An 87185-nucleotide genomic window follows, 5' to 3' on the forward strand; every position below is an offset into this window, starting at 1 on the left:
TCATATGCGGGCAGCCCTGCAAGCTGATTCGCGGCCAAGGCATTTTCCAAAACAATATCATGTGGAATCAACCGTTCTTTAATATACTGATCTACTTTTTCCCATGTATTAGTTGCATTCATCGTTATCACTCCTCTTTGCTATTTACCTTCTGGCTTCATTATAAGCCGAATCTAATCATATAAATAATATATCTTTATGTTAGAATCATATATATAATGTATAAATCAGAAACAAAGGGAGCCTTCTAATGAATTTACATGCCTTACGCTTATTTCATACAGTTGCAACCAGCGGTAGTGTGACACGCGCTTCCGAATTGTTAAATATAAGCCAACCCGCCATTACTGCACAGATCAAAAAATTCGAAAAGGAGCTGCAGCTTCTCCTGCTGAAACCTCTGGGAAGAGGGGTAACGCTAACGGATGCCGGTGAAGAACTTGCTTTACTTGCAAAAAGGCTTTTTGCGGTCGAGCAGCAAATTGAACAATTCGCTCACAATTACCGCAGCGGCACAACCGGAAGTATTCGGCTAGCCGCTACCTACTTGCCCGCTCATTTCCTCATTCCAACTTGGATCGCAAAGTTTAAGCAGCAATATGAACAAGTTGAAATGATGATCAACACGACCAATTCCAGCGGTGCCTTAAACCAGCTGCTAAATGTAGAAGTTGATATCGCCATTTATGGGGGCATAGCCGAGACCTACCCGGACACCATTCTGACAGAGGAATTGTTTCAGGACGAGTTATGGTTTGTCGTGGCTCCTAATCACAAATATGCCAATCAGCAGGTCTCTCTATCCGAAATGATGAAAGAACCTTTTGTCATGCGTGAAGAAGGCAGTTCAACTCGCGAGAGACTGCTGTCTTTGTGCCGCACCTATCATTCAGCCGTTCCCGCCATTTCTTTGCAATTTAACGGACTCCATGAAGCGATTACTGCCGTGATTGCCGGGTATGGCGCTAACTTCGTGTCTTCCCTCGTTGTACGCGAATATGTAAATCGTGGAGAGCTGTCCCGCGTGTATGTTGAAGGAATCCAACTCAAGAATACAATCGCCATTTGTACACGTAAAAATGAACCCTTATCTGCTTCAACAAACAATCTCATTCAGATGATCCGTCAAAATCCTTATAACAAGCCGTTCTTGTAATCAGCGAGCACTTCATTGATTGTGCGCCGAGAAATCTCTGCGAGGACAAGATTCGTTTCTAAATAATAGGCTAGCGCGATTAAGCCGAAAGAAAGTGCCCACCCGCTCCCGCGTAACCAAGCTGCATCATCGATAGGCAGGGCTGCGCGGAAGCGTTCGCGGCCTTGAGCAGCAAGAAATGTCCACGCGACCATGAGGTCGCACGAAGGATCTCCCACGCCCAGAGTTCCAAAGTCAATAACAGCGCTTAGCCGGCCATCTTCGATCAGCAGGTTCCCTGGGTGGAGATCACCGTGAATCCAAACCGGCTTGCTTTGCCACACCGGGGCCTGCTGGGCTGCCTCCCACACAGCGGTTGCTGCGTGAGTATCCACAATATCATGCAGGGTTATGATAGCAGCACGAACAGCTGCATCCCGCTTCACCAGAGGTTCGCCACGACCCGAGTTATGTGCGCCTGGCGGAGGTCCTCCATCGGAATCAATCCGCTGCATGGCGGTTACGAACTGAGCCAGTGCGTTAGCTGCTTGGTTTTGATCTTCCACTTGTCTGACCGTCGCGTTCTCCCCTTCCAACCAGCGATACACAGACCACTTCCGGGGGTAGCCTTCAGTCGGCGCCCCAAAAGCTATCGGAGCATGAATAGGAATCGGCAGCAGCGCAGCCAGTTGTGGCAGCCATTTCTGCTCCTTCTCCACCTGCCCGACCGCCCATTCCGCCCGCGGCAATCTCACGGCCATATCCGTGCCGAGCCGATAGATCACATTGTCCGTCCCGCCGGAAATGACCTGCTCCATCGGAAGCTCTGCCCACTGTGGAAATTGTGTGGAAATTAAGCTTTTCACAAGTGCTGCATCAATCACAAGATCGTTTGCGTGGCTCATTTGAACAAAACCTCCCAATTATTCGGTTCGGAACCATTCGGTCCCTCGCGTTTAATGCCTAATTCTCCTCTTGCTCTGTCTGCCGCTCGAAAGCTTCCGTGCTCTTCCCTGAGAAGTACGGAACCATGAGTGCGCAGGCAAGCGCCAGCATAATTAAGAAGATAAACGCTCCTCCGCGGATATCTTTTACCGATAAAGCCAGTATGAGCAACAGTATCCTCGAAGCATTCAAAAAGCATTCACGCCATAAGAAAATTCGAGCTTGCTGCAGGGCCGTTTGCTTGGCAATAATTCGGAATTGTCTCGTGTTCCACACCGTCCCGAAATAAAACATTCCGATAGTCGTTAAAATATTGGAAATGATAAGGATGGGAGCTTTCGGCAGCAGCGGCAGAAGAATGCCCACTGACACGAAAATCATTCCGATGGCCAGCCATACCCCTTCACGCGTCTTCAGTCTTCTATACAACATCATAGCCCCGATGGCAAAGCAGGCATAAAGCACATTAAGCATGGCGATGACCAATTTATCCTCCGAGACCGAAAACGTAAACACCAACGCAAACAGCACCTGAAATTGCAAAAATATGCCCGCCGCCAGCAAAGACGGAACCATCCATCGCAGCGCACTGGTCGCAAATACGAGCCGAAATTGGATGCCGCGAAATAATGGCACAGATTCACCAGCGAGGGTGATGGTAGGAATATAAAACGAAACGGTCAATAACAAGCCCACGAACACGAACATCAGTAAAAAGGACCCTGAGTATCCAATCCATTTGATAATGAGCGCAAAGGCAATCGGATTAATAATCGATACGAGCTGATTAATGATATTGGCGATTGAAAAATACTGCTCGAAATCCTTCCCTTTTCCGTACACACTTAAGGTAATATTTTGCGCTGCGGCATAAAATCCCCACATGACGCCGATGGGAATGGCGATGATTGTGATCCATAAAAGCCTATTTTCCAGCTCCAGCACGGATAAAAGCAGAAAAACGACTCCGCCGCAGACCGCATTCGTGCGAATCAACACACGTGTCGTGTAACTGGTTAACAATCTGGAACCCACCGCAAACGCGAACGTCCATGTGATAAACATAATGAGGTTGAACCATACCACCTCAGAGATATTGTTGTTCTTCTCCCAAATGAATAAATTGACGAAAATACCAATGTAGTTAAATATGACTGTTGATGCTGCATTCATGAGCAGCAACCGTTTCATCTGACCGCTAATCTGCATCCCTTTCATCCGCCTTCTCGAGTGTTCATGGACATCCACTACAGATTCGATTAGGGCAAATTGATTTCCTGCCTAAAATAACTTTTCCAAAGTGTCAGCAATCCTATCTTTATTAAAAGGCTTGACGAGGAAGTCCTTTGCGCCTGCTTGAATGGAATCAACGACCAGCTTCTGCTGACCCATGGCAGAACACATGATGATTTTGGCCTGGGGATCCAATTGTTTAATTTCCTTCAGCGCCGCGATTCCATCCATCTCAGGCATGGTTATGTCCAATGTCACCAAATCCGGTTTGAGCCTTTTGTATAACTGTACAGCTTCAAGACCGTTTCGGCCCTCCCCTATAACCACATAGTCCAAAGCTAAAAGCATATCTTTTAACATTGCTCTCATAAATGCAGCATCATCTACAATCAAAATCGTATTTTTCACATGAAACCTCTCCTTATTAGTAAAGTAATAACTTCCATAATTGAAAAGAGGACAGATCTTAACGATCTGTCCTATCGATACAGCCTCCTACCTGTCATAAAACTGAATAAGTCTGTAAATCAATATCGCTGTTTCTTCACGCGTCATCGTTTTGCCCGGCCTAAACGTTCCGTCTTCATAGCCATCCATTAATCCATGTTGACGAACTTGCTCCACATAGCTTTTTGCAAAGTCCGGTATGTCACTGGCATCTGCAAACGTTTCAGAAGCTGCTGCTGTCTGGCTGTTGCCCCCAAGCACTCTGCCTAGAATCGTGACAGCTTCCGCTCGGGTAACTGGTGTGTTGCTGTCCAAGACGAGACCTTGTTCCGTTTGGCGACCTCCTAGGATATTCTCAATGATGGAGGTATACATGTAAGGCTTAGCCCAGTCCGGAACCTGATGCCAATCTTTAAACTCGCTTTCTAGATTACCAGTTTGAATAGGCAGCTTCCTCGCAGAGGCAAGCAGTTTGATGAACTCCGCCCGTGAAATACTGCGTTCCGGTTGGTACACCATGTCTTTCCCCTCTATTAAACCATCAATGATGCCTAAAGATTGGAGTGCATAAATGCCCGAAGCCGACCATCTTTCTTTCGAAATATCAACGAACTGGATGGGGGCGCTCACGTTGAACAAGGCGTATTTGCCCAACCGATCAACATGTACCGTAACCTCATGAAGTAAAGGATCCACTTTGCCCGGAACAACTTCCCATTTCTGCATATACTCATTGAATCGGTACACGGCTAAACCGCTCGAATCCTGAGCACGCTCAACGTCGTAATGGAACGTCACTTCTATGGGTTGTTTCATTTGCTTGTTTTTACTCGCAAGTCCGAGCTCATAGATGCCAGTAATCGGTTGTTTATTTTTCTTTTCATCTGATGATAGATACTTCTCAACGTTGCCTACTTTGCCAATCAGCAATTTATCAACCTGATTAACGGCACCTTTGTGAATAGAGATAGAAATTTCATCGACACGTTTGTTCAACAAATCCGTATCAGGAGTGAGATCGAATTCGCCGGCTCCCTTCGTGTTGGGATCTACTGGCTTTGGATTCCCAGTCCCAGTCCCACTTCCCGCTCCATTTCCGGAAGAAGAACTTTCTTGCTCCACTATGGTGAACGTCTTTTCAGCCTGAAGCGTTGTCCCATTATCCAGCGTATAGGTGGCCTGGATGCTGATACTTCCTGCTTGCCGTGCTGTCAGCTTCCCAGATGAATCGATGAAAGCGAGCTCGCTGCCCTTGGTTAGCTTCCAATTGATCTTCTCTGGATTAAGCGCCATTGCAAGCCCTTCGTCATCGATACCGGTCAACTTCAAGAGAAGCGATTCGCCTGCTATCATTTTAGCTGCATCCGGTGATATATTTACGCTTTTAAGCTGAATCGTTTTCGGATCTCTTTCAATATGAATGTTCATCACATCTTGAACCGTCGAACCGCTGCTAAGCCTGTTGGACGCACGAACCGTGATGTCGCCTTTCGCAAGTGCCGTCAACGTACCCGTTTGGTCGATACTCGCAAGAGAGGCTCCGTTGGTAATTTCCCACGTCACACGGCTGTCGTCGAGTGTAACAGCTGTATCATCATCCCTCAAACCGATGAGGTCTAGTTTCAAGGAATCTCCGATGAACATTTTCTGTATATCAGGTGTCAACTTCACGCGACTAACCGGTTTCACATCCGATTCCTGACCGACCTTGATGACAACGGCATCTTGGAACGCATAAGTATCCGTTACTTGATACGAGGCAAGTAGAACGATATCTCCGTCCTGCTTTGCAGTCAATCTTCCATCCGTATCCACGTGGGCAATGGATTCACCCTCCATGAACTCCCACTTCACATACTGGGGATCAATATTCATTTCGCTGCCTGCTGCATCATTCTGAATCCCTATAAGTTGAAGCTGCACGCTCTCTCCAGCCTTCATTTTCTCAATGCTCGGCGTTAAGCGTACCTTCTTCAGCGGCTGGATGGCTCCGTTAATCACCTGCAATTGGGAAGTTGTCGTATTCCCGACGGCATCGGTAGATGAGACGGTGATGTCATGCTTGAAATGGTTGCTCAGCGGAATGGAAGCTTGGAAACGACCTTGCTCATCCCCAGTCACTTCATGGCCGCCAATTACGACCCTGGCTCCTGCTTCCGTTCTGCCTCTAATCTCGGCTATTCCGTTCGGAGCCATCGAGTCGGACGCAGGACTGTCCAGCATGATCACTGGCGCCTTGGTATCAACAACGAACTTCACCCGCTTCACGGCCATGTCTCCGTCTTTGTTCTTGGCAACCAAATCCACATAATGAATGCCATCCGTTAGTTGATAAATGGTCAACTCATCCGATTCACCGTGCATCTGTTTACTTGATTTTACAGAATCAACGTAAATGTCCGCAGTGACATCCTCCTCAGCGCTCAACATGAGCTTGACGTCGCGTTCCTTAACGCCCGTCATCTGTGAAGATAACCCTTGAGCGCTGTCATAAGCTTCCGTATCGCTGATGAGGACGCCCTCCGTCGATTTGCCAGCGACACCAACAGTAAACTCAGGAGGTTTCGGCTTAGGCAGCTCTACTTCAGCACTGACCGTGGTTGGCCCGTAATAAGATTTACGCTTCGTGCTGTCGTGGAAGTCGGTTTCTTGCCGCACTGGCGTAATGCCAATTGTATAGGTCTTGCCTGTCTCCAGTCCTAGGATTTCAGGCGGCTTTCCATCGGCTGCAAGCCCTTGATACGTTCCGCCAATGATGACGCTGTAATTGCCGTTCGCATCCTTCGTCGTGTTCTTCGCGTCAGCATAAGCGACGCCAAATTTATCGACCGCATTGCCTTCCGTATCGAATACTTCGATGTTGTAGCCTGTGGTCGCTGGATCCGAGCTTGCCGGCCACGCTGCGTGCAGCATGCCGTTGCCGTTCTTCGCGCCTTGCACGGAAGACACGGCAGCCGGTGCCTTCGGATTCACGATGTGCAGCTTCTGTGAATCCTGCTCGCTGTATGACATTTTTTCCGTCGATAAGCCGAAATGGACATAATAATCACCGGTCTGTAAATCCTCCGGAATGTCTAGTGTCTGCTCACTGGTTTTTGGATCAACCGTAGCCAGCACCCTGCCGACACTTTCCTTCTCGGTCGACAAGGAAATAATGAGCTTGGACGCTTCTGCCGGGTTCGCCGATTCTTTATAATTTTGGCCGCTCCAGCTCAGCTTCAACTTGCTGCTGCCCTCAAGCTCTGCGTTTGCGCTCGTCAGCTTCGGTACTGGAAGTACTTGCGCCAGCTTCGTTTCAACTTCATGATCCGAAGTAAGCGTATAGACGCCATTGGCAGGCTTTTCAAGACCAATGACCATGTAATGCTTCTGAACCCCGTTAACCTCATCGGTACGGAGGAAGTAGTTCCCTTTTTCCACCAAATCAATTGGCGTACCGTCAGGTTTTGTTAAATTTACTTGAGGCAGATCGCCTTCATAAGCCATCTCGATTAAATAGCTGCTAGACGAGTCACCTAACGTAAACATATGCGTCTTTTTATCGTCATCTGCTGCAAGAGCAGTTCCCGTTCCGTAAATAGGTGCCTCGTTATCGCGAGTCCACCCATCTCTCGAAGCCAGAAGCGACATCGGCTTCGAGCTGCCGATGATCCGCATATTCGTGCCGTACATCATTGTACCTCTCTGATTCCCGTCGCGGACTGGCATAGCATAAATGCCTTTGTTACGCCCTAGACGAGGCAGGTAGGCTGGATCGGAAGAAGCGATGCCAACCCCAACATCCAAACCGCCTGACCAATAATAATCTGCTGTCAGTTCAATGGTAACCAGAAGCAGATTGATTTGCGCCGCTGCCCAAATCTCTTCGTTATTGATGCCCGCCGAGGCTTTCGCCAATGTTTCACCACCAATAAAAGGAACGGAACGCGGTATTTTCAGCTCAATATAAGCTCTACCGTCAAGCCGCTTGTCAGAAATGTAGACACTGCCTCCGCCTGCGATCAGCCCATCCAAAATATCGATGGTACCGCCCCCTGTGACATAGAAGCTCTCATCCGTACCTGTATCCCAGGAAGCTTCCAAATAGGCTGTTTTGAAAATCGGGAGGGATGCAACGTCCAGATTGCCGTCAATGCGCATTTTTCTCCGATTGAATTTCCCTTCAAATTCACCCTTGAAAACTTTCACCGCACTGATGTCGCTAAGCACGACCACTGTAAAAATTTCAGCCCCTCCGTAATACGGATTGGTCAGCTCAGCAAGATTCTCAACGCCGCCGCCCAGCTTGGTCACATACACGCTTCCAGGCACAACAGGGATACCAGGATCGCCCTCGCCTGACAGAATGAGCTTATTTAAATACCAGGTGTCGTTTTGGCGTTCACGCATAATTTCAAAGCTTACCTCCGCTTTGACAACGCCGATTTCAGCAGATCCGTCCACGGTGTAGTGTCCATGAAAAGTATCAACGCCAACATTAGCTTCAATCCCTTTCACCATACCAAAGTTCGATAAAGAGAGCTCGCCTTCTGCAATTAGTCCTTCGTATCCCTTGAGGGAGAAGAGAATATCCTTCGCATCGATGGAGAGAGACCCTTTCGACTCCTCGCCATCTGCGCTTTTTTTGCCCCCAAGAAACGGTAGGGATACCTTGGCTCCGAAGGACAGCATATCTTTATCATCCCGGTTAGCCAGAATGAGCTCGTTAATATCGATCGGCAACCCGGAGAGCATGACGTTCAGGAACTTGCCAACGCCGCTCATTTGAATGACAATTGTTTCGTCTTTCGCCCCTTCACGATCCCCTTCCAGGGTGTAAGCCTGACCGTCCTGCAGGGCAATGTTAAAGTTGTCATACCAGAAGTCAAAGCCATTTTTGGCATTAACGCCCAGCAGGCCTTGGCCTTGAATATACACGAATGTATTTTTCAATTGATTCAATTGATCTTTGTTCAACCCGGCTTGCCCGGAACGATAGGGATAATCGATATCAAAGCCCGTATTTACCGGTTTAAACGTCTTATCGAAGCCAAACTCCGGCAAACCCAAATCAGCGTTCGTGTCAGGCTTCACCTCCGTTCCTTGCGGAAGTGCTCCACCTATCGTGTCAAAATTCCATGGGAACCCAGGATCAAATGATGGGATCAACGCATAGTTAAACCCAAAATTAAAGGTTGGATCGATGTTCAGCACCTGCTGCTTATTGTCCGAAATAATCATCGGAACCGGCGAGCTATAGGTCATGATATCGTTGATAACGGCTTTTTTATTCGCGGAGTAAACCAAGTATTTGGACACTTTGCCCGTGGTTGTCCGCACCTCGCGAATATCACCTTTCACGGTAAGAAGTACGCTTCGCTCAGCACCGCCGTTCTTCGGCATAGCCGCAAGATGGGCCTTGAGCTTCTCCAATTGATCTTCGTCTTTGAGCGGCAGCACCCGGTAAAAGTACATCGGATCGCTGCTCGATCCCTTCAGCTCGTAATCTTTGAGAACCGCGAGAACGCCATAGTTTCGGGAAATATACGTTTTATCCTTCGTAAACATCAGCTTGAACGGCAATTGCGTTCGCGTGCTGTCTTGCTGTTCAATAAGAATGTTGTATTCTCCAACTGGCAGTTCATCTTCCAAGGTTGCCAAAATCGTCGTATCATCCGACACAGAGATTTGGTTAGATGGAATTTTCAACTCCTGCTTCGTGCCAGCATGCTGCAGCAGCAGCTTCCATTTGGTGGTGTCTTTGTACATCTCAAAGCCCGTTCCTTTGATCGTGAACGAACGTTTGCCGCTGTAATAAAGCTTATCTGGGCTTACGGTATTGTACAGCGTCTTCGGCGGGCCGCCATTTACGCTCGGCAACAAAACAAAACGGCTGCTCGAATAAATATCGGAGGTGTTCACCTTACCGTCAGGCCCGATCTGCCGACTGTCATAAACATCGACACGGTACTTCTCCATTTTGTAAATATCCTGAGGCAGTGCCCTCACCCGCCATGTAAACGCCTGCTGCTCGCCTACCTTAAGGAGACGTTTGACCTTCGTGCTCTCCTCGCCTTTGACTAGCTGCAGCCCTTTCTCAAAAGAAATGGAGGCCGTGGCATCGTACACGTCGGCGGAATTAGGCAGGTTATTTTCCACATAAGCCGTAATCTCAAACTCTTCTTCCTTGTACCCGTCGTACGTTTCATTTACGTTCAATTTGCTGATCGAGGACAGCTGGACGTTGTAAGAGTATGCCTTATCCGGCACTTCCCCGATGCCGTAATACGTTTCAAAAACCGTCCGCTCTCCGCTCGGAAGTGCAATCGGATTCCAATAAAAGGCGACGGCCGTATCCTTCTTTCCATAGTCCGATTCGATTGTAAAATTGCGATCAGGCTTCACATCGTACTCCCAGGTTGATTGGGACAAACCTTGCCAATGGCCGATCGTCATCGCATCCGGCGTTTTGTTGCCCCAGCCGCTTGTTAAACCATAGGAGATTACGCTTGGGGCAAACTCATTGTCGCTCGCGCGCCAAATTTTTGGCACGTCGCTGCCTGTATATGTCTTTTCTGTATCGATAAAAAGATTGCCAAGCTTGATGCCTGCGCCATCATTCGTCCCCGTCATGACATCGAGCAAGATCCGACTGCCTACTTGCACCGACGTCTGAGAGTGATTCGTCACGCCATACTGAATGAACACATTGCCGTAGTTTGGATTGTCTTTATCCATAATGAGCTCCAGCTTCTGCTTGATCTCCACACCGTCGACATCCCAGGTCGTCACAATAGCTTTGCCTTGAATTTCGGGACGGCCTTGCAAAGCAGCCTTTCTGGCTAAGCTTAAGCCGTAGCCCTCACCGAATATATAATCTTCATCATTAATTCGGAACGTCGTGAACGACGTATCCGGGCTTTTATCCTGGAACAGCAACCACTTGTCATCGTCACTTTTTCTCAACGGATTGCCTTTGACGGTTTTAATCGTGTAGTGACCCTTGCTGTCAACGACCATCTTCACGATGCCATTGTCCAACTCTAAAGGAGGGTCACCTACAACTGCCGCATGGGTTAGCTCAGCAAACGAAAACGTAAACAGCATTAAAGCGACCATAAAACAACTTATCCATCTATACACAGCCAAGCTCCTTTCTTAACTCACTGACCTCCAAGGAAATAAATGTTGATAACCGCCGTTCGCCGATTCAAATCCTGAAAATAAAACGTATGCCATCCAGGCTGCTTGGCTGTGAACTTGACTTCTTTGGCAACTGGCTCATCTGTTATGTCATGTTCCAGAACCGTCGCGTTTTGCTTAAAATCCCCGCTTTTCAGCATGCCGTCACCTTTTTTGAAATCAGCCTTGTACTGCTCGATGAAGTTAACGACTTTGAAAGTCACTTCACTGCCTTCAACCATATACTGGGAGCTAGGCTCAAACTTGCCGTTCACCAGAACAAGGAAATCCTGCGGCGTTAACACTTGGACAGGGCGTTTCACCTCAGCCGTGTTGCCTGCCTCATCCGTCGTACTATAAGTGACTACGTACGTCCCGCCTGTCGAAGCATCCACTTCCGGTGGATTCAGAGTGACGCGATCCGGTGCGATTGCGCCATCCCTGTCATCATAAGCTTCAAAATCGTTCAAAACGATCTCTTCACCAGGCTCAAAAATCATATACGGCTTGGCAAATTTAATGATTGGCGGGGATTTGTCAATGTTCTGAACCTTCGCGAGAGCACGAACGCGATTGCCGGCTTCATCCGTGACAATAAAAGTGAAGGAGCCGTTCTCTTTAAAAACAAGACTCGTTTTCTCGTCATTATTGATGGCAATCAGTTTGTCACCCTCTTCGCTGTAGACTGAAGCCGTTACGTTCTGATTAGTCAATCTCGTGGAGCTGTATTTGATGGTTACCATAGGCACAGTTCTATCGATTCGATTCACTGTCGCTTTAACCGAGGAGGTATTTCCCGCTTCATCTTGCAGATCAAACACGAACTCACCGTTCTCTTTAAACACAACCTGTTTGCTGCCCTGATTGTTCAGCACCTTGAAATCTTCCCCAGCAATCACCGTTGCGATGACATCTTGGTTCGTTGGCCCGTCCGTGTTGTATACGATTTGCCCGATCGGTGCTCTACGGTCGATATTGTCTACCCGATAGGTAATATCCGCCGTATTGCCAAGCGCATCTGCCACTTTGAACGTGTAATCACCGTTTTCTGTAGCCACGATGGTGTGCTGACCGTCATGATTGATGATGTCGCCGCCTTCCGGCAGATCCAACGTCAACACGACATCCTGCTGTGTAGGATTCGTTTCCGAAGCCGTAATCGTGCCACGTGGCGGTGTTTTGTCGATCCAATTGACGCCCGCAACGACAGTGCCCTCATTGCCTGCTCGATCTTGGAAGGTGAAGGTGAACACGCCGTTTTGTTGAAAAGTAACCTGGGAGCCGCCTCCGCTAGTGACCGTCACAGGTTCACCGAGGTCGTCAACCGCCAATAATTGGGCAACCACATCCTCATTGGTCAACGCTTTGGTGCTGTAGACCACAGTGCCCGTCGGTTTCTTCTTATCAATGTTCGTAACTTCAACTGGAATTACGCTCTCATTGCCCGCTTGATCCCGGATGATAAAAGAGAACGTGCCATTCTCTGTAAACGTGTAGCTGGCTTGTCCACCGTTATTCATGATGGTAACAGGCGCACCGCTGTTGTCGGCAGCTAGCAACGTCACGGTTACCGGCTGGTTCGTTGCCTCCGTCGTACTGTATGAGAGACTTGCCGTCGGAGCCTCGTTATCAATGTGCGTGACTTCCGCTGTGATGGAAGATCGGTTCCCCGCTGCATCCTGAAACTCGAACGTAAACTGACCGTTTTCTTCCAATGTGAAGGTATTGCTGCCATGATTGTTCAAAATGGCTGTCGGCGACTCGTCTGCCAGCTGCAGCGAAATACCAACACCGCTTCTTGTCCAGTTGGAGCTGCTGTAACGAAGCGTTGCCGACGGAGTCTTTTTGTCGATATTCCACACGGGCACTTTCACAGGCTGATCGGCCACTTCCCCATTCCTATCTCTAATTACAAATGAAATAAGGCCATTCTGTGCAATGCTGTAGACGGATTCCGTCACCGCTGCGCCATCTGATTGACTGCTTACGAACTGCTCGCCCATGCCCGCATCGAACATGAAATCGGCTAACGTAAATCGGTTATTGGTCGTTGCCATCGTAACCAACACATCTTGATTCGTGATATCCGTGGTTGAAAACGAAATGTCAGCCTTCGGCAGGACCGGATTAATTTGATCGACGGTCGCCAAGGCGCTGCTGCGATTGCCAGCTTCGTCTTCAAATTCAAAAGTGAAGAAACCGTTGGCACTGAACGTATAAAAAGGTATACCCCCTGGTGTATTAAGTATGCGAACACCAGCTTTATCAAATGTAACGTGTGCAGTTACTGTATTGGCAGTTGGTTCTACCGTGGAATAAACGATAGTGGCGAAAGGGACATTGCGGTCAACGATCAGCTTGTCGCTTGTTAGAACAGCGGTATTCCCGACTTGATCGACCGCTTTCACATGCAGGAACCATGCGCCGGATTCCAGCTCACTTTCAGTAATAAGCGCTTCATTCGCTATGGCTTTCCAATTGGCATCGGACAAATCAGGCGCTGACTCCGTAGGGGTCCATTGTGCAAAGAGATGGATATCACCTTTCGCGGTCAGGTTGTCTTCAGCGTAGACAGCAGCACCTACAGTTCGACTCGGCTGTTGCCCCTGTCCGGCAGCGATTCGAATATTCGGCATAACGTTATCGATATTCGTTACCTGAACAGGAATCATCCGTTCATTGCCGGCCTTGTCCACAATTTTAAACGTGTAACTGCCGTTTTCCTTAAAAGTATGCGTCTCACCGTCGGGCAGCTGGAGCTCGCTTGCAAGCGTCTCATTATCGTAGAGATTCGTTAATTGGACGGTAACAGGATTGCGTGTCTGTGCCGTCTCGCTATAAACGACTTCTGCCACGGAAAGCGTCTTATCTACCACAATGGACCGAAACATCTTATCGCTGCGGTTATGAACCTCATTTTCGAAACTGAACGAATAAGTATATGTCCCCTCATTTGCAGGCATCTCCAACGTTAACGCAGTTGATCCATCCGTAATTTCACCACTTTGGATTTCATGCTGATTTTGGTCTTCGATATGATAAGTATAGGGTTCTTTCGATGGGGCACTTATTTGGATTAAGACCTCATCAGCATTCGTCTGTGTTGGCATATCCAACTGGAAATCGGAACTCTTCGGCGCTGAATGGCTTAGCTTAAATACCCTTGATGTGGTGATGCTTTCGTTGCCGAATGAATCAACAGCTTTAATATGGAGAAACCAATTGCCATCGACATTATTTTTGGAAAGCTTCGAGCCGTTTGCAAAATGAAGCCAGCTGGCGTCCGCCATACCAGGTTTTGTTTCTGATGTAGTCCATTGATAGTAAAGCGCTGAGATCGTATTGGCATCCTTTGCTCTCACGGTAGCCACTGCTTCCTTGACCGTTGCTGTCACTGATGGCGCATACTGAAATACGACAGCGGGCGGTGTGTTATCAACGTAGAATGCACGGCTCTGGAATGCCTCATTTCCCCAAATATCGGACGCACGTACATGCAGAAACCATACACCTTCCATCCGTTGTTCTTCGTCGTCAGTTGAGACCTCGCGCCGTGAGCCGAGCTCCTTCCAAGTTGCATTTTTCGGATCGGCATCATGGCTCCAGCCGTACATCAACGATTTTAAATTGCTATTCGCGTCTACTGCGCTAATCTGCGCTTTTTGCGTACGCTGCTCCGTCAAATTGCCGTCTGGCGTCATATTTATTTCCGGTGGTTTCGTGTCCAAATAAAATGGCAAAGTGACGGCCTCCGACTTATTTCCTGCCCTGTCATTAGCGCGCACATACAACGTGTACCGGCCATGCCCAGGGAATTGCGGTGTTTGGACAGGGTGACCATTCTGGAAGGGGAGCCAGTCGAGTTCATTGGCTTCATCATCGTGGTACACCCATTGGTATTCCAGCTTGGCATCGTCCACACCCGCGTTCTCATCGGTTACGTTCACTTGTGGTGTCAGTGATCCCAGAAACTGATTACCACTGCCGTTAGGCGTAATCGCAATCACCGGCTGGATGTTATCGAAACGAATGGCTGGACTCGTGATCTGATTCCTATTGCCTGCACGATCCTCCAGCAATACCGCCACATACCAGTCACCATTCACATTGCTCTTCGAGATGGTAGGCAATTTGCCGTCCATGATCCCGTATGTCACCCAGGTAACATTCTGCTCGCCCGGAGATTGGAGCCAAGCATATTGGAGTACGTCCCCTTTCACACCAGAGCCTTGCTCAATTACGTTCAACTGAACCGTGTGTTGACGCTGAGTGGTCCCTTCTGTAGCAGACTGAAATAACACAGTCGGCAGCTTCGCATCGACACAGATCGCTACGCCATCCAGCGATAAAGGAGGGTTGTAGCCATTCTGTATCATCGGTGTGTTGCCATAATCGTCGGTGATCCCTAGATGTCCGATGAAATTGGAGTACGCCAGATCGTTCCCTTCATCTTCAGGCTGAACGACGTATTGGTAGGTGACTACCTTCGAACCGCTGCCTGATTGATACAGGGCTTTCTTGCCATTGTTGAATGTGATGTAGCCATCTGTTCCGGAAACCACATCATCCAGCAAAAGCTTAACGGTTAGTTTGTCTCCTGCTTTTATATATTTCGTCCCTGTAGACGTTGTTACTTGAACTTCATGGATAACCGGTACGATGCCGTCTACCTGGATCTTGCTGCTGTCCAATTGGTTATAGTAACTTGATCCGCCAGTGAAAGTGTAATTAGCGTCGTATTTACTTTTCCAGTTGTAAGGATTACCCATCGTACTGCCCAGCATTTCGTTATCCGAGAGATCCTTAACATTCGGCGGGAGTATCGCACCAATCTTATCGTCTCCGCCTTGATTGAGATCCCACTCGCTTGGTGCTCTGGTGCCGATCCCAAGGTATCTGCCCTGATTGTAGGGCTGCTTGCCAATGTCGCTTCGCGTCATATCGTCCGCTACGACCGTGTAGTGAAAGACGATGTCTTTCGTTCCATTACCCGAGAAATACACAGCCTTTTTCCCTGTATTCATTGGGAGCTCGAAGGAAGTGTCGATATTCACCAGCTCATCAAAATGCAGGACAAATTCTATCGTCTCTCCGAGATGAAACTTGCCATCGCCGGCATTCGATACAGAAATAGATTGCAAGCCGGGGCCAACCACATCAGCCAAGGACATTTTAATTCGCTCGTATCGGCTAAGTGGTGTATTGACGTCATCCAGCACAAATTGAATGCTGTTGCCGCTCGCTCGGAATGGATTCCATCCCGAAGTCATTTCGTACAGTTTGGCCATGCCAGTATCGTTGTTATCCTTGGCGCGCTTGTATTGGTTTCCATTCGTTACGATAATCATTGTGTCATTGTCATCAATTCGCACGGAGGCGTCCACCTTAAACTCCAACTGATTCATTCTCGCAGGATCTACGAGTGAACTCGGGAGATCTGAGGGTGCAATCCATCCTCCGAGCGCATAACCGTCTTCATCGGAATCCGTACTTTTTGGTCCTAACGTTAGGTTATTGGGGAACTTGGGGATATAGGAGCCATTCGCTTGCAAATTGCTTTCATCATAGTCATCATTTTCATTCGAAAATTTAGAAAAGGTACTGCTATAATTCACATACTGAAGAAAATTATCATCTGCCCACACTGGCTTTGCTTCCGCCTTATTCACCATCACGGCGTGTGCACCCAGCATTGCCAGCATCGCTACGAGGTACGCATATTTTTTCTTCATCCTGTCTTTTTTTCTTCTCATTCGTTTCTGTCTCATTCGCTAGTCCTCCCTGGGCATTCGATAATAGGACCCATAATATGACAAATTACTCATTGACATGCATGTTATCACACGCGTCTCCCAAGATTCTCACAAACTTTTCGACATAACTTGATAAAATCACCGAAGTGGTGCACTCCGCGTGGCGAGGAGCATCCAAGCACAAAAAGAGCTGTCCCGAAGTAGATTCTTCTACTCTCGGAACAGCCCCATTCCTGCGTTCTATACATACGTGGATGCCCTGTCTCTCATCGCTTTCGGCAGCTCGATACCCAGTTCTTGCCTGTATAGCGATTCGAAGCTGGTATAATGTTTGAATGCCAGCTCCTGCCGGCCACTAGAAACATAGATATCCATTAGTAATTGATGCATTTCTTCGTTTAACGGGTATAATGACAAATACACATCCAACCTTTGTTCTGCCTTGGTCCACGCCTCAACGGCCATTTCTTGCTTAATCAAGCTTCTCATTAGCACCGTATAATGCTTGGCATAGCTTTCCTCCAGCTGAGATTTCCAGATATAATCCTTCCGTTCCAAAAGAGGTCCGCGATACAGCGAGCACGCACGATCCGCTAGTGCGAGATCCTGCAAACCGTCTCGCACAGCATCTTGAAATTCCATTAAATCCAATCCTTCTTGCAGAGGATCAAGCAGATAACCTTCATTCGTTTTCACGATGTCCATGCCAATCTCTTGCTCTTTGAGCAGCTTTTTGAGACGATAGATCGTATTGTGCAAATTATGAGAGCCTCTGTCCTCCGGCATCTCCGGCCATAACATATCCGCTAGCTGCCATTTACTAATGTCCTGTTTCAAGTGACACAGGAGATAGGCAAATAATTCTTCCGTCTTTCTCGTAGGCCAACGGACAACCATGCCGTCTGAACTCCTAACATCGAATCCACCCAGACATCGTACTAGCGTGCGGCGTTCTTTCTTCTCCTCTGCAGCAGCAGGACCTGCAAGTTTGATTAGCCTGTTAGTCAAACGTTCAATAGCAGCCGGTGTAACCGGCTTTAGCAAATAATCAAACGCATAAACCTTAAATGCATCCACAGCATAGTCTTTATACGCCGTCGTGAATACAATGCGAGTATGCTCTAATCGTTCATTTAATCGCTGCGCGAGTTCCAGTCCGTTCATCTTGGGCATTTCCACATCCAGGAAGGCAATGTCCGGTTCCAGTTCCTGCAGCCCTTTAAGCGCCTCCACGCCATTGCTGAAAGTCCCCACAATCTCAAAGTGCCCGTTGCGACCGATAAGAACCTTCATAAGCTCGAGAATCGGCTTTTCATCTTCGACAATGATAACCTTAAACAATCTTCGCCCCCCTTTCCTCCATATTCGCAAATTCCGTAGATGTTAGTGGCAAATACATCACAACTTTCGTTCCGCGTCCGAGCTCAGAGCTTACAGTTACTGTCGCGCCAGGAATCGCATCCAACCGTTTGCAGATGTTCGCAATACCGATTCCGCCGGTACGTGACCTGCCACTGGCAATGCTGTAAAGCAGATCATCATGAATCCCGACGCCATCGTCTTGAACAGCTATCTGCAAATAGCGATCCCCCTCCTGAATGGATAATGTTACCGTGCCATGCCCATCCTTTTCAAACAAACCATGACGAATTGCATTTTCGATAAAAGGCTGAATACACAAGGAGGGAATCGATATATCCTTGAGATCGTCATCGACATAATATCTAACATCAAAGCGCTCACCGAAACGCGCCTTCTCAATCTCAACATAGGCGTCAATCAATTCCAGTTCCCGTCCCAAACTGACGTACAACTCATGGCGGTCCATGTCTAAAATATAGCGTAAATACTGGCTGAGCTTCGATAATAGATAGGCTGCTTTCTCCCCATCCGTATAACAAAACGAAATGACGCTGCTCAGCGCATTGTACAGAAAATGCGGCTTAATTTGAGCCTGATGAAACGCGAGCTCGCTCATAATCGCCTCTTGGATTGACGTTTTCATAGCAATTAACGTATGTATTCGTGCAAGCAGCGTTTCTGCTTCGAACGGTTTGGTCAAATAATCGTTTGCTCCTGCCCTGAAGCCAAGAGCGATGTCTTGCAGCGTATCCTTGGCTGTGGCGAACAAAATCGGAAGGTCAAGAATGGAGTGATGCGTACGCAGCATACGGCACAACTCGATACCCGAGACACCTGGCATCATGACATCAAGAATGACCAGATCAATCTGCGGATACTCCTTCATTTTCGCTATAGCTTCTTTAGCTGAAAACGCAGTAACCACATTGTAACGGTATCTTTTTAGAATGCTCAGCAATGTGTAGATATTGGAAGCTTCGTCATCTACAATCATTATCGTAGAAGCATGCTCTTCCAAAATGTCCAGTGAATCGCGTCTGGGAATGACTCGACCTGATTGCCCCTCCAATTCATCATTCGTGTGCTCGTAGATAGGAGCTTTCTCCACGGCCTTGGACAATGAGAAGGTCATACGTGTTCCCTGACCAACCTCAGACCAGTCAACTCCAATTCGTCCCCCCATTCGTTCGACGAGCTTTCTACTAATATACAAACCAACCCCCATACCCGTGTACCCATCATCCGGCAACCTCATCTCCAGGTGATCAAAATACTCGAATATTTTCGTATGCTTATCTTTCGGAATGCCAGTTCCGGTATCTGCCACTGTAATATAAACGATTCCCTCAACAACGGTTACTGTAAGCGTGATACTTCCTGTATATGTATGTTTGATAGAATTATGGATCAAATTGTACATAACTTGGCGTAAGCGATTCTCGTCAGCTTCAACCCAAACATCCGGCGGAACCTGATTATCCAACCGCACCATTTTACCAGCTAGTTCAAATTGCAAAACATCAAACACAATCTGAGTTACAGTCCTGACATCTACAACGCCCATTTGCAGCCTCAGCTCACCCTGCTTCAATCGAGAGACATCGATCAAATCGCGCATCAGCATAGAAAGCTTGATCGATGTATCCTTGATGAGCCACAGACTTTCCTTTTGCTTCGCTGACAAATTATGTTCATCATCATCAAGTAAATAGGAGGTAATATTCATAATCCCGTGAAGTGGCGTTTTGACCTCATGCGAGGTGTGCATCAAAAACTCATCTTTCAGCTGGTTGGAAACGACTAATTGGTGCGTCAGCAGCTCATTTTTTTCGTAGGCGTTTTTAAACCGTACAGCCAGTAAAATATTCATTAAGGTAATGAAACAAATAACTCCTACTTTACTTAAAAGATCAGAAGCAACCGCATTCTCCGCATACAGCGAACCATCTATCAAAAAAATGAACAATGAGATGATTGCAGCGATGAAAAGCAAGATCTCTTTCCGATCGTGGCCACCACGCTGACTGCGCACATATAACTGGACCATTCTTATAAGAATATAAAGTGGAACAAGTCCGATGTAGACAAAAAATGCATATCTGACTTCATTATAAAGCGAATAAGGCAGTACGATAATGACAGCTAAATAAAGTAGAATTGGTGAGAGCAGCCACATCATCTTTTGACGCGGAATTAACCTTTTGTCTAGGGAGCAAAAAAACAAAATACTTAAAAGGGAGCTGAGGAATTGACTTACATCCAGCGCTTTATAGACGATATCGAAAGGGATATTCGGCAGCAGCCGTTGAAAAATCTTTTCGCCAAAAAGTAATTGAACAATAGAAAGCGAGAACAAATATAACCCACTGAGCAAGTAAGTTTTCTCCTGCTTCCGCAGAAGATAGAAACTGATATGGTACGTTCCGAACATCACCAAAACAAAAATAGCCACCATATCGCTACCCGTTAATATATTATCCAAGCTCGCAATATCTTTGTGTGATCCGAATTGAATCGAATTGACAATTCCCCCCGTGAAAAATTCATAGTTAGACACTTGGATGATGAACTCAATTTCCTTGGCATCGGTATGGAAAAATGCGCTGTAAGGCGTATTGCCTGGTGCATGCAAGGCCTTGCTTTCAGCTGGCCGCCCGCTCTCCCCCTGCAATTGGCTGTCAATGTATAGTCGATGCGACATTCGGATACTTCTTAATTTAACCCCATAAATGTCATCATCGTTCCCTTGGACAAACACCTTGAGTCGATAGGTTCCAAACCCTTTCCGGCTCATTCCTTGTTCGTTATCTTTGCCCTTCCATGTACCAGGTACCGTTAAATAGGTTACATCCGGTCTAGGTCCATTACGAAAATCTCCCGGTTCCAGGAGCTTCCCCTCGTAGAACTCCCACTCTCCGTCCAGAGAGGTCAACCCCTGTTGATGAAGATCCCAGTTCCTTAAATCCAACACGCCATGTTTCGCAGGCTGATTAACCTTATTCGGAGTGGCCTGCGAATAAATGCCTATGAATAAAAAGACAGAGAGAGAAAAAACCATTGCGATACCAATGAACTGCCGAAGCTTGTGCATGAAGACTCCCTCTTTCTCTAAAAACAACAATTCGAGTCATTCTATCATTTCATACTCACAAAAAACTCACAAGCCAAAGCTATCAAGAAAGAGTGTCAAAAATAAAACATGTCCATAAATGCAAAAAAGCAGCGCAGGGATGCGCCGCTAAGAACTTAAACATTTATCATCGCTTGTTTTGAAGAGCTTACGCCGCGGAACTTCACATAACTCGTGATGCGCCAAGTCGCGATGTACCCAAAGGTAAAGAGGTTGCACATAAAACTCAATGTACTGGGATCAATTGATTTTATAGTCGCCACGGCTAGAAAACGTAATGCAAAGATCACAATCAGCAGAACGAACACCGTTTTGTTACGCTTAATAAATGTGTTGCCATTGTCCCGGACTTCAAAGTTAGTCGTTAAGATAAGGGGGATGGAGACAACCATACCGATCAAAAGTGCAAGAATGACTTGCCCTTCACGGATATGCAGCGATGGATCGAACAACTGTGTGAATGAAGTTGAAATATATAAAATTGGCAGCAGCAGCGTTACTCCTGATTTTTTGAGCGGCTTATTCATTCCACTTAATTGTCCACGCAGGATAAAAAAGAATATTAAAGCTGAAATCATCATCGATACTGTTGAATTCATAATTTGAACACTCCCTTAAAGGATTTATTGATTTCATTATCGCCTTTGAGGGAGTTTTTCAGAAGTGAATCAAGTCATCGGTTCGAGGTGACAATCGTCATATTTCGAGAGGAGCTGCTAACCCGCCGCCTTCGAGGGGATACGAGTAACAACTTCGCCCACTAGAAGCAGTAAAACAATCGAAGAATATATACTAATCGTATAGCTCTCCGTATAGAGGAGGCCGAATCCCTTGTGGAGGATTGCAGTCAACAGGTGAATGGAGAAATTGGTAAAAACAAATGCGTAACTTCTGATCATCCACTTTCGGTGGTGGTTCACTTGTTTTTTTCTGATTTTCACAATCGCCATGATGATCAAGAACATCCATATGATATTTAACAAATTAAAAGCCATGCTGCTAGTCTTCCCACCCGTCGCATAGGGAGCCATGTAACCGGACGTAAGGTCAACGATCATAACGGATAGAACGTACAAATAGCCGTTCAAGCGATGGAACTTCCGGTATTTTTTAAGAAGGATAGAGGAGAAATTAATCGCACCCGCGATCATCGCCAAGCAAGCAAATGCGACATGCACATGCATCACCTTCAGCCATACCGCGACATGTACAGCTCGTTTGAGATCGATCTTTTGACTTAGAAATGCGGTTGCTCGTGGATCAAAAACGAAATTGGCGTAAATACTGTACACAATTAAAACAACTGTGACGAAGACTAGCAGTAGGTAAGCATTTTTTCTATTGAGCATCTGTATAACCTTTCTCTATTTCATCCATTCTTATACTTGGAGAACACTTTGAATGACTGACTGAGCATCCTCCGTATTCCTCTATTAGTGGCTAGTATGTTGTATTTTTTACAACCATTTGGCTGTAATTGAGCCTCAGATCGCCTCCATGTTGTACTTTTTACAACGATTCATGCTCTAAATCGCTTTCATCTCACCTTTTCGCAATAAATGGTTGTATATTGTGCAACGAATGACCGAATTTCGATCAGACCACGCCTTTATATTGTATAAAATGCAACATACGCCTTCAATATTGCTGATCAGCTTTCATGCCAGTTACTCCTCTCCGCGAACGAACATCAAAAAAAGACCTCCAGCAGCAGCGAGCAGCGCTGGAAGTCTTTTCTCTGAGCAAATCTTATGGCAGCACATTGCCTGCCGCGCGATAAATCTCATACCATTCCTGACGTGTCAAATGAACATCAGCCGCTTTGCAGCAATCCATTAAGCGCTCAATCGTCGTCGTGCCAGTAACCGGCTGCATCCGAGCTGGGTGGCGTAATAGCCATGCGATCGCGATAGTGGTGTTGCTCACTTCGTATTTTGCAGCAATCTCATCGATTTTCAGATTCAGCTCGGGGAACTTCTCGTTGCCAAGGAATACGCCCTCGAAGAATCCGTATTGGAAAGGAGACCAAGGCTGAATCGTGATATCGTTCAGTCTGCAGAAATCAAGTACGTTGCTGTCACGGTTCACAGCGGATTCATTCAGCATATTCACGTTCATGCCGTTTGAAATCATCGTGGAGTTCGTTATACTTAGCTGCAATTGATTGGCAACCAGCGGCTGCTTGACCGATTTCTTCAGCAATTGAATTTGCATCGGAGTCTGATTCGAAACACCGAAGTGTCTAACTTTTCCAGTGCTTTCAAGAAGATCAAAAGCCTCGGCGACCTCTTCCGGTTCTACTAAAGCATCCGGACGGTGCAAAAGCAGAATGTCCAAATAATCGGTTTTGAGGCGCTTCAGGATATTGTCCACGGATTCCAAAATATGTTCTTTCGAGAAATCGAACATACCCTTCCGAATGCCGCATTTGGATTGCAAAATGATTTTCTCGCGAATATCATCGTTCATATGAATGGCTTCGGAGAAGATTTCTTCACACTTGCCTCCACCGTAAATATCAGCATGGTCAAAGAAATTGGCTCCTGCATCCAGCGCTGACTGGACGAAGCGCTCGGCCTCATTTTTTTCCAATGAATTAATCCTCATACAACCTACCGCGATAACCGGAACTTCCAAGTTGCTTGTACCAAGTTTCATCGTTCTCATTGTGCTAAATATCCTCCTTCAAGGCTTCCAACTTGTTGACTCATTATATGTAACACCTTCATTGTCACACATTAGGCTAGTAGTTTTCAAGAACTGCTGTTATTAAGTTTTTTTAAGTCATTGTCAGCTCTATGGCTGCTTCTTTAAGCGCCTCACTAATCTACTCATCTTCTTCCACTAACGGCTCTCGTACTATTCGAGGATCTGTAAACAGATCATGCTCGTCCCGGCTTGTACTAGAAAACTCCGAAACGACCGCTCCGTCCTCTCCAGCTTGAAACCAGTGCTTGATCCCAGGGTTTATCGTGTACTGCTCACCAGGATACAATTCAATTTCGTGAAAAACCGAATAATAAGCTTCGCTTCCTGCAGGAATAACTGCATTCAAGCTTATGGCCGCTTCACCTTCCACATACAAAAAAACCTTTCCGGAACGGCAACGAAACGTTTCCATTTTACCGGGATCTTCACCCACAGGTGGGTGTAAGTGCTCTGGACAGGTTTGCCGTGGAAAAAGAACGAGTTCTTTGGCACAATAACGATCATTGTTGACATAAGTCACTAATTCAAGCCCCTGCACGTCCAATTGGCCGAGTCCGAAACCAGCCACTTCAATATGCCGGATTTCCTCCTCTGTCAGCACAATACCGCTTGCCTCCAGCATTTGCGCAGCCCGCGCCTGCGCCTGGCTTACTTCACTTCTTTTCATCGATTACCGTCTCCCTTCGGTTATCTTATGATGCGATCCGATCCAAATTTGTCCACAAAACATCCTGACGGTCTATTGGTGTGTAAACCCATGTCAGAGGGGTAACCTCATCTTAGCATTAACTTGCTCAACGCAACACCCTTGAGGAACTACAAGGAGCTATTCTAGTAAATTAAGCCCGTTTCCAAGTTCAGCGGAACTACAGGTCCTTATTTGACAGCCTAATCCCGTTTTCTTTAAGAAAACGGACAAATAGCGGCCCACAGTTCCTCTCCGCACGAAAAAGTGCCTGTTTCGCAGAAATAGAGCCCCGTAGTTCCCCTCGTCAGGGAGAAACCACTAGAGAGATAGCGTGGGGTTTTGACCGGCGCCATGCGTAGGCGACACCGCGTGCCTAGGATTCGCGCGCGGTTGGAAACAGCAAAGTTGGTCGGCGGATTGCGCCTGGATCATTTTTCACAAGCAACGCCGTCATTATCTCGATCAAGTTTAGAACTATATCCAGGTTGACCTCTTTTGATATTATACACGCCGGCTGCCTTGGCTTCCGCGCAAGAATTGTAAATAACGTTCGACTCTGTCGTTGGCGCAGGCTTCACCGTTGGTGATGGCGTTGGTTGCCCAGCTGTCGGCGCAGTTGTCGGTGAAGCTGTCGGCACTGGCGTCGCGGCTGCTGAAGGACTTTGTTTGTCTTTCACGGCATTCTCGTGAAACCCGTCTTCTTGGGCGTAGTTCTCCACGCTCCAAATGTTAACTCCTTTAAGCTGAGCTGCCTTTTGGATCTCACGAAACTTATCGACATATTTGACATTCGGCGGGTAGATATAGGCTACTCTCGCATACCCATTTTCGAGCAGCATTTCATTGAACATTTTATCCCCTATGTATAAATAGCAAAGCAGCCTTCCATATTTATCCCGCTCGGATACGTCCAGTTCCAGACGCACATCTTTATCCGTTAACGTATCCTTGGCGAACTTGGAAGCTTCCAGAGCAAACGGTTGAACAGGTTTATCAGGAGCTACACTCTCAGGCGTATCCACCAGCAGCAGTCTGATTGTTTCTTCTTTTACTTTTCCCGACTCTTGAAACGACACTTTCATGGTATCCCCATCAACGACACGTACGATCTTCGCCGGTATCATCTTGCTGTCGGCTGGTACGGATGCAGGCGTTGTTGACGCACTCGGTGATGGCGAGACTACTACTGTGGGAACCGCTGTTTGTTGCGAACATCCTGTAACGATAAAAACGGTTAATGCGATTGAACCGATAAGTACCTTTTTAAACATTTCATGCAGCATTTGAAGACCTCCAAGTATGACTGATCTATACGACTTCGCCATTATAACAAATCGTGGGATTAGAAAATAGGAAAAGGTTGGTCATTCGCCATAAAAGACAAATGAACCAACCTTATTCGTTCCAAGTATATTAAGCGGCAGGCTGCGCTTTTCTCCAGGTAGACCGGAGGTACGCAATCGCGCACACGATGGCTAGAATGACAATCAGCGTAAGTCCCCAGTAAATATTACTGTAAGCATGTGCTAGTGGGAGATCCTTCTGCCAAACAAGGGCGCTTGCCGTCGCTGCAACCCCGAATGCACCGCTGAAAAATTGCAATAGCTGAAACAATCCAAGGCCAGAGGCAATCTGTGATGGAAGAAGCAGTCTCGACATTTCGTTGGAGATACTGCTCGTTAAGATCGTATAACTTACGCTCATTAACATATAGATGAACATGATTGAGAAGAAGGAGATGCCCTCGAATAAGGCAAAAAGAATGACAGATGCCAGTAGAAGCAGTGGCGTATAACGAATGATCGAGCTATTGCCGCGTAAGTCAATGATACGGCCAACTTGACGGGAAATGATCATCGCGAGAGCTGATCCTGGGAAAATCACCAAACCCGCTTGAATCGCACTTAAGTGATACTGTTTAACCAAAATCTGCGGCATGAGAAACAAGGTTGCGAAGCTGCACAAATACGCGGCCACACCCACAGCGCCTAAAATTAGAAACGAACGATTCGCAAATAACGACGGGAGTACGAAAGGATCTTTTGCAGACCGGATGCGCACAATAAAAAGAACGATCGAGACAAGCCCGGCAAGCAGCGCAATGAGAGAATGGTTTGTTAAAAATAAAAGAAGTCCTGTCGTACCAACACCTATGAATAGTGCGCCTAGTGCGTCGAAGGAACCTTTGCGTGGTTCTTCTTTTGGAATGAGCTTCATATAAAGTGGAACTAGCACCAAAGTGATAGCCGTCACGACAAACAGAAGATGCCAGCCTAAAAACTCAACAATAAATCCACCGACAACAGGGCCGAAGCCAAGTCCAAATGCGACGGAAGACATAATCAACGCCATCGCTTTACCTCTGCGTTCCAATGGAATGTAACGGGACAAAAGGACTAACGCCAGTGCTGGAATTGAACCCGCTCCGGAGGCTTGCAGAATGCGGACAATTAGCAGAACAGCGAAGCTGTTGCTGAATAATCCCATGATGGCCCCAATACTTAGCGACAGGATTCCGATAACGAAGAGCCTTCTTATTGGAACAAAATCGGCAAGTCGACTATACGTAATGGATGAGATCGCGAATACAATGGAATATCCCGTTACGATCCATGACGTGGATGCGGCTGTGAGTTGGAACGCTTTGGCCACATCGGGCAATGCTAAGTTAAACATCATCGTGTTCATGATGACGAGTACAATCGTTAATCCGAGCAGAAAGAGAACGACTCCTTCTTTTTTGATGCCGCTACTCTCTTGTACTTTGTTTATTTCCTCTATCTTTTGCATGGCGTTTATTCGCCTCCTCATCCAATTTAATAATTCGATAATTATCGAACAATAGAATAATAACATGAGTTATGCTATAATACAATCGTTATCCCGAAATAAATAAGGGGGCTCTAGAATGAAACATTTACATCATCCAGATATTGCAGACATTCATTTGTCCACCGTCTTATATGCTTTGAGCGATCCTATCCGCTTACATGTCGTCTCTGAACTCAGCACTTTGAACGAACGACCTTGCGGCGACTTCCAAGTACCTGTTGTCAAATCAACCATGTCTCATCATGCTCGAACTTTAAGAGAAGCCGGCGTTGTGAATATTCGCGTTCAAGGCACTCAACGGCTTATATCATTAAGAACAGAAGATTTAGAACAACGTTTCCCTGGTTTGCTTTCATCTATTCTTGCTGCTTATGATGCTTCCGATGAGAAAAAGCGGCTTTTGTGCCCTGAGCAAGGATGACTGCCATGGCTTCGGCGTTGAAAGGTCAGCTGTGCGCTGTCGTCATGAACAGTCACTTGTATCCATGAAAGCGTACTCACTGCCCTCCCATAGCAAGACATCAGCATAAAAAAGAGCCAAGCGCATAAGCCGCTTAGCTCTTTTTCATTATTCAGCGAGAAACCCCAATCGTTACAATTTCACAACGGCCAACCGGCAGTGTCAAACGGCCTGATGCATCGGTATCCACACGCTCACCGTGATCTTCCAAGATTGTGCTCTTGTAGAAATAGTAATGCGGTGTATTCGAATGTAGCTTCAGTTCAGCCGCATGAGACCTCATGTTGTACCAACGCAGCAGCAGATCGCCCGTACCTTCATTCATTTTCAGCGAAGAGAATGCCAAATCTCCGCCTTCCCACTCGAATGTTGCATATGTTGGCGCAATGCTGCCAACGTGAACTCCCGTCTGACTTAACGTCCACGGGATTTGGAATTGATAAGCCTCCGCATACGCGGCAGACTGCATAGCTTGATCACTGTACGGAATGATTTCCATACGAACTGTATGCTCGCCTAAACATTGTGCTTCCGGCGTAGGGAACAAGCCCCAATCACCAAGCTCGCCAACGGCACGAAGCAAGGTCACAGCAATTGTATTACGCCCGTCCTGCAGGACTTCGTATTCGTTCAACCCGAGGTTAGCCACAACAAGTCCTGCTCCCGCTTCACTGACATCAACAAAAGCCTGTTGGTGCTGGGTATTGCTCGGATTTTCCCATTCCGCTGCCGGCTTGTTGCTGCGCTGCGGTATTTCAAACATGGAGTCCACCTGGTGAACACTCGTATCCAAATCCGTAGGGAAAAGCATCCGCAGACGGTGGTCTTTCGCCTGATTGTTGAACGTTGCTTCAATCTCTACACCTTTACCACCACGGCTCAAAGAGACAACCGTGCGAATGGTCATAGGCACCATGCGTGTGGAACGCTGGGCTTTACGATGCGGGAAGTAGATCAAATCGCGCTGCTCTTCATCCAGTTTCTCATCGGCCGATGCAGGGATTACCCATTCATGGATGATTTCGATCGCGGCTTGATAAGCCGTATCTTGCAGCACGCGAATCTGCGCGACGCTGCCCTTGGTCGTACGCGGCGTCTCGCCGTCCGGCTGTTTGTACATATATTCGTTACCGATATCCCCGGTATTCTCATATACACCTAAATCGCGGTACGTACGGCCGCTCTTTTTGTCCAACAGACTGAACGAGCCGTCATCTGCAATGGCGATTTTCAGCTCGGCATTTTCCAAGACACGGTCTGCCGTGATCAAGGAATCCTGCTGAGTTACCGTCGACTCTTTTTTCACCCAAGCATACGTCTTCAAGCCTAAAGCAGGCACCTTCTCCGCTTCAAAAGTCAGCTTCACCTTGCGGCTCATATACGGCTGGCGGAATTTATCGTCCGGCAAATCGTAGCCGAACTGCAAACCGAGATCTTCCATAGAACAGGAAATCTCTGTCCCCTGCTCATCTACGAGTACACGCCCCGTGAGATCCGCTTCCTTGGCAAGACGGCTTGCCTCTTCGAGCTTATAACCGTCTCGGAAGTACAGGCTAAGCGCATCAATTTCAATACTGACAACGCCGGTACGTTCCCAACCCGAAGTGTTAAAAACAACAACCGGCAGGGCATCTTTGCCTGCTCCCTCGAAGCTCGAAGTATCAACCGCGTCGGCAAGCGCATGAGATTTTTCCTCTACAATCGCTTCCGCCACGTGGCGGCTTTTCTCGAAACGAGTGACCATTTCGCGGTGCACTTCATCCACGCTGCACCCGCAAATACTGTCATGCGGATGGTTTTGCATGAGTGTTTTCCACGCATACGTGAACAGATGATGCGGGTATTTCTCCCCGACGCCAAGCGTATGTGCGAATGCAGCCAGCGGTTCTGCGACTTTCTCCAACATCGCTTGGCCCAGTTGGTTCATCTGCTTCAAATAAACACGCGCCGAAGCCGTGTTCACCAACGTAGACCAGCCGTCCGTGCGTTGGCTGCGAAGTTCGCCTTTGACCGTAGAAAGCTCATGCTTCAATGAACGCTGAACAGACTGCAAGTAGTCGTTGAAATTCGAATGGATAAATACCGTGTCCGGATGCAGTTCCCGAGCTGTTTCAATCGCCTCAGGCAAATCAAGCTGAATTGGTTGATGATCGCAGCCGTTCATGAAGAGCAGCTCGCTCGTCGAAGCGTATTTTTCGGCATCCGACAGCTTCCGCTCCCAATATGCCTTAGCTTCCTCGAGATCCACAGGGACTTCATTTCCGTTCGAGTACCAGTTTGCAAAAAGAATACCCAGAACCTTTGAACCATCCGGTCCTTCCCACATCAATTCAGAGAATGAGGATTCATAGTCGCTATCAGAGACCGTATTGTTAAAGCCTGTAGGCTTGACCCCACGGCCGAAAAAAGCGTTCGTAATGCCCGATTGCTGCATCAATTGCGGCGTTTGGCCTACAAGCCCGAACGTATCCGGGAAATAGCCGATTTTGGCTACGGAGCCATACTTCCTCGCATCTTGATGTCCAATCTGCATATTACGTACATTGGCTTCACCGCTAGTCAAGAAAGCATCCTGCAGAATATACCAAGGACCGATGATGATTCGGCCATCTTGGATATATTTTTCAAGCTTCCCTTTTTGATCAGGTCGGACTTGCAAGTAATCCTCTAGAATAATGGTTTGTCCATCCAAGTAAAAACTGCGATAATTCGGATCGTTATCTAATTTATCCAGCAAAGTGTCCACCAATTTGACAAGGCGGACATGATGTTTCTCGTATGGTAAATACCATTCCCGATCCCAGTGCGTATGGGAAATGATATGAGCTGTTCGTTTGATGCTCATGACTTAGCTCCTCTCAATTTGAACTTCATCCGGTCGGTAGACAGATAAGATTTCGCCCTTCACATTAACTGCAAAAAGTACGGAACGCTCTTTCTCTAACCTAAAGGCATAAGTTGCCCCACTATCCGTATCTTTCACTTCGATGTCCGCGTCCCAGGCATATTCGGAAACGAAAATGTACAGGAAGCCTTCCTTATAACGCAGTTTCCTTCCATACACGCCGGCGATATCGCCGCCTTGCTTCCACTGCAAGCCGCTATCGCAGCCCGCTGCTTCCATCGCGTAGCGGTACAAAGCAAGCACGGGTTCCGACCGTTCGTTCAGTTCAACGGGCAGCGGACTCCAAATCAGCTTGCCGCGTCCAAGCGGAATCTCAACGACTGAATCACCCCGGCTGCCGTCTACAACGGATGAATCCGTGCGCACTTCCTTAACCACCTCGGCAATGCGACGTTGGCCGAAAGATACCGGCAGCTTCTCGCCATGCAGCAAAAGCAGTTCTTCCCGGCGCACATTCTGAAGCTCCGCTTCGCCCAGCACATCGGTTAAGCGTGGCGTTTGCTTCCAGTAGGCGTCAAGACTTAGCGGTCCCGTTGCAAGCAGCGTCGCCCCCGTCGTCTTCACGACCTCCAACAGCTTATCCCAAGCCTGCTCGTCGATATTATGAGCGCTCGGAAGCACAATCAGCTTCGGCGGTTGGTCCATGAGCACGTCCAGATGATACTCCGAAGCCGCTCGAAGCGGCATGTTCATCTGATACGCCAGGACGCGAATCATTCGCGTCGTAGCATCGAAGGCCAGTTTCCGATTCGAGAAATCGTTCGAATAAGGGAAAATCGCTGCGATGTCTTCCAGCTCTCGATCTTTGAATAGGTCTCTAATTTCAGCCATAAATCGTCCGAAATCATAAGAAACATCCGCTTCCGGCTTCTCCGTGCCGTCTGCGCGCAGCGCGCCGATATGCGATTCATTCGCATTATCCATATAGAAGTTCGTATTCCAAATCCAGTGAATAGCGCCAGCGCCGCCGGTAGAGAATGCGTAGGCATATTTGCGTTCCAGCATGCTCCGCAGCTCGTTCTCCGAGCGTTTGGCGCGACCATCAGGCGTTTCTACATACATGATACCTGTTTCTTGAATAACGTTAGGTTTATTATGTGTTTTGGCAAAAATACCGTCCCAAACGAGATTGTCGTTCAGCCACCACGAATGTACGGTCGTATAGTCGACGGCTTCCTGATAAAAGAACGGCGAAGGCCGCTGCGCACCAAGCGCCTCGTCCTGACCAACAACGACAAGGTGATTCGGACAAATTTCTTTAATCGTGTCGTAGAGCTCCTTCGCCCAACGATTATGCATATCCATCGAGAACAGGCAGTAATCGAGCCAACGGGTTCCCTTTTTGGCCCGGTGCATATCCTGCACGTCAAAGTTGATCTCATCCGCCTCCGGAATGACAGCCGCTTCAAAGGTCGGAAGCTGTTCCGGCGACATATTCCACCGCTCTTGCAGGAGCGTAATGTTTTCGTGACGCTGCTTCAGCCATGCTGTGAAAGCGGCCTGCTCGAAGGAATCCCGGCTGGAGCGAGGGCCATTCGCAAAGATCTGAGCCGGATCAAACATGGACGGCTCATTGATCAAGTCCCAGTCCACGTGTGTCGACTCACGGTGGCGCGACACAATAGAGCGGATAAACCGCTTCTGTGCCTCTACGCTTTGCGGATCCAGATACGGATTCACGCCTTCCCAAGTCTCCGGTGTAAAGGAGAAGAAAGTGAACGTCACCTGCAAATTGTGCTTTTTAGCCGTTAAGAAAAAGGCGTTGATCGCTCTCAGCACTTCTTCGGAAGCATGCCCATCCACCTGCATCACATTGCGGTACGCCGTCCAAATGCCCGTACGAATCCAGTTAATGCCCGCTTTCGCCATCTGGGCCATATCCCGGTCCCACACGTCCGCGTTCGGCAGGAACAAAAATTTCCGAGCGACATCTGAAGTCATGTACGTCATGCCGACAACGGGCAGTGGGCGTCCATCTTTGATGAAATAATCGCGATCGCAAGTGATTGGATTGCCTTCAGCGAGCAGCTCCGCATCGTGACCCCAGAAGCCCTGGCGAAGCACCCGAATCTCTCCATCTTCAGCCTCGGCCACACACGTTACACGATACAAACCGCGCTCAATCTCTAGAGGTACTGGAATGCGAACAACGTTAAATTCTTTGTTCACTGCTGCTGTTACTTGATGCGTCCAACCAGCCCCAACGCCGTCTTCACGTTCGACAGTCAGATCAAACTTCCATGAAGGAGTTTGGACTTCCGCCAAGTTCCTTCCCATCCGTTGCGTTTGAAGCGTCAGCACCGCATGCTCGCCAGGCTCGTAGCTGGCATAATTCGGCTTGATCCACAGATCCGTAACCCCTTTGGCACAAAATGCCGCCCAGGCGAGCAACGCCTGAGCTCCGCCATCATGCCAGAAACCAGCGCTCAACGGGACATTGACAAACAGCCAACGCGAACCCACAAAATCACCGCGGGTGTTTTCCCACAGAACAACAGGTGCAGCAACTTCACGGCCTTCCTTGCCGATGCCCTTCATGAGGGGATAAATCTGCGTGCTCATCGTTCCAGCGGCACCCATTTGATGGGGCAAATCACTGTTGCGCGTCGTATGCGGCACCATGTTCCATGTGTCGGCAATCGCGAACATCGATTCTTGCCCCTTCAGCAGCGGTATGCTGTCTAAAGCCGCATAGCTGAGAATCGGGCTCGACTCGACTCGGAGCATCTCGTGGATGAATAGCTGCTGATGGTAAGCGGTTTGCTCCGCTTCCACGTGCCAGCCGTCAGCCTGCCAGCGAACCGGCCGCTTGAAGGCTGCGCCGCCGACGCTTAACAATCCTCCGCCGCGTTTCAAAAAAGCCAGAATTTCCTGCCATGCGGATTTAGGAAAATAAGGGGCATGCAGGTTGACGAAGCATCCTCCCTCCGCTTGCCGAAGCGTTTCCGCCAGCGAGTCGGCGTCAGCAAGGATTCCACCTTGTGCTGTCAACTCAGCCGCTGGAACTTCAAGTGAAGCGCTGATCGGGAAAGCCGGATCATAGAAAATGACGACAGGATGGCTCGGACTCATAGCAAGCCTTCCTTCATCGCTTTATACACGAGCTGGGAGAACAGACTGTTCGACCAAGCGAACCATTTTCGCGTAAAAATGGTTGGATCATCGACATGAAAGCCTTCATGCATAAATCCGGTGTCCGCATCCGTTGCTTCGAGCATGGCGATCATCGCTAATTTCTCTTCGGCTGTTGAGGCCGTTATTCCTTGCATGGACAAAGCCATATGCCAAATATAATTGTCCGGCGTATGCGGACTGCCGATCCCTTTTGCCACTTTCCCTTCAAAATAGAACGGATTCTCTTTGCTCAGCGCAAATCGTCTAGTGTTCTGATAGATCGGATCGTCAGCAGACACATATCCCAGATAAGGAATCGACATGAGTCCTGGCGTTCCCGCGTCATCCATCAGGCAGTAGTTGCCAAAGCCGTCGGTCTCATACGCATAAATCGGTCCAAACTCCGGATGGCGATAGATGCCGTAGAGCTTAATCCCGTGATCGATATCCGCTTCCAGCTCCTTCAAATCATGTAAGAAATCCATATCCCGGAACACCCATTCCGCGAATTCTTGCATATGGCGTAGAGCTACAACCGCGAACATATTCGCTGGAATGTTGTAATGGAAATCGCAAGCATCATCGCTGGAACGGAAACCCGACCAAACCATACCGGTATAATTCACCGGCATCCCCAGCCCGTTATTGCGCAGTGAATCGGTCGGAATTCCGTTATTTCTAGTGAAACGGTAAGGAGATTGCTCGAAGTGATGCTGTTCCGTTTTGAAAAGCTCATAGATTTTGATCATCGCCGCTTTAAAACCGGCATCGAAGATATCCGTTAGTTCCGTTTCCTTCCAATAGGCGTAAGCCAAACGCATCGAGAAACACAAGGAATCCAGTTCAAATTTCCGTTCCCACACCCATGGCGACATTTCCGTCTGATCTGCTTTGTTCCAATGCCAATCGTTCGCCGATTCGTTAAAAGCGTTCGCGTAAGGGTCAATATGAATATATTGCACATGCCTTTTAATTAACCCGCTAAGAATGCGCCCAAGATCCGGATCGTTTTTCGCAAACGGCACATAGTGCATCACCTGTTCAACCGAATCACGCAGCCAGGATGCCGGGATATCCCCCGTAATGACGAATGTCGTGCCGTCCTCCATCATTTTCGTAGTCGTCTCCAGCGTGTTGGGAAAACAGTTTTTAAATAATTGCAAAAGCTTCGGACGGTGCGCCAACTTTTCTTCGGCTTCTGCTAATACGTCTTGAATCGCCTTTGGCAACTCCAGCTTCGGCATTGGAATTTTCGGCAGTCTGAATTGTTCCATGGTAAGTCCTCCAAAATAGTTATGATATACAAATGTTGTATGAATTCGTCTGTCTTACTCTTTCACTGCGCCGATGGTCAAACCTTGAATAAAGTACCGTTGGAAAAACGGATAAGCGAAGATGATCGGTCCCGTAGCCAGCACAACCATCGCCATTCGGGATGTATCCTGCGGCAGAGACTGCAGTAAGCCCACGCCAATCGAAGGATTGCTCGTGTTTTGCAGCAAAAACTGCATACTGTTCTCGATCCGCATCAGCATGGATTGCAGCGGGACGAGATTAGGCGAATCGATATAGAGCAGCGCATTGAACCAATCGTTCCAGTAACCTAACGTACTGAACAAGCCGATCGTTGCTAATCCCGGAAGTGAAAGCGGCAGCACCAATCTGACGAAAATACCGAATTCACCGGCACCGTCGATTTTTCCGGACTCAATAATCGCATCAGGCACCGACGTGCTGAAGAAAGTCCGCATAATCATCATGTAGAAGGCATTACCGGCAAGCGGCAATACGAGAGCCCACAAGGAATCCTTAAGTCCCATTAATTGCGTAACAACGATATAAGTCGGCACGAGGCCGCCATTGAACAACATCGTAAAAAACGCAAAAAAGCCGAAAAAATTGCGGAATTTAAAGCTTTTTCTTGAAATCGCATAAGCAAACGTTGCTGTCAATATCAAGCTTACAATCGTACCGACAACCGTTACTAGAATCGTGACTCCGTAAGACATGAGCAATTGATCGCCTGCCTTAAACAAATAACGATAGGCTTCCAGACTCCACTTTTCAGGAAAAATTCGATACCCGTTCGCGCTTAGCGTCTTCTCATCCGTAAATGAAATAATCGCTACAAATAGAAATGGAAACACACATGCCAAAGCAAAAATCCCTGCGACGAGGTTGAACAGGATATTAAGTACCGGCGGCAATTTATGAAAATCACGACTTTTCATCCGTTTTGCTATCATTTTAAAGTTCCTCCTTTCCCTGCAATTCCTTAGAACAATGCATTATCTTTATCAAATTTTCGAACAATATAGTTGGATGTCATAACGAGAATGAAACCAATAACCGATTGATAGAGACCTGCTGCCGTACTCATCCCGATTTCACCGGTAGATTTGAGGCCGCGATAAACATAAGTGTCGATAACATTCGTTACCGAATATAGCGTTCCTGAATCTCTTGGCACTTGCAAAAATAATCCGAAATCTGCGTAGAAAATACGCCCGATCGCGAGCAGCGTCAGAATGGTCATCAGCGGCTTCAACATCGGGAATGTGATGTGCTTAATTTGCTGCCATTTGCTGGCACCGTCAATCATCGCAGCTTCATAAAGGGACTTATCAATCCCCATGATAGCGGCCAAATAAACAACACTGCTATATCCTACGGATTTCCATAGATAGACGAAAATAATAATAAGAGGCCAGTACGTTTTGTCGTTATACCACCGGATCGGATCAACTCCGAACGCCGAAAGAATATGATTCAGCATCCCTTTATCAAAGCTAAGAAAACTAAATACGAAGTAGCCTACAATAACCCAGGATAAAAAGTAAGGCAGGAACATCCCGGTTTGGTACAGTTTCGCCAGCTTTTTGTTGGCAATTTCCGATAAGACAATGGCTAACGCCACTGAGAGCACGAGACCTGCAACAATAAATACGATATTGTACAGCAGTGTATTTCGCGTAATGATATAGGCATCATTTGTACTGAAAAGGAACTTGAAATTTTGCAATCCGACCCATTTGCTTTCCATAATACTTGCCCAAAAACCGTCTCGGCTATAGCGATACTGCTTAAACGCAATCACCATGCCCGCCATCGGTAAATAAGAGAAGAACAGGAACCAAAGCGTTGCCGGCAATGCCATGAGCAGCAGCACTTTGCTTTGTTTAACATCTTTTAGAAATGCTCCTATTCTATTCATAAAACCACCCCTCACATTTGCGATTAAAAAGATCAGGCGAATGCGTGACATTCGCCTAATCCGAATTCGGTCTTATTTTTTGTTTGCCGCTTTCCAAGCATCGATCTGACTTTGTGCTTCTGCAATGATTTTATCCAGACCAGCTGCTTTGAACTTCTCATTAGCTTGAGGAATGAATTTATCAGGATCAACGGTACCCGTCATCAATGTAGCCCAGAATTCTTCTTTCACGTTCTGAACCGCAGCGATTTCAGCTGTTACTTTCGAAGGATCGAAGTTGAAGCCAAGAAGCGGTGCAGGTACGCCGGTATCATTAAACTTTTTGAATTCTTCCCACTTGTTCTCAGGATCTTTCTTGTCTTTGTATGTCAGTAGAACGTTTCCAAGTGAGAAAGTCGGCATATCATAGTTTTTGGAATCCGGCAGGTTTTCCATTTTATCGTTATCGACTTTTTTGTAGTGAACGCCTTCGATACCGGAGTCAACCATATTGCGTAGAACCGGATCTGTATTCAGCAAGTTCAGGAACTCCATCGCTTTCTCAGGATATTTGGAATTGGCTGAGATCGCTTGCATGGAACCCATCACGGACCAGTTGTAAATCAAAGCTGGGCTTGCTTGCGTGGAAACAACAGGATATCCATAGCTCGCAGACCATAGGTTATCTGCGAAAGGTTGGTTGGTCGCTTTGTCCGCGAACCATTTGCCCGTCACTTGAACATCGTTCAAAGAGCTAAGCGTTGCTGCTTCTGTCGGGATGTATCCCGCTTTGTAGTATTTGTTCATCGCTTGAAGCGCTTGCTTCATTTCCGGTGTATCCAAAATGTTGACGACTTTGTAATCCGGGTTGTCGATTTTAACAGCCATCGGCATTTTTTCAATGACATAGTCATAAGGAACATATGGCATGAACGTTTTGTCCACGGCTAAGCCATAAACATTCGGCTCTTTTTCTTTAATCGTTTTCAGTAATGGCTCCAAGCTTTCGATGGATTTTACGTTATCGATTTTCAAATTGTATTTATCAAGCAGGTTTTTGTTAAAACGCCATACGTCCTGTGCCGGAAGCTCTTTATTGGCTGGAACACCATAGTTGTGGCCGTCAACTTTAGAGCCGTTCAAGAAAGCTGGGTCCAACGCTTTGACAATCCCTTGTCCATTTTTTTGGAGAAGATCATCAATCGATTTGAAAGCGCCTTTACGCGCGTTTTGCACATAGTCAAATGCCCATGAAGACGTGAACATAATGTCCATAGGTGTACCGGAAGCGGTCATGACCTGCATCTTTTGCGGATAGTCGCCCCAATCGATCATGTTCATTTTCACAGTTACGCCAATTTTCTGAGCTGTGTATTTACTAACTTCCGTCATCACGCGGTCAACGTCTTTTTGCGGCGTCCCGATCGTGTACCAAATCAACTCTACCGGTTTATCTGGCGTTCCCGCCCCATTCGTATCGCTAGCATCTTTGCTTCCACATGCACTAAGTACCATTGAAGCCGCAAGCGTTAGTCCAAGTGTCGCAGTCCATCGTTTTTTAATCTTGCTCATCTGTGTGTATCCTCCCTGTTCAGTGCTCTATTGTATAACGCCCGAGGGGCTATATTTACAGTAACCTATGAAAGCATTTACAAATAGACGATAAATTAAATGTAAGCATGTACAAATCAAAGAAAAAACAAAAAAAGGACTGCACTCCAGTTTACCCTAGAGCAGTCCTCTATAATCGGTCGGGGATATTCCCACATACTTTTTGAACTGTTTATAGAAATAACCGACTTCCCAATAGCCCACATCTTTGGCAATGACATGAACTTTCAAATGGGTTGTTTTGAGCAATTCCTTGGCCTTCTCGATCCGGTACCGGTTGATATATTCCGTAAACGACTCGTTAATTTCCTTGTGAAACAGCTGTCCTAAATAGACCGGGTGAATATGATAATGAGCTCCTAGCATTTTGAGCGAAAGCTCATCCGCGTACGATTCGTGAATATATTTCAATACTTGCTGCACGATTGGACTTCGAACGTCAGAGATTAATAATCCGACCGTCATCTCAGCAACTTCCAGAATCGCCTTTTCCAAATCGTCAAGCGTCACCGAGCTCCTGATTTGTTGAAAAGCATGATTGTATACGTCCTGTTCCTCGGTATGACGGATCGCCTTGAGTTCCATTTTGAAATGAATCACCATCTCAAAAGCAATATCCTGAAAATGCTGCGGCGTAATTCCCGGCAGCGCCTGAATCCGCTTGAAATCACTCTGAATTTGCAGCTTTAAATGTTCCAGATCTTTGGCCACGATCAGTTTGGCATAACTAGCCCAGTCTATGATCGAGAAATCCACCTTAGGATGGCCTTCATGGAACGCTATGTCGCTAACATCAATCAGAAAGAGCTCCGGGTATACCCAGAAATACTCCTGTGCTTTCTTCGCGCTTGCATAACTCTCTCCTGTTTGTTCAGGAAGCTGTTCAACACTGCCTACCGTGATGCGGAGTAAACGATCATGCAGATCGATTTGGAATTGTCGAAGCAAATCCTTCAATGCTTTTCTGCCGCGTTCCGCATCATCCATAACCGCAAGCAACACGATATCGCCATCCATATCGTAGAAGGACGTCAACCCGTCATGTGCCTCCACTCGCTGTGAGAGTGTCTCAAAAACCTCCGCGGCATTGGCTTCTGTCCGCAATACGGAAACTACCATATACGGGCAATCCAGGTTGAAGCCCAGCAATTCCGCTCGTTCGTAGAATTCCGTCGGCGCAATCTGATGCGTCAGCCAGCGCTGCAAGGTGTTGTCTTTCAGAATTTGCTTACTGTAAGCTTGAACCAGCCGGGTCTCTTTCGTAGAATTCAGCTTCTCAACCGTATTATGCAGAGTTGCTTTGAGCTCTTTGATATTGATAGGCTTCAGCAAATAATTTTCAATGCCCAGCATCATGCCTTCTTTCAAATAACTAAATTCATCGAATCCGCTGAGCACGATGACTTTCAGATCTGGGTGGTGAACCCGGGCACCCCGAATCAAATCCAACCCATTCATCACAGGCATGGAGATATCCGTCAAGAGGATGTCCACGGTCGTTTCCTGTAAAGCATCCAGCGCTTTTTGACCGTTGCCGGCATGTCCAACAATCTCCAGCCCCATTTCCGCCCAGTCGATAATGTCGTACAATCCTTCTACAATAAATGGTTCATCATCCACGATAAAAACCCTAAACATCGTAGTCCTCCTTCCCGCCGTCTGCAGGCAGCCATACATCTACAGTCGTTCCATGCCCTGGCGTGCTTCGCAGCTCGATGCCATATTTACTTCCATAGAGAAGCTTCAGTCGTTGATGAATGCTCCGCAGACCAAACGATTCGTCTTCCGACTCCTCCATTTGCAGGCGCTGCTCAATCTCTTTCAAACGTTCTGGTGTTATCCCATTGCCGTTGTCTGTCACTTGAACGTGCAGGAATTCGTCCATTTGATGGACTCGAATTTGCAGCTTGTTATCGTTGCTCTCATTACGCAACCCATGCACGATGTAGTTCTCGATAATAGGCTGCAGCGACATTTTCATAATGCGAAGAGGAGCGAGCTTCCGATCCCATTCGATTGTGTACGTAAATTTATCTTTGTAGCGAATCTGAAACAGCTCCAAATACAAGCGGCAGGCTTCCAGCTCATCCTTCAACGTGTACACTTTCTTCTGCTGGACAAAACTGCGAAATAACGCTGATAAGCTGTAGATCATTTCGCCAACGTCGTGAGCGCCTTGGGATATCGCCCGCATGCGGATCACTTCCAGTGTATTATATAAAAAGTGTGGATTCACACGAGCTTGCAGCGCTGTTAATTCCGTATGTTTCTGCTTAATATCCGCCTTGTATACGCGCTCGATATATTGGTTCAGCTCATCGATCATCTCGTTAAAGCTACGAGAAATCTGTCCCAGCTCGTCCTCCCGAGTGTCCTGAATCCGTGCTGTCAAATCGCCTTGTTTGACCTTCCGGGTGAAGCGGATAATCAGGTTCGTTCGCTTGGCGACATTCAGCACGACCAATGATGGCAGCAGGATCGCGATAGCAATACACACGGCACTAATTGAAAAAATCGTGCTCCCGATTCGCCACGAAGAAGCGGAAAGCTCCTCTTTGGGCATCAGGCCGACGACGATAAAATCACCTTTATTTTGCGTAAGCTTCGTCACATAATTGTTATTATTCATCTCACTGTGCTCATACATCGCATTCACTTGATCCATGTACGGATAAGGCTTGCCATAATACTGATCTGAGGAGTCGAACAGGACGCCGCCTTCTGACGACAGGACGAGAATCGCCCCTTTCAGATCCTTCTGCTCATCGGATAACACTTTCCAAATGCTGTCCGAACTGAAATAAACAAGCTGTTGACCAATGTTTTTCAACGTTTGTTTATCATTGATCGGCGTCCGCACGGCATATAGATGGTTATCCCATTGATCCGCGGCTTCGCGCACCCAAATATTCGGAAGCGTGACACTCTTGCTGTCGAGCGCCATCACCTCCGGAATATACGAGTGCGCCGCGTTCGCGGATATGAGCCTCATCGGCCGGTTGTGGCTCAGAACGTACAAGTCCTGCTGCTCCACGCTGTACAACATGATATTGCGAATATCCTCGTCATCTTCCAAGTGGTTTTTGAAATACTCCAAACCATCATTCCATGTGCTGTTTCCACCCAAATTATTTTGTTCAAGGCTATGCTGCACATATTCTTGAAACGGATGCTGCAGCATGAAGGATACGCCCGCGGCCAGCGAACTATCCCGATATAACCCGAATAAAATGGACTGCGCCGCGTCATACTTCTGTCCCAAATAATTATTAACGTTCATCATAGCCTTCTTTTGTATATCCAGCTCCCGGTTGATCGCGGCTTGCGACATCGAGTGATACATGTAAAAAGAAAAGGAAATAATCGTAATAATCGTAATGAGTGAAAACAGGAGCAGCAGTCTCATGAATAAATTATTTTTCAAGTAGGCTAAATAAACTTTCGCGAACCCCATCCGACGATCATCTCCTGCTGTTAATCGGGTTCATTATATCATGTCGGGAGCTGCACAGGAAAAGCGGCGGATTAGCCGGCAATCATTACGCTTTTACCCACACGGACATTTCACCACGCCCCCTGTTGGCCCACGCATAATACGGAATAAACTTCAAATTAACCTCCTCCAGATGGGTTTCTGCGCTGGCCATGTACAATTGGTCTCCCCACTCGCTGGATGCTAACCGATAGGCAGGAACCGAAATGGTCTGAAGGCCTCCAACAACATCAGGCTCGAATTGAAGCTCGTAGGCCGACTGCCGCTGCAAAAGAACTTGTTGCAGGTTCGGTCCATTGTCCACCTCTTCGATGCAATACACCAGCGGTCCACGTTGAAGCGCAACTTTGCCAATGGTTTCACGCACCTGCGGATGACCCGTCATCCGGTTGACCGGCATCGCCAGATCCAGTTCTACGCGATCGCCTGGCTGCCATTTTCTATGGATATAGGCATAGCCATCTACACAAACATCAGGAAGTGAAATGAGTTCATTTTGAACGAAAAGCTTCGCTTCCCGGCACCATTTCGGAATTCGCAGCGCTAAAGTGAACTCGGTCTCCCTTTCAACGTCAATGTGAAAACGTACAAGCCCATTCCAAGGAAATTGGGACTGCTGCTCAATCTTTACCTGCTGCCCTTCTATTTGCAAGGTCGCCTGATTGCCGATGTACAAATTCGCATAAATCGTTCGCCCTTGAATGTTATACACATAGTGGCCTAACGAAGCGAGCAAACGCGCAATATTCGGCGGGCAGCACGCACACCCGAACCATCCTTGCCGCTCTGCCTTCACATGGTTCACCGTGTGATTTTTACCGATGGCATCCGGCCATACCTCTAATGGGTTCACGTAGAAAAACCGTTTCCCGTCGCGCGACATCCCACTGATCACGGTATTGTAGAGCGCTTGCTCCATGACATCCGCGTACTCGCTTTTGGCCTCCATTTGCAGCATGCGCTGTGCGAAGAAAATCAAACCGATCGAGGCGCAAGTCTCCGCATAAGCGGTATCGTTAGGCAGATCATAATCCAGCGAAAACGACTCCCCATACTCCATAGAGCCAATTGCTCCCGTTATGTACATCCGTTTGCTGACAATATTCCGCCATAATCGACGGCAAGCTTCAAGTAGTTCCGCATCCCCTGTCTGCGCAGCTACATCGGCCATCCCCGTGCACATATAAACGGCACGCACCGCATGCCCCTCTGCCGTGTGCTGCTCTCGAATCAGTTTATGGGCTTGACTGTAGGCACGATCATGAACGATATCTAACGCTGGAAAATGGACCTTTCCATTGCGGCGCTGATACTCCATTTCATAAAAACTTGGCTCTTTCCCTCTTTCGTCCAGAAAAAACTGACTTAATCTCAAATATCTTTCATTCTGTGTGACATTGTACAGCTTAACCAGCGCTAATTCAATTTCTTGATGCCCGTCATATCCGTTCAATTTATCCGGTCCAGGCCCAAACACCTGATCGATGCAATCGGCTAGACGGCAAGCTACTTCGAGCACCTTTTCTTTCCCTGTCGAGTTGTAATAAGCAACAGCTGCTTCAATAAAATGGCCTGCACAGTAAAGCTCATGGCACTCGGCAAGATTCGTCCATCTGTTCTCCGGTTCTTTGAGCGTAAAATAAGTGTTTAAGTACCCATCTTTCTGCTGAGCCAGGGCAATAATATCAATAACCTCGTCAGTCAATTGTTCCAGTTCCGGGTCTTTCCTTGTCTCCAATAAGTAACTCACGGCTTCAAGCCACTTCGAAACATCGCTGTCCTGAAAAACCATGCCATAGAACTCGCCGGTCTCCAAACCCGCCGCAATTTTGAAATTTTTCATCGCATGGCTTGGCTCCGCCCCCTCGATTCGATCATTCAACGCTTCCCACTGATAAGGAACAACAACTTCACGAACCAATCGAATATACTCGGACCAGAAATCATCCGTAATCTGGATTTGTTTCAATGGAACAGGTCTTGCGATCGATAAAGTCATGGAAAGGCTCCCCTTTGCTTTTCATAGTATCATCCATAGAAATCACAGCGAGACCCGTCATCCAAGGATGACAGGTCTGCCTTCGTGCAATTAACTATTCCTCGTTTAACCAGTCATCGAGAATCATTTTTGCCACTGCCGCCAGTGCATGAATGTCAATAACGCCACTATGGTAGATGTCGGCTTTCTCAACCAGAGGCCAGTTGGCATCTGAAGACGTCGTTCCGTAATACTTGGCAATTAACGACAAATCATTCAGCGTAATTCTTGTTTGACCCGGAATTAATGTGATGAAAGTGGTGATGTAAGTTTGTACAGCAGCTTGCAAGCTGACGACCGCTGCATCCACTTGATTTTGCGAAGATGCGCTGTTCGCTGTCACTTGTGCACGGTTGATCGCTGCCTGCAAGGCTGATCTCGCTGCTGCCGGATACGTACCGATGGTCGTGCCTTCTTTTGTCGTATCCAATTTGCTTTGAGCTTGCGATATAGCCGCGTTTAGTAGCGATGTATCCACGTTTTGCCTGTCTACGGTGATTTCAAACGCGTGAGTTGCGCCTTCTACCGCTCTGCCCACACCGTCTTTAGATATTTCAAAGTCGGAGATGTAGACGCTAGTTGTGACCGTATCGCTGACGGCTTGCGCACGAGCGTGTACAGTTAACAGCGGACCTGACTCGCTGACTTCGTTATTGGTTCCTTCACCAGCCATAAGAATCATAATTTGGCCTTTATCCGCTTTTACACCTGTATCCAGCACGCGGAAATTAGCTTTCGCAGGGCTCAGCACATTGTCTGCCAAGGAAAGCGTGCCGTTGCTATTCGTTTTTGTTTCAAATTGCACTTTGCTTGGGTCATAATTGAGCACCATATTCAATGTCGTGAAGCTGGTGCGCAGTTTATTCACGCCAATGCTCAAATCAAAAGCCTGAGCGCTGCCAACGGAAGAAGGCCCCGTTAATGTCGCTGCTGTGACGCCTGCTGAAACGACCGTAACATTCGCTTTTGCTTTGACTGCCGTACCTTGAACCGTACCATTTACAATGAATGTGCCCTCTTGCACATACTTGGATGGATCAACGGCATCCCACGTGACATTTACGGGCGATGTTGAGGAGTCGCTATACACCGCTGTTACAACAGTCGGTAGCACTGGAGCTGTTCCCGCTTCCGTCGTTACATTGATCTCGTTAATGCTTGCAATTTGCTTCCCTTGATAGATGGTCTGAACTTCTTGTGGACTCTTATCCAGATTATAGATTTGGAAATCATCCAACACACCGCCTTTTAACGGTGCGCCGTCCGAATAACCGCTAACGCCGATTAATTTAGGGTCGCCCGTTGGCGTAATGCCAGTTAGCGCTCCCTCAACAACCACCTGCTGGGCTGTGCCGTTTTTATAAATTGCGCCTTGCTTGGTAACCGAGTTAAACGTAAACGCGACATGCGTCCATTCATTTAGTGGGAAGAAAGTATTTGGTGCTTGGGCCACCTTGAATAGGTTCGTGCCGTCAATCATCATAATAATCGCGCCATTGAAGGTGATGAAAAAGCCCTGTCCCGCATAATTGCCATTCGGCTTGAACCATGCGACAACCTGTTCACCGCTGATGCTGGCTGTGCGCTTGAACCAGAAGGAAACGGTAATATCCGCCGGCTGCAAATCTCGGCTCGTACCGGCGTCAATTTTGCCGCCGTTCAAGTTCAATCCTGCGCCGTCATGGCCTCCGGCTACCCAAGTGGCAGAACCTCCGGAAGTTGTTTTTAACGTTCCGGTATTCCCTTTATTGGACGAATCGGTAAGCGTCGTTCCGCTGCCCTCGTCAAATTTGTACCAGAGCATTAAGTCTGTTCCTGCCGCCGGTCCTGGCGTTACCGTCACATTCGCTACGGCTTTTATTGTCGTGCCCGCAACCGTTCCTTCCACGGTGAACGTTCCCGCTTGCGCATATTTCGCTGCATCCGGCTGTTCCCATGTGACGCCAACATAATCATTGCTCTGATCCGAATAGTTAGCCTTCACGGTAGTAGGCAAGAACGGCGCTACGCCCGCTCTCGTGGAGACGGAAACCGGATCAATGCTTGTTAACGACGGCGTTCCAATAACCGTTACGATTGCCATCGCTTTCTCAGATGTACTTGGGACTACGCCATTAACGATAAAGACATTGCCTATTGTAGAGAACTTCGAGACATCGATTGGATCCCAAGTAACCGCTAATTTGGTCGTCGTGCCATTTTTAAGTATCGCTGTTACAGTCGTAGGTAATTTCGGTGCTTTGTTCACAACAGCATCCAAGGTGATACAAGGAATACTGAGAATGTCCAACGGATTCTCGCCTGTCGTGTGCAAACGCAAAACCGTCACCGAATATTTAGGCAAGCTATAGTCGAATAGTGGACTTACTGCAGAGATAGCCTGTGTTTGCGGGGCAACTTTTGTTGGATTCGCTAACGAGTTCTCGTCAGTCAAAGCGTTAGCGGCAAGTACCGTTGCCGTTCCTTCCAGCGACAGGTTGGCTGCGTTGATCCCATCCAGATGGATACGAGTGTTTTGCGCAGCACTGGAGTTGTTTACTAGTTTTACAACAATATCACCCGTTGAAAGGTCCTTACTGACTGCCGAGTATACACCTGCTAAGGCGCCCGAGTTGGGTTTGGATAGGGTACTAGGCAGTACATAAGAGCTTTTGCTCGTGTTACTGCTAAATAACTTCTGAACCTGGTAGGATGTCGTCCCATACACTTGTGAATTATTAAAGAAAATGAGATCAGGCCACCACTGCGTATACGTATTTCCGCCTGCGCTTCCGAGCTTGGCAAAGGTTGGCGCATACGAGGCAAACTTCACAATATCCCCATTGCGCTCTAAACCGGTCATATACGCCGCTTCGGCAAGTGCGCCTTTCATCGAGTTGCCTGTATTGCCATCGCCATTGTTGGCTGAGCCAGCATCATTTTTAACCGCATATTCGCCTACAAATACTTGCTTGGAATTACGGTCGTAACTATCGTATCTGTTCGTATTGTTCAGCATAAAGGAGGCGTTCGTGTAATAGTGCTCATCGATGACTTCCGCTCGGCCCTTTCCTTTACTTGGGTCGTTTATCCAATTCCAACCTGCGGCAACGTCCGCACTGCCACCCGTTGAAAAAATGAGATTCATATACGGATATTTGGCTTTAATCGCATCGTAGAACAAAGGATATCGATCATAATAATCCTGTCCCCAATGTTCGTTGCCAAGGCTCATATATTTCAGATTGAACGGAGCCGGATGTCCGGCCGCAGCGCGCTTAGCGCCCCATTCCGTGGAAACATCGCCATTGGCGTATTCAATGAGATCAAGCGCATCCTGGATATAGGGCTGAATCTCACTTAACGGCGTATTGGGACCGCCGACCAGGAATTGCTCAACCATGCCTACGTTTACAACCGGCAGTGGCTCCGAGCCCAGATCCTCCGCCAATTGGAAGTATTCATAGAAGCCTAAACCACCCGATTGATTTTGGGTTAGCGCCGCCCCTTTCTCACCTCGGTTGGCCGTTGACCAGAAATTAATGTTATTTGGGCGTTCCGCTACATCCCCAATGGTGTTTTTCCAGTTGTACGCATTGGCCATGTTTTTACCGCCGACAATGGCTCCGCCTGGGAATCTTAGAAATTTGGGATTCATATCCGCAAGCATTTGTACCAGATCAGCTCTAAGCCCCCCTGGACGATTTTTCCATGTTTTCTGAGGGAATAACGAGACCATATCGATATCAATTCGACCGGTATTTTTTGTTTTGATAAATAACTTGGCATTGGTTGCAGATCCTGTAGCCTGAATCGTTGCCGTAAACTTATTCCATGTGCCCTTGATCCCAGAGCCTGCAATTTGAGCTTCGCCATAGGATTGTGTCCCTGACGGATCCATGACACTGATCGTGACCGGTTCCGTTAACGCATCGCTGCTGCGCAAGTACACGGAGAAATCGTAATTGTCCCCACTTTTAATGGCCATGCCATCATAACCATCATTGGAAATGCCAACACCATCACCCGGCGCAGTCACGGACAGCTGTAAGTACGTTGGGTTTTTCGCATTTAACGGACTTGTTTTCAGTGCGGTAATCGTACCGACACCCGCTCCAGTTTGTATCAATTTCCAGGAAAAAAGTGGGGCCGGTGTCGAATTCGCCGTACTTCCCGTCGCAGAAAGAAATTCGAAGGAACGATTCTCAACCAGCTCGGCATACAGCCCTCCGTCACCGGCATAGTTAATATCCTCCAGAAATATCCCGTTCAAGTTCGGGCTTATCGTAGCTCCCCGCTGTGCTGCGTTGATATCTAGTTGGTAATCGACAGGATCGGCAGCCAGAACAGTTCCGGTGGATGCAAGTAAAGGAGCCGCAATCACGAAAGACAGGAATGCCGAACATACTTTAGTCAAAAGTTTCACGATCCATCACCTTTCTATTTAAACAATGATCATTTCATGTCCAGCATTCTAAGGATTAACGTTACTGCTTCCGCTCGCGTTGTAGGATCATTAGGAACGAAGGCATTTTCTTCTTTCCCTTGCACTAATTCGGCCTTAAGGGCTGCGGCAACAAATCCTTTGGCATAAGCCGGAATCGACTCGTAATCCGTAAAGGACGTATTCTCGGTTGCCTCTTCATTTAATCCGAGCACACGAACAATAGCCGTTACCATTTCAGTACGGGTAATCTGGTTATCGCCACGGAACGTGTTATCTTCATAACCGTTAATGACATTCTGTTTCACCGCTGCCGATAAAGGCTCTTTCGCCCACTGCGGAATCACATCGACATCGGCAAAAGCCAGATCTTGACTATCACTTGCAGGAGGTTTCAATGCACGCATCAACATCGTGACAAACTCAGAGCGTGATACTGGACGCTCCGGACGGAACGTACCGTCTTCATACCCCTTGACGATACCAAGACTGACGGCTCTCCGAATGGCAGCTTCCGCCCAGTGCTGATCAATGTCCGTCAGAAGGATCTGGCCAATCTGTATAGTTGCCAGCGTTTCTGCTTTTTGCGATGTCATCTTCAAATCGGAGTCGATTAATTTCACGTCTTTTATCTGAATGAGGGCGTCGCCCTCTTCAATGGCTTCAAAGTTAAGCGTGAAGAACGTGAGATCTCCACTCTGCCCCGGTGAACGTCCAACCTTCGTATGAGCAAAAGTTAGCAGGTCTCCCTTTATAATCGGACTGACAGTAAAGCCGGATATCGTACTTTTGCCATTTTTAAATAACAAGCGTTTGGAATCAAATTGCAGAATGAATTCGTAAGCAAACACGTCCGTCAAATTTTTACCCTTAACGGTAACTTGTACCTCTTTGCCTGCGTTTGTTTTGTCGCTCATCTCAAGGAAAAAAGAAGGAGAATCCGCCGCCAGCAATGTTTGTGGCAGCAACCAGGTAGTGAATAGCAGAAGAGCTAAGCTAAATGAAAACAATTTGCGAGTCATTAAGCCGATTCTTCCTTTCTATAAGGATCGGGGAGGGGCTGTAAGCCGCCGCCTCCCCGATTCTAAGAATTAGTTTTCCAGCATCCAATCGTCAATAATCATTCTGGCAACGGCTGCTAGGACTTGAATGTCAATTTCGCCATTGTTGTAGATATCTGCTTTTTCGATTTCGTTCCAATTTGTATCTCCAGATTTAGTACCGTAGTACTTAGCAACGATGGACAAGTCATTAATCGTAATTTTCGTTGCACCAGGAACAAGTGTAATGAACTTAGTCGCGAATGTTGCTACAGCCTCATTCAATGCAGCTGTTGCTGCATCCACTTGCGGTTGTCTCGAAGAGGACTTGTCAAGAACAACTTGAGCACTTGCAATCGCTGCTTGCAGAACCGCTTTCGAACCAGTCTCATACTTGCCGAGTTTGTTGCCTTCTACCGCAGCATCCAGCTTGCTTTGTGCTGCAGTAATAGCATCAGCTAATTGAGATTTATCAACTGTACCTGGTTCTGGATCTGTTTCCGTAATGACAGAGTTATTAAATGCCGTGACAGCAGCGTTCAGCTCATTCAGCGCAGCAGCTACTTCAGCTTGCGTGGATGAAGGGTTATTGCTTACTGCCGATGCTTGAGTAATAGCTGCCAGCAATGTGGCCTTGGAACCGCTTGGATATTGACCAACCTGAGTACCTTCAACTGCGCTGTCATATTTATTTTGAGCAGCAGCAATGGCTGTAATCAAATCAGCTTTATCCACAACGTTAATTTGGATATTGAGGGAAGCACCAGGGACTCCTGTTTCAGATCCTTCATAAGAAACTTTAAAGCCCGTCAACGATACCGTCGTGATGCCCGGTTCAACGCTTGCTTTGGTTTTGGCATGAAGGCTAAATAAATCGCCCGGACTGCTAATGGCATTGTTTGCGCCTTCGCTAGCCATGATAACCCGAATTTCACCTTTTTGGGCTTTGACGGCAGTACCCAGCACTTTAAAGTTGCCTTTCAGGTTGCTAATCGCACTTTCTGCCAAGGAGACGGCATTCCCGCTTGTAACCGTGTCAAATTCCAGCTTAGCAGGGTCGTATTTCACAATGACATCCATCGTCGTAAAGCTTGATTGCACGCTGCTTACTCCAACGGTCAAGTCAAACAATTGAGCCTGATTCACAGCTTCAGGGCCAATCAATGTAGACGAAGTTACTTGAGGTGCAAGTACCGTCACATTGGCGACTGCTTTAACCGATGTTCCGGCAATCGTTCCATTGACACTGAACGTTCCGGCTGCCGCATATTGCGCTGGGTCAATAGATGACCAAACGACGTTTACAGTGGCCGTTGTTCCGTCGCTATACGTCGCCGTTACGACACTCGGCAGAACAGGAGCTGTTCCCGGAGTTGTCGTTACATTGACCGGAGCAATGCTCGTGATAGCTTTCGCAGTGACCGTTAGCGTCAGGTGAGCTACAATACTTGTGCCTTGGACAGTACCGTTAAGCGTAACTGTTCCCGTAGCTGCATATTGTTCTGGCGTTATGCTCCAGACGACATTGACAGGACCGGTCGTACCGTTATCGAATACGGCTGTTACCGTTTGCGGCAATACCGGCGCTACGCCAACTGCCGTTGTAGCTGTTGCCGTTGTTAGAGAGGTAATCGTCCTTGGATACACCGTCACATTGGCTTTGGCTTTTACCGAGCTGCCTGGTACTGTACCAAGAATGGTGAAGGTTCCAGGTTGATTCAACAGATTCTGATCGAACGCATCCCATGTGACTTTGATGTTGATATTATCAACCGAGCCATCGTTATAATAAGCTTCGATCACCGATGGTAATACGAGAGGTTGCCCAGCCGTGATGGAAATATTCTCATCCGGTATGCTGTTAATCGTTACCTCATTTGTTACACGTACATATACTGTAGCTTCAGCTTCAATGTTTGTTCCTTCAACTGTACCTTTAACTGTGAAGCTTCCTGGCGTCGCGACTTGACTTGGCGTCACAACATCCCAGATGACACTTGCAGCAGCCGTCGATCCATCTTCGAAAACTTTCGTAACGGTCGGCGGAAGGACAGGCAGTACATCATGAAGTGTGCTTACTTTCACAGGTTTCACACTTGTTGTTGGCGTCGTGTAAACCTTCCACTCCAAAATTCCCGTCCATTGCGTGCCTCTTGTGACGGTCATGCGCAGCTTCGTCGTCGTAATCGGTGAGAACGTCGTTGTATTATATTTGTTGAGTGCAACACCATTCCCCACTGCATTTGGAACATCCACATATTGCGTGCCATTCCAGTATTGAAGCTTACTGTCCGTAGGTGCCAGAATACCTCCGTTATCTGTCCACCAATAAACATCCGATTTCGAAATGTTCACCGGTGTTCCCCACGTGTACTCAACCCACTGTGTTTTAGGGCTGCTATTCCAGTTTCCGTAAGCGCCGCCTGTTTTATCGGTGGAGCTGGTCGGATCATAACCATCATTGATTGCATTCAGATTTTCCCAAGTTGAAACAAAGGAAGTTGATGGCGTAGCTGTTAAAGCTACATTCACCGCATTCGGAAGAGGATCTACCGTCACGGCGACATCCACTTTGGTAGACAATTCACCGTCTGTTGCCGTAAGTGTTATGACATAGCTGCCTGGTCTGTTAAAAGTAGCAATCGTATTGCCAGCTGCATCCTTGGTAAAGATAGCCTGACCGCCTTGGACTCCGCTTTTCAGCGACCAGCTCGTATCCAGCGTACCGTTAGGCAGGCCGTCATCCGTCATATTGACCAGCAGTTTCGCTTTTAACGGAATTTTCGCCGTCGTATCTTGTTGGACCGTCACCACTGGCGGCGTATTCACAACCTCCGGAGCTTTTACACCGGTACGGAAGATTTGAAGTTCTTTGACACCTACATTGGAACCCGGCTTAGGAGTCATCAGAACTCTTACCTTTTGTGCTGTAATTTCAGGGAATTGAATGTGATTGTAGTTTGCCAATGTTGGTGATTTGTACTGTTTAGGAATAGCTACCCATGCAGATGTGGCTTCGTCGTAGTATTGGACGGTATACATGGATGGCTCTCTGTAAAAGCTTTGCGGTTTGTCGTTATAATAATAAATTTTGATATCATCAAATGTCTTAGGTGACCCCAAATCGGATTCTAACCAATCTTGCGCGTTGGTTGATCCTCTCGACCCCCAAATTGGCGGGTTAGCGGTAAACGCACCAGAAGTAAAGAAGTTACCGCTGATCGTGAACCCTGTTTTAGCATTTGCTGCTGAGGTTTGCGGATGCGTATAAGAAGCTGACATGGTTGAATCCAAAGCCAGGTTAACTGCATTGCCTGTTTCCGGCGTCAAATCCACACCGGCCTTCTGGAATAAGTCTGCCGCCCTGTCATACGTATTCAAATCAACATCCATAGCGCTCTTCATTTGTGTATTGCTGTTCTGTACGGCTGCTACTGCTCCGCTGCCGTCTAAGATCGATACGACACCTGTCGCCGAATTCCATTCCAGATGAGCCAGTTTATCTGTTCTCATGACTAACGTACCGTTCACATACATCGAATATCCTTCTTGAACATTCGGATAGTACGTAGTTCCGTCTCCTGGTTTATCCCAGACAATCGTTACGTCGTTGCCATGATATCGCAAGTTATTCACCGTAAAGTGATCCCAACCGATATCAATTGGCCATAGCTCAACCGTTGCATCAGTGCGAGGTACAAGGCCCATAATATCTTCAATGACTGAATAGTTGTAATTACCAAGAATATTGTGGTGAATGCCGGATCTTCCGCCGATTTGCTTCGTTGTTGGGTTCCAGTTATACCAATACTCATTGTTATCCAAGTAGTTGATATTCCCTTGATAAGCGGTTGACCAACCCAACCAATACATCAATTTCTTATACATATCGGCTGTTATGTAAGGCTGGTTCGGATATTTGCGAAGCACTTCTGTAAAGAGTCGAATATTTCCTGATGCATTCAAGTTGGCAAAGTTATTGGAACCGCCAACGCCTGCGGCTACCGATAAGGCTTTGTCCTTCTGGTTAGCCGTATAGAATGGGAATACAGGGAATTCGGCGCTGTCTCCCCAGTATCTAAGTGACTCTAAGTACTTAGGATCATCTTTGGGAACCAGTCCATCCATTTGGAACGCATAGTAATTGTTTGCTTCTTTCCATGGGATAAATGTATTCGTCAACAAATCCTTTTGTAAAAACATTTTCGAACTATCATCCCACATGATGGACAAGAACGAGGTTTTTAGCTTATCTGCAAAAGCGAACATTTCAGTTGCCTTTGCCGAATCGCCGGCCAGTTGGTAAGCTTTGGCTGAAGCCATCGCATTTCCATACACGAAAGCGCTCTCAGTTCTATTTTGATCAATATTGCCTCTCTTTTCATAATAGTGAAAAGCATTGCCATCGGCATCGTTCCCTGTTAGAGAACCCCAATCATAATTGATGACGCCATCTTTATTCGTGTCGAAGCGATCCAGCTGGCCTTTCGCATCCTTTTCCGAATATCGCGCCAAATTTTTCAGGATTTCCGTTTGACCGCCATGGACTTCATATGTTTGAAAAGCGGAATCCCCAATGTACTGGGAATAGCTGTTATTCCAGTTGGAAGGTTTACCTGGATTATCTGTAAACAGACTGTCCCTGGAAGTTTCGCCTGCTGACACCCAATCGCCATAGGAATAAATCGGACTTCTTAAATATTTCAGATCCTGCATATGCATCGGCTGAGTTAATACGATTGCGTTGTTGTAGCCTAAAGCTCCTTCAACGGAAATCGGGAACTGATAGTCATTCCCAGGAATGTTGGCATCGAGGAAATTAAATCGGCTTAACCACCATCTGTAATAGATGATTTTTTTGATATTCTCATCCGCTACATCGATGTACGGAACGTTATCTGCCCACCATTTGTTATATTCACGAAGTTGCGTTAGATAAGCGGTATTGGCATCATAATCTTTAAATCTATTGTAATCAACAAGCGATTGCGGGATTTCATTCGTGATGAAACCCATTTGAAATTTCACCGTTATTTTCTCATTAGGCGCCAAAGTGATGGATCTGGTTAAAATCCCGTTATTTGCCGTCATGCCCGTGCCGCTGAATTTTGGATACACTTTGGTCAAATTATTCCTGACATCAAAGGTGCCGGAAAGCTCCGTGCCATCACTGGATGCCGTTTTGGCAAATGGTGAATCTGCGGTTAAATCAAAGGTTTTGGACGTTGTCCCTGTATTCGTAATCGTCACATTGTCGATAGCTACGTTATTATCTGTAATGAATTTGGTTTCTTCCAGCGTATATCCCGTCGCATTATAAAAGGCAGACCAGTAACTTGGCGTCTGTACGCGTTTATTGGCATCCTGCGTGAAGGTTACGCCAGGGATCTGAACCGAATACCCCTTTTGATTCAGCAAATCAAAATACGCGATGTTATTGCCAAAGCCTATGACGGTGGCACTATTCGTATACATGTACAAGGCTTTACCCCGTGACATCAAATAGGTGCCTGTCGGATCATTCCCTTTCCGCGTGAGGATGCGATCCATCCAGTAGGAAGTACCGCCTGCGGCAAGGTCCGCTTGATACATATCCATCATTCGGCTGCTGCTCGCATTGAATGGTGCAGGTTCAGCAGGTACGACAACATTGCCGGCCGCATTCGTAAACACAGGCATTCCGGGATCATTATTATTCACGAAATTAGGATCTGCAGCGAAAACGGATGCGCCGAAAATGGATGCTAACGAGAACACTAATGATGTCGTCAAAATTTTTCTGCCAATTGATTTTTTGAACTTTCTCATTTGTTACCTCCTATTGAATTTTAGCCGTGACATGCCCCTTAGTAGCTACTGTCTGCCATCTAAACAATGACTTAGCGGAATGAACAGCCTGCTGCTACACATTTGCTTATCTACGATGCTGATCATTCCGTTCATGAGGACCACCCCCTTAAGGTAGTTAACTTCGCGATCCGATTATGCAACGTTCATCCCTTCACACCGGTCATCGCAATACCTTCTACCAAATGTTTTTGTGCAATGAGGAATAAGACCAAGGAAGGCAGGACAACTACGCTGGTTGCCGCCATCATGTAATTCCACTGTGCAGAGTACGTTCCTTGGAACAAGGTCAATCCAAGCATCAACGTATAGTTTTTCTCGCTTGTGATAAAAACAAGCGGTCCCAAGTAGTCGTTCCAACTGGCCAGAAACGTCAGCAACCCTACAACAATCATCGATTGCTTGCCGATTGGCAGTATAATTTTCCAATATGTCAGGAAATGGCTCGCGCCGTCGATTTTAGCCGCCTCGTCCATCTCTTTCGGTATGGACATGAAGAATTGGCGAAGCAAGAAAATGTTAAACACACCACCGCCAAACCAAGCTGGAGCAATTAACGGAACAAAAGAGTCCGTCAGATTTAATAATTTCCAACCGATAAAATGAGGGATCATAACGACGAAAAACGGGAGCATTAATCCGGTCAGAATGACGCCAAACACTCGGTCTCTCCCAACCCAGTTAATCCTGGAGAAGCTGTAAGCGCAAAGTGAGCTGCTTAATAAGACACCAACAATGGAAAGCCCTGTAACGATTGTGCTGTTGAGAAAATATCTATGAAATGGATGGCTGCTTAGTGCGGTCTTAAAGTTATCCCAATGAATGGTCGTTGGAAGAAAGATCGGGGGACTTTTAAAAATCTCCCCCATATCTACAATCGCTGTGCGAACCATCCAATAAAAAGGGAATAAGCAAATGAGACTGCCGATTACTAAAATGACATACACAAGAAGCAGCTTGAATGAACTCCTATTTGTCATTTGCGGTCTTCCTGCCCTTCGTAATACACAAGAGATTTTGAAAATTTGAAGAACACCCAGGTGAACAATAAAATAATCAAGAATAGAAGAACGGCACTCGCGCTTGAGGTACCAAAATTCGAGAATTGAAAGCCTTCTCTGAACAGATAGAGAACATATAAGTAACTCGCTTTATTAGGTCCCCCTTGCGTCATTACGTAAGGCTGAACAAACGTTTGAAAAGCGTTGATAAAACCGATAACCGTATTGAAAAATATAATGGAAGAGCTCATAGGCACCGTAATATAAACCAATTTTTGAAAGCTGTTCCCACCGTCCACTTCAAGCGCTTCATACAGATGAGCCGGTATATTCTGTAGCCCTGCCAGAAAGATGACGATCATGTTTCCAGTGGTCCACAAACTGATAAGAATTAAGGTCGGGATCACGGTTGCATCGGACGAAAGCCACAAGGATGTTGGCAAATGAAACGTTTCAAGTAGGAAATTGACGACGCCGAAATTCGGCTGCAGCAGCCAAAGCCAGATCATTGAAGACGCTGCTAGCGGAATGATAACAGGCAGATAAAATATGGCACGAAAGACCGTTCTTCCTCTTATTTTCATATTCAGTAAGATCGCAATGAAAAACGAGAAAATGATACCTGCAGGCACACTGATCATGACATAATAGAAGGTAGCCCTGACGGCTGGATAATAGAAAGCATCTTTGCCTGAAAGCAGGTGTACATAATTATCAAGTCCAACAAACTGAGGAGCGGAGACAATATTATATTTCGTAAAGCTTAGAAATACGGTATAAAGCACGGGACCAACTACGAAAATGAGAAACCCCAAAAGTACGGGAGAAGCAAACAATAAACCGTTGAAAAGCTCGCGAGTGACTCTTTTTTTCAGCATCTTCTTGGATGTCGATACAGCCAGTTTATTCTCAGTACTAATCTCCATCGCTATCTCTCCTGCTATCATTTGTTCGATTAGCCGGCACGAAGGCCGACTAATCGATAAATCCATTGCTGATCTCCTATTCAGTCATTAGTTAGCGCCAAATCGGCCTTTAATCTCCGGTTGAACTTTCGGAGCCAAATCTTTCAGCGCTTTTTCCGCTGTTGATTTACCAAGCCAAACAGGGTCAAGGGCGGAGAAGGTCATATCCGTGACTTTACCGAAATTCATCAAATAGTAACCGGCGCTTGCCACCCCATTATTCAACAAGTTGTTCATAAAGGCGTCTTTGAAGCCTTCCGGATGCGCAGGATTATTTTCCGCCCATTGTGCTACAAGTGCAGGATCGGTGTACCACTTCTTCATCGTCGGCATCCACAATCCGCCTTTATACAAATCAATGGCGCCTGCAGGATCAGCCAGGAATTTGGTCAGCATCCATGTTTCTTCCAAATGCTTCGTCGATTTGTAGATAACGCTCGCACCACTAATGCCCATTGCGATGCTTTGCTTCATCTTCGGTAGGGCACCAATGCCGTAGTTCACTTTTGCCGCTCCAAGATCAAGATTGATCCATTGTCCATGCATACTCATCGCAACGATTTTGGATTGCAGCGCAACAGCTTGGGACGGAATCGACTTCATTTGAGTTGGGGATGGAGCTACATGATATTTATTAATAAGATCTGCGAGTCTTTGCACCGCTTCAATCGCTTCCGGTTGGTCGAGTGCGAATGTTTTCCCATCTTTCGAGATGATATCGCCGCCGTTATTCACGACTTGAGCCATAATTGGCCCCCACCAGCTTTCAAAGGATACACCAAATTGTTTGATGTTATTAGGATCAAAACCCGGGTCAGCTGCATTTTTACCATTTTTATCAAGTGTTAATTTTTGCGCTGCTGCTACGAATTGATCCCACGTCCATGCATTTTCAGCTTTCGCAGGAGGAGCCTCCACTTTGGCCTCTGCAAACAAATCTTTATTGTAGAAAATAGCAAATGATTCTGCGGCTGAACTTATCGCATACGTATAATTAGGTTTTGTGCCGTTGAACCAAATATAGTCCAGGAAGTCGGATTTTTTGACTTCCTTGTCGTTTGCGAACAAATCGTTGATGTTAACGAATTTTTCTTCATTTTGCCATGCTTCCCCTAGCTCAGAGTGCATATAGCCGGCATCCGGCGATTCATTACCAGCCACCATCGCTGTAATTTTTGCGTCATAATCCGATTCAGGAATGAACACGGGATCTACTGTAATCCAAGGGTATTTCTCCGTGAATTTTTTCGTTGCATTCTCGATCGCTGTTTTTTCTTGCGGGCTCCCCCAATAGGTATACTTTAATTTAACGGGTTCTTTCTTCGCTTCCGGTGTTGCAGCAGCTTCTTTGCTTGGTTGAGCCGCCGTCGTTCCCGCTGGTGTTACTGCCGCCTCTTTCGTACTTGTACCAGTCGTACATCCGGTGAGCGTTATCATGGATGCAAACAACACCACGAGAGATCGTTTCATCATTCTTTTTTTCTGTAACAATTTGCTTTCCTCCCTTATCGCTCTAGCTTCTTCATAAGGTTTGACTTATGTAATACCACTATAACGAATGCGCTTACATCTTGGATATTCGAAAGATTTTGGTTTAGTGGACTATTCTTATATTTTCAATAAAATTGACGCCGTACTAAAAATTGTCCACACTACTCTCGAATTTGCGAAATGGAAACACCATATGCACACTCGTTCCTACGCCGACTTGGGAGTCTATCACGATTCCGTACTCTTGCCCGAACAACAGCTTAATCCGTTTGTCTATATTGCTAATCCCAACATGCTCCGAATCGTTTTTCATGATATGCTTCCTCTGGGAATCATCCATTCCCTTGCCGTTATCCTGCACAGTAAAATGCACCATCGATTCGTTATGCCATCCGATAATTTGAATCATACCACCGTTCTCAAGCGATTCGAATCCGTGAATAATGGAGTTTTCTATGATGGGCTGAAGAAATAGTTTAGGTACCGTGCAGTTGTCCAAGGAGGGGTCAATCTCGATTTGAACGCCAAAGATACCTTCATAACGAGTGCTCATGATATGCAAATAGCCTTTCAGCCACTTCATATCTTCTCGAAGAGGGACGACTTCTTTTTTATTATGTACGGTATACTCAAGCATCGTGGATAAGCTGATAATCATGCGGCTAATGTCATCCTGATTTTTATCAATAGCCATCCAGTTAATGATATTTAACGTATTGTAGAGAAAGTGAGGATTCAGCTGCAGATTTAAAGCCATAATCTCCGCTTCTTTCTCCCTTAATTTCACCTCGTAATTTTCGGTAATCAATTGCTGAATTTTCTCGTTCATCTGGTTGAATTTGGTGAAAAGAAAGCTGAATTCCTTATCCGATACAACCGGAATTTTCGTGGTGAATTTACCAATACCGATTAAATGAGTGGCAACTAACAATTTCTTGATCGGATTCGTCAACCAGCCGGAGAGAAAATAGGCAATGATAACCGACAACACCATGAGAAAGATGCTCAGATAGAGCGTATACGTCCGGAGGTTCGATAAGTTGACAATCAGTTGATCATACGGCACGAACGCTGCCGTGATCCAACCCGTCGTTTGCATGCGGTCGAAGCAGACCAGCAGCTTTTTGCCGCCAATCGTCGTAATCGAGGATCCGCTTTTTTGCAGCATGGCATCTTGAAACCAGTTTGAGTCTGCGTAGGATTTGATGTGATTGGATTGCGAGGGAGAGATCACCCTTCCATCCTGGGAGAGGACAAAAGTAAATGCCCCCGTTACAGGGAGGCTATCAGCGAACACGCTATTAAACATATCGATTTTTACATTAATTAACAGAACGGGCCGTTCGATGCCTTCACTCATGTAATGAATCGAGCCGTTTTGGAAATAGGTGCTGTTAATCGTACGGGCGGCCGCAAAGAAACTATTCACATTGTTATTCAGAATTTCTCCGCTTTTCACGATTTCGGACACTTCGTAATTGGGAACCCAAACAAGCCCTCCTTGCGCATCCTTTGCATCCTTATACACGCTGGAATCCAGCACCTTCTCCTGAGAAATAGATACATTATTGCTTCCAAAAGCATAGTAGCTCGTTAGCAGATTCGCTGAGAAAATATCGCCATTTTCAATAAAATACTGGTTTAATATTTCCTTGATCCGCTTGTCCATTTGAATTAGTTGCATATCATCATCAGTGCTCATTGCGTTTAACAGTGTATATAATTCGACATTGGAAATGGTAGATAAGGTGCTTTCTTGCAGTTTGTTTAGCCTGTTATCAATAATTTGATTGTCTTTTTTGACAATTTCATAAATATGTTTACTGGCATTTTCCAGAATAATTTGAGAGCTTGTATTGTAATATTTAATGCCAATCACCACAGCTGGAACTGTAATAAGAAAAATATAAGAAATCGTTAATTTGTCTCTGAACCTCAGCTCACTCAGCAATTGACCTAGCCGTCTCAAATATTTCTTCATTGCCGCATCCACTCGCTTTTTATTTATTCGCGTTGAAAATGTTCACCGTAATTCGTCTGTACTCCTCAGGTGTGACACCAAATTCTTTTTTAAATACGCGATTGAAATATTTCGTATCCTTAAAGCCGATCAATTTGGATATCTCATAAATTTTGGAATCCGTCTCCTCCAGCAACTCTTTCCCTTTTCTAAGCCGTGTTCGAAGTAAGTATTGGCTAAACGAAATGCCGGTGTTTACTTTGAAATAATGACTGAAATAACTCGTGTTAAAATAAAATTTGCTGGCCACTGCCTCCAGAAATAAATCCTCGGCATAATGCTCCTCGATATATTGCAAACACGTTTTGATAATCATTTCTTTTTTCCAATTTCTAGTCTTTAGAATCGTGTCAATCATCTCGCTCAACATGTCGATAACGGAAGTTTTCATCATGGCATAAAAGGGGCTATGTTTTAACGACTCCTCGGCCCTTCGCAATAAATCTTTGTAATAATCCTCAAGCATAACCTCTTTAAACTGATGGATCAGGTGCAGAACAATACGCAGAATAAACTCTTTAAAGGATTCAGGCAGCGGAAGCCCCTCATTGATTTGCTTTTCGAAAATAGCCGTGATCAAACGAACGGTTTTCTCTTTGTCCGACTCCCGTACAGCATCAAGCAGCTCCTCTTCTTCTCGATATTTGGTGAGAACCCTCCCGCTTGCCGCCGGCATAATCTCATCCAACGAAAGGATGATAGCGCTACCAAGAAAAAATTGATACGATAAAGCCCGTTTTGCGTCTTCGAAGGCTTGTTTAGCTTGCAGAATGATATCCTCGCATTGGCTTCCCAGCGCTATTGTGATCTCTAATCCGTCTTCCTTCATTTGTCGAATGCATGCGTGCAGCTTATCCTGCGTTTCAGTCGAGCAGATTTCGAATGAACGGGTGGAGATGACGGTAACGAGAATGCTTCTTCTATCCTCCAAGGAAAATGAAACAGAGCCTGCTGCAGGCCCCAATGTTTGCTCTATTTGCACCTTAAGAAACTGTTTGGCCTGGAAATCATCGATATAATCCGCTGATCTAAACGCATTGATCTCTGTGAGCAGAATCGTGCCCGCCTCGATAGGAGGTAGTAATTTACGCAATTCAGATAGACTTTTCCCCTCTATATGACCAGCAACCCATTGATTCATCAGATGATCATTGTAAATAGGGAGCGTTTGATTGAGCTTCATGAGCGCATTTTCATTTTCTTGCAGCTGCGTGTGATTGGCGGTAATTTCTCTTTCAATCTTCTCTAACGTATTCTTCAAGGTCGCTGCATCAACAGGTTTAAGCAAGTATTCGCATACCCCTAAGCTAATGGCTTTTTGTGCATATTCGAATTGTCGGTAACCGCTTAATACGACAAGAATGGGCGGTTTTTCGTAGGCATCCAGATGTTCGAGCAGCTGCAAGCCATCCATCTGGGGCATACGGATATCGCTAAAAACAATATCAATGGGATTGTCAGCCATAAGGCCAAGCGCTTCATTTCCATTTTTCGCCTTAAATACATGGTATTCCGGTCTTAATTTCCCGATCAGATTCGCTAAACCATCCCTATGTCTAGGCTCATCATCGACAATTAATAGTCTATACATCGAACGACCCCTCTCTCTATTTCGTGCAAAAGGAACACATCGTGTAAGCTCCTAGCAACAATTTCACCAAAAACACGACATTCCCTGCTAATAAATTTGCATTCGACAAAGGTTCTATCCGTTTTTCAAAAAGCAACATTTTCTTCAGTGAAAAGTCGAAGAACCGCGCCGCTGCTCAAAAGATGAGATTCTCGTTGACAAACTTGCAGTTAGAATCTATATTTGTTTAGATGATATCGATTATCATTATCAATGACTACGTGGTTTAGTTCCACCTATAAGGAGACTCCAAGATGAAAAATAAGCTTTTTATACCTATTCTCTTCGTGTTCATGTTCGCTATTTCTGCTTGCGGTAATAATGCGACGAGCAATAACCCTGCAGCATCCCCACAAAGCTCTAACGCGCCAGCCGCTGCCAAAGAGGTTTCCGGCACGATGACTTACGCATCCGAGACAGGACCTGTTCAGGTTCCGGCGAATCCTAAGCGTATCGTTGCCCTGACGAATGCGCCGAACGTGCTATCGCTAGGCGGCACACTGGTCGGAGTCGACGAATGGACGAACAAGAACCCTCTTTTCAAAGAAAAACTGAGTGGCATCCCTGTTGTTTCAGAGAATGAACTTGAGAAAATCATTGAGCAGAAACCGGATCTCATCATAACCGGCTCCGAATCGAAAAATATCGAAAAGTTAAAACAAATTGCGCCAACGGTCGTCTATACGTGGGGCAAACTGGACTACTTAGCCCAACAACTTGAAATTGGCAAATTGCTGAATAAAGAAAAAGATGCGCAAAAGTGGATCGATGATTTCAAGAAACGTGCGGCAGATCTCGGCAAAGAAATCAAAACCAAAATCGGTGAGCAGGCTACCGTATCCGTCATTGAAACAGATTCGAAGGACTTCTATGTATTCGGCAATAACTGGGCTCGCGGTACCGAGGTCCTCTACCAAGCGATGGGTTTAAACATGCCTGAGAAAGTTAAAAAGGATGCTCTTGGCCCAGGCTACTATGCGCTCTCTCAAGAGGTTATCCCTAATTATGCGGGTGACTATCTTGTCCTGAGCAGAAGCTCGGCAGCCAACAATTCATTCATGAAAACCGAAACATGGAACAATATTCCGGCCGTCAAGAATAAGCACGTCATCGAGATTGATACGGAAGCTTCCACGTATAGCGATCCGACAACGCTCGAATATTTACTGAATATTTTCAAGGAAGGCTTCCTTGGCAAAAAATAATCTGATAGAAACGCCTTCTTGCAGGTAGCAGAGAAGGCGTTTCTTGTCATCTTGTTGTCTCGAATCAAGTAACAATCGAACCTCCATTCACGAACATAACTTGCCCTGATATGTAGGAGGCATCGTCTGAAGCTAACAGGACGTAGGCAGGCGCCAGCTCAAAAGGCTGCCCTGGACGTCTGAGCGGCACTTCGGTTCCAAACGTGGTTACTTCTTCTGCCGTAAATGCTGATGGAATGAGCGGCGTCCAAGTCGGCCCAGGCGCTACCGCGTTCACGCGAATGCCTTGATCGGCAAGCGAGAGGGATAATGAGCGGGTAAAGGAAACAATGGCTCCTTTGGTGGCCGTATAGTCAATCATCATGCCCATACCTGAGAAGGCGGTATCGGAGGTCGTGTTAATAATGGCGCTGCCTGCACGAAGATGCGGCAAAGCGGCTTTGGTCATATCAAAAAACGAGATGATATTCGTTTGGAAGGTATGCATGAGCTGCTCTTTTGTAATATCCAAAATGCTTTTTTGATGATACTGAACGCCATGATTGTTAACTAGAATATCCAATTTCCCATAGGTTTTTATTGTCGTATCCACAACGGCCAGACAGTTTTCCTCATGTCTTAAATCTCCGGCAATTAACAAACAACGCCGCCCCAGCTGATGAATCATATGCTTCGTTTCGGCCGCATCCTGGTGCTCATCTAAATAGGCGATGGCCAGATCTGCACCTTCCTTGGCATAAGCGATCGCGACGGCCCTTCCAAGTCCGCTATCTCCACCTGTAATAATCGCAACCTTATCTCTCAGCTTCCCGCTCCCAACATAGGCCGGATTTTCTGATAATGGCCGAGGATTCATCAAATATTCGAAGCCTGGTTGTCGGTCCTGATGCTGTGGTGGAAACACGATAGGAACATTTGTGCATTGCTGCTTCCAACCCATATAAGGATACATGAAATAAGTCACTGCCTTCGACTCCTCCCGATTTCAGCTGCCTATCTCACTTTATTCCACGGGATTTATAAACAGTCCATGATCAAAAAAAGAGCCAATCCAAATGGATTGAGCTCTATTTTTCTAACTTCTTATGAATGCTCTACTCCCACTGGTATTCCGCTCGTTCAAGTAACTGCTTGAGTGCGCGGACCGCAGTGACAACACGTTTAGGATTACTCGCGTGCGGCATGTAATGCTGCAAATGCGGCTCTACAGACAGAAATCCGTCGTAGCCTCTCTCTTTTAGAGACAGCAGCAGTGCATCCACCTCTCCGTCACCCGCTCCTGCAGGAACAAATACCTTCGGTTCGAATGTAGCATCCTTAATATGAATGTAATCCGTATAAGTTTGGAGTTTCGGATACGCATCCTGCATCGGTTTAATATCATTCTTAACAAAGTTACCTGGGTCGAAAGCCATACGCAGGGAATCGGACGCGCAATGCTGTAAAATTTCCAAACAACGTTCATCCGACGTTCCGTACAAGTTATTATCATTCTCAAGAATGAGGACAACGTTGTTCTGTTCTGCAATTTCTGTCAATTGCTTCATTCTACGCAGCACTTCATCTCTGCACGTATCGAGATCCGCATTTTCGGGCGGGTGATAGGAAAATATACGAATGTACGGGGTTCCTAACACATGTGCAGCATGAATCGCCTTCTGAACCGCTTGCACTTGGGGACCAAACTCTTCCGCAACTGGATATTTGCCGATGGGAGAAGCAATGGAAGATACCTGAAAACCGCGTTCTTTCAATATTTGACGAATGGAGGAGAGTTCCTCATCATTCAATTCCAAGACATTTTTGCCCCAAACATTCCGCAACTCGATATAGGAGACTCCCTCTTGCTGCAGCACGTCTAACTGTTCTTCCAAATCCTGCGAGATTTCATCGGCGAAACAAGTGATTTTTGCTTTAAGCATGGCTATCTCTCCTTTATTATTTGCTGCTGCCGAAAGAAGCTGACATATCTTCTTGCGTCTTAGACTCTGTAACGACTTTTTTCACAAATGTAGAGGATTTGATCAGTTCGTCCAAGTGAGATTGGAAAGCATCGCCGTCAATTGGCACCTCAACAGGGCGCTTCTGGAAGGAAGACAGCATGATGCCATTAGCCAGCGTCAAAGAGCCCAGCCCCTCTGGACCTTCAGCAATCAAGTCAATCTCCTTGCCCAAGAGACGGTCAACCAAACGGCCGGTTACGACATGATGGCCATTAGGAGCATCCTCATCTACTTCAACTTCCTCCGGTTCAATCTGCCAAGTGGCAAACTTTTGCTCCGTTTCTCTCGTGAACGTAAGCATGGATTGCTCATATTTATAGTGAAGCAGCTTCCCATTCTCCAACACGAGTTTGCCGGTATCGCCGACGATTTCCAGGCGGTTCGTTCCCGGCAGCTCAGCTGTCGTCACAATCAAATGCCCGATCATCCCGTTTGAATGTTCAAAGTAAGCGGTTACTTCATCTTCAACTTCGATGTCATGATATTTACCGATATGCGCATGACCGGAAATCAGCGAAGGCAGCCCGAACAACCATTGGTACATATCGAGCGTGTGCGGACACTGATTCGTCAAGATGCCGCCGCCCTCACCGGCCCATGTCGCACGCCATCCACCACTATTATAGTAAGACTGGGAGCGGAACCATTTGGTATGAATCCAAGTAGCGCGAGTGAGTTGGCCTAACTCTCCGCTTTCCACAATTTCTTTAAGTTTTGCATAAAATGGCAGCGTTCTTTCTTGAAACATAATGGCAAACTGGAGATCCGGATATGTCTCTTTAGCGGATTCGTAAGCATCAATCATGCGGTTGGCATCATTGACATGAACGGCAATCGGTTTCTCACACATGACATGAATCCCGCGTTTGAAAGCCTCAATGGCAATGTATGGATGATCGTAGTGGGGAACGGCGATAATGATGACATCCAGCCCGGAGTTGTCCAATAAATCCAAGACATCGTAATAAGCCGTCGTCCCATACGTTTTAGCATTCAAATCGGCCTTTTCTTTATCTACATCACAAACGCCCACAAGCGTTACATTGTCCATCTCACTCAAATACTTCAAATGCGTATTTCCAATATTTCCAATGCCAACAAGTCCAAATTTGATTTTTTGCTCACTCATAGGTAGTTCCCTCCCAAATCTATTGAATATCACACTATCATCCTATATCATTACAATTACCACTTCCTTGATGAAATTGCCTCAAAAGTGGATAAACTTGCTCTCATCACAGGAGGTCATTATCTTGATTTCGGAGTACTTGGAACAGTTTGATGAACATGTGAAATTCCGCCATGCCATTCGAACAGCCCCGTTTAATGTACATTTTCATTTGCATCAGGGCTGTGAGATCTTTTTTTTAATCCGTGGTGATGTGAACTATTTCGTTGACAAGACGATGTATCCCCTGGAATTCGGTGATCTCATCATTACCAATGAGCATGAAATTCATAAACCTGCACTCATGACAGACGACTTATATGAACGTGTAACGATTGAATTTAATCCGGCTCTGATTGCTCTTTTTCAAACCGAAGACTTGAAACCGCTTCAATGCTTCTATGATCGTCCCGCCGGTGAAAAAAATAAAATCAAGCTTAGCGAACAACAGTCATCCGCCTTGCTTGATTTATTTACGAAATATAATGAAATCATCAACCATCCATTCCCTGGGGATTCCCTTGTGAAACTTGGCTGTTTGATTGAGATTCTAGTTCTGGTTCACCGGTTCTTTTATACCAACAAAGCAAACGAAAACGGCATGGATTTGCCGAAAAGATTGAGCCCCATCCTGGCCTATCTGGATCAACATCTCACGGAAGATTTGACCCTTGAACGGCTGGAGAAAATGTTTTTTATCAGCAAATATCATCTAAGCCGACTTTTCAAAAAACATACTGGCAGCACCATCCATGAGTACATCATCTACAAGCGGATTGCACTTGCCAAAAAAATGCTCGCAGATGGTTACAACGTTACCGAGGCCTGCATGGGGTCAGGTTTTAACGATTACACTGGCTTCCTGCGCATGTTTAAGAAAAAAGTAGGCGTGCTGCCCAAGTATTATGCGAGCAAACAAGCTCTCAAATGACCCCTGATGGAATGGGGCTTATTTCCTGGTTTATTTCCCGCCTGTGGGCTCGATCAAGCGGTGTTTATACCACTTGTCGCCATAATAGCGCCAGAGGAAAACCGCCCCGCGCACGCCCCATTCCAATTGCATAGCCGCCCAAACCCCGATAACGCCGTAACCAAGGGTGATGCCGAACACATAGCCGAGCACAACCCGGAACAACCACATGGTCAGCATCGAAGAGATCGAGGTGAAGCGTGAATCCCCCGCAGCTCGCAGTGCCCCTGGCAACAGGAAACTGATCGACCATAACGGAATTTGAGCTAAGAAATTGACCAGCATAATGAGATACAGATCGTCCATAATCTCTGCCGGAGGGCTGAACATTCGTACAAGCGGATTAAAAAACGGAAGTAACAGCAGCCCCATTAATAAGAGGGCGCCTGATGACAGCCACATGAACGACCTCGTAAATTTGCGGGCATCCTGAATATTCCGCCTCCCGATACATTGCCCTACTACCGTGACTAGCGCCGTAGACAAGGCAATGGAAGGGATTTGCAGCAGCATGGCGATGACCGAACTGATCGCGTTAGTTGCAATCGCATAGGTGCCCAGGCTGACGATATAGATTTGGGTTAACATTTTTCCCCCGTTAAAAAATAACTGCTCCGCTGCGAATGGCAGCCCAATGAACATGATTCTCTTAAACATGGAGAAATTCCATTCAAGTACATCCTGAAGTTGAATTCGCAGGCTGGCATCCATCCGCAGTAGATAGAATAATGCGCAACCGGCTGCTACATACCGGGAAATATTCACAGCCACGCTCAACCCTAGAACGCCCATGTCCAAATAATGGACAAATACGACATTGAGCAGCACGTAGGTAAGGTTCATGATCAAAGACAGCACCAAGGTCACTCTGGTTCTGCCGATACCTCTAAGCGCTCCGTTAACCGCTTCCTTGATCGCGATTCCCGTGTAGGAGATACAGCTGCCCACCAAATAGGTACCGGCATGGGAGAACACCTCCGGCTCCGCCGTACCGAACAGCACCTTCAGAATGGGATGATAAAACAGCAGAACGAGCAGGCTAAGCGCTACCGCAACCAGCGTGACCGCTGAAAGCGAGCTGGCCGCCGCTTTGGAAACCATTTTATCGTTCCCGCTGCCCTTATACTGCGCCACTACGACTGTACCGCCGGTCGCTATGGCGACAAAAACGTTAACCAAAAACATGTTGAGCGAATCGACCATACTTACGGCGCTGATCGCCGCCACGCCCGATGAACTGATCATCGCGGTGTTCACCAAACTTAAGCCAACAAGAAAGGCCTGGTCGATGAGGATCGGCAGAAATAACGAGATCACCTGACGATAATCGATTGATTCCCCTGAAAGATATTTGTTTAAAATAGCATGGCAATAAGCCTTAAATCGTACCATCATGCTAGTGATTCACTTCCCATCCGTATTTGTCCGCAGTCCCCAGTTTGCTAATTCGAATTTCCTGAGATGATTCGAGGTGCCGGGAGCAGGTGCGGCCGTTCAATGAACATTCAAACAACACTGCTGCAGGTACGAAGTGAAGCTGGCCATATTCCTATGCATATGCCTGCTGTTGCCTTCTAGCTTACTCAACATAATGCCTCCTTCCAATAAGGAAAGGGCAAACGTAGCCAATGCATCTACATCCAAATCCCCCTTAAATTCCCCCAATCGTATGCCTTCATGAATAATGTTCTTCATCCTATCCAGAGTAGTGGTAAGGCTACGCTGCGCTCTATCACGCAATATCGGATGAGTATCATCACTCTCTACCGCTGTGTTCTGCAAGGGACACCCGCCGATGAACGGGGGATTGTCCGCAACGTCTTCATAGACATGGAAAAAGGCGAGCAATCGCCCCGAGGCAGACTCCTCTTTATTCATAGCTTCGGTAAATCTCCTGCCGACTGTACTAGCCGCATATTGATAGGCTTCGAGGGCAATTTCGTCTTTACTGCTAAAATGGCGATAAATGCCTCCCTTCTTAATGCCGGTGGCGGCAATAATATCGTTTAACGATGAACCCGCATAGCCTTGTTGATTAAAAAGCTCAGCAGATTTCATGATGATGTGTTCCCTGGTTCTATCTCCTTTTTTCATAAGCCCTCCGTACAAAACCGTAGTCGATAATTCATTATAGCAAATTTTTCGAGTGATCCATTGCCATTTATTGGATGTGTGCTACAATTAAAAGATACCATTCGGTATCTTATGTTAAGTGAGACCCCGAGTGAAACCAAAATGAAGCACCAAAATTCCATTCAAAAGGGAGCGTTGTCCCATGTCGATGAACGAACAATTGGAACAAACCAAGGCAGGTTTTATCGCGAAAGTGCCTGCATTGGCTCAAGAAAATATTTTTCGCCATATCCAGGAGCAGCAGCAATCCGGTATCGTTTTTGGTCTGAATAAGGGGGATCAAGCCCCCGACTTTACATTAGCCAATCCGCTCGGAGAACAAATAACTCTCTACGACCAGCTTGTCAATGGCCCGGTAATTCTCATCTTCTACCGGGGCGGATGGTGCCCGTTCTGCAATGTCCAGCTTAGAGCTTATCAGCAATTGCTGCCTGAAATTCAGAAGATCGGCGGCCAACTGATTGCCGTCTCTCCGCAAAGCCCCGACAACTCGCTGTCTCAGATAGAGAAAGAGCAGCTTACGTTCCACGTGCTTAGCGATCAGAACGGCCAGGTCGCTGACAGTTACAACCTTCTATTTGAACTGCCTGCTTATCTTCAAAATACGTTTACCGACATACTTGGACGGGATCTCGCCAAGTTCAATGCAAGCGACCGCTGGGTGCTGCCGGTTCCAGCGACTTACCTCATTGACAGGCAAGGCATCATCCGTTATGCCCACACCGATCCTGATTTCATGAATCGAGCGGAGCCACAGGAAATGATCGATCTATTGAAAAAGCTCGACTGAAGGGAACAGGAGTCCTCTATTTGGAGAAATACGAGCAGTTTCCTGTCTAAGCGGAACTACAGGATCCTATTTGCCCTCCATTCACGTTTTCAGGTGAAAATCGACGGAATAACGAACTGTAGTTCCCCTCACATGTGTGAAATGTGCTTTTTCGGGCAAATAACGGACTGTAGTTCCCTCCAAATAAAAAAAATGGAATCATGCTAAAAAAGCCATGATTCCATTCTTCTTATTGACTCAATACCTTCTGTGCCATTTTCGCCAGATCTTCAACATCTATTTTGCCATCGCCATTTAAGTCTGCTACTTTAGCAATATTCCAATCCGGGCTGCTGCTATTTTTCCCATAATGAGTAGCAAGGATTGCCAAATCACCAATCGAATATCTACTGTCATGGTTCAAGTCGCCATCCGAGACATAACCTTCAATGCTCACCGTAAGCTCAGCAGGCACGGCTTCTGTCTCTACCCCTTTTTCATCGGCCAAAATGGCTTTGAGCACCGAGATGTTTCCTGAGGAATTCGGAGAACCCTTCGTTTTCAATTGCAGCGTAACCAGCGGTGTTTCATACTTGCTTCCATCATCTCCCCCGATATTCGCGAGCACCATGCGAACGCTGCCCTTGTGATCATCGACATAATGAACAACGGCAATAGCGTCTGCAGCCGAGTCTACCTTCTGCAGTTCGAACAAATCTGCCGGATACTTCAACGTAACATCTGATCCGTAGACCGAATTTGTAACACTGGATACACCAAGCTTCACCGCGAACGTCGAACCTTCATTGACAAGGCTTGCTCCGTCTAAAGTCATGTTCGGTTGTACCGCATCTTCCATTTCAGTCACACGAATATTATCGAACGTTGCATTAGCCTTGTATGTGCGTACCCCAATAGCACCTTCTGTGTAGGTACCGTCAACCGCACTAGCCACGAGCTTATCATCGACATAAACATTAATGTTTGGACCCTTCGCTACAATCTTTAATCGGTAAACCGTATCTACGGTGATTGAAGGGAGCGCTTGATTCGCCAGTTCTGTCCAATTGTTATTCAGCTTGCCCACTTGAACACGACCAGCCAATGTAATGCCCGCATAATATCCTTGCAGGTTATCCGTTCCAAGCGTTGGATTATTCACTCTGAATATGACGCCGGCATTAGCTAAATTAGGGCTGGCACTCATGGAAATATCCGTTTCATAAGTGAAGTCCTTGAATTTCGTATCGTTAGCCACAGCTTTATAACCTTCACCGTTAATTACGGTGTAGTTGCCGTTAGCAGCACTCCACTCACCGCCATAGGTCGTCCAACCATCCGCATTCCGATCATCAAAAGTATCAACAAAAGGCAGCGGATTATTCGCTCTATCGAGGAATTGCTTCGTGGCTGCATCCAGCGCAGCTATCGCTGTTTTAATGCCGTCCGCGGTAGTTTGTTCATTGTCGTACGCAGCTTGTGCACTTACAATGGCCGCTGAGAAAAGATTCACGACTTGCTGCTTATACTGGCCCGGTCCATCGCCTACAACGGCGTTATCACGAAGTTGCTTCGCCGCTTGAATGCTGGTCAGGAGATCGGACTTATTGCTACTCCCGATTAATTCCCTATGTGCTGCGGCAACGCGAGCGAAATCAACCTTTTCCACTTTGCGGTCATAGCTTAATAATCCATTGATTTCGTATTCGACATCCGAGATTTGGGTGTATACGGCCGCACTGAGTCCAGGTTTATCTTTCAGTGTTTTGATCGTGTTGATATAACGAATATACTGATCCGTTAACTCTTCTTTCGTGTTCATCGCCAGTCCGGCATACACGGTCAAAGGACTGAATTCATGCCCTGGCACGCGAAGTCCTACGCCCCCATACTCGCCAAGCGTGGCTGCCCGATAGTCCGAAGGTGTCGGCGACTCGGGTGCTGGATACTTGTGCCAATCCAGGAAATGGCCTGCTTTGGACTCATTGGCCCCGCCTCCGGCATCATACCACCCGGTAACTCCATTAATGAGGCGAGTTGGATCTGCTTTTATCGCATGTGCAATTGCCTCTCGGGTATAATCACCACCGTTGTCGAATTGCCCCCACCCTTCATTAAAAACAATATAGACAATGATGGAAGGCGAATTCTGCAATTGCTTAACCATTTCATCGAATTCTTTGTAATATTGCGGTTGAGCCGATACATCTCTGCTGGTTCCACTTGGCATGTCCTGCCAAACGAGAAGTCCCAACTTGTCTGCCCAGTAGTACCAACGAGCCGGTTCAATCTTAATATGTTTGCGGATCATATTCATATCCATCCGCTTCTCGGCTTCAATATCGAATTTCAATGCCTCGTCCGTTGGCGCTGTATACAGGCCGTCCGGCCAATACCCTTGATCCAAGGTTCCCATTTGAAAAACGAATTTCCCATTCAGCAATGGACGCTGGATGCCATCGACTTTTCCCAGCTTCACTTCTCTCATTCCGAAGTAACTGTCAACGTTATCGATGATTGTTTCGCCATCTTTCAACGAAACTTTGAGATCGTAGAGGAACGGATCGTCAGGTGTCCACCATCTCGCATTCGGTACCGGAAGCTGCAATTCAGTGCCCGCGTTTCCGCTAACGCGTCCGACTTCTACGCCATTTTTGAGTGCTATGGCCTCTACGGTTTTACCTGTCCCATTTACCACATCAACAGTTAGCTTCAGTTGACCATTCCAAATATCCGGCACCATATTCATCCGGTCAATGCTTGCGCTAGCGACAGGCTCCAGCCAGACGGTTTGCCAGATCCCGGACACCGACGTATACCAGATGCCTCCTGGTTGTACAACGGTTTGTTTCCCTTTAATTTGATCACCTTGGGTATCCGTATAATCAAGTACATGAACAATCAATTCATTTTCCCCGGGTTTCAAATGACTTGTTATATCGAAACTGAATGACGTGTAGCCGCCTTTATGGCTTCCTACCTTTGTTCCGTTCACATAGACGTCCGTTTCGTAATCCACTGCGCCAAAATTCAACTTCACATGTTGGCCGTTCCAATTTTGCGGCACCGTGAAATTTCGCTTATACCACATAAGCTGCTCTTGGCGTTGAATACCTGAAAGCCGTGATTCCACGGCAAACGGTACCGTGATGTTCTCTTTCAGCGTTTGACCTGTTGGAAGGGCGTCCCCTTGCTTGGCGGGCTGGAATTCCCACTTCCCATTCAGGTTTAGCCACTGATCGCGAACCATCTGCGGTCTTGGATAATCCGGCAACGGATTATTCGAATCGACTTGGCTTGCCCATGGCGTTTCGATCTGATAGGTGGAGTTATTTTTAATTGCAAGATAAAAATCTTTGAGTGGCTTACTGGTTGCTGCATAAACAAGAGCACCGCCGCCAGTATACCCTATATTGGCCATCGGGGCATCTTGGTAATACATCGGATATTCAAACTCTATCTGAATTGTTTTTGGATCACCGGTCTTTAAAACCGCCGATTTAATCGGCCAATCCTTCCCGAGCACATTAGCCGAAAGTTGCTCACGCGCACCGCTACCCAGCTCCTCCAACGCCTCCGCAAATGTGAATTCGGCATGCAAACCATCAGGCAGAACCGCTCCGGCAACAGGCCCGCTATTCTCAAAATCGGCAGGCAGCGTGAAGGCTGTCGCAGGTACGATTTGCTTTGGCACACTTGGGCTGCCCCATCTTAGATACAAATTGGACCCGCCGTCATTCTCGAAATATTCCACTTTAATGTCGTATTTCTTGCCGGCTACCAAGGCAATCGGACTGCTTGTTTGTTCCTTATCCCAGTCATTAACCCAATGATCAATGATTAGTTTGTTGTCGATCCATACTCTGAAACCGTTGTCACCAATCATCCAGAACGTATAATTCTCAGTGAATTCAGGTGTAATCTGCCCTGTCCATCTCACATTCACGTGATTGTTTTGCCCTACCAGCGTTGTGAATGCTCCTTCCAGTGAACTAAAATTAATGTACGGATCGACCACGGTCGTAACCAAGTCTTCAAACCTAAACTCATCGGGGCCCGAGTTCTTGTAATAATCAGCTTTTAAACCATAATTTGTTGCATTGGGATTGGAGTCTGCCGCATGGCTTTTGGATAAACTATACGGAAGAATCATACAGATCAGCATAGAAAAGATAAATAACTGCACAAGCCTTTTGGTCGTTTTCATTTGTACAATTCTCCTCTTTTGAATTACTGGATTTACAGTTTATAAAACGAGTTTTCTTGCATATGCCTCCTCTCCTTTTCAACTTGGCATTACCCTCAAATCAAAAGTGAGCGCTTCTCAAGCATATATGTCCCTCTACTCATTTGTATTTACAGATTTCAGGCATTTCTTGTAATTTTATGGCAATCTATTGTGAGGGGCACATCGCATTACACCTGGCTGCCGTCTATTCAGACTGATCGCTGTGCAGCAACTACTCCCACCCCTGCGATTTGCATAAAAGTTGAACGAAGGTTTTGCTTAGAGGATCTAGGGTACTCTATTTGGAGGAAAATGAGCTGTTTTCCTTACCGAGCGGAACTACAGGATCTTATTTAGCCTCCATGACCTGTTATTCGCGTGAAATTGGCAAAATAGTGGACTGTCGTTACCTTTTAAATGGGAAATAGTGAATTTACAGGAAATAGAGGACTGTAGTTCCCTTTAAAAAACTACGAGCTATTAGCACGTCACAGACGCGCTGTGGATATGTGAAATTGGATGAAATCCAATGTCAACCGCAAACAGTGGCCACCGCCATCACTATATTGCATTTTGTGCAATATTAAGGCTCCATGTCGGCCGCTATAGCCTTCTTCGTTGTACAAAGTACAACGATTTGGGGAGGATAGTGCTGTTTTAGCGCTATTTGCATTGAATTCATTGTACTTTGTGCAAGGAAGATCGGCGTGGTGGGGTTAAATGCTGTTCTATGGTGTACTTTCTACAACATAGACATGGGAGCGAGGGCCGAGCGCTAAGCGGTGATGCGGCGTGGGTATGGTCACTTCGCGCGAGGCGGGCATGCTGAGCAGATTGGCCACTTGGTGCGAGGCGGGCATGCTGAGCGGGTTGGTCACTTGGTGCGAGGCGATCATGCTGAGCGGGTTGGTCACTTGGCGCGAGGCGATCATTCTGAGCGGGTTGGTCACTTGGCGCGAGGCGATCATGCTGAGCGGATTGGCCACTTGGCGCGAGGCGGGTATGCTGAGCGAGTTGATCAATTGGTGCGAGGCGGGCACGCTGAGCAGATTGGCCACTTGGCGCGAGGCGACCATGCTGAGCGGGTTAGTCAATTGGTGCGAGGCGGTCATGCTGAGCGATACGGTCTACTTGGCGCGAGGCGATCATGCTGAGCGGATTGACCACTTGGCGCGAGGCGGGTATGCTGAGCGAGTTGATCACTTGGTGCGAGGCGGGCACGCTGAGCGATACGGTCTACTTGGCGCGAAGCGGGCATGCTGAGCGAGTTGGTCAATTGGCGCGAGGCGGGCATGCTGAGCGAGTTGGTCAATTGGCGCGAGGCGGGCATGCTGAGCGGTAAAGTCACTTAGTGTGAAGCAGACATTCCGAGCAAATTTGTCACTTCACGCTAAGCGACAAAAAAGCCCAAGACAAGTGTCTTGGACTTTTTTCATATAACTATTTGCCTGCACTAGCAATCACAAACTCGAACGAGATCTCTTGATCAGCCGGAATCTGATATTCCTCGTGAACAGGAGCTCCCCAGCTGTCGTCGCCACCAACACCCATTTGTTTGCCGGCAACTGTTACAACCGTATAATGAACATCCGGCAGCTCCCAAGCATGGTCAGCATGCTCAAGCTCAAATGCCGTATAAGGAGACAAGTTGCATTCTACCGGAGCTTGCGGGTCAGCTTTAATCATAAGACCGTTCCCCTTCACATCCGTCACATTCAAGCGACGAACACCAGTTCGATTACCCGATTCCTGTGGAACGAGGTACGGTGTCGGCAGCTGATCAACCTGACGGCTGAAGATTCCCAAACGAGCTCCAAAGCTGCGATCGCTATAGTTTTCTTCCGGTCCCATTGCGTACCATTCGGACTGGTTATAATCAGCCGACATTTTGAAGGAAACGGCAAGGATCGGAAGATTAGGCAGACCTGCTGCTCCTTTGTAATTCGTGTGAACCCGAATGGTTCCATCCGCATGCACCGTATAAGCAATACGAACGCTGACTTCAGAGCTAATGCTGAATCTGTATTCAAAGGCAACCGTTGCCGAGCTTTTCTCTTGCTTCAACTCTGTGCTGACACATTTGCGTGCCAAACTCGAGGCATACCAAGCGCCGGCCGTATAGCCCATTGCGGTACCTTTATCGTTGTCTGTGGTTGCCCGCCAAAATAACGGTGCCGGAGGCATCGCAATCATCTCACGACCATGATATCTAAGCGAAACAAGCGATCCGACCTGCTTCGAGAAAATTACGGCGAATCCTTTCCCAGTGACGCTGATATTGACGTCTCCCTCTACCACGTTGACTTCACCGGCAGGTTGTTCATTTTGACCGGTTGCTTCTACGATGAAAGTGGATTGGCCAAATGCCGTCTCAAACCCGGCGTCGGCCCAGATCTCAGATTCTTTGAGCACCAATGAAGCCTGAATGCAATATTCGCCTGATTGCCCATTCACGTCCGGCAGCTCGATCGGAATAATGCTTTCGCTCTGCGCTTCAACGGCAACATCCTTAAACCCATTGCCAATTTCTATGCCTTCATGATAAAGGCGATATTCAAGCACATACGAATCTGTATTCACAAATAGATTTTCGTTAATTATTTTAATATGGCTTCTTGTAGGCTCCAACTTGATATTCTGATAAAGGAATTTAACTTCCTGCATCTTAGGCGTCAGCTGACGATCAGCGAATACCAGTCCATTTCCGCAAAAGCTGTAATCCGTAGGACGGTCTTGGAAATCCCCGCCATAGGCCAAGAACTCACGGCCATTCCGATCTTTTTTCATAATCGCCTGATCGATATAATCCCAAATAAAGCCGCCTTGATACATCGGATATTTGTTTTCCAGCTCCGTGTACTTATGAAGCCCTCCGACGGAATTGCCCATAGCGTGCATATATTCGCAGCTAATATACGGTTTACCCGGTTGGCTGTTGAGGTACGCTTCAATGTCTGCAGGCTTGGCATACATTCTGCTCTCCATGTCACTAGTTGCGTCATAATCACGATTATGGAATACGCCCTCGTAGTGAACGAGTCGGCCTGGGTCCGTCTCACGGAAGTAGTCAGCTACGTTCAAAATAACTTGCCCGGCATAAGATTCGTTTCCGCATGACCAGATGAGAATCGAAGGATGATTTTTATCGCGTTCAACCATCGAAATGGCCCGGTCAAGCACGATGTCCTGCCACTGCATATCGTTGCCCGGAATGTTCCACGAAGGCTCGACAGCCCCCATTTTTTGCCACGAGCCATGCGTCTCCAAATTCATCTCGTCGATGACATAAACGCCATACTCGTCACATAACTCATACCATAAGGTCTGATTCGGATAATGGGAAGTCCGGACCGCATTGATATTGCTGCGTTTCAGCGTTTGAATGTCCCACAGCATATCCTGTTTCGTGATGGCTCGTCCGCTGCGGCTGTTGAATTCATGGCGGTTTACACCTTTGAATACGATTCGCTTGCCATTCAAGCACATCAGCTTGTCTTTCATCTCAAAGCGGCGGAAGCCGGTTTTCTGCACGATCGCCTCGACCAAATTTCCGTTCTCATCGTAGATCGAGATACAAGCCGTATATAAATATGGATTTTCCGCACTCCATGGTTGAACAATGCCCGCTGCGAGGTTGAAAGACAGCTTGCCGTTTCGGAATTCACCCGATTCTGTGAGAATCGCCTGCCCTTTGGCATCTTTTAATTCAAGTTTAGCACTCGCTGTTTTCGCATGAGCGTCTCGGAGGTCAAGATCAATTTCAAGCAATCCTTCCACATACGCATCATCCAAGTCTGCCTTTACACGCAGATCCCATACGTGCACCTTAGGAACCGTATATACGTATACATCTCTGAAAATACCGGATAACCGCCAGAAATCCTGATCTTCCAGCCAGCTTCCAGTACTTCTCTGATAAACCTCAACGGCCAGCTTATTTTCACCTTCACGAATATAAGGCGTAAGATCAAATTCCGAAGGCGTAAAGCTGTCTTCGCTATAACCGACGAATTCGCCGTTAAGCCATACGTAGAAAGCTGATTCAACACCTTGGAAGGAGATATAAACCGGCTTTCCTTTCATCGTGTCAGGAAGTTGGAAATTTTTCACATAGCTACCCACGGGATTATGTTCTTGCGAGATGAATGGAGGACGCAGTGCTTCTACGCCATCCCAAGGGTACATCGTATTCACATACTGCGGCTGTCCCCAGCCCTGCAACTGAATATGTCCTGGCACTTGGATATGTTCCCAGCTGCTGCAGTTATAATCCAATTGATAGAACGATTGCACACGGCTCGCTGCGTTTGGCGCATAGCTGAACTGCCAGCTGCCATTCAAGCTATGCCTCATGTCCATGGATGCGCCTGCTTCAGCAGCAGCCATCGAGCGATAATAGCGGTGGTCGGAATGAGCGTCCAACCTGTTGACTCGAAATACACGCACATCTTGCAGCCAATCAAGGCTTGGTACCGAATGTTTCATGAATAATGCCTCCTGAGAAATAAAACTGAAATCACACCTATGTTTTGACTGTTATCAGCTCCTATTTTACTGAACCAACCATACCTGCAACAAATTGTTTTTGCATAAGGAAGAATACAAGCGCTGTCGGTATTGTAGATATGACAATGGCAGTCATAATGACCCCGAAATCCGGTGCATAACTAGATCCTAAATTTGAAATCAATAAAGGAATTGTTCGTTTCTCTGGGGTTTGCAGCACGATAAGCGGCCACAAGTAATTGTTCCAACTGGACATGAACGTAATAATAGCTGCAGCTGAATAGGTTGTTTTCATGGTCGGCATATAAATTCGGAAAAACAAACCTAATTCCGTTAACCCATCCATGCGTCCTGCTTCCAATAGCTCTCTCGGAAACATTTTTGTGCTTTGGCGAAAGAAGAAAATGAGAAACGCCGTTGTAAAGGTTGGAAGAACGACAGCATTCATCGTGTTGATCCCGAGAAAAGGAACCGTCTTCGACAAGCTGGAGAACATTTGGTAAAGCGGAACCATCAATGCTGCGAATGGAATCATCATGGAGACAAGCAGCAAGTTGAACACGACGTCCTTCGCTTTACTCCGATACACTTCAAAGGCATATCCAGCGAGCGAAGCAACGAGCAGTGCCAATATCGTGGTCGATAAAGAAATTTTAAGGGAATTCCACAGGGCGGGAAGGAGATTGATGGAATCAACCAGTTTGTTAAAGTTAGAGACAAAATGCGTACCTGGCAGCATTCTTCCCTGAGTGACATCCACAGAAAGATTCGTTGAACTAACGATCATCCATAGAAATGGAAAAATCGAAATCACGGCTACGACAATAAGGAAGACATAGACAATTGTGCGATTGAGAACTCTCATTATTTATCACCTGCCAATTTGATTTGAAGGACAGATAACACAATGATCATAGCTACAACCGAATAGGAAACTGTCGCCGCATAGCCAAAATCAGGTGTGTACTTGAAGGAAAGATTGTAAATATACTGCGATATGGAGAGGGTTGCATTACCTGGGCCACCCTTCGTAATATTCATGATCTCGTCGAACAATTGCAGGGTTCCGATCGTTGATGTAATCGACGTAAAGAGAACAATAGGTTTTAACATCGGAAATGTAATAAAGAAAAACTGTTTGATCGGAGAGGCTCCATCAATGCGTGCCGCTTCATAAATCGAATTATCGATATTTTGCAAAGAGGAAAGGAAGAAAATCATGTTGTATCCTGTCCAGCGCCATGTAATGGCAATAATAATCGTAATTTTCGCCCAGAAGGGATCGGAAATCCATTGAATCGGTTGTGCAATCAAGTGCATTTTTACTAAAGCCAAGTTGATAAGTCCATCATTGCCAAATAAATATTTGAATACGACGGAGTAGGCAACAAGCGAGGTGACACAAGGCAAGAAAATGGCTGTACGGAAAAACCCTTTGAAACGTAGTTTGCTGTCATTCAATAAGACGGAGATCATCATCGCGAGAATGATCATAATCGGTACCTGAATGATTAGAAATAGAAACGTATTTTTTACAGCTGTGAAAAAAGTTTTATCGCTCAAAAGCCGCTTATAGTTGCTGATGCCATTAAAATGCAGATTAGCTCCTGCGCCGGTTTTAAACGACAGCAGCAGCGCCTGAATCATGGGATAGAAGTAAAACAAACAAATCATCAATACCGCTATACCGATAAACAGCCAACCTGTCAGTCTTACACGGTTACTCATCGAGTAGTTCAATTTATCCAGATCCTTCCTATATTGCATTTAAAAATCGAAACGCTGTCCCCCGCTTGCACCATCATGCAATTCGGGGGTCAGCGCCCTTAGGTTAATTGGAAAAACTTACTTAATTTGAGACTCCGCTTGAGACTGAGCATCACTTAGCACTTTATTGATATCTGTGCCTTTCAGGTAGTTCTGCATTTCTACTTTCAGAATATCTTCAATCGCATACGTATGCATGCCGTAGTTTACTTTAGGAATTTGAGTCGTCCACGTTGCGAAATCAGAGATAACCTTTTGACCTCCGAAGAAATCATCCGCTTTCGTGTAAGCTTCACCTGTTGCTGCCGGTTTGTACGTACCGATAACACCAACGTCTGTCACTAACTTCTGGTACAAATTCACGTCGGAACCGAGTGTTTTACCAAGGAACTCAGCTGCCGCTTCTTTACCAGGGTTGTTCAATACATACCAGGAGCTGCCTCCAAGGTTTGATGCGTGTACGGAGCTTGCTGTATTTTTCAACTTAGGAAAAGGTACAACTGCCCATTTCCCGGATTGATCAGCTTGCGATTTAATGGAAGGCGTGATCCAGTTTCCTGTCGGTACAGCTGCTACACTGCCGCTGTTGAAGCCAGCCAGGAAGGAATTCCAATCTGACGTGATTTTAACAATGTTAGCGGACATCAACTCTTTGTATGTAGCAAAAGCATCTTTCAGAGCTGCATTATCTTTCAGATCCGGTGTAGACCCGTCGCTTTTCAGATACCAAGCGCCTGCGGATTGAATCATCATACGAATTAAGCCAAGGTCATTCGGATCTTGCGTTAACAAATCCTTGCCTGTTTTAGCTTTAACCGCTTTACCGATTTCAATCAATTGCTGCCAGTTGATATCTTTCAAATCGTCTAGTTTATAACCAGCTTGTTGTAAATAGTCCGAGCGAACGTATAAACCTGTTACTCCGGAATCAAATGGAAGACCATATTGTTTGCCATTCAAGCTTGTTGGACCAATTTTGTAATCTGCGAAATCGGAAGCTTTGATGGATGCCGACAAATCTTGAAAGGAATCAGGATACGTTTTCAAGAAGCTTTGAGCACGATAATCTTCAATCAGCACAACATTCGGTAGACCCGTCGTTGTCCCGGAGTTCAAGCCCGTGTTCAACTTCTGAATAATATCATCTTGTGCGTATTCAACAATGTTTATTTTCACGTCAGGATGATCTTTCGCATAAGCCTCTTGTGCCAGCTTCATCGCTGCAATGTTGAAGTTCTTATCCCAGGCCCAGACCGTAATTTCCTTCGCTGCTCCCTTGTCTGTTCCAGTTGGAGTCCCTGTCGCTGTTCCAGTCGTGTCAGGTGCCTTGCTTGAGCATGCAGTCAACAGCAAAAAACTAGCCAATAAAATGGTAGAAACTTTCTTTTTCATGTGCGCCCCCCGTGTAGTTTTGATTTTTTGAAAATGCTTTCTTTTAAAAGAATAGCATCTCGGAAATCCCTTCTGTTAGAAAAAATTTTGTCATAATTAGCGAAAATCTTGTGTTTTGTATCCGCTATCATAATGACCATTTTGGTACTTTATTTATAATTTGTACTTTCTTTAGATTTCTATACATGGGGGGACTTGCTAAGTTCGCCAGGGAAGACTAATGGCAATTTTTGTTCCTTGCCCAAGCGTGCTCGTAATGGAAACTCCATATTTATCTCCGTATAAAAGCAGGATGCGATCATGCACATTGCGAATGCCAATCCCTGTAAAAAGCTGCCTGGCACTCGTTGAGGTACGCTGCTCGCTTTGCGCTTCCGCAAGGTCCATGCCATCGCCGTTATCCACGATTTCACAGTGCAGCGTATCGCCTTCCTTCGTGATAATGACATAAATATATCCCGTCGTTTTTTTATTAAAAGCATGAAAAAACGCATTTTCGATAAATGGCTGGAGCATCAATTTAGGCACTTGCGACTTCAAACAGTCCGGCGAAACGAAATAATCTACCTTAATGCCATTCCCATAGCGCACCTGATTGATGAATACATAATGTTTTAAATTCAAAAGTTCCTGCTCAACAGATATCGTATCTTTCACATTGCTAATTGTATTTTGCAGGAGAGAAATCAGCGCATGAATCGTGTCCGTGGCCTTTTCTTTACTCCCTTGTTGAACCAGAATATTAACGGAAGTCAGCGTATTATAGAGAAAATGTGGGTTAATTTGCTGCTGCAGCGCAGCTAACTCGGCCTTCCGCTGCTCCTCCTGTGTCTCCACCAGCTGAATAATATAATCGTTAAGCTCATCAAGCATATAGTTGTAAGCATTGCTGAGCTCTCTTGTCTCATACGAACCGGTCACCGCCATGTAGTTGAGAAAATTCTTTTTGGTGATGTTCGACATCTTCATGACAAGCGTTCTTAAAGATCGCGTTACTCTGCGAGTGATAAAATAGACAACAAGCACAGCCGTCAATACGATACCAGCGCCAATCATAAATAAGGCCTTTCTGTTGAGCATCTGTCCCAGTGTCATTTGCTTATCAATCACATTGACGAGATAGAAATCATACATGGGTAAATAATCTGCCAAAACGATGACGTCATGATTAAACAAAGTCATTTCTTGACTTGTCGCTTGAGATTGCTGGGCTTGCTTGGCGCTCGACAAGAGTTCCTCGGAAATCGTTCCAATCAGGTCCTCCCTGTTGCTAGAGACAATCAAACCATTTTGATTCAAAATCATGACATCATTGCCTTGACTCGTGAAGCTCGCATAGATTTTCTTAAAATCACTCTCTCTAATCATCATGTAGAGCGATCCGTAACCTTCTTTGCTTTCTGAAGAAAGCAGCGCTTTGGTGGCAACAATCCGATCTTCATTGGAGCCCCATGTTCCTGCCCTCATGAAGCTGTATAATATCCTGCCTGGCTGCTTCCATGTCTCTTGTGTTAGTGGGCTGTTCTGGAGCTCCTTCGAGGAGCCGGACCAGTAGGTGACGTCGCTCACGTAGCTCCTGCCATTCATGCCCAGGACGCTGATGCCAATATTTTTGGCCCCAATCCCGGACTGAATTCGCTTCATCTGATCACTCATGCTGAAATTCGTTTTGAAATTCGTTAACGAATCCGTATCCCCCTCCGTTAGGAAGCTTCTAATCGCGCCGCTTTGCGCGACACTAATGGCAATATTTATATTGGAATAATGAATGGCGTCTAATCCCGTTTTGATCTGGTTGATAATTTTGGAATTGGTAATACTGAACGTTTGGACGAAAAGCTTCTGCGACATTTGAACCGATACCCAAGAGGTCAGAATCGTGACGGAAATAATGCTTACGACCATCACAATAAACATTTTAGAAAACAGACTTTGATCGGTTATTTTTTTTACCCAGGCTCCCATTATGGATCGTAGTCCCTTCGTGCTTATTTTTTGCGATAGTGACTTGGGGAAATTCCCATCAGCTTTCGGAACACCTTCGTAAAGTAGCTGTGATCGGAGTATCCGACGAGATTGCTTATTTCTGAAATGGAGAGATTAGGATTTTCGCGCAGCAACGTACAGGCTTTATCTATCCGAATCCGGTTCAAATATTCATTAAAACCTTCTTTGTTATGAACCGTGAAGTAATTGGACAAGTAGGAAGGATTGAAGTGGAAGTGTTTGGCGACCTCAGTTAACGTGAGTGGCTGAGAAAAATGTTTGTCCATATACAATAAAATTTTCTGAATACCCGGAGATCCCGTCCGATTATCGCTGACGCATGATACAGCCTCATTCAAAAACTTTTCTAACAAAAGAATAACTTCCCCAATATGCTCAGCCTCATGAATCGCGCGAAAATACTCGTATTTGCCTTCATCCAACGAACTTGCCTCATAGTGAAAATGCTTTAGCGTAACAATAATATTAAAAAGGCTGTGGTCCAAAAAAGATTTAAACTCAAACATGTCGGTATCCAGTCTGCCATTCATCGAGTGAGTGTATGTGCTTAGACGCCCAAAAGCCAGATCGAACTCTTGATGATTCAATTCTGCCGTGAACGCCTCCATGTCAAAAGGAGCGCCTTTCTCCGCCTGCTTCTCCAATTCGTTGACAATGAGAAGTCTGCGATCCGGCAGAAAGAAGCGGTGATCCAAGACTTTCAGCATGTCATTGGTATAAATATCGTGCAGCTCAGATAGCTGCTCAAAAACATGGCTGAGCGCCACGACGATGGACATATGCCCTTTATCACCGGCTTCAAGCAGCTGCTGGGCGATCTGTACGGCGTCCTCTTGTGCCGAGTTGTCTAGATTCAGCAGGTAGCGAATATAGCCGTCTTGATGCGAAAGACGGCGTGTAGCGACGGGTCTATCCCTATTTTGAATGATCGCTTTCAGGGCCGCTTCTAACCATTCCTCATTTCGGGTCAAGGACACGGATTTATCCTGAACCACCGAGAGTAAGACAAAACTGGAATACGGAACGATCGCACTTAATTCATTTTTATCATAATCAACGGAATAACCCGAAATCAGCTTGTCCAGGATGTAATCGACGGACTGCTTTTTCTCACTTTTCCACTCCGAGTGTTGAAAAGCAGGAATCCGTTCTGCCGTTTTCTTCAGAACAGCTAACATCGATACCGCGTCCAATTTGGGCTTTAACATATAGTCGGCGACACCGCTTTGAAACGTAGAGCGAACATATTCGAATTCTCCGAAGCTGCTGAGAACCACGATTTCCATCTCCGGGTACATACCCTTTACGATTCTCGTCAACTCCTCGCCATCCATCACTGGCATGACGATATCGGTCAACACAATGTTCGGTTGGTACAAATGAACCATCTCTAACGCTTCTTTGCCGTTGGAGGCCTCACCTACAATTTGAAACCCTTCGCTTTCCCAATCCAAAAGATGCCGGATGCCTTGGCGCACCAACATCTCATCATCAACAATCAGAACCTTGCAATAAATCGTCATAACAGACTCCTTATCCAGATTTACATCATCTACCACCAGTACGACGTATTTTGTGCGATATCTTGCACGATTATAAATGAATTTATGGCTCTTGACGAGCGTTATGCTTACAGCATGAAATACTAGGATACCAACCTTTCTTGAAAAATGGAATACAAAAAAGAGCTGCCGTAGCAGCTCCTAGATGTATAACAGAAAAGATTGTAGCTTCTTTTTGGACAGGGGCAGCAGGAATTGAACCCACACCAAAGGTTTTGGAGACCTTTGTTCTACCTTTAAACTATGCCCCTATAACATGGTGGCTCGGGACGGAATCGAACCGCCGACACGAGGATTTTCAGTCCTCTGCTCTACCGACTGAGCTACCGAGCCTTAGATAAAATGGAGGCTGACGGGATCGAACCGCCGACCCTCTGCTTGTAAGGCAGATGCTCTCCCAGCTGAGCTAAGCCTCCATGGGATAAAGAAGAAAATGGCTCCCCGAACAGGACTCGAACCTGTGACAACTCGATTAACAGTCGAGTGCTCTACCAACTGAGCTATCAGGGAATATGGTAGGCCCTAGTGGACTCGAACCACCGACCTCACCCTTATCAGGGGTGCGCTCTAACCAGCTGAGCTAAGGGCCTGCAAAAAAATACCCCATAGGGGTACTGCTTGGCAACGTTCTACTCTCCCAGAACCCTGCGGTTCAAGTACCATCGACGCTGGAGGGCTTAACGGTCGTGTTCGAGATGGGAACGCGTGGGTCCCCTCCGCCATCATCACCAAACAGTCAAAGCGTGGTTTGCGCCTTGAAAACTAGATACGAAACTTGCGTAAAGGTTTGATTATCTTAGGTTTTGCCCTTAGGGGTTAAATCCTTTGGGCCCCGTTAAAGTACTTGAG

At 46.6% G+C, this 87185-nt stretch carries 49 protein-coding genes, 5 tRNA genes and 1 rRNA gene (1 of these 55 cut by a window edge); 6 read left to right on the forward strand and 49 right to left on the reverse strand.

What is annotated here, in order from left to right; all coding sequences use genetic code 11:
* Positions 1-122 carry the start of an O-methyltransferase gene (locus GON05_RS34715; protein ID WP_157326085.1) on the reverse strand. It extends 547 nt beyond the left edge of the window, so 122 of the gene's 669 nt are visible here — the first part of the coding sequence; it begins with the start codon at positions 120-122; its stop codon lies beyond the left edge, outside the window.
* A 128-nt stretch (positions 123-250) separates the two neighbouring features.
* Here GON05_RS34715 and GON05_RS34720 point away from each other — a divergent pair, with 128 nt between their 5' ends.
* Positions 251-1156: a LysR family transcriptional regulator gene (locus tag GON05_RS34720; RefSeq protein ID WP_157326086.1), complete on the forward strand. Its 906-nt coding sequence runs from the start codon at positions 251-253 to the stop codon at positions 1154-1156.
* Here the strand turns inward: GON05_RS34720 and GON05_RS34725 are convergent.
* From GON05_RS34725 to GON05_RS34785, 13 genes are all read right to left on the reverse strand, one after another.
* On the reverse strand, positions 1135-2040 hold the full coding sequence (locus tag GON05_RS34725; protein ID WP_157326087.1) for an aminoglycoside phosphotransferase family protein: 906 nt from the start codon (positions 2038-2040) through the stop codon (positions 1135-1137). The genes GON05_RS34720 and GON05_RS34725 overlap by 22 nt on opposite strands.
* Positions 2041-2098: 58 nt before the next feature.
* Positions 2099-3289 carry an MFS transporter gene (locus GON05_RS34730; protein WP_157326088.1) on the reverse strand — a complete coding sequence of 397 codons (1191 nt, stop codon included), beginning with the start codon at positions 3287-3289 and terminating at the stop codon, positions 2099-2101.
* A 72-nt stretch (positions 3290-3361) separates the two neighbouring features.
* Entirely contained in the window at positions 3362-3721 is a 360-nt protein-coding gene (locus tag GON05_RS34735; RefSeq protein WP_181646060.1) for a response regulator, read from the reverse strand.
* 87 nt (positions 3722-3808) lie between these two features.
* A complete protein-coding gene (locus GON05_RS34740) occupies positions 3809-10846 on the reverse strand; it encodes an S-layer homology domain-containing protein (protein ID WP_221435299.1) in 7038 nt (2345 codons plus the stop codon).
* 56 nt (positions 10847-10902) lie between these two features.
* Entirely contained in the window at positions 10903-16689 is a 5787-nt protein-coding gene (locus GON05_RS34745; protein ID WP_157326090.1) for an Ig-like domain repeat protein, read from the reverse strand.
* A gap of 225 nt (positions 16690-16914) precedes the next feature.
* On the reverse strand, positions 16915-18015 hold the full coding sequence (locus tag GON05_RS34750; protein ID WP_157326091.1) for a response regulator: 1101 nt from the start codon (positions 18013-18015) through the stop codon (positions 16915-16917).
* Positions 18008-21127, reverse strand: coding sequence for a hybrid sensor histidine kinase/response regulator (locus GON05_RS34755; protein WP_157326092.1), 3120 nt, complete (start codon positions 21125-21127; stop codon positions 18008-18010). Before GON05_RS34755 ends, GON05_RS34750 begins: the two co-directional genes overlap by 8 nt.
* 155 nt (positions 21128-21282) lie before the next feature.
* Positions 21283-21765: a CcdC protein domain-containing protein gene (locus GON05_RS34760; protein WP_157326093.1), complete on the reverse strand. Its 483-nt coding sequence runs from the start codon at positions 21763-21765 to the stop codon at positions 21283-21285.
* Between the two features lie 117 nt (positions 21766-21882).
* On the reverse strand, positions 21883-22515 hold the full coding sequence (locus GON05_RS34765) for a DUF2306 domain-containing protein (RefSeq protein WP_157326094.1): 633 nt from the start codon (positions 22513-22515) through the stop codon (positions 21883-21885).
* 400 nt (positions 22516-22915) lie between these two features.
* On the reverse strand, positions 22916-23833 hold the full coding sequence (locus GON05_RS34770) for an aldo/keto reductase (protein WP_127450454.1): 918 nt from the start codon (positions 23831-23833) through the stop codon (positions 22916-22918).
* A gap of 160 nt (positions 23834-23993) precedes the next feature.
* Complete coding sequence (locus GON05_RS34775; protein WP_157326095.1) at positions 23994-24542, reverse strand: D-lyxose/D-mannose family sugar isomerase; 549 nt, start codon at positions 24540-24542, stop codon at positions 23994-23996.
* 449 nt (positions 24543-24991) lie between these two features.
* Positions 24992-25846 (reverse strand): thermonuclease family protein, encoded by an 855-nt coding sequence (locus tag GON05_RS34780; protein ID WP_157326096.1) that lies wholly within the window; start codon positions 25844-25846, stop codon positions 24992-24994.
* A gap of 130 nt (positions 25847-25976) precedes the next feature.
* Positions 25977-27353 (reverse strand): MFS transporter, encoded by a 1377-nt coding sequence (locus GON05_RS34785; protein WP_157326097.1) that lies wholly within the window; start codon positions 27351-27353, stop codon positions 25977-25979.
* A gap of 118 nt (positions 27354-27471) precedes the next feature.
* Here GON05_RS34785 and GON05_RS34790 point away from each other — a divergent pair, with 118 nt between their 5' ends.
* The gene (locus GON05_RS34790) at positions 27472-27816 is read left to right on the forward strand and encodes an ArsR/SmtB family transcription factor (protein ID WP_127450461.1); all 345 of its coding nucleotides are present in this window, start codon (positions 27472-27474) and stop codon (positions 27814-27816) included.
* Positions 27817-27967: 151 nt separating this feature from the next.
* On the opposite strand, the gene GON05_RS34795 is transcribed toward GON05_RS34790, so the two are convergent.
* The 17 genes from GON05_RS34795 to GON05_RS34875 form a co-directional block, all read right to left on the reverse strand.
* Positions 27968-30700 carry an alpha-mannosidase gene (locus tag GON05_RS34795; RefSeq protein ID WP_157326098.1) on the reverse strand — a complete coding sequence of 911 codons (2733 nt, stop codon included), beginning with the start codon at positions 30698-30700 and terminating at the stop codon, positions 27968-27970.
* 3 nt (positions 30701-30703) lie between these two features.
* Positions 30704-33832, reverse strand: a complete 3129-nt coding sequence (locus tag GON05_RS34800) for a beta-galactosidase (protein WP_157326099.1) — start codon at positions 33830-33832, stop codon at positions 30704-30706.
* Positions 33829-35148 carry a glycoside hydrolase family 125 protein gene (locus tag GON05_RS34805; RefSeq protein WP_157326100.1) on the reverse strand — a complete coding sequence of 440 codons (1320 nt, stop codon included), beginning with the start codon at positions 35146-35148 and terminating at the stop codon, positions 33829-33831. Before GON05_RS34805 ends, GON05_RS34800 begins: the two co-directional genes overlap by 4 nt.
* A gap of 54 nt (positions 35149-35202) precedes the next feature.
* The gene (locus GON05_RS34810; RefSeq protein ID WP_127450469.1) at positions 35203-36120 is read right to left on the reverse strand and encodes a carbohydrate ABC transporter permease; all 918 of its coding nucleotides are present in this window, start codon (positions 36118-36120) and stop codon (positions 35203-35205) included.
* Between the two features lie 29 nt (positions 36121-36149).
* The gene (locus GON05_RS34815) at positions 36150-37088 is read right to left on the reverse strand and encodes an ABC transporter permease (protein WP_127450471.1); all 939 of its coding nucleotides are present in this window, start codon (positions 37086-37088) and stop codon (positions 36150-36152) included.
* 72 nt (positions 37089-37160) lie between these two features.
* Positions 37161-38639: an ABC transporter substrate-binding protein gene (locus GON05_RS34820; protein WP_157326101.1), complete on the reverse strand. Its 1479-nt coding sequence runs from the start codon at positions 38637-38639 to the stop codon at positions 37161-37163.
* 156 nt (positions 38640-38795) lie between these two features.
* On the reverse strand, positions 38796-40316 hold the full coding sequence (locus GON05_RS34825) for a response regulator transcription factor (RefSeq protein ID WP_157326102.1): 1521 nt from the start codon (positions 40314-40316) through the stop codon (positions 38796-38798).
* Positions 40309-42132, reverse strand: a complete 1824-nt coding sequence (locus tag GON05_RS34830; protein WP_157326103.1) for a sensor histidine kinase — start codon at positions 42130-42132, stop codon at positions 40309-40311. The genes GON05_RS34825 and GON05_RS34830 overlap by 8 nt, the downstream gene beginning before the upstream one ends.
* A gap of 85 nt (positions 42133-42217) precedes the next feature.
* Positions 42218-44170, reverse strand: coding sequence for a glycoside hydrolase family 127 protein (locus GON05_RS34835; protein WP_157326104.1), 1953 nt, complete (start codon positions 44168-44170; stop codon positions 42218-42220).
* Positions 44171-44264: 94 nt separating this feature from the next.
* Positions 44265-48614: an Ig-like domain-containing protein gene (locus tag GON05_RS34840; protein ID WP_157326105.1), complete on the reverse strand. Its 4350-nt coding sequence runs from the start codon at positions 48612-48614 to the stop codon at positions 44265-44267.
* Between the two features lie 29 nt (positions 48615-48643).
* Entirely contained in the window at positions 48644-49654 is a 1011-nt protein-coding gene (locus GON05_RS34845) for an S-layer homology domain-containing protein (protein ID WP_157326106.1), read from the reverse strand.
* A gap of 69 nt (positions 49655-49723) precedes the next feature.
* Positions 49724-55480, reverse strand: coding sequence for an Ig-like domain-containing protein (locus GON05_RS34850; RefSeq protein ID WP_157326107.1), 5757 nt, complete (start codon positions 55478-55480; stop codon positions 49724-49726).
* Between the two features lie 185 nt (positions 55481-55665).
* Positions 55666-56499: a carbohydrate ABC transporter permease gene (locus GON05_RS34855; protein ID WP_157326108.1), complete on the reverse strand. Its 834-nt coding sequence runs from the start codon at positions 56497-56499 to the stop codon at positions 55666-55668.
* Entirely contained in the window at positions 56496-57446 is a 951-nt protein-coding gene (locus GON05_RS34860) for a carbohydrate ABC transporter permease (RefSeq protein WP_157326109.1), read from the reverse strand. Before GON05_RS34860 ends, GON05_RS34855 begins: the two co-directional genes overlap by 4 nt.
* Before the next feature lie 87 nt (positions 57447-57533).
* The gene (locus tag GON05_RS34865; protein ID WP_246239706.1) at positions 57534-58976 is read right to left on the reverse strand and encodes an ABC transporter substrate-binding protein; all 1443 of its coding nucleotides are present in this window, start codon (positions 58974-58976) and stop codon (positions 57534-57536) included.
* Positions 58977-59121: 145 nt separating this feature from the next.
* Positions 59122-60957: a cache domain-containing sensor histidine kinase gene (locus GON05_RS34870; protein ID WP_157326111.1), complete on the reverse strand. Its 1836-nt coding sequence runs from the start codon at positions 60955-60957 to the stop codon at positions 59122-59124.
* A gap of 19 nt (positions 60958-60976) precedes the next feature.
* On the reverse strand, positions 60977-62587 hold the full coding sequence (locus tag GON05_RS34875) for a response regulator transcription factor (RefSeq protein WP_157326112.1): 1611 nt from the start codon (positions 62585-62587) through the stop codon (positions 60977-60979).
* A gap of 293 nt (positions 62588-62880) precedes the next feature.
* Between GON05_RS34875 and GON05_RS34880 the strand changes: the two genes are divergently transcribed.
* Complete coding sequence (locus GON05_RS34880; protein WP_157326113.1) at positions 62881-63831, forward strand: iron-hydroxamate ABC transporter substrate-binding protein; 951 nt, start codon at positions 62881-62883, stop codon at positions 63829-63831.
* 64 nt (positions 63832-63895) lie between these two features.
* Here GON05_RS34880 and GON05_RS34885 read toward each other — a convergent pair whose 3' ends face one another.
* From GON05_RS34885 to GON05_RS34895, 3 genes are all read right to left on the reverse strand, one after another.
* The gene (locus GON05_RS34885) at positions 63896-64783 is read right to left on the reverse strand and encodes an SDR family oxidoreductase (protein WP_157326140.1); all 888 of its coding nucleotides are present in this window, start codon (positions 64781-64783) and stop codon (positions 63896-63898) included.
* A 142-nt stretch (positions 64784-64925) separates the two neighbouring features.
* The gene (locus GON05_RS34890) at positions 64926-65753 is read right to left on the reverse strand and encodes a sugar phosphate isomerase/epimerase family protein (RefSeq protein ID WP_157326114.1); all 828 of its coding nucleotides are present in this window, start codon (positions 65751-65753) and stop codon (positions 64926-64928) included.
* A 16-nt stretch (positions 65754-65769) separates the two neighbouring features.
* Positions 65770-66963, reverse strand: a complete 1194-nt coding sequence (locus GON05_RS34895; RefSeq protein WP_157326115.1) for a Gfo/Idh/MocA family protein — start codon at positions 66961-66963, stop codon at positions 65770-65772.
* Positions 66964-67087: 124 nt separating this feature from the next.
* On the opposite strand from GON05_RS34895, the gene GON05_RS34900 reads away from it, so the two are divergent.
* A complete protein-coding gene (locus GON05_RS34900) occupies positions 67088-67933 on the forward strand; it encodes an AraC family transcriptional regulator (RefSeq protein ID WP_181646063.1) in 846 nt (281 codons plus the stop codon).
* 30 nt (positions 67934-67963) lie between these two features.
* Here GON05_RS34900 and GON05_RS34905 read toward each other — a convergent pair whose 3' ends face one another.
* A complete protein-coding gene (locus GON05_RS34905) occupies positions 67964-69367 on the reverse strand; it encodes an MATE family efflux transporter (RefSeq protein WP_157326117.1) in 1404 nt (467 codons plus the stop codon).
* 99 nt (positions 69368-69466) lie between these two features.
* Positions 69467-70066: a TetR/AcrR family transcriptional regulator gene (locus GON05_RS34910; protein ID WP_157326118.1), complete on the reverse strand. Its 600-nt coding sequence runs from the start codon at positions 70064-70066 to the stop codon at positions 69467-69469.
* A 181-nt stretch (positions 70067-70247) separates the two neighbouring features.
* On the opposite strand from GON05_RS34910, the gene GON05_RS34915 reads away from it, so the two are divergent.
* Positions 70248-70895 carry a peroxiredoxin-like family protein gene (locus tag GON05_RS34915; RefSeq protein WP_157326119.1) on the forward strand — a complete coding sequence of 216 codons (648 nt, stop codon included), beginning with the start codon at positions 70248-70250 and terminating at the stop codon, positions 70893-70895.
* Positions 70896-71124: 229 nt separating this feature from the next.
* On the opposite strand, the gene GON05_RS34920 is transcribed toward GON05_RS34915, so the two are convergent.
* Complete coding sequence (locus tag GON05_RS34920; RefSeq protein WP_157326120.1) at positions 71125-75081, reverse strand: PA14 domain-containing protein; 3957 nt, start codon at positions 75079-75081, stop codon at positions 71125-71127.
* A gap of 819 nt (positions 75082-75900) precedes the next feature.
* Here GON05_RS34920 and GON05_RS34925 point away from each other — a divergent pair.
* Entirely contained in the window at positions 75901-76365 is a 465-nt protein-coding gene (locus GON05_RS34925; protein ID WP_185157269.1) for a hypothetical protein, read from the forward strand.
* 177 nt (positions 76366-76542) lie between these two features.
* Here GON05_RS34925 and lacZ read toward each other — a convergent pair whose 3' ends face one another.
* The 12 genes from lacZ to rrf form a co-directional block, all read right to left on the reverse strand.
* On the reverse strand, positions 76543-79587 hold the full coding sequence (gene lacZ, locus GON05_RS34930; RefSeq protein WP_157326122.1) for a beta-galactosidase, LacZ type: 3045 nt from the start codon (positions 79585-79587) through the stop codon (positions 76543-76545).
* A 61-nt stretch (positions 79588-79648) separates the two neighbouring features.
* Entirely contained in the window at positions 79649-80473 is an 825-nt protein-coding gene (locus GON05_RS34935; RefSeq protein ID WP_127450493.1) for a carbohydrate ABC transporter permease, read from the reverse strand.
* The gene (locus GON05_RS34940) at positions 80473-81336 is read right to left on the reverse strand and encodes a carbohydrate ABC transporter permease (RefSeq protein ID WP_181646068.1); all 864 of its coding nucleotides are present in this window, start codon (positions 81334-81336) and stop codon (positions 80473-80475) included. Before GON05_RS34940 ends, GON05_RS34935 begins: the two co-directional genes overlap by 1 nt.
* A 117-nt stretch (positions 81337-81453) precedes the next feature.
* A complete protein-coding gene (locus tag GON05_RS34945) occupies positions 81454-82767 on the reverse strand; it encodes an ABC transporter substrate-binding protein (protein ID WP_157326124.1) in 1314 nt (437 codons plus the stop codon).
* Between the two features lie 198 nt (positions 82768-82965).
* Positions 82966-84732 (reverse strand): cache domain-containing sensor histidine kinase, encoded by a 1767-nt coding sequence (locus tag GON05_RS34950; RefSeq protein WP_157326125.1) that lies wholly within the window; start codon positions 84730-84732, stop codon positions 82966-82968.
* Between the two features lie 23 nt (positions 84733-84755).
* Positions 84756-86333 carry a response regulator gene (locus GON05_RS34955; RefSeq protein ID WP_157326126.1) on the reverse strand — a complete coding sequence of 526 codons (1578 nt, stop codon included), beginning with the start codon at positions 86331-86333 and terminating at the stop codon, positions 84756-84758.
* 183 nt (positions 86334-86516) lie between these two features.
* A tRNA-Trp gene (locus GON05_RS34960) sits at positions 86517-86587 on the reverse strand.
* Positions 86588-86593: 6 nt separating this feature from the next.
* Positions 86594-86669, reverse strand: a tRNA-Phe gene (locus tag GON05_RS34965).
* A 10-nt stretch (positions 86670-86679) separates the two neighbouring features.
* A tRNA-Val gene (locus GON05_RS34970) sits at positions 86680-86752 on the reverse strand.
* 18 nt (positions 86753-86770) lie between these two features.
* Positions 86771-86846 (reverse strand) — tRNA-Asn (locus GON05_RS34975).
* 3 nt (positions 86847-86849) lie between these two features.
* Positions 86850-86926, reverse strand: a tRNA-Ile gene (locus GON05_RS34980).
* A 26-nt stretch (positions 86927-86952) separates the two neighbouring features.
* Positions 86953-87069, reverse strand: a 5S ribosomal RNA gene (rrf, locus tag GON05_RS34985).
* Positions 87070-87185 lie beyond the last annotated feature (116 nt).

Origin of the sequence: Paenibacillus anseongensis, assembly GCF_009757995.1 — a bacterium.
Taxonomy (GTDB): Bacteria; Bacillota; Bacilli; order Paenibacillales; family NBRC-103111; genus Paenibacillus_E; species Paenibacillus_E chondroitinus.

Excerpts from the sequence above, each read along its gene's own strand:
- GON05_RS34790 (WP_127450461.1), top strand. The coding sequence starts at position 27,472 with ATGAAACATTTACATCATCCAGATATTGCAGACATTCATTTGTCCACC.
- GON05_RS34925 (WP_185157269.1), top strand. The coding sequence starts at position 75,901 with ATGGTCACTTCGCGCGAGGCGGGCATGCTGAGCAGATTGGCCACTTGG.
- GON05_RS34730 (WP_157326088.1), bottom strand. The coding sequence starts at position 3,289 with ATGCAGATTAGCGGTCAGATGAAACGGTTGCTGCTCATGAATGCAGCA.
- GON05_RS34760 (WP_157326093.1), bottom strand. The coding sequence starts at position 21,765 with ATGAATTCAACAGTATCGATGATGATTTCAGCTTTAATATTCTTTTTT.
- GON05_RS34885 (WP_157326140.1), bottom strand. The coding sequence starts at position 64,783 with ATGTATCCTTATATGGGTTGGAAGCAGCAATGCACAAATGTTCCTATC.
- GON05_RS34720 (WP_157326086.1), top strand. The coding sequence starts at position 251 with ATGAATTTACATGCCTTACGCTTATTTCATACAGTTGCAACCAGCGGT.
- GON05_RS34780 (WP_157326096.1), bottom strand. The coding sequence starts at position 25,846 with ATGCTGCATGAAATGTTTAAAAAGGTACTTATCGGTTCAATCGCATTA.
- GON05_RS34910 (WP_157326118.1), bottom strand. The coding sequence starts at position 70,066 with ATGAAAAAAGGAGATAGAACCAGGGAACACATCATCATGAAATCTGCT.
- GON05_RS34725 (WP_157326087.1), bottom strand. The coding sequence starts at position 2,040 with ATGAGCCACGCAAACGATCTTGTGATTGATGCAGCACTTGTGAAAAGC.
- GON05_RS34870 (WP_157326111.1), bottom strand. The coding sequence starts at position 60,957 with ATGAAGAAATATTTGAGACGGCTAGGTCAATTGCTGAGTGAGCTGAGG.
- GON05_RS34755 (WP_157326092.1), bottom strand. The coding sequence starts at position 21,127 with ATGCACAAGCTTCGGCAGTTCATTGGTATCGCAATGGTTTTTTCTCTC.
- GON05_RS34850 (WP_157326107.1), bottom strand. The coding sequence starts at position 55,480 with ATGAGAAAGTTCAAAAAATCAATTGGCAGAAAAATTTTGACGACATCA.
- GON05_RS34920 (WP_157326120.1), bottom strand. The coding sequence starts at position 75,081 with ATGAAAACGACCAAAAGGCTTGTGCAGTTATTTATCTTTTCTATGCTG.
- GON05_RS34875 (WP_157326112.1), bottom strand. The coding sequence starts at position 62,587 with ATGTATAGACTATTAATTGTCGATGATGAGCCTAGACATAGGGATGGT.
- GON05_RS34895 (WP_157326115.1), bottom strand. The coding sequence starts at position 66,963 with ATGAGTGAGCAAAAAATCAAATTTGGACTTGTTGGCATTGGAAATATT.
- GON05_RS34770 (WP_127450454.1), bottom strand. The coding sequence starts at position 23,833 with ATGAGAACGATGAAACTTGGTACAAGCAACTTGGAAGTTCCGGTTATC.
- GON05_RS34845 (WP_157326106.1), bottom strand. The coding sequence starts at position 49,654 with ATGACTCGCAAATTGTTTTCATTTAGCTTAGCTCTTCTGCTATTCACT.
- GON05_RS34745 (WP_157326090.1), bottom strand. The coding sequence starts at position 16,689 with ATGAGACAGAAACGAATGAGAAGAAAAAAAGACAGGATGAAGAAAAAA.
- GON05_RS34890 (WP_157326114.1), bottom strand. The coding sequence starts at position 65,753 with ATGCTTAAAGCAAAAATCACTTGTTTCGCCGATGAAATCTCGCAGGAT.
- GON05_RS34810 (WP_127450469.1), bottom strand. The coding sequence starts at position 36,120 with ATGATAGCAAAACGGATGAAAAGTCGTGATTTTCATAAATTGCCGCCG.
- GON05_RS34940 (WP_181646068.1), bottom strand. The coding sequence starts at position 81,336 with ATGAGTAACCGTGTAAGACTGACAGGTTGGCTGTTTATCGGTATAGCG.
- GON05_RS34915 (WP_157326119.1), top strand. The coding sequence starts at position 70,248 with ATGTCGATGAACGAACAATTGGAACAAACCAAGGCAGGTTTTATCGCG.
- GON05_RS34805 (WP_157326100.1), bottom strand. The coding sequence starts at position 35,148 with ATGGAACAATTCAGACTGCCGAAAATTCCAATGCCGAAGCTGGAGTTG.
- GON05_RS34815 (WP_127450471.1), bottom strand. The coding sequence starts at position 37,088 with ATGAATAGAATAGGAGCATTTCTAAAAGATGTTAAACAAAGCAAAGTG.
- GON05_RS34775 (WP_157326095.1), bottom strand. The coding sequence starts at position 24,542 with ATGAAAAGAAGTGAAGTAAGCCAGGCGCAGGCGCGGGCTGCGCAAATG.
- GON05_RS34830 (WP_157326103.1), bottom strand. The coding sequence starts at position 42,132 with ATGGGGTTCGCGAAAGTTTATTTAGCCTACTTGAAAAATAATTTATTC.
- lacZ (WP_157326122.1), bottom strand. The coding sequence starts at position 79,587 with ATGAAACATTCGGTACCAAGCCTTGATTGGCTGCAAGATGTGCGTGTA.
- GON05_RS34860 (WP_157326109.1), bottom strand. The coding sequence starts at position 57,446 with ATGGAGATTAGTACTGAGAATAAACTGGCTGTATCGACATCCAAGAAG.
- GON05_RS34785 (WP_157326097.1), bottom strand. The coding sequence starts at position 27,353 with ATGCAAAAGATAGAGGAAATAAACAAAGTACAAGAGAGTAGCGGCATC.
- GON05_RS34795 (WP_157326098.1), bottom strand. The coding sequence starts at position 30,700 with ATGAGCATCAAACGAACAGCTCATATCATTTCCCATACGCACTGGGAT.
- GON05_RS34740 (WP_221435299.1), bottom strand. The coding sequence starts at position 10,846 with ATGCTGTTTACGTTTTCGTTTGCTGAGCTAACCCATGCGGCAGTTGTA.
- GON05_RS34935 (WP_127450493.1), bottom strand. The coding sequence starts at position 80,473 with ATGAGAGTTCTCAATCGCACAATTGTCTATGTCTTCCTTATTGTCGTA.
- GON05_RS34880 (WP_157326113.1), top strand. The coding sequence starts at position 62,881 with ATGAAAAATAAGCTTTTTATACCTATTCTCTTCGTGTTCATGTTCGCT.
- GON05_RS34800 (WP_157326099.1), bottom strand. The coding sequence starts at position 33,832 with ATGAGTCCGAGCCATCCTGTCGTCATTTTCTATGATCCGGCTTTCCCG.
- GON05_RS34835 (WP_157326104.1), bottom strand. The coding sequence starts at position 44,170 with ATGACTTTATCGATCGCAAGACCTGTTCCATTGAAACAAATCCAGATT.
- GON05_RS34820 (WP_157326101.1), bottom strand. The coding sequence starts at position 38,639 with ATGAGCAAGATTAAAAAACGATGGACTGCGACACTTGGACTAACGCTT.
- GON05_RS34825 (WP_157326102.1), bottom strand. The coding sequence starts at position 40,316 with ATGTTTAGGGTTTTTATCGTGGATGATGAACCATTTATTGTAGAAGGA.
- GON05_RS34945 (WP_157326124.1), bottom strand. The coding sequence starts at position 82,767 with ATGAAAAAGAAAGTTTCTACCATTTTATTGGCTAGTTTTTTGCTGTTG.
- GON05_RS34765 (WP_157326094.1), bottom strand. The coding sequence starts at position 22,515 with ATGCTCAATAGAAAAAATGCTTACCTACTGCTAGTCTTCGTCACAGTT.
- GON05_RS34905 (WP_157326117.1), bottom strand. The coding sequence starts at position 69,367 with ATGATGGTACGATTTAAGGCTTATTGCCATGCTATTTTAAACAAATAT.
- GON05_RS34950 (WP_157326125.1), bottom strand. The coding sequence starts at position 84,732 with ATGGGAGCCTGGGTAAAAAAAATAACCGATCAAAGTCTGTTTTCTAAA.
- GON05_RS34855 (WP_157326108.1), bottom strand. The coding sequence starts at position 56,499 with ATGACAAATAGGAGTTCATTCAAGCTGCTTCTTGTGTATGTCATTTTA.